This window comes from Paraburkholderia acidipaludis NBRC 101816, assembly GCF_000684975.1.
Classification (GTDB): Bacteria; Pseudomonadota; Gammaproteobacteria; order Burkholderiales; family Burkholderiaceae; genus Paraburkholderia; species Paraburkholderia acidipaludis.
Window position 1 is genome coordinate 1 of sequence record NZ_BAXZ01000022.1, and the last position, 110,852, is coordinate 110,852.

Annotated in this window: 108 protein-coding genes and 2 pseudogenes (1 of these 110 running past the window's edge); 53 read left to right on the plus strand and 57 right to left on the minus strand. The window is 65.8% G+C overall.

Annotation, left to right across the window (positions count from 1 at the left end):
* The 9 genes from BAC01S_RS22495 to BAC01S_RS22535 form a co-directional block, all read right to left on the minus strand.
* On the minus strand, nucleotides 1-432 hold a 432-nt coding region (locus BAC01S_RS22495), incomplete at its 3' end, for a thiolase family protein (RefSeq protein ID WP_027796786.1).
* Nucleotides 433-541: 109 nt separating this feature from the next.
* Complete coding sequence (phaP, locus tag BAC01S_RS32255; protein WP_052408817.1) at nucleotides 542-1,009, minus strand: TIGR01841 family phasin; 468 nt, start codon at nucleotides 1,007-1,009, stop codon at nucleotides 542-544.
* A gap of 341 nt (nucleotides 1,010-1,350) precedes the next feature.
* Nucleotides 1,351-2,331 carry a hypothetical protein gene (locus BAC01S_RS22505; protein ID WP_027796787.1) on the minus strand — a complete coding sequence of 327 codons (981 nt, stop codon included), beginning with the start codon at nucleotides 2,329-2,331 and terminating at the stop codon, nucleotides 1,351-1,353.
* Between the two features lie 15 nt (nucleotides 2,332-2,346).
* Nucleotides 2,347-3,000: a nucleoside triphosphate hydrolase gene (locus BAC01S_RS22510; RefSeq protein WP_156954508.1), complete on the minus strand. Its 654-nt coding sequence runs from the start codon at nucleotides 2,998-3,000 to the stop codon at nucleotides 2,347-2,349.
* Nucleotides 2,997-3,890: a sugar phosphate isomerase/epimerase family protein gene (locus BAC01S_RS22515; protein ID WP_027796789.1), complete on the minus strand. Its 894-nt coding sequence runs from the start codon at nucleotides 3,888-3,890 to the stop codon at nucleotides 2,997-2,999. Before BAC01S_RS22515 ends, BAC01S_RS22510 begins: the two co-directional genes overlap by 4 nt.
* Nucleotides 3,891-4,937, minus strand: coding sequence for an ABC transporter permease (locus BAC01S_RS22520; RefSeq protein ID WP_027796790.1), 1,047 nt, complete (start codon nucleotides 4,935-4,937; stop codon nucleotides 3,891-3,893).
* 8 nt (nucleotides 4,938-4,945) lie between these two features.
* Nucleotides 4,946-5,947, minus strand: a complete 1,002-nt coding sequence (locus BAC01S_RS22525; RefSeq protein ID WP_027796791.1) for an ABC transporter permease — start codon at nucleotides 5,945-5,947, stop codon at nucleotides 4,946-4,948.
* Entirely contained in the window at nucleotides 5,940-7,457 is a 1,518-nt protein-coding gene (locus BAC01S_RS22530) for a sugar ABC transporter ATP-binding protein (RefSeq protein ID WP_027796792.1), read from the minus strand. The genes BAC01S_RS22525 and BAC01S_RS22530 overlap by 8 nt, the downstream gene beginning before the upstream one ends.
* Nucleotides 7,458-7,542: 85 nt before the next feature.
* A complete protein-coding gene (locus BAC01S_RS22535; RefSeq protein ID WP_084168778.1) occupies nucleotides 7,543-8,535 on the minus strand; it encodes a substrate-binding domain-containing protein in 993 nt (330 codons plus the stop codon).
* Nucleotides 8,536-8,749: 214 nt separating this feature from the next.
* On the opposite strand from BAC01S_RS22535, the gene BAC01S_RS22540 reads away from it, so the two are divergent.
* Nucleotides 8,750-9,802 carry a LacI family DNA-binding transcriptional regulator gene (locus BAC01S_RS22540; protein ID WP_245616655.1) on the plus strand — a complete coding sequence of 351 codons (1,053 nt, stop codon included), beginning with the start codon at nucleotides 8,750-8,752 and terminating at the stop codon, nucleotides 9,800-9,802.
* A 47-nt stretch (nucleotides 9,803-9,849) separates the two neighbouring features.
* Here BAC01S_RS22540 and BAC01S_RS22545 read toward each other — a convergent pair whose 3' ends face one another.
* The 8 genes from BAC01S_RS22545 to BAC01S_RS22585 form a co-directional block, all read right to left on the minus strand.
* Complete coding sequence (locus BAC01S_RS22545) at nucleotides 9,850-10,638, minus strand: IclR family transcriptional regulator (protein WP_027796795.1); 789 nt, start codon at nucleotides 10,636-10,638, stop codon at nucleotides 9,850-9,852.
* Between the two features lie 98 nt (nucleotides 10,639-10,736).
* Nucleotides 10,737-11,378 (minus strand): glutathione S-transferase family protein, encoded by a 642-nt coding sequence (locus BAC01S_RS22550; protein WP_322786906.1) that lies wholly within the window; start codon nucleotides 11,376-11,378, stop codon nucleotides 10,737-10,739.
* Nucleotides 11,379-11,423: 45 nt separating this feature from the next.
* The gene (locus BAC01S_RS32260; RefSeq protein ID WP_043203308.1) at nucleotides 11,424-12,224 is read right to left on the minus strand and encodes an SDR family NAD(P)-dependent oxidoreductase; all 801 of its coding nucleotides are present in this window, start codon (nucleotides 12,222-12,224) and stop codon (nucleotides 11,424-11,426) included.
* On the minus strand, nucleotides 12,221-14,014 hold the full coding sequence (locus tag BAC01S_RS32265) for an FAD-dependent oxidoreductase (protein WP_043203310.1): 1,794 nt from the start codon (nucleotides 14,012-14,014) through the stop codon (nucleotides 12,221-12,223). Before BAC01S_RS32265 ends, BAC01S_RS32260 begins: the two co-directional genes overlap by 4 nt.
* 85 nt (nucleotides 14,015-14,099) lie before the next feature.
* Nucleotides 14,100-14,873, minus strand: coding sequence for an SDR family NAD(P)-dependent oxidoreductase (locus BAC01S_RS22565; protein WP_027796797.1), 774 nt, complete (start codon nucleotides 14,871-14,873; stop codon nucleotides 14,100-14,102).
* A gap of 79 nt (nucleotides 14,874-14,952) precedes the next feature.
* Nucleotides 14,953-16,266 (minus strand): MFS transporter, encoded by a 1,314-nt coding sequence (locus BAC01S_RS22570; RefSeq protein WP_027796798.1) that lies wholly within the window; start codon nucleotides 16,264-16,266, stop codon nucleotides 14,953-14,955.
* Nucleotides 16,267-16,328: 62 nt separating this feature from the next.
* The gene (locus tag BAC01S_RS22575; protein ID WP_043203311.1) at nucleotides 16,329-17,075 is read right to left on the minus strand and encodes an SDR family NAD(P)-dependent oxidoreductase; all 747 of its coding nucleotides are present in this window, start codon (nucleotides 17,073-17,075) and stop codon (nucleotides 16,329-16,331) included.
* 359 nt (nucleotides 17,076-17,434) lie between these two features.
* Nucleotides 17,435-18,988: a phospholipase D family protein gene (locus tag BAC01S_RS22585; protein WP_027796800.1), complete on the minus strand. Its 1,554-nt coding sequence runs from the start codon at nucleotides 18,986-18,988 to the stop codon at nucleotides 17,435-17,437.
* 273 nt (nucleotides 18,989-19,261) lie between these two features.
* Here BAC01S_RS22585 and BAC01S_RS34040 point away from each other — a divergent pair.
* Nucleotides 19,262-19,363: pseudogene (locus BAC01S_RS34040) on the plus strand (multinuclear nonheme iron-dependent oxidase); the annotation flags it as partial.
* Nucleotides 19,364-19,518: 155 nt separating this feature from the next.
* Here BAC01S_RS34040 and BAC01S_RS22595 read toward each other — a convergent pair.
* The 3 genes from BAC01S_RS22595 to BAC01S_RS22605 form a co-directional block, all read right to left on the minus strand.
* Entirely contained in the window at nucleotides 19,519-20,043 is a 525-nt protein-coding gene (locus tag BAC01S_RS22595; protein WP_043203313.1) for a hypothetical protein, read from the minus strand.
* Between the two features lie 185 nt (nucleotides 20,044-20,228).
* The gene (locus tag BAC01S_RS22600) at nucleotides 20,229-20,708 is read right to left on the minus strand and encodes a nuclear transport factor 2 family protein (protein WP_027796802.1); all 480 of its coding nucleotides are present in this window, start codon (nucleotides 20,706-20,708) and stop codon (nucleotides 20,229-20,231) included.
* 76 nt (nucleotides 20,709-20,784) lie between these two features.
* Entirely contained in the window at nucleotides 20,785-21,441 is a 657-nt protein-coding gene (locus BAC01S_RS22605) for a TetR/AcrR family transcriptional regulator (protein WP_027796803.1), read from the minus strand.
* A 192-nt stretch (nucleotides 21,442-21,633) separates the two neighbouring features.
* Here BAC01S_RS22605 and BAC01S_RS22610 point away from each other — a divergent pair, with 192 nt between their 5' ends.
* On the plus strand, nucleotides 21,634-22,302 hold the full coding sequence (locus tag BAC01S_RS22610) for a YceI family protein (RefSeq protein WP_043203316.1): 669 nt from the start codon (nucleotides 21,634-21,636) through the stop codon (nucleotides 22,300-22,302).
* Nucleotides 22,303-22,323: 21 nt separating this feature from the next.
* Here the strand turns inward: BAC01S_RS22610 and tdh are convergent, their stop codons facing one another.
* Complete coding sequence (gene tdh / locus BAC01S_RS22615; RefSeq protein WP_027796805.1) at nucleotides 22,324-23,352, minus strand: L-threonine 3-dehydrogenase; 1,029 nt, start codon at nucleotides 23,350-23,352, stop codon at nucleotides 22,324-22,326.
* A gap of 16 nt (nucleotides 23,353-23,368) precedes the next feature.
* Nucleotides 23,369-24,568 (minus strand): glycine C-acetyltransferase, encoded by a 1,200-nt coding sequence (locus tag BAC01S_RS22620; RefSeq protein WP_027796806.1) that lies wholly within the window; start codon nucleotides 24,566-24,568, stop codon nucleotides 23,369-23,371.
* 123 nt (nucleotides 24,569-24,691) lie between these two features.
* On the opposite strand from BAC01S_RS22620, the gene BAC01S_RS22625 reads away from it, so the two are divergent.
* From BAC01S_RS22625 to BAC01S_RS22635, 3 genes are all read left to right on the plus strand, one after another.
* A complete protein-coding gene (locus tag BAC01S_RS22625; RefSeq protein ID WP_027796807.1) occupies nucleotides 24,692-25,330 on the plus strand; it encodes a helix-turn-helix domain-containing protein in 639 nt (212 codons plus the stop codon).
* Between the two features lie 94 nt (nucleotides 25,331-25,424).
* Nucleotides 25,425-25,820 (plus strand): DUF2471 family protein, encoded by a 396-nt coding sequence (locus tag BAC01S_RS22630; RefSeq protein ID WP_027796808.1) that lies wholly within the window; start codon nucleotides 25,425-25,427, stop codon nucleotides 25,818-25,820.
* A 102-nt stretch (nucleotides 25,821-25,922) separates the two neighbouring features.
* Nucleotides 25,923-26,927, plus strand: coding sequence for a tyrosine-type recombinase/integrase (locus BAC01S_RS22635; RefSeq protein ID WP_027796809.1), 1,005 nt, complete (start codon nucleotides 25,923-25,925; stop codon nucleotides 26,925-26,927).
* 85 nt (nucleotides 26,928-27,012) lie between these two features.
* Here BAC01S_RS22635 and BAC01S_RS22640 read toward each other — a convergent pair whose 3' ends face one another.
* On the minus strand, nucleotides 27,013-28,215 hold the full coding sequence (locus BAC01S_RS22640) for a DNA-binding protein (protein WP_043203322.1): 1,203 nt from the start codon (nucleotides 28,213-28,215) through the stop codon (nucleotides 27,013-27,015).
* Between the two features lie 1,935 nt (nucleotides 28,216-30,150).
* Between BAC01S_RS22640 and BAC01S_RS22650 the strand changes: the two genes are divergently transcribed.
* Complete coding sequence (locus BAC01S_RS22650; protein ID WP_027796811.1) at nucleotides 30,151-31,503, plus strand: replication initiation protein; 1,353 nt, start codon at nucleotides 30,151-30,153, stop codon at nucleotides 31,501-31,503.
* A gap of 125 nt (nucleotides 31,504-31,628) precedes the next feature.
* On the opposite strand, the gene BAC01S_RS22655 is transcribed toward BAC01S_RS22650, so the two are convergent.
* Nucleotides 31,629-32,693 (minus strand): ParB/RepB/Spo0J family partition protein, encoded by a 1,065-nt coding sequence (locus BAC01S_RS22655; RefSeq protein WP_027796812.1) that lies wholly within the window; start codon nucleotides 32,691-32,693, stop codon nucleotides 31,629-31,631.
* 24 nt (nucleotides 32,694-32,717) lie between these two features.
* Nucleotides 32,718-33,380, minus strand: coding sequence for a ParA family partition ATPase (parA, locus tag BAC01S_RS22660; RefSeq protein ID WP_027796813.1), 663 nt, complete (start codon nucleotides 33,378-33,380; stop codon nucleotides 32,718-32,720).
* 384 nt (nucleotides 33,381-33,764) lie between these two features.
* On the opposite strand from parA, the gene arsC reads away from it, so the two are divergent.
* Nucleotides 33,765-34,124 carry an arsenate reductase (glutaredoxin) gene (arsC, locus tag BAC01S_RS22665; RefSeq protein ID WP_027796814.1) on the plus strand — a complete coding sequence of 120 codons (360 nt, stop codon included), beginning with the start codon at nucleotides 33,765-33,767 and terminating at the stop codon, nucleotides 34,122-34,124.
* Nucleotides 34,125-34,482: 358 nt separating this feature from the next.
* A complete protein-coding gene (locus BAC01S_RS22670) occupies nucleotides 34,483-35,037 on the plus strand; it encodes an NADPH-dependent FMN reductase (protein ID WP_027796815.1) in 555 nt (184 codons plus the stop codon).
* Between the two features lie 37 nt (nucleotides 35,038-35,074).
* Here the strand turns inward: BAC01S_RS22670 and BAC01S_RS22675 are convergent, their stop codons facing one another.
* Together BAC01S_RS22675 and BAC01S_RS32270 are read right to left on the minus strand one after the other, a co-directional pair.
* Nucleotides 35,075-35,809 (minus strand): hypothetical protein, encoded by a 735-nt coding sequence (locus tag BAC01S_RS22675; RefSeq protein ID WP_156954509.1) that lies wholly within the window; start codon nucleotides 35,807-35,809, stop codon nucleotides 35,075-35,077.
* 98 nt (nucleotides 35,810-35,907) lie between these two features.
* Nucleotides 35,908-38,178 carry a hybrid sensor histidine kinase/response regulator gene (locus BAC01S_RS32270; RefSeq protein ID WP_043203328.1) on the minus strand — a complete coding sequence of 757 codons (2,271 nt, stop codon included), beginning with the start codon at nucleotides 38,176-38,178 and terminating at the stop codon, nucleotides 35,908-35,910.
* Nucleotides 38,179-38,604: 426 nt separating this feature from the next.
* Here BAC01S_RS32270 and BAC01S_RS22685 point away from each other — a divergent pair, with 426 nt between their 5' ends.
* The 10 genes from BAC01S_RS22685 (at nucleotide 38,605) to BAC01S_RS22730 (ending at nucleotide 46,932) form a co-directional block, all read left to right on the plus strand.
* Entirely contained in the window at nucleotides 38,605-38,973 is a 369-nt protein-coding gene (locus BAC01S_RS22685) for a response regulator (RefSeq protein WP_027796817.1), read from the plus strand.
* The gene (locus BAC01S_RS22690; protein WP_027796818.1) at nucleotides 38,966-39,589 is read left to right on the plus strand and encodes a chemotaxis protein CheC; all 624 of its coding nucleotides are present in this window, start codon (nucleotides 38,966-38,968) and stop codon (nucleotides 39,587-39,589) included. The genes BAC01S_RS22685 and BAC01S_RS22690 overlap by 8 nt, the downstream gene beginning before the upstream one ends.
* Nucleotides 39,586-40,530: a sensor domain-containing diguanylate cyclase gene (locus tag BAC01S_RS22695; RefSeq protein ID WP_027796819.1), complete on the plus strand. Its 945-nt coding sequence runs from the start codon at nucleotides 39,586-39,588 to the stop codon at nucleotides 40,528-40,530. The genes BAC01S_RS22690 and BAC01S_RS22695 overlap by 4 nt, the downstream gene beginning before the upstream one ends.
* Before the next feature lie 252 nt (nucleotides 40,531-40,782).
* Entirely contained in the window at nucleotides 40,783-41,634 is an 852-nt protein-coding gene (hpnD, locus tag BAC01S_RS22700) for a presqualene diphosphate synthase HpnD (protein ID WP_027796820.1), read from the plus strand.
* Nucleotides 41,634-42,905 carry a hydroxysqualene dehydroxylase HpnE gene (hpnE, locus tag BAC01S_RS22705; RefSeq protein WP_043203331.1) on the plus strand — a complete coding sequence of 424 codons (1,272 nt, stop codon included), beginning with the start codon at nucleotides 41,634-41,636 and terminating at the stop codon, nucleotides 42,903-42,905. Before hpnD ends, hpnE begins: the two co-directional genes overlap by 1 nt.
* On the plus strand, nucleotides 42,902-44,959 hold the full coding sequence (gene shc, locus BAC01S_RS22710) for a squalene--hopene cyclase (protein ID WP_027796822.1): 2,058 nt from the start codon (nucleotides 42,902-42,904) through the stop codon (nucleotides 44,957-44,959). The genes hpnE and shc overlap by 4 nt, the downstream gene beginning before the upstream one ends.
* Before the next feature lie 35 nt (nucleotides 44,960-44,994).
* Nucleotides 44,995-45,705 carry a phosphorylase gene (locus tag BAC01S_RS22715; RefSeq protein ID WP_245616656.1) on the plus strand — a complete coding sequence of 237 codons (711 nt, stop codon included), beginning with the start codon at nucleotides 44,995-44,997 and terminating at the stop codon, nucleotides 45,703-45,705.
* 115 nt (nucleotides 45,706-45,820) lie between these two features.
* Nucleotides 45,821-46,276 (plus strand): acyl-CoA thioesterase, encoded by a 456-nt coding sequence (locus tag BAC01S_RS22720; RefSeq protein WP_027796824.1) that lies wholly within the window; start codon nucleotides 45,821-45,823, stop codon nucleotides 46,274-46,276.
* Nucleotides 46,277-46,348: 72 nt separating this feature from the next.
* Entirely contained in the window at nucleotides 46,349-46,552 is a 204-nt protein-coding gene (locus BAC01S_RS22725) for a type II toxin-antitoxin system VapB family antitoxin (RefSeq protein WP_027796825.1), read from the plus strand.
* On the plus strand, nucleotides 46,552-46,932 hold the full coding sequence (locus BAC01S_RS22730) for a type II toxin-antitoxin system VapC family toxin (protein ID WP_027796826.1): 381 nt from the start codon (nucleotides 46,552-46,554) through the stop codon (nucleotides 46,930-46,932). The genes BAC01S_RS22725 and BAC01S_RS22730 overlap by 1 nt, the downstream gene beginning before the upstream one ends.
* An 80-nt stretch (nucleotides 46,933-47,012) precedes the next feature.
* Here the strand turns inward: BAC01S_RS22730 and BAC01S_RS22735 are convergent, their stop codons facing one another.
* Nucleotides 47,013-48,110, minus strand: coding sequence for an MlaA family lipoprotein (locus tag BAC01S_RS22735; RefSeq protein ID WP_027796827.1), 1,098 nt, complete (start codon nucleotides 48,108-48,110; stop codon nucleotides 47,013-47,015).
* Entirely contained in the window at nucleotides 48,107-50,737 is a 2,631-nt protein-coding gene (gene hpnN, locus BAC01S_RS22740) for a hopanoid transporter HpnN (protein ID WP_027796828.1), read from the minus strand. Before hpnN ends, BAC01S_RS22735 begins: the two co-directional genes overlap by 4 nt.
* A 181-nt stretch (nucleotides 50,738-50,918) precedes the next feature.
* On the opposite strand from hpnN, the gene BAC01S_RS22745 reads away from it, so the two are divergent.
* Nucleotides 50,919-51,521, plus strand: coding sequence for an MlaC/ttg2D family ABC transporter substrate-binding protein (locus BAC01S_RS22745; protein WP_027796829.1), 603 nt, complete (start codon nucleotides 50,919-50,921; stop codon nucleotides 51,519-51,521).
* 56 nt (nucleotides 51,522-51,577) lie between these two features.
* On the opposite strand, the gene BAC01S_RS22750 is transcribed toward BAC01S_RS22745, so the two are convergent.
* The gene (locus BAC01S_RS22750; protein WP_027796830.1) at nucleotides 51,578-52,219 is read right to left on the minus strand and encodes a response regulator; all 642 of its coding nucleotides are present in this window, start codon (nucleotides 52,217-52,219) and stop codon (nucleotides 51,578-51,580) included.
* On the minus strand, nucleotides 52,216-53,694 hold the full coding sequence (locus BAC01S_RS22755; RefSeq protein WP_027796831.1) for a cache domain-containing protein: 1,479 nt from the start codon (nucleotides 53,692-53,694) through the stop codon (nucleotides 52,216-52,218). The genes BAC01S_RS22750 and BAC01S_RS22755 overlap by 4 nt, the downstream gene beginning before the upstream one ends.
* A 200-nt stretch (nucleotides 53,695-53,894) precedes the next feature.
* On the opposite strand from BAC01S_RS22755, the gene BAC01S_RS22760 reads away from it, so the two are divergent.
* From BAC01S_RS22760 to BAC01S_RS22805, 9 genes are all read left to right on the plus strand, one after another.
* A complete protein-coding gene (locus BAC01S_RS22760) occupies nucleotides 53,895-54,851 on the plus strand; it encodes a glycerophosphodiester phosphodiesterase family protein (RefSeq protein WP_043203352.1) in 957 nt (318 codons plus the stop codon).
* 242 nt (nucleotides 54,852-55,093) lie between these two features.
* The gene (locus BAC01S_RS22765; protein WP_027796833.1) at nucleotides 55,094-57,184 is read left to right on the plus strand and encodes a carbon starvation CstA family protein; all 2,091 of its coding nucleotides are present in this window, start codon (nucleotides 55,094-55,096) and stop codon (nucleotides 57,182-57,184) included.
* Nucleotides 57,185-57,201: 17 nt separating this feature from the next.
* Nucleotides 57,202-57,408 (plus strand): YbdD/YjiX family protein, encoded by a 207-nt coding sequence (locus BAC01S_RS22770; RefSeq protein ID WP_027796834.1) that lies wholly within the window; start codon nucleotides 57,202-57,204, stop codon nucleotides 57,406-57,408.
* 333 nt (nucleotides 57,409-57,741) lie between these two features.
* The gene (locus BAC01S_RS22775) at nucleotides 57,742-58,689 is read left to right on the plus strand and encodes an AraC family transcriptional regulator (protein ID WP_027796835.1); all 948 of its coding nucleotides are present in this window, start codon (nucleotides 57,742-57,744) and stop codon (nucleotides 58,687-58,689) included.
* 121 nt (nucleotides 58,690-58,810) lie between these two features.
* Nucleotides 58,811-59,869, plus strand: coding sequence for an ABC transporter substrate-binding protein (locus BAC01S_RS22780; RefSeq protein WP_027796836.1), 1,059 nt, complete (start codon nucleotides 58,811-58,813; stop codon nucleotides 59,867-59,869).
* 90 nt (nucleotides 59,870-59,959) lie between these two features.
* A complete protein-coding gene (locus BAC01S_RS32275) occupies nucleotides 59,960-60,766 on the plus strand; it encodes an ATP-binding cassette domain-containing protein (RefSeq protein WP_043203334.1) in 807 nt (268 codons plus the stop codon).
* Between the two features lie 11 nt (nucleotides 60,767-60,777).
* Complete coding sequence (locus BAC01S_RS22795; RefSeq protein ID WP_027796897.1) at nucleotides 60,778-62,037, plus strand: sugar ABC transporter permease; 1,260 nt, start codon at nucleotides 60,778-60,780, stop codon at nucleotides 62,035-62,037.
* Nucleotides 62,038-62,064: 27 nt separating this feature from the next.
* Nucleotides 62,065-62,793, plus strand: a complete 729-nt coding sequence (locus tag BAC01S_RS22800; protein ID WP_027796837.1) for an SDR family oxidoreductase — start codon at nucleotides 62,065-62,067, stop codon at nucleotides 62,791-62,793.
* Nucleotides 62,794-62,834: 41 nt separating this feature from the next.
* The gene (locus BAC01S_RS22805) at nucleotides 62,835-64,523 is read left to right on the plus strand and encodes an FGGY-family carbohydrate kinase (RefSeq protein WP_027796838.1); all 1,689 of its coding nucleotides are present in this window, start codon (nucleotides 62,835-62,837) and stop codon (nucleotides 64,521-64,523) included.
* Nucleotides 64,524-64,526: 3 nt separating this feature from the next.
* Here BAC01S_RS22805 and BAC01S_RS32280 read toward each other — a convergent pair whose 3' ends face one another.
* Both BAC01S_RS32280 and BAC01S_RS32285 read right to left on the minus strand, forming a co-directional pair.
* Nucleotides 64,527-64,748, minus strand: a complete 222-nt coding sequence (locus tag BAC01S_RS32280) for a hypothetical protein (RefSeq protein ID WP_043203336.1) — start codon at nucleotides 64,746-64,748, stop codon at nucleotides 64,527-64,529.
* A gap of 716 nt (nucleotides 64,749-65,464) precedes the next feature.
* On the minus strand, nucleotides 65,465-65,788 hold the full coding sequence (locus tag BAC01S_RS32285; RefSeq protein ID WP_027796839.1) for a helix-turn-helix transcriptional regulator: 324 nt from the start codon (nucleotides 65,786-65,788) through the stop codon (nucleotides 65,465-65,467).
* On the opposite strand from BAC01S_RS32285, the gene BAC01S_RS35180 reads away from it, so the two are divergent.
* Entirely contained in the window at nucleotides 65,788-66,006 is a 219-nt protein-coding gene (locus BAC01S_RS35180; protein WP_027796840.1) for a hypothetical protein, read from the plus strand. The two genes, BAC01S_RS32285 and BAC01S_RS35180, sit on opposite strands and share 1 nt — an antisense overlap.
* A gap of 30 nt (nucleotides 66,007-66,036) precedes the next feature.
* Here the strand turns inward: BAC01S_RS35180 and BAC01S_RS22825 are convergent, their stop codons facing one another.
* Complete coding sequence (locus BAC01S_RS22825; RefSeq protein WP_027796841.1) at nucleotides 66,037-66,882, minus strand: oxidoreductase; 846 nt, start codon at nucleotides 66,880-66,882, stop codon at nucleotides 66,037-66,039.
* Nucleotides 66,883-67,036: 154 nt separating this feature from the next.
* On the opposite strand from BAC01S_RS22825, the gene BAC01S_RS22830 reads away from it, so the two are divergent.
* A complete protein-coding gene (locus BAC01S_RS22830; RefSeq protein ID WP_174442459.1) occupies nucleotides 67,037-67,948 on the plus strand; it encodes an AraC family transcriptional regulator in 912 nt (303 codons plus the stop codon).
* A gap of 154 nt (nucleotides 67,949-68,102) precedes the next feature.
* Here BAC01S_RS22830 and BAC01S_RS22835 read toward each other — a convergent pair whose 3' ends face one another.
* The 6 genes from BAC01S_RS22835 to BAC01S_RS22860 all read right to left on the minus strand — a co-directional run bounded on the left by BAC01S_RS22835 (nucleotide 68,103) and on the right by BAC01S_RS22860 (nucleotide 75,949).
* A complete protein-coding gene (locus BAC01S_RS22835) occupies nucleotides 68,103-69,140 on the minus strand; it encodes a threonine aldolase family protein (RefSeq protein WP_027796843.1) in 1,038 nt (345 codons plus the stop codon).
* A gap of 99 nt (nucleotides 69,141-69,239) precedes the next feature.
* A complete protein-coding gene (locus BAC01S_RS22840) occupies nucleotides 69,240-70,049 on the minus strand; it encodes an AraC family transcriptional regulator (protein WP_027796844.1) in 810 nt (269 codons plus the stop codon).
* Between the two features lie 168 nt (nucleotides 70,050-70,217).
* Nucleotides 70,218-70,943, minus strand: a complete 726-nt coding sequence (locus BAC01S_RS22845; RefSeq protein WP_027796845.1) for an aspartate/glutamate racemase family protein — start codon at nucleotides 70,941-70,943, stop codon at nucleotides 70,218-70,220.
* Entirely contained in the window at nucleotides 70,940-72,157 is a 1,218-nt protein-coding gene (locus BAC01S_RS22850) for a DUF917 domain-containing protein (protein WP_027796846.1), read from the minus strand. The genes BAC01S_RS22845 and BAC01S_RS22850 overlap by 4 nt, the downstream gene beginning before the upstream one ends.
* On the minus strand, nucleotides 72,147-74,465 hold the full coding sequence (locus BAC01S_RS22855) for a sigma-54-dependent transcriptional regulator (protein ID WP_027796847.1): 2,319 nt from the start codon (nucleotides 74,463-74,465) through the stop codon (nucleotides 72,147-72,149). Before BAC01S_RS22855 ends, BAC01S_RS22850 begins: the two co-directional genes overlap by 11 nt.
* A gap of 533 nt (nucleotides 74,466-74,998) precedes the next feature.
* Nucleotides 74,999-75,949, minus strand: a complete 951-nt coding sequence (locus tag BAC01S_RS22860; protein ID WP_043203338.1) for a LysR substrate-binding domain-containing protein — start codon at nucleotides 75,947-75,949, stop codon at nucleotides 74,999-75,001.
* A 155-nt stretch (nucleotides 75,950-76,104) separates the two neighbouring features.
* Here BAC01S_RS22860 and gtdA point away from each other — a divergent pair, with 155 nt between their 5' ends.
* From gtdA to BAC01S_RS22885, 5 genes are all read left to right on the plus strand, one after another.
* Nucleotides 76,105-77,166, plus strand: a complete 1,062-nt coding sequence (gtdA, locus tag BAC01S_RS22865) for a gentisate 1,2-dioxygenase (protein WP_407667948.1) — start codon at nucleotides 76,105-76,107, stop codon at nucleotides 77,164-77,166.
* 127 nt (nucleotides 77,167-77,293) lie between these two features.
* Nucleotides 77,294-77,992, plus strand: a complete 699-nt coding sequence (locus tag BAC01S_RS22870; RefSeq protein WP_027796850.1) for a fumarylacetoacetate hydrolase family protein — start codon at nucleotides 77,294-77,296, stop codon at nucleotides 77,990-77,992.
* A 32-nt stretch (nucleotides 77,993-78,024) separates the two neighbouring features.
* A complete protein-coding gene (gene maiA / locus BAC01S_RS22875) occupies nucleotides 78,025-78,675 on the plus strand; it encodes a maleylacetoacetate isomerase (protein WP_027796851.1) in 651 nt (216 codons plus the stop codon).
* A gap of 35 nt (nucleotides 78,676-78,710) precedes the next feature.
* Nucleotides 78,711-79,919: a 3-hydroxybenzoate 6-monooxygenase gene (locus BAC01S_RS22880; protein WP_027796852.1), complete on the plus strand. Its 1,209-nt coding sequence runs from the start codon at nucleotides 78,711-78,713 to the stop codon at nucleotides 79,917-79,919.
* A 93-nt stretch (nucleotides 79,920-80,012) separates the two neighbouring features.
* Entirely contained in the window at nucleotides 80,013-81,386 is a 1,374-nt protein-coding gene (locus tag BAC01S_RS22885; RefSeq protein WP_027796853.1) for an MFS transporter, read from the plus strand.
* A 10-nt stretch (nucleotides 81,387-81,396) separates the two neighbouring features.
* Here BAC01S_RS22885 and BAC01S_RS22890 read toward each other — a convergent pair whose 3' ends face one another.
* From BAC01S_RS22890 to BAC01S_RS22895, 3 genes are all read right to left on the minus strand, one after another.
* On the minus strand, nucleotides 81,397-82,245 hold the full coding sequence (locus tag BAC01S_RS22890; protein ID WP_027796854.1) for a GNAT family N-acetyltransferase: 849 nt from the start codon (nucleotides 82,243-82,245) through the stop codon (nucleotides 81,397-81,399).
* Nucleotides 82,246-82,553: 308 nt separating this feature from the next.
* Nucleotides 82,554-82,724, minus strand: a complete 171-nt coding sequence (locus BAC01S_RS34800) for a hypothetical protein (RefSeq protein ID WP_156954510.1) — start codon at nucleotides 82,722-82,724, stop codon at nucleotides 82,554-82,556.
* A 34-nt stretch (nucleotides 82,725-82,758) separates the two neighbouring features.
* Nucleotides 82,759-82,989, minus strand: a complete 231-nt coding sequence (locus tag BAC01S_RS22895; protein ID WP_027796855.1) for a hypothetical protein — start codon at nucleotides 82,987-82,989, stop codon at nucleotides 82,759-82,761.
* 244 nt (nucleotides 82,990-83,233) lie between these two features.
* On the opposite strand from BAC01S_RS22895, the gene BAC01S_RS34805 reads away from it, so the two are divergent.
* Complete coding sequence (locus tag BAC01S_RS34805; RefSeq protein WP_156954511.1) at nucleotides 83,234-83,752, plus strand: hypothetical protein; 519 nt, start codon at nucleotides 83,234-83,236, stop codon at nucleotides 83,750-83,752.
* Entirely contained in the window at nucleotides 83,736-84,335 is a 600-nt protein-coding gene (locus tag BAC01S_RS34810) for a hypothetical protein (RefSeq protein ID WP_218001757.1), read from the plus strand. Before BAC01S_RS34805 ends, BAC01S_RS34810 begins: the two co-directional genes overlap by 17 nt.
* A gap of 537 nt (nucleotides 84,336-84,872) precedes the next feature.
* On the opposite strand, the gene BAC01S_RS22905 is transcribed toward BAC01S_RS34810, so the two are convergent.
* On the minus strand, nucleotides 84,873-85,790 hold the full coding sequence (locus BAC01S_RS22905) for a LysR substrate-binding domain-containing protein (RefSeq protein ID WP_027796856.1): 918 nt from the start codon (nucleotides 85,788-85,790) through the stop codon (nucleotides 84,873-84,875).
* 103 nt (nucleotides 85,791-85,893) lie between these two features.
* Between BAC01S_RS22905 and BAC01S_RS22910 the strand changes: the two genes are divergently transcribed.
* Nucleotides 85,894-87,132, plus strand: a complete 1,239-nt coding sequence (locus tag BAC01S_RS22910; protein WP_027796857.1) for an MFS transporter — start codon at nucleotides 85,894-85,896, stop codon at nucleotides 87,130-87,132.
* 272 nt (nucleotides 87,133-87,404) lie between these two features.
* Nucleotides 87,405-87,974: a GNAT family N-acetyltransferase gene (locus BAC01S_RS22915; protein ID WP_043203341.1), complete on the plus strand. Its 570-nt coding sequence runs from the start codon at nucleotides 87,405-87,407 to the stop codon at nucleotides 87,972-87,974.
* 226 nt (nucleotides 87,975-88,200) lie between these two features.
* On the opposite strand, the pseudogene BAC01S_RS35680 reads toward BAC01S_RS22915, so the two are convergent.
* A pseudogene (locus BAC01S_RS35680) lies at nucleotides 88,201-88,328 on the minus strand (LysR family transcriptional regulator); the annotation flags it as partial.
* 75 nt (nucleotides 88,329-88,403) lie between these two features.
* Nucleotides 88,404-88,868 (minus strand): Rrf2 family transcriptional regulator, encoded by a 465-nt coding sequence (locus tag BAC01S_RS22920; RefSeq protein WP_027796859.1) that lies wholly within the window; start codon nucleotides 88,866-88,868, stop codon nucleotides 88,404-88,406.
* 96 nt (nucleotides 88,869-88,964) lie between these two features.
* Here BAC01S_RS22920 and BAC01S_RS22925 point away from each other — a divergent pair, with 96 nt between their 5' ends.
* Together BAC01S_RS22925 and BAC01S_RS35945 are read left to right on the plus strand one after the other, a co-directional pair.
* Entirely contained in the window at nucleotides 88,965-89,870 is a 906-nt protein-coding gene (locus tag BAC01S_RS22925; protein ID WP_027796860.1) for an NAD(P)/FAD-dependent oxidoreductase, read from the plus strand.
* 308 nt (nucleotides 89,871-90,178) lie between these two features.
* On the plus strand, nucleotides 90,179-90,517 hold the full coding sequence (locus BAC01S_RS35945; protein WP_407667949.1) for a GFA family protein: 339 nt from the start codon (nucleotides 90,179-90,181) through the stop codon (nucleotides 90,515-90,517).
* 287 nt (nucleotides 90,518-90,804) lie between these two features.
* Here BAC01S_RS35945 and hpnH read toward each other — a convergent pair whose 3' ends face one another.
* Both hpnH and ispH read right to left on the minus strand, forming a co-directional pair.
* The gene (hpnH, locus tag BAC01S_RS22930) at nucleotides 90,805-91,956 is read right to left on the minus strand and encodes an adenosyl-hopene transferase HpnH (protein WP_027796861.1); all 1,152 of its coding nucleotides are present in this window, start codon (nucleotides 91,954-91,956) and stop codon (nucleotides 90,805-90,807) included.
* A 12-nt stretch (nucleotides 91,957-91,968) separates the two neighbouring features.
* A complete protein-coding gene (ispH, locus tag BAC01S_RS22935; protein WP_027796862.1) occupies nucleotides 91,969-92,913 on the minus strand; it encodes a 4-hydroxy-3-methylbut-2-enyl diphosphate reductase in 945 nt (314 codons plus the stop codon).
* 320 nt (nucleotides 92,914-93,233) lie between these two features.
* Between ispH and hpnC the strand changes: the two genes are divergently transcribed.
* Both hpnC and BAC01S_RS22945 read left to right on the plus strand, forming a co-directional pair.
* Nucleotides 93,234-94,103, plus strand: a complete 870-nt coding sequence (hpnC, locus tag BAC01S_RS22940) for a squalene synthase HpnC (protein WP_027796863.1) — start codon at nucleotides 93,234-93,236, stop codon at nucleotides 94,101-94,103.
* A gap of 14 nt (nucleotides 94,104-94,117) precedes the next feature.
* Nucleotides 94,118-95,296, plus strand: a complete 1,179-nt coding sequence (locus BAC01S_RS22945; RefSeq protein ID WP_027796864.1) for a glycosyltransferase — start codon at nucleotides 94,118-94,120, stop codon at nucleotides 95,294-95,296.
* A gap of 12 nt (nucleotides 95,297-95,308) precedes the next feature.
* Here BAC01S_RS22945 and BAC01S_RS22950 read toward each other — a convergent pair whose 3' ends face one another.
* Together BAC01S_RS22950 and hpnA are read right to left on the minus strand one after the other, a co-directional pair.
* The gene (locus BAC01S_RS22950) at nucleotides 95,309-95,824 is read right to left on the minus strand and encodes a hypothetical protein (protein ID WP_027796865.1); all 516 of its coding nucleotides are present in this window, start codon (nucleotides 95,822-95,824) and stop codon (nucleotides 95,309-95,311) included.
* A gap of 168 nt (nucleotides 95,825-95,992) precedes the next feature.
* A complete protein-coding gene (hpnA, locus tag BAC01S_RS22955) occupies nucleotides 95,993-97,003 on the minus strand; it encodes a hopanoid-associated sugar epimerase (protein WP_027796866.1) in 1,011 nt (336 codons plus the stop codon).
* A 192-nt stretch (nucleotides 97,004-97,195) separates the two neighbouring features.
* Between hpnA and BAC01S_RS22960 the strand changes: the two genes are divergently transcribed.
* Nucleotides 97,196-97,492 (plus strand): acylphosphatase, encoded by a 297-nt coding sequence (locus tag BAC01S_RS22960; protein ID WP_027796867.1) that lies wholly within the window; start codon nucleotides 97,196-97,198, stop codon nucleotides 97,490-97,492.
* Between the two features lie 57 nt (nucleotides 97,493-97,549).
* Here BAC01S_RS22960 and egtD read toward each other — a convergent pair whose 3' ends face one another.
* Nucleotides 97,550-98,545: an L-histidine N(alpha)-methyltransferase gene (gene egtD, locus BAC01S_RS22965; protein ID WP_043203342.1), complete on the minus strand. Its 996-nt coding sequence runs from the start codon at nucleotides 98,543-98,545 to the stop codon at nucleotides 97,550-97,552.
* A 405-nt stretch (nucleotides 98,546-98,950) separates the two neighbouring features.
* Here egtD and rarD point away from each other — a divergent pair, with 405 nt between their 5' ends.
* A complete protein-coding gene (rarD, locus tag BAC01S_RS22970; protein WP_027796869.1) occupies nucleotides 98,951-99,844 on the plus strand; it encodes an EamA family transporter RarD in 894 nt (297 codons plus the stop codon).
* A gap of 78 nt (nucleotides 99,845-99,922) precedes the next feature.
* Here the strand turns inward: rarD and BAC01S_RS22975 are convergent, their stop codons facing one another.
* Nucleotides 99,923-100,480, minus strand: coding sequence for an Mpo1 family 2-hydroxy fatty acid dioxygenase (locus tag BAC01S_RS22975; protein WP_027796870.1), 558 nt, complete (start codon nucleotides 100,478-100,480; stop codon nucleotides 99,923-99,925).
* A gap of 145 nt (nucleotides 100,481-100,625) precedes the next feature.
* Here BAC01S_RS22975 and BAC01S_RS22980 point away from each other — a divergent pair, with 145 nt between their 5' ends.
* The 3 genes from BAC01S_RS22980 to BAC01S_RS22990 all read left to right on the plus strand — a co-directional run bounded on the left by BAC01S_RS22980 (nucleotide 100,626) and on the right by BAC01S_RS22990 (nucleotide 103,401).
* Nucleotides 100,626-101,312: a Crp/Fnr family transcriptional regulator gene (locus tag BAC01S_RS22980; protein ID WP_027796871.1), complete on the plus strand. Its 687-nt coding sequence runs from the start codon at nucleotides 100,626-100,628 to the stop codon at nucleotides 101,310-101,312.
* Between the two features lie 191 nt (nucleotides 101,313-101,503).
* Nucleotides 101,504-102,163, plus strand: coding sequence for an HAD family hydrolase (locus tag BAC01S_RS32295; protein WP_043203344.1), 660 nt, complete (start codon nucleotides 101,504-101,506; stop codon nucleotides 102,161-102,163).
* A complete protein-coding gene (locus tag BAC01S_RS22990) occupies nucleotides 102,160-103,401 on the plus strand; it encodes a dienelactone hydrolase family protein (protein ID WP_027796872.1) in 1,242 nt (413 codons plus the stop codon). The genes BAC01S_RS32295 and BAC01S_RS22990 overlap by 4 nt, the downstream gene beginning before the upstream one ends.
* Here BAC01S_RS22990 and BAC01S_RS22995 read toward each other — a convergent pair.
* The 3 genes from BAC01S_RS22995 to BAC01S_RS23005 all read right to left on the minus strand — a co-directional run bounded on the left by BAC01S_RS22995 (nucleotide 103,398) and on the right by BAC01S_RS23005 (nucleotide 105,114).
* On the minus strand, nucleotides 103,398-103,673 hold the full coding sequence (locus BAC01S_RS22995) for a hypothetical protein (RefSeq protein WP_027796873.1): 276 nt from the start codon (nucleotides 103,671-103,673) through the stop codon (nucleotides 103,398-103,400). The two genes, BAC01S_RS22990 and BAC01S_RS22995, sit on opposite strands and share 4 nt — an antisense overlap.
* Nucleotides 103,674-103,738: 65 nt before the next feature.
* The gene (locus BAC01S_RS23000; RefSeq protein WP_027796874.1) at nucleotides 103,739-104,515 is read right to left on the minus strand and encodes a DNA/RNA non-specific endonuclease; all 777 of its coding nucleotides are present in this window, start codon (nucleotides 104,513-104,515) and stop codon (nucleotides 103,739-103,741) included.
* 239 nt (nucleotides 104,516-104,754) lie between these two features.
* Nucleotides 104,755-105,114, minus strand: coding sequence for a DUF3564 domain-containing protein (locus tag BAC01S_RS23005; RefSeq protein ID WP_027796875.1), 360 nt, complete (start codon nucleotides 105,112-105,114; stop codon nucleotides 104,755-104,757).
* 314 nt (nucleotides 105,115-105,428) lie between these two features.
* Between BAC01S_RS23005 and BAC01S_RS23010 the strand changes: the two genes are divergently transcribed.
* The 3 genes from BAC01S_RS23010 to BAC01S_RS23025 all read left to right on the plus strand — a co-directional run bounded on the left by BAC01S_RS23010 (nucleotide 105,429) and on the right by BAC01S_RS23025 (nucleotide 107,988).
* Nucleotides 105,429-105,851, plus strand: a complete 423-nt coding sequence (locus BAC01S_RS23010; protein WP_027796876.1) for a rubrerythrin family protein — start codon at nucleotides 105,429-105,431, stop codon at nucleotides 105,849-105,851.
* Nucleotides 105,852-106,002: 151 nt separating this feature from the next.
* A complete protein-coding gene (locus BAC01S_RS23020; RefSeq protein WP_027796877.1) occupies nucleotides 106,003-107,340 on the plus strand; it encodes a heterodisulfide reductase-related iron-sulfur binding cluster in 1,338 nt (445 codons plus the stop codon).
* 66 nt (nucleotides 107,341-107,406) lie between these two features.
* A complete protein-coding gene (locus BAC01S_RS23025; protein ID WP_027796878.1) occupies nucleotides 107,407-107,988 on the plus strand; it encodes a DUF3501 family protein in 582 nt (193 codons plus the stop codon).
* Between the two features lie 42 nt (nucleotides 107,989-108,030).
* Here BAC01S_RS23025 and BAC01S_RS23030 read toward each other — a convergent pair whose 3' ends face one another.
* On the minus strand, nucleotides 108,031-108,492 hold the full coding sequence (locus BAC01S_RS23030; RefSeq protein WP_027796879.1) for a GNAT family N-acetyltransferase: 462 nt from the start codon (nucleotides 108,490-108,492) through the stop codon (nucleotides 108,031-108,033).
* A gap of 94 nt (nucleotides 108,493-108,586) precedes the next feature.
* Here BAC01S_RS23030 and pdxR point away from each other — a divergent pair, with 94 nt between their 5' ends.
* Nucleotides 108,587-110,065, plus strand: coding sequence for a MocR-like pyridoxine biosynthesis transcription factor PdxR (gene pdxR, locus BAC01S_RS23035; protein ID WP_027796880.1), 1,479 nt, complete (start codon nucleotides 108,587-108,589; stop codon nucleotides 110,063-110,065).
* On the opposite strand, the gene BAC01S_RS23040 is transcribed toward pdxR, so the two are convergent.
* Nucleotides 110,066-110,852, minus strand: the 3' portion of a protein-coding gene (locus BAC01S_RS23040; RefSeq protein WP_027796881.1) for an aldo/keto reductase. 194 nt of this gene lie beyond the right edge of the window; only the last 787 of its 981 coding nucleotides appear in the window; the start codon falls outside the window, past its right edge; the stop codon is at nucleotides 110,066-110,068.

The window sequence follows — 110,852 nt, forward strand, 5'->3', positions numbered from 1 at the left end:
AATCATGCTGTCCACGAGCTTCGCGTCGCCCATGCGGAAGCCGTCGCGCGAGCCCGGCAGCACGTGCGGCGCCGCGCTCATGTTCTCCTGGCCGCCCGCCACCACGATCTCCGCATCGCCCGCGATGATCGCGTTCGCCGCGAGCATCACCGCCTTCAGGCCCGAGCCGCACACCTTGTTGATCGTCATGGCCGGCACCGAGGCGGGCAGCCCCGCCTTGATCGATGCCTGGCGCGCGACGTTCTGGCCCGAACCGGCCGTCAGCACCTGACCCATGATCACTTCGCTCACCTGCTCGGGCTTGATGCCGGCGCGCGCCAGCGCTTCCTTGATCACCACCGCGCCCAGCTCGGGCGCCGCAATCTTCGCCAGCGAGCCGCCGAATTTGCCCACCGCCGTCCGGGCGGCCGATACGATCACAATGTCAGTCATTTCCAGTTCCCGCGTTAAAAGTCCTTACTGCCTGCCTCGAACCTCGAAGCCACGACGCATCGCGCCGTGTCCATGGAAAGCGATCACGGTGCAATGCGTGGAAAAAGTCTTACTTTGCGACTTGTGCCGGCTGTGCCGCGGCAGTGGCGCCGGCAGCGGAGAACACCGGGTTCATCGCGGCGATCCATGCCTGCACGCCCGTGGACACGTTCTGCGCAAACGGGCCGGAGAAAGCGCCGAATTGCAGTTCATGCTGCTCCGACTGGGCACGCGCCGCTCGCGTCCATTCCGCCTGCGTGGTCGTTGCGATATCCACAAGATGCTGGCCGTACGAGATGGCCTTGGCTGCGGCCTGCTGCGAGACGGTTACCTGCCGGGCCAGGAATTCGAGCGGATTCTGGCTTTGAATCGCGCCTTTGAGCGTCGCTTCGGTTTCCGTCATGGCGGCCTTGATGGCCTGCGTGTTCAGATCCACGACGGCCTGAACGCCCTGCAGCGTGGGGTTCGCCAGCGCGAAAAATGCCCGGACGCCGGATTGGCAAGCGGTTCCGAGATGCTCTGATGCGAAAACGGTCATCGATTCTGCCCTCTCTCTTTGTTAGTAAGACTAAATAAAAATCAGTATGAAAACTGGTGTCCTGCTACAGGGCTCGTTCTTGCAATACCGGCCTCGTCACAGCGGCACATTTAGAGTCATTACTCTAAAGCATCAATTTAACAATTTTTTGTATCGCGTGGCTAGGTATAAACCCTAGCGCCCCAGATTTTGGTTTGCTTTTTGCATTGATCTGCCAGATATGCCATGCATTTGTCATGACATTGGACGGGAGAGCAGGCGAAAGGCGGGATTGTCCAACCCGGCGCAGGCCGGAGCATGCCGGCGGCGTCGACGCCTTGAAGAGGGTTCCGGCGCGCCGGTTAGATCACGGGAACGGCCGCGATCCGGTAGCGAACCGTGCGCGGCTTGCCCGCTTCGAATGCGAGCCCCGAGCGGCCGGCAAGCGGATGACCGGCGGGAGGCCTGACGACACGGCCTAGATCGAAGAAGCTGTTGGCCGGCTCCACACCCAGGGCGAAGTGCCGCCCCGACCAGGGTTCATGCACCCGTCCGCCGTTGCTGATCCAGAGCGGGGCGTCGGGCAACACGGCCGGATCCCAGTCGAGCAGGACATCGGCTCGCTGCGCCGGGTATCGCACGACAAAGGGCGGTTCGCAGCCTTCCATCTGCAGCAGCTCCTCGGTCTTCTCCGGCAACGGCAAACGCGTGGCGTCCAGCGGGCCTGCCGCCGTCGGGATGGCCGCCAGCGAAGCGAAGGTGCGGTTCGGCGCAACGCGCGAAACCCCCGGCTCCGGTGGAACCGGGTAGCCGTGAATGCGCCGGTGCGGGCAGGCCAGCACCTCGATACCTTCCGCCGGAATCGTGAAGGTCGGATGCAGCGCAAACGGCAGCACGACCGGGCGCCTCGCGCGCACGGTGACCGAGACCGCCAGCGCCGGTGCATCGGGATCGGCTTCGATGGTGCGTTCGAGGCTTTCGATGTCGGCCTCGGGCGGATAGTCGACGGCAACGGTCAGCCTGTGCGCCGTCTGCTCCACGCGCCGCCACAGGTGATTCGCACCGTAGCCGTGATCCCAGCCGTCCGCCGCGTCGCGCACCTCGAAACCGGCCGGCAGACCGCGAGGCGCCCTCGCCATGCCGAACGGCAGGCAAGGCCATTCCCCTCGCAACGCCCTGAGCAGCCCCGGCCACCGCGCGTCGTCCCCCCACGGTGCAGGTCGAAACGGCGTCACGCTGTGTCCCGGCCCGAGGTCGAAGCGCACGGGCGCCAGCATGCCGCCCAGCGCCTGCACCGTCGCCTCGCCATGCGCCCACGCCAGAGTCCAGCGTTCGATCTCCATCCTCGCTCCTCGCAATCAGGTGTTGGCGACCACGAACTGCGCGCTCACGCTTTGCGAGAGGACGAGATCCACATTCGGCAGATCGTTTTCCAGGAGCTTCGCGCGTATCGCTGCTTCGTCCATGCCATAGCCGCGCCAACGGGCCAGGAGCCGTTGCGCCAGCACGTCGCGCGGCACCTCCAGCATGACCGTGACGTCGAAGTACGACTGCAGCGCACTCCAGCCGGGCGCGTCGAGCAGCAGATAGTTCCCCTCGACCACCACGAGCCTTGCCGACCGCGGGATGATCTCCGCCCCCGCCCGTGCAATCTCGATCGAGCGGTCGAACACCGGCACCGCGATTTCGCTGCCGTCGTCCGCCTTGAGCCGGCCGAGCATCGCGGCGAGTCCCGGCACGTCGAACGTATGCGGCGCGCCCTTGCGCGCGCGCTGGCCACGCGCTTCCAGCACCCGGTCGTCGAAGTGAAAGCCGTCCATCGCGAGCACGCAGGCCACATCCGGCACGCGCCGGTTGAGGTCCGCGCACAGCCCCTGCGCGAAGGTGCTCTTGCCCGAGCCCGGCGCCCCCGCGATGGCGACGAGGCGCCGCGCGCCGCCCTTGAGCCCGAGCAGGTGTTGCGCCAGCTCGTCGGGCCCGATGCGTTGCTCCTGCTGTGCGGCGCCGCTCACGACAGGCGGCTCCGTTCGGCCTGCTTCAAGGCTTCCTGCGCCGCCTTGATTTGCGCCCGCGTATACATCAGCGCGTGCGACGCCAGATCGTGGCCGTCCTCCCACAGATTGCGCCAGATGCCCAGTATGCCCTCCAGCGGCTGCCCGACCACGCGCGACGAAAAGCTTTCGAACGTGATCGGCCCCTTGAAGCCGGAGAACACCAGCGCCCGGAAGATTTCCGAAAAGTCGATGCTGCCGGAACCCAGGTAGCCGCGGTGCGAGTCGCCGGTATGGAAGTAGCCGAGGTAGTCGCCGGTTTCGCGCACCGCCGTCGCAATATCGGATTCCTCAATATTCATGTGATAGGTGTCCAGATGCACCTTCACGTTCGGCGCGCCAATGCGCTTGCACAGCTCGACGCCCTGCGAAGCCGTATTGAGTACGTTCGACTCGTAGCGGTTCACGACTTCGAGGCCCAGGACGACGCCGCTCTTCGCCGCCGTCTGTGCCACCTCGCCGAGGATGTCGACCGACATCGCAATGCCGGCGGCCGTCGGCGGCACATAGTACTTCTGAAAAGCCGAGTACAGGATGCCGCACATATGCGTCGCCCCGCAGTCGCGCGCCACGCGCAGCGCCGTCTCGAGCTTCGCCTTGCCGCGGGCGGCCTTCTCCACGTCGCCGCTCGAAATATCGGACTCGGCATCGAGCCCCAGCGAAAAGGTCACGCCAAGACCGTTCTTTTCGAGTTCGCGCCGCGTGAAATCGACGTCGATCGATGTCGGGTCGAGCGCCGGCACTTCGATGAAGTCGAAGCCGACTTCCGCGGTGCGGGCGATGGCCCGCGCGCAGGCCTCGTGGCTCCAGCTTGCCTCCCAGACGAGAGCGTGTACGCCAAGCTTGTTCATTCAGACTCCTTTGGTTGACTGTGTCCCGTGCCGCCGCGCGGCAAGGCGCGCCCGGACGGGAGTGTGGAAAACGCCGTTGGCCCACGCCCAACGGAACAGCATGACGGCGAGCAGGAAGACGCCCCAGAGGGCCGTCGCGAGATGCTGGCTGGCGCCGAGAAGATTCAGCCCCGAGGCGATCGTCTGCAGGATCACGAGCGCGACCACGACGGGCGCGACGCGGCCGAATCCGCCGAACGGATCGACGCGGCCGAGGAAGCACGCCAGCACGGAGATCAGCAGGAACGCTTCGCCGTGCCCCACGCGCACCGAATTGAAGCTCGCCAGCATGACCACGCCCGCCACGCCGCACATGAGGCCGGAGAGCATGTAGATGCGCGTGACGGCGCGCGTGGTGTCGATGCCGGAGTAACGGGTGGCTTCGAGGTTGGAGCCGATCATGCGCGTGGCGAAGCCCAGGCGCGAGCGCGTCATCAGCACGTGCCACAGCAGGGCGCAGCCCGCGAAGATCCACAGCGGCACCGGCACGCCCAGCCACAGGCCGTTGCCCATGGCGAGCACGAGCGGCGGAAAGCCGGAGATGTCGCCGCCGTGGGTCAGGAACTCGCCCAGGCCGCGCAGAAAGATCATGGCGGAGAGCGAAACCAGAATCGGACTCGCGCCCGTGCGCGCAATGATCGCCCCCATCGCCCAGCCGCTTGCCGCGCCGGTGGCCAGCGCCGCCGCAATGCCGAGCGCCACGGCGGCGACGCCCGCGTCCGCGCCGCCCATCGAATGAATCACCCAGGCCATCGCCAGGCCCGCGATATTGGCCGTGAACGTCACCGCGAGATTGAAGCCGCCGGACACGAGCGGCATGAGCATCGCGAGCGTGAAAAAGCCCAGCTCGGGCAACTGGAACGCGACCGAGACGAAGGTGCTCGCGGAAAAGAACCGGTCGGAGGCGAAGCTCATCGCCACGATCACGATGGCGAGAAAGCCCAGCAGGCCCAGCACGTCGGCCGGGACATGCGCCGCGAGGGAGCGTCGGGAATAAGGGGAACTCATGGCAGCACCTATGCGCGTTGCGAGGCGAACCGCGATCCGACGAGCTTCGCAAAGCCGCCGCTCGACAGGGTGATGGCAGTCAGGATGACCGCGCCGATGATCATCTTGAATGCGTAAGGCGAGATCCCGAGCAGGTTGAGGCCGTTTGCCGTGATGGCCGTGAGCAGGATGCCGAGGATCGCGCCGAGGATCGTGCCGCGGCCGCCGCCCAGCCGCGCGCCGCCCAGCACCACGGCCGCCAGCACGTCGAGCTCGCGCCCGTAGAGCGCATTGGGCACCACCTCCTGGACGATATGCGCCTGCATCAGGCCCGCAATGCCGGCCATCATGCCGAGCCAGCCGAACGCGACGTAGTGCATCGCGCCGAGGTTCACGCCCACGCGGCGCGCGGCCTCGGGGTTGTCGCCCATCGCATACAGCTGCCGTCCCGTAGTTGTCCTGCGCAACATGAACCACGTCGCGATCACGGTGACGATCATGACGGCCACGGGCAGCGTGAGGTCGGCCACGCCGCTTGCCGTTTTCACCTGCAGGAGCGACACGCGGTCCACCCACCAGTCGGGTAGGTCGTAGATCGACACGCCGTTGGTCAGGAACATCAGCCCGCCGAAGAAGATGTTGAACGTCGCGATGGTGACGACGATCGAGACGATCCGGAAGCGGTAGATGATGGTGGCATTGAGGGCGCCGAGCAGAAAACCGAAGCCCATGGAAGCCAGAAAGCCGATCAGCCAGTTGCCGCCGCCAAGCCATCCCACCGTCAACGCGGTGAGATATTGAACCACGGAAGCGCCCACGGCGAACGAGATGTCGATGCCGCCCGCAATCAGCACCACGAGCAAACCGACGCCGAAGATGATGTTGACCGAGCTCTGGTTGAGCAGGTCGAACAGGTTGGGCAGCGTGAGGAAGGTCGACGTCGTCAGACCGAGTCCTGCCGCCATGACGGCAATCACGAGGATCAACAGCGCCTCGATCGAGCCGATTCCGAGTTTGCGAAGATCAGGCATGGACGTCTCGCTCGATTTGATCGATGCTCGTCCGCCCTGGCACGTACTCCGCGACGATCCTGCCGTCGCGCATGTGCAGAATGCGGTCGGAGTTGAAATAGACTTCGGGAATCTCGTCGGAAATCAGCACGATGGCCATGCCCGCTGCGGCGAGCTCGTGCACGATGCTGAAAATGCCGGCGCGCGCGCCCACGTCCACGCCTACGGTGGGCGAGTCGAGAATCAGCACCTTCGGTTGCGTTGCCAACCACTTCGCGAGCACGATGCGCTGCTGGTTGCCGCCCGACAAGGTCGAAACCGCGTCGTCGGGCTTGCCGATCTTGACGGCCAGCTTGCCGATCCAGTCGTGGATCAACGCGTCGCGCTTGCCCGGCGAAACGAGGCGGCACGCGTCGAGCAGATCGTCGAGCACCGAGGCGACCGTGTTGTCGCCAATCGACTGCGCCTGGATGAGGCCTAGCTGAAGACGGTCCTCCGACACATAGGCAATGCCCGCGCGGATCGCGTCGCGATTCGTGCGCAGCACGAGCGGCTTGCCTTCCAGAGCAACGGCACCCGTGCCTGGCTTCGCCATGCCGAAAAGCGCCAGCGCAAGCTCCGTGCGCCCCGCGCCGAGGCGTCCGGTCAGCCCGAGAATCTCGCCGCGTTTCACCGCGAACGTCACGTCTTCGAACTCGCCGCGGCGCGTAAGTCCCTGCACCTGGAGCGCGACCGGCGCCTGCGAGAGATCGGTCGTGCGCACGGCGTAATCGAAGGTGCGGCCCGTCATCAGCTCGGTGAGACGCGACTGCGTCATGCCCGCCGTGGGAAAGGTGCCCACGTACTGGCCGTCGCGCATCACGGTCACGCGCGTACAGACGTCGAGCACTTCCGCGAGCCGGTGACTGACGAACACGACGGCAATGCCGTCCGCCGAAAGCCGCCGCACGATGGCGAGCAGCGCCTGCGTTTCCGCGTGGCTCAGCGAGGCGGTCGGCTCGTCCATGAAAACGATGCGCGCCTCGGCCACCAGCGCGCGGGCGATCGCCACCACCTGCCGCTGCGCGATCGAGAGCGAACGCACGGAACGTTCGAGCGGCAGCTTGACGCCGAGGCGTTCCAGAATGCGGTGCGCCGCGTCCTTCATCTTCGCGTAGCTGACCACGCGCGGGCGCGAGCCGAGGTTCTGCTCGAAGGCGATGTTCTCGGCCACCGTCATCTCGGGAAAGAGCGCGAGGTCCTGCCAGATCACCTGAACGCCCAGCTCGCGGGCCTTCGCCGGATCGAGGCGCCCGAGCGGCTCGCCGTCGTAGCGCATCTGCGCGCCCGGTTCCGGCTGATACACGCCGCTGATCACCTTGATGAGCGTGCTCTTGCCGCAACCGTTCTCGCCGGCAAGGCACAGCACCTCGCCGGGCAGGATGTCGAAGCGCACCTGCTGCAGCGCCTTGACCCCGCCGAACACCTTCGAGATGTTCTCGAGTTCGAGCAGCGCGGGGCGCGCCTCGTCCGCGGCGAGCGCGGCCGGCATGACGGCACCGGCGCCGCCGCGGGGGACGGGGACGGGCGTGGCGCGGTGCAAAGAAGAATCAGGAATCATGGAAGGAACACCCAACTCAAAGACCCATCTTCGCGAGATTGTCCACGGTCTGCGCGTTCAGCTCGACAAGATCGTTCACGATCAGGTCGTGCCCTTCGGGATGCACGACGCCCAGGCCCGGAATGTCCGTGCCGTCCTTGATCGGCTGCCCTCTCGCGACCATCGTGCCCAGCGTGACGAACACCTCGCCCGCCTGCTCGGGATTCCACATGTAGCCGCCCGTCAGCACGCCGTCATGAACGAGGCGCTTGCCCTGGCCAGGCGAGAACGGTCCCAGCACCAGCACCTGCTTTTCCTCGTGCTTTTCGGCCACGGCGCGCGCGGCGCCGATGGGCCCCTGGCTGCCGAACGCGAGAATCGCGCGCAGGTTGGGGTGCGCGAGCATCAGGTCCAGCGCCGTCTTGCGCGAAGCGTCCACGTTTTCGGCCACGCCGTAGCGGTCGCCCACGAGCTTCATGTCGGGGTAGTTCGCCTTCAGGTAGGCGATGGCCGCATCCGCCCAGGCGTTATGCAGCGGCACCGTGAGCGAGCCGACGAAGACCGCATATTCGCCCTTGCCGCCCAGGTCCTTCGCCAGCGTCTTCGCATACGCCTCGCCGAAGCCCTTGGCCGATGCGAGCTCGAAGTCCCAGTCCGTGTTCTGCTGCTTGGGCGACTCGTGCGTGATCACCTTGATGCCGGCCGCCCGCGCGCGCTGCAGCACCGGTTCGAGCACCTGCGCGTCGTTCGGCACCACGCCGATCACGTCGACGTGCTGCGCGATCAGGTCTTCGATCGCCCGTACCTGGAGAGCCGGGTCGGCGCTCGTCGGCCCCACCATGAAGGCCTTCACGCCCAGTTCGTCGGCGCGCTTCTTGATGCCGGCCTCCATGGCGTTGAACCACGGAATGCCGCCCACCTTCACGACCACGCCGATCACGGGATGGTCCGGCGACGCATTGGCGAATCCCGTCGCGAACGAAAAAGCAAGAATTCCGGCGCACAGCCGGCGCAGCAATTGATTTGTCATGTCTCCTCCGACTCTGGAACGGGCCGCATCTGGGTCACATCTGGGCCACCTCTCAACTTGCTGAATCCATTCAGCAAGTTGATGTGGTGTATGCTGAAACCATTCAGCAATGGTTGGAAGAGGGTGAAAACCCTAATATGGCGGGGTGCGCCAAAGCGGCTACCGTCGGCCGGACAGGTTGAGCGCGCTCGGGGAGCAGACAGAGATGAAGGGCATGACCAGCGGACGAAAGTCCACGATCTACGACATCGCCACGGCGACCGGGTCTTCGATATCCACCGTGAGCATGGTGCTGAACGGCACGTGGGCGCGCTACCGGATCAAGGAAGCGACGGCCAACCGCATTCTCGAGTGCGCGCAGACGCTCGGCTACCAGGTGAACATGAAAGCGCGCGGGCTGCGGCTCTCACGCTCGGGCCTCGCCGGCATGATCATTCCGCACTACCGCAACCGTTTCTTCGCGGGCCTCGCGCAAACCTTCGAGGACTCGGCGCGCAGCCGCGGCCTGTGCCCGATCGTCGTGAGTACGCAGCGCGACCCGGCGGTCGAGCTGAGCGTCACGCAAACGCTGCTGTCCCAGCGCGTGGAAATGCTGTTCATTGCCGGCGTGCGCAACCCCGCACCCTTGAATACGCTCTGCGACGAAGCCGATGTGGCATCGATCAATCTCGACCTGCCCGGCGACGGCGCGCCGTCGGTGGTCTCGGACAACCGCGCGGGCGCTCGCGTCATTACGGACGTGATGATCGACAAGCTGATTGCCGCCGGGCACTCGCCCCAGGATCTCGTGCTGCTGGGGGGCGTGCCGCACGAATACGCGACCGAGATGCGCATGGCCGGCTTCTTCGAAGCGTTCGCCGCGCGGCAGATCAGCCCCGGCAGCGACGCGGTGGAGTTGTGCGGCTATAACGCGGCGGCGGCCCGGCAGGCGCTCGTGCGGCGCCAGGAAAAACACGGCCGGGTGCCGGCGGGCATGCTCATGAACGCCATCAACGCCTTCGAAGGCCTCGTGCATTTCGCGTCGCAATTGCCGCGGGATGCGCTGCGCGAAGCGGTAGTCGGGTGTTTCGACTGGGACCCGTTCGCGGCGCATTTGCCCTTCGACGTCACGATGCTGCATCAGGACGTGCAGCGCATCGTTTCGGAGGCGTTCTCGCTCGTCGACAACCGCGAACCCGGGGTGCACCCTCGCGTGGTCGTTCCGATGAACTTCGGCGAGATGTTCGACGACGACGAGCGCACCATCAAGGAAGAACACGATCGTTGAGCGCCGCGCGCACACGGCCATTCGACGACTGAACGCTAGTTGGTCCCTCAGAACATCGGCGCCCCGAGCCGCTGGCTCGCGCGCTTGCCGAACGCCTTCAACTGCTGCGCAAGCGGTCCGTCCGGCTTCGAATCGAAGCTGTTGAACGGCCCGATGGCCGTCACGACGGCCGCGATCTGCCGGCGGGCGTCGAAGATCGGCACGGCCGTCGCGGCAATGCCGGGCACCATCAGCCCTTCGATCACCACGATGCCGTGCTCGCGCGCCGCCGCGAGGCGGGCATTGAGCGGCGAACCGGCTTCATGCAACTGCGCCTGGAGATCGTCGGGCTCGGTTGCGAGCACCGGCGCCTGGTCCGCTGCGGACAAATGCGCCGCGAAGGTGAGCCCGGTGGCCGAGCGCAGCAGCGGCATGGTCGCGCCGGCCCGCGTGAGCACCGTCACCTCGCCTACCATCTCCACTACGCGCACGACGGTCGGCCCGTGGTTCGCCCACACGGCGACGAAGCAGGTGTGCCCTGTTTCGTCGCGCAGGTCGGGCAGCATGTCGGAGATATTGCCCACCACGTCGATATGGGCGAGCGCGGCAAGGCCGATCGCCACCGCCGCCGGTCCCAGCGCATAGCGGCCGGACTGCTTTTCCTGGGTCGCGAGGCCGCTCACGATCATCGCCTGCAGATAGCGGTGCGCTTTCGCCGGCACCATGCCCGCCGCCTCGCTGATGTTGGTCAGCGAGGCCGACGGCCCGAGGCTCGCGAGGGCTTTCAGGATTTCGGCGCCGGTCTCCGCCGATTGCACACGGGTTCTTGGAGTCTTTCTCGTCTCGTTGGTCGCCATAACGCTCCCGGTGTTGCGCATCGATAGCAAAAGCCAGCAGTCTACCTTGCGACACCGCCCGGCCGTGCGCCTCCATCGTGCGCCTCGTCGTGCGCCTCTTAAGCCTCCGGATGGCGCGTGGCCTGCATCGACGCACGCGTGGCGAAGCGCGCGAACCATTCGGCCAGCGCCGTGCGGGAGCGCCAGCCTTCGTCCGGGAAGCGCAGATCCAGATAGCCGAGCGCGCAGGCCACGGTGATCGTGCCGATGTCCACGCGCTCGCCGAATTCCGGCACCCACGCGGCGAACTGATCGAGCGCCGAGACCACTTTCTCGTGCTGACCGTCGAACCACGGCGCGTAACGCAGCGCTTCCGGGCGGATGACCTGCTCGTAGCGCCTGAGCAGCGCCGCACCGATCAGGCCGTCGCCAAGCGCCTGCTCGCGCAGCGCGCGCCAGCGTGCCTCGCCCGCGGCCGGGAACAGCTTGCCGTGGGGTGCATCGAGGTATTCGCAGATCACGCGGCTGTCGTAGAGGGCACCCTCGCCTTCGCGCTCGTGCTCCTGTTCGCCCACCAACAGGGTCGGCACCTGGCCGAGCGGATTGCGCGCGACCACGGTGGCGTCGCGCGTGACAGGATTCGCATTGCTTGCAAGACGCTCGACAGGCAGGCCGAGTTCGGCGGCGCATACGAGCACCTTGCGCACGTAGGGCGAGTACGGCGAATAATAGACACGCAGCGACGATGGCGTGAGCGACATGGGGTCTCCTGGGTAGTTCGATGAATTCACGCGACTATAGGGGATTCAGCGCGGCGCCGCATGCAGCGCGTAATCGGCGCCCTGCGCGTGCGTCAGGTAGCCCGCGGTCAGGCCGCCGTCCACCTCGAGCACGCTGCCCGTCACATAGGAGGCCGCGTCCGAGAGCAGGAACGCGATCGATTCGGCCACTTCCTCGACACGGGCAAAACGCCCGAGCGGCGTGCGATCGAGCATCACGCCGTCGCGAAAAGCCGCGGGCACGCCCACGTTCAGCATCGGCGTATCGACGCCATTGGGCGCCACCGCATTCACGCGCACGCCGCGATTGCCCCACTCGGTCGCGAGACTCTTCACGAGACCGACGAGGCCCCACTTCGACGCCGCATAGTTCGCTCTCCCAGGCTGTCCGCCGCGCGCCGTGACCGAAGCGAGACACACGATACTGCCGCGCCGCCGCGTCAGCATCGCGGCCGCCGCATGCTTGCAGGTGAGGAAGGTGCCGCGCAGGTTGATGTCGAGCACCAGATCCCATTGCTCGGCGCTCATGTTTTCGGCGGGCGCGCTGCGCGCGAGTCCTGCGCAGGGCACGACGTCGGTGATCGCGCCAAGCTCGCGTTCGACGCGTGCGACGAAGGCTTCGATCTGCGCTTCTTCGCGCACGTCGACCACGCCATGCAGAAAAGGAATCGCGCTGCCAAGCCGCTCGCGCAGCGCACGCAGGCCTGCCTCGTCGAGATCGGCGGCGGCAATGCCCACGCCCTGGGCCGCGAGCCGCCCGCAAACCGCCGCGCCAATGCCGCTTGCCGCCCCCGTGACGAAAGCGATGCGGCGGGAAGTGTCGTTCATGACGAGAATGCCTCTTTGTTGTACGGCGACGGCGTCACGAGGTGCGCGTCGCGGTTGGCTGCTGCGGGCTCGCCCGCGATGCCGGCGGATGCCGCGATGTCACAGCCCGCGATATAGCCAAAGGTGAGCGCGGGGCCGAGCGTGATGCCCGCCGCCGGATAGGTTCCGCCCATCACCGAATTCATGTCGTTGCCGACCGCATAGAGGCCGGCGATCGCGGCCCCGTTGCCGTCGAGCACCTGGGCGCGCTCGTTCGTTTCGAGGCCCGTCGCGCTGCCGATGTCGCCGGGCACGATCCGCACCGCGTAGAACGGCCCGGTTTCGATCGGGCCGAGACACGGGTTCGGCCGCTGCGAGGCGTCGCCCAGATAGCGGTCGTAAGCCGAGTTGCCGCGTCCGAATTCCTCGTCCACGCCGCTCTTCGCAAACGCGTTCATCCTGGCGGCGCTTTGCGCGAGCGCCTCGGGCGGCACGCCGATTTCGCAGGCGAGCGCATCGAGCGTCGCGCCGCATTTCAGATAGCCGCTGCGCACGTAGCGCCCGAGCGAGAGCGAGCGCGGACGCACGCGTCCCAGCCCGTACTTGCGCACGAAGTCGCTGTCGCAAATGAGCCAGGCGGGCACGCAGGGCGCTGTCGCGTTGGCGCGATGCATGGCGGCGACGAAGTCGTGATACGAAGTCGCCTCATTGGCGAAGCGCAGGCCGTTCGCATCGACAGCCATGATGCCGGGCTTTTGCCGGTCGGTGATGAGGTGCGGGAACACCGCCTCGCGGCCGTCGCTGTCGCGAAACACCGAAACCGGCGTCCAGAAGGCCGCGCCCGCGTTGCCGCTCGCGAAATGGCCGCCCAGCGGCTCGGCCAGCAAGGCGCCGTCGCCCGTATTGCCTTCGGGCGCCATCGAGCGATGCAGCTCCGCGTGCGGCACGAGCTTCGCGCGCAGCGCCGCGTTCTGGGCGTAGCCGCCCGTGGCGAGCACGACGGCGCGGCGCGCGACGATCGTCCGCCGCTTGCCGCCGATCTCAACCGTCACGCCGCTCACGCGCGCGCCGTTCGTTTCGAGGCGCGTCACGCGCGCGCTGGGGATAAGCGCGATGCCCGCATCGTGCGCCGATTTCAGAAGACGCGCCGCCAGCGCATTGCCGAGCACGAGCCGCGTGCCGCGCGACCATTTCAGCCTGTCCTTCGCATACCTCAACAAAAGCGGCAGCGCGTGCCCGAGCGCCGCAATGCTCTTGTGCATGGCCAGCAGCGCGTCGATGTCCTTGCGGTTCACCATCATGCCGCCCAGCGCGAGAAAGCTCGGCAGCGGCCGGCGCAGCTGCTCGAACAGCGTTCCCAGCGTGCGGCCGTCGAACGGCGCGGGATCGATCGTGCGGCCGCCCGGCATGGCGCCGTCGAGTTCGGGCTTGTAGTCGGGCGAAACGGCGCGCGCGATGAAATGGACCTCGGTGTGCGCCTCCATGAAGCGCACCATCTCCGGCCCGTGCTGCAGATAGGCCTCCATCAGCGGCTCGCGCAAGGCTTCGCCCACGGTCTGGCGCAGATAGCGGCGCGCCGCGTCGAGCGTGTCGCGATGGCCGACGCCGGCCATGTGCGGGTTGTCGGGAATCCATACCGCGCCGCCCGAGACGGCCGTGGAGCCGCCGAACTTCGCCGTCTTTTCCAGCACCAGCACGGAGAGTCCCGCGTGCCGGCATACGAGCGCCGTGCCGAGTCCGCCCGCTCCCGAGCCGACCACGACGACGTCGTAGGCCTCATTCACCTGATCGTTTGCCGTTGCGCCTGTCATTGCACGCCTCCTCGTTCGGACGCGAGCAGCCGCACCGCCCTCGCCTCGTTCTTCGCCTGCTGTTTCATCGGTTGTCCTGAATGCGTCATTGCATCCGGTATCCGCCGTTCACATCGACCGTCGTGCCGGTCTGGTAGCCCGCCTCGGCGCTGACCAGATGGACGACGGCGGCGGCCACGTCCCGGGGCAAGCCAAGGCGGTTGAGCGGAATGGCGGCGGCGGCCTGCGCATCGCGCTCGGGCGGCAGCGAAAGACGCAGCATGGGCGCATCGATCAGGCCCGGCGCCACGGCGTTCACGGTCACGCCTTGCGGCGCGAGCTCGCGCGCGAGCGCCTTCGTCAAGCCGAGCACGGCGGCCTTGCTCGCGATATACGCGGCGTTCGAGCGATACCCGCCTAGCTGCGCCGCGACCGACGAGAGCGTGACCACGCGGCCGAACGTCGGCCCTGCCGGTAGACGCCGCGCGTACTCGCGGCACACGAGAAAGCAGCCCGTCTGGTTGATGTCGACGTTGCGCTGCCAGTCGGCAAGCGACGTTTCGACCACGAGCGGGCGGTCGCCGTCCGGCTTGAAGTGCAGGATGCCTGCGCTGTGCACGAGAATCTCGGGACGGCCCATGTCGGCCGTCACGGCGTCGAAGGCGCCGGTCACCGCCGCTTCGTTGGCGACGTCGAGCGCATACGCGCCGTGCCCCGCGCCTTCGAGCGACGCGGCCACGTCGCGCGCGGCCGCGAGCTGCAGATCGGTCACCGCCACGCGATGGCCCGCCGCGGCGAGCGCGCGGCAGATCGCGACGCCGATGCCGCCGGCGCCGCCCGTCACGAGCGCGACGCGGCGGGGGGAGGAAGTCTGGGTCATGATGGTGGGTTCTCTCGTCGAAGAGGGGTGAAACCGGCGAGGCGCGGCGGAACGCGTATCGCCCCTGTATCGATGGCGCTCAGGCGAGCGCCGAATCCTGCTGGCGCCGGCGGTAGGCGGGCGTGAGCAACTGCAGCGCGAGCGCGCCGACCAGCACGAAGCCGCCCATGGTCGCCATGGCCGCCTGGAAGCTGCCCGTGGTCTGCGTGAGCCAGCCGATGATCGCGGGCCCGAAGAAGCCGCCCATGTTCGAGACCGCGTTGACGAACGCGAGCGTCGCGGCGGCGGCCGTGCCGCTGAAGAAGAGCGTGGGCAGCGTCCAGTAGGCGGGCATCGAAGCGTAGAGGCCGATCATCGCGAGGCACAGCCAGCTCATCGCCCATGCCGGCTGATGCAGCGTGAGCGACGCGCCGACGAACGACACGCAGGCGAGCAGTTGCGGCAGGATCACGTCGGACAGACGCATCGTGCGCGAGCGGCAGCGGCGCGCCCACAGCAGCATGGCGGCGGCGCCGAGCAGATTCGGCAGCGCGGCCAGCAAGCCGATCGTCGTCGTCGTGGCCCCGAAGGTCTTGATGATCTGCGGCAGCCAGAAGCCCGCACCATAGAAGCCGATCACGAAGCACACGCCGGTGAAGGTGATGACGAGCGTGCGCAGGTCCGTGAGCGATTCGACCACTTCGCGCCAGCCGTGCGTACGCATCTGGGCCGCATCCTCCTCCTGCTCGTGGTCGATCTTCGCCTGCAGCCACTCGCGCTCCGCACTCGCGAGCCACTTCACCTGCGAAGGCTTGTCGCACAGCACGCGCAGCGTGACGAAGCCGAGCACGATGGCGGGCACGCCCTCGGCAATGAAGATCCAGCGCCAGCCCGGCAGACCCGCGACGCCGTTGAGCGCCTGCAGGATGAACGACGACACCGGGCCGCCAATCGCGGCCGCGATCGGCAGCGAGATCATGAAGCGCGCGATGATGCGCGTGCGCTGCTCGCGCGGAAACCAGAACGTCAGATAGAACAGCACGCCCGGAAAGAAGCCCGCTTCGCTGATGCCCAGCAGAAAGCGCATGGCGTAGAAGCTTTTCGGACCGCCGATCATGGAAGTCGCGAGCGTCACGCAGCCCCACGCGATGATGATGCGCGTGAGCCACAGACGAGCGCCGTAGCGCACCATCATCAAATTGCTTGGCACTTCGAACGGCAGCATGCCGACGAAGAAGATCCCGGCGCCAAGGCCATACATCGCGGGCGTGAGGCCGATGTCGTGATTCATCTGCAGCGCCGCGAAGCCGACATTGGTGCGGTCGATGAAGCTCACGATATAGAGCAGGAACAAAAACGGGATCAGGCGCCAGGCGGTCTTCTTGAGGATCGCGGCTTGTTCGGCTGGGTTCATGGGGTGTCTCCTCCGGCGTGGCGCCTTTCGCGGGCCGCGCCTGCTTTAGTGGGTGGTATCGCTCAGAAGCTGCCGCCGAGCGACTTGCCGCCGTCCACCATCAAGGTCTGGCCGGTGATGAAGTCAGTTTGCGGCGACGCGAGGAAGGCCACCGCGTTCGCGATGTCTTCGGGGCGCGCGGCGCGGCCGGTCGGCTGCAGCGCGAGTTGCGCGGCGCGCCGCTCAGGCGTGAGCGCCTGCAGCATCGGCGTGTCGACGAGCCCCGGCGCCACGGCGTTCACGAGAATGCCGCGCTCCATCAACTCCATCGCCATCGCCCGTGTGAGGCCCACCACCGCGGCCTTCGCCGCCACGTAGTGCGCGTGATTGCGCGCGCCAAGGTAGGCCCGCGAGGCGATGTTCACGATCTTGCCGCCTGCGGGCAAGCGGCGTGCCGCCTGCTGGCTCAGGCTGAAGAGCGCGATCACATTGAGCTCGTAGTGGCGGCGGAAATCCTCGGCGGTGAGCGCCGTGAAGGCTCGCTCGTCGAAGATGCCCGCGTTGTTCACGAGTGCGTCCAGACGCGGCAGCGACTCGATCAGCGCCGCCAGCGCCGGTCCGTCGCGCAGATCCACCGCATGCGACTGCGCCGATCCGCCCGCCGCGCGGAGTTCCTCGGCCACGGCCTGCGCCGCCGCGCCGTTCAGGTCCAGCGCCACGACGTGAAACCCGTCGCGCGCGAGACGCCGCGCGATGGCCTGGCCAATTCCGCCGGCGGCGCCCGTCACGACGGCATAGGGCCGGTCTGCCACCGGCTCGTGAGTCGACATCGTTCCTCCAGTCATTTTGCGTAAATATTTACGCAAATCGTAAATTTGACACCGGGAGGGGGCAATGCTCCAAAACCCTGGGCGAGCGCGAACGCCGGATTTCCGCGGCAGCGAAACTGCCGGACGGAGTCATCCGGAAACTGGGTCAAGCAGGGTTTTCGATGGAAGGCACGGAGGGCGAGTGCGCCGTCGGGAGCGGCTGTCGAGACTGATCGAACCAGGCTCTCACGGTGATGTCGAGTTAATTCCCGACTTCACCCTGGCCGATCAATCCCTGGAAATCCTCACCATCCTGGAAACGCTCACCCTCCTGGAAATCCTCACCATTGCGGATTGCCAGGACGAGGTGCGCCACGCGCTCATAGCTCCGATTCGATCGGCAGGAGACCCAGGAACCAGATGCTGGCACGCCGCATGAAGGAGACACCCGGCTCCGAATCCAGCTCCGTCACCGTTCCGTTCTCGGCGGTGTCGATCCAGACGATCCGGTGCTTGCCGTCCGCGTCGGTGCGGAGCTCGACTCGCCAGGCACCCACGTCCAGGTTCGGTTCGACGTCGTCGATCACCTGGCCGGCAATCTCCGGACTGTTGCAGAGCACGCCAATCTCCGTGTTGAGATGGCTCGAGCGAGGATCGAGATTCATTGAGCCGATGAAAATGCTTTGCCGGTCGAAGACGTAGGTTTTCGCGTGCAACGAGGCCCTTGAAGAGCCGAAGAACCCGCGTTGCGACTTCACCTTGCTCGATCCGGTCGGCTTCAGCTCATAGAGACTTACGCCCGCTTCGAGGAGATCCTCGCGATAGTGTTGATATCCCGCATTCACAGCGACGACGTCGGTGGCAGCCAGCGAGTTGGTCAACACCGTAACCTTTACTCCGCGCGCGGTCTGTTCGCGTATCCATGCCACGCCCTCTTTCCCCGGTACGAAATAAGGCGAGATGATGAGCATTTCGTGCTCGGGCTTGAGGTTCAGGGCCGCGAACCGCGTCATGAGGTGGCCCTGCGGGTCGTTCGGGTCGCGCGTGACCTTGGCCGGATCGTCGTACAGGAGCGTGGCTTGTCCCCATGAGAAGTCGGCGTCGCCCGCGTCGAGGATCCTGACCATCCGCTGCCGGGCTTCCACGACGTAGGGCGAGTCATGCTCCGATTTGATGTACTCGTCCAGTTTCGCCCGGTAGTCCGCCAGCGCGGACGGATCCGCGGGGTGCCCCATCAGCTGCTCGATCGGATACGCCGATTCGCCGTTCCAGAACTCGTCGAAGGCGCTGGAAACCTTCCGGACAATCGGACCATGCATCAGCACGTCGAGATCGCCCATGGCAAAGACTTTCGATGCGCCAAAGTATTCGTCGCCGATATTGCGCCCACCGAGAATGGCGGCCTCGTTGTCCGCAATCATCGCTTTGTCGTGCATGCGTCGGTCGACGCGGGAAAACTCCAGGGCAGTCGCGAGTGACTTGAAGCGGCGGCTCGCGACCGGGTTGAACAGCCTTATCTTTACGTTCGGGTGCGAACTGAGCGCGAGCAGAACCTGATCGTCGGCGTTCGTGCCGAGGTCGTCGAGCAGGACACGAACGCGCACGCCGCGGTCCGCCGCCCTGAGCAGCGCTGCCGCGAGTTCGCGGCCGGTCAGGTCGTCGTGCCAGATGTAGTACTGCAGGTCCAGCGAGCGGTCGGCCGTTTGAGCGAGCGCCACGCGCGCCGCGATCGCATCGACCGGGTCCTGCAGCAGGTGAAACGCGCTGTCGCCCGGATGGCTCTGTTCATCCGGCGCGAAGACCATGCCGAGCCGTGTGGATTGCGTGTCCTGAAGCGCGAAGGTTTGGGTCCGGCCGCTCTGCGGCGGCAGACTCGCGCACGCGGCCAACACGAAAACGAGAACACTTGCGATAAAGCCATGGAGCTTTTTCATGTCCGCACCGTGTCGAAGTAACTCGAAGTCACAAACGGGTTTGCTCGCACCCTCCCAAGCCGGCGAGACTGCCGAAGATATTAAGCCATCCTGCGAAATTGTCGAAGATGGGGGACCCAGGGCGGCCGGTTTGGCCGAAACCCGAAGTGCCTTCACGGGTCAACACGCCGGAGCCAGATGCTGGCGACATATCGACCGCAATAGCAGACCAAATCGCACAAGACCGTGCAATCCCTGGACGAGGGCGGCTCAGTAAGATCGGAACTCTCACTCAACTCGGAGAAAATCGGCTTCTTCGAGGTTCATGCGGAGAACTACATGGGTGCCGGCGGCCCGCCCCACCGCTTCCTGACGGCCATCCGTGAGGACTACCCGGCCGCCAGAACGTCAAGGTGGAAATCCGCAGCATATTTCTGGTGCGCGATCCTGTGATCGAGCGGCTTGCCCAAGGCCTTGTCGGAGAAATCGACATGAAGGCGCATCCGGCCCAGGTGCTCATTGTCGCCACCCTGTTGCCCGGCGATGGAAGCTCAGAACTTCACCCGAAACTGAAACCCGATCGTAAACGGCAGATCGTCGGAAGGAATCGGCGGAATCACGATGAAGTTCATGCCCACGCGCTTGTACGCCACCATCACGATAGGCGCGGCGACCGGACCGACCGTGTGATTGCGGCCGAGGCCCCAGTCGCCGTAGTTGTAGCCCGAGATGATGCCGCCCATCGCGGCGAGCCGCACGTAGCCCCAATGCAGGAATTCCGGCGCCCACACCCCGCCGCCGTAGAACGACGGCCGGCGCAGCGAGTTGCGAAAGCCGCCCGCCGTGAGCGCCCACGTGTCGCCCGGCCAGCATTCTATGCCGAGGCCCGGATTGAATTGTTCGAAGTCCTTGTCGGGATGGATGTGGTACGAAGCCGCCATCGCATCGACCCAGAGACCGCTGCTGCACCAGCCGGCGGCATGCGCGCCGCCTGCCGCAGCCAGCAGCACGCCGGCCGCCGCAATTCTGATTATCTTTATGATTGCCGTGCCGCCGTGCCTTCGCCAAAGATGCATGGGTCCTGGTCCTCGCTCTCGCCGATCCGCCTGGTTTTATTGGATTCAGGTCATGGCGCACTGTACCGCAACTCGATGCTCGCGCAATGGAGGTCGCGCTCGGATCGGGCCCGCGCGGACAGTCGACGCCGCCGGCGATTATGACGGGCTCGTGAGTCGCGACGATGACTGCACGAGCCTGCGCCTCACAGGCCGAGGTCGCTCAAGCCCGGGTGGTCGTCGGGGCGGCGGCCCAGCGGCCAGTGGAAGAGGCGGTCCTTCTCGGCGATCGGCAAGTCGTTGATGCTCGCGTGGCGGTGCGCCATCAGCCCGTTCGCGTCGAACTCCCAGTTTTCGTTGCCGTACGAGCGGAACCAGTTGCCCGAATCGTCGCGGCATTCGTAGGCGAAGCGAACCGCGATACGGTTCTCCGTGAAGGCCCACAGCTCCTTGATCAGGCGGTAGTCGAGCTCGCGCGCCCATTTGCGCGTGAGAAATTCGACGATGGCCGCGCGGCCCGTGACGAATTCGGCGCGATTGCGCCACACGCTCTGCGGGGTATAGGCGAGCGAGACCCGCTGCGGATCACGCGTATTCCAGCCGTCTTCGGCCGCGCGCACCTTCTGGGCGGCGGTTTCGCGCGTGAACGGCGGCAGGGGCGGGCGGACTTCGACAGCATCACTCATGATCTTTCTCCACGAAACGGTCGGCCCACCGGGACGGCGAGCGCGAAAAGGGTTGATTGCCGGCTTGATTGCCGGACTAACTGCGGAGCTGACTGCGGGTATGACTACGCTGCGCCCTGGCACCGGGCAGCGCTTCGAGCAACTGCTTCGCGGCGGCACGCGCGTCGAGCGCCGCGTCGGGTTCGCCGCTCACGAGCGCCACGCCTATCGCACCGTCGATCAGGATCAGCCACTGCCGCGCAAGCCGCGCGGCGTGCCGACGATCCGCGCCGCGCGCCGTCATCAACGCGTCGCACTGCTCGCGCACGAAGCCGAGCAGATGCGCCTTGTGCTCGCGCGCCACCACGCGGGCAGGATCGTCGGGCGAAGCGAGTTCTCCCGATGCGTTCAGAAACGCACAGCCGTGAAAGCCCTCGGAGGCGAACCACCCGCGCAGAACGTCGAACATGCCGAGCAGTCGCGCCTCGGGCGATGCCCCGTGCTTCGCGGTGCCTTCGGCGAACCAGCGCATCCAGCGTTCGTGACGCCGCGCGAGGGCCGCGGCCACAAGCGCATCCTTCGACTCGAACCACGTATAAAAGCTCTTGCGCGCCGCGCCGGCCTCGCGAACGATCGCGTCGACGCCCGTGGCATGAATGCCGCCCGCGTAGACCAGCGCCTCCGCGGCGTCGAGCAGGCGCTCGCGAGCGTCGGGCTGGGGCGCGCCGGCGGCGCTATGGGAAGACGGACTCATTGCGGTGCTCTCCAGGCTGAACCGGACGGATCGGATACGCCGTCCGGTGTAGAACGATCATTCTCCATGTGCGAAATGTAGAACGATCATTCTCCGCCGTCAAGCAGAAAAAGCGCGAACGGGATACGTGGGGATGGGTGAGAATACGCGGTGTCGTCAACGCGTTAACATCGAGGCAACCAAGGAAACGGCATGAACCGACATCCCCTGACGACATCGAAGCGCCGCGCGGCGGCTGGCGCGTTTTGTGCCGCGCTCTGCGGCACGCTTTTGCTGTTCGCGTGCACACCGCTGCGCGTGGTGACGCACAGCGTGAGCAGCGTCGAAGCGGCCGTGCCGCCGGGCCACTACGTGCTCGATCCCTGGCACTGGAGCATCGTGTTCGACGTCGATCATCTGCATTACTCGCGCTTCGTGATGCGCTTTGACCGCGCCAGCGCCCAGCTCGACTGGCAAGCCGGCGGACTGCAGCAGGCCACCGTGGACGCGACCATCGACGCGGCCAGCCTCGACACGAACGTGCCGGCGCTGGACCGGATGGTGAAGGGAGAACAGATGCTGGATGTGGCGCGCTATGGGCAGATCCGCTTCGTCAGCACGCATTTCGAGCCCACCGGCGCGGGGCGCGGCACGCTCAGCGGCAATCTGACGATACATGGCGTGACGCAGCCGGTCACGCTGGAGGTGACGTTCAATGGCTACGCGCCGAATCCGCTGACGAAGCAGCCGACCGTCGGCTTCTCCGCGAGCGGCCATTTCAGCCGCGCGAAGTTCGGGTTGTCGACGTGGTATCCCGCGGTCGGCGACGAAATCGACGTGCGCATCGAAGCCGAATTCGAACAGCCGGCCGCGGGGGCGTGAAGCGTAGCCCTCAAATAAAGCTCAAGCCGTCCAGTCGAGAATGACCTTGCCGCTTTCGCCCGAAAGCATGGCGGCGAAGCCCTTCTCGTAGTCGTCCACGCCGAAGCGGTGCGTGATGATGGGCGAGAGGTCCAGCCCGCTCTGCAGCATGGCGACCATCTTGTACCAGGTCTCGAACATCTCGCGACCGTAGATGCCCTTGATTTCCAGGCCCTTGAAAATCACCTGGTTCCAGTCGATGGCGGTTTGCGCCGGCGGAATACCGAGCAAGGCCACCTTGCCGCCGTGGTTCATCGCTTCGAGCAGCGCCGTGAACGCGCTCGGCACACCCGACATTTCGAGGCCCACGTCGAAGCCCTCGGTCATGTGCAGGTCGTTCATCACGTCGCGCAGCGATTCGCGCGCGACGTTCACGGCCCGCGTCGCGCCCATCTTGCGCGCGAGTTCGAGGCGGTAGTCGTTGACGTCGGTGATCACGACGTTGCGCGCGCCCACGTGTTTCGCGATCGCCGCGGCCATGATGCCGATCGGCCCCGCGCCCGTGATGAGCACGTCCTCGCCGACGAGATTGAACGAGAGGGCCGTGTGCGTGGCGTTGCCGAACGGGTCGAAGATCGCGGCGAGGTCGTCGGAGATCTCGGGCGGAATCTTGAACGCATTGAAGGCCGGAATCACGAGGTATTCGGCAAACGCGCCCTCGCGGTTCACGCCCACGCCCGTCGTGTTGCGGCACAGGTGGCGGCGCCCCGCGCGACAGTTGCGGCAAAAGCCGCAGGTGATATGGCCTTCGCCGGAAACCCGGTCGCCGATGCTGAAGCCGCGCACTTCCTGGCCCATCTCGACGATTTCGCCGACGTATTCATGGCCGACATGCATCGGCACGGGAATCGTCTTCTGCGCCCAGTCGTCCCACTTCCAGATATGGATATCGGTGCCGCAGATCGCCGTGCGGTGAATCCTGATCATCACGTCGTTGTGGCCGACTTCGGGCTTCGGCACGTCGGTGAGTGTGAGGCCCGGCCCGCGTTCGAGTTTGGCAAGTGCTTTCATTTTTCAGGATTCCTTGTCAAATCACGCCAAGCTGCTTGCCGACGCGCGCGAACGCCGCCACCGCGCGTTCGACCTGTTCCGGCGTGTGCGCCGCGCTCATCTGCGTGCGAATGCGCGCGCGGCCCTTCGGCACCACCGGGTAGGAGAAGCCGATCACATAGACACCCTCGTGCAGCAGCGCGTCGGCCATCTTCGTGGCGACCTGGGCGTCGCCGAGCATCACCGGAATGATCGGGTGTTCGCCCGGCACGAGCGTGAAGCCGAGCGCGCTCATCTCGCGGCGGAACAGCGCGCCGTTCGCGCGCACGCGCTCGCGCAACTGCGCGCCCTCGTCGCTCGCGACCAGCTCCAGCACCTTGAGCGTCGCGGCCGCGATGCTCGGCGCGAGCGTGTTCGAGAACAGGTAGGGGCGCGAGCGCTGGCGCAGCAGTTCGACCACTTCCTTCCTGCCGGCGATATAGCCGCCCGATGCGCCGCCCAGCGCCTTGCCGAGCGTGCCCGTAATGATGTCGACACGGTCCAGCACGCCGCAGCGCTCCGGCGTGCCGCGCCCGTGCTCGCCGATGAAGCCCACCGCGTGCGAGTCGTCCACCATCACGAGCGCCTCGTAGCGGTGGGCGAGATCGCAGAGGCCCTTGAGATCCGCGATGATGCCGTCCATCGAGAACACGCCGTCGGTCGCGATCAGCTTGTAGCGCGCGCCCGCTTCGTCGGCCTCGCGCAGCTTCGCTTCGAGATCGGCGAGATCGTTGTTCTTGTAGCGGTAGCGGCGCGCCTTCGAAAGCCGCACGCCGTCGATGATGCTCGCGTGATTCAGCTCGTCGCTGATGATGGCGTCCTCTTCGGAGAGGAGCGTTTCGAAGAGGCCGCCGTTCGCGTCGAAGCAGCTCGAATAGAGAATCGTGTCCTCGGTTTGCAGGAACTGCGCCAGCGCACTTTCGAGCGCCTTGTGCACGCTCTGCGTGCCGCAGATGAAGCGCACCGACGCCATGCCGAAGCCGTCGCGGTCGAGGCCGTCCTTCGCCGCCGCAATGAGCCGCGCGTCGTCCGCGAGGCCCAGGTAGTTGTTGGCGCAGAAGTTCAGCACGCCGCTGCCGTCGGCAAGGCCGATGGCGGACGACTGCGGCGTCGCGATCACGCGCTCGCTCTTGTAGAAGCCGTCGGCGCGGATCTGGTCGAGCGTGGCGCGCAGGTGCTCGATATAGGGGGTTCGCATGGGTCTTGCTCCTGACTGGACCGGCCGCGGCCTGCTATAGTCGCCGTCAGCCTCACCGGAAATTTTCGCTTTTTCGAACCTGAGTTCGATATGTCGAACAAACTCTAAACGATGGAGCCGCAAATGGCAAGCAAGCGCAATCCGCCGAGAGCCGCCGACGCTGCACCGCAGCAGGCGCCTTCGCCCGCCGGCGCGCCCGTCCTCTCGCCGGTCGCGCCGCCGCGCGTGGGCGAACAGATCCAGCGGCTGCGCAACGAGCGCAGGATGACGCTGGACGATCTTTCGCGCGCGGCGGGGGTGTCGAAATCCATGCTATCGGAAATCGAGCGCGACAAGGCGAACCCGACCATCGCCGTGGCGTGGCGGCTCACCAATGCGCTCGGCGTGAAGCTGGACTCGCTGTTCGCCGCACCGCGCGCGCCCGAGGCGATCGCGGTAGCCGGGCCGCACGACATTCCGACGCTGACGGGCCAGGACGCCGGCTACCAGTTGCGCGTCTGGGGGCCGATCGAGCTCGCCGGCCACTTCGAGTGGTACGAACTCACGCTCAAACCGGGCGGCGCGCTGGTATCGAACGCCCACGAGCCGGGCACGCGCGAGCACCTCACGGTGCTGCAGGGCGCGCTCGACGTGGAAGCCGCCGGGTCCGCGCAGCGCCTGAAGACCGGCGACACCGCGCGGTACGTCGCCGACCAGCCGCACGCGATCCGCAACGCAGGCAAGGGCGAAACACGCGCGCTGCTCGTCGTGATCCACGGCTGAGGCGGTCCTGCCCATTCTGGCCGCAGCAATCGCGGCTGGACAGCCGGCTCCGATACTGTATATTTATACAGTTCCAAGATCGACTGGAGCCGCCATGCCAACCCCTAACGAACAGGATCTCGCCGCCTTGCGTTTTCAGGCGGCCGCGCGCGACCTCGAGCACGTCGTGCGCAGCATTGCCCAGCGCTACATCGCCCAGCAGGTGCCGCTCAGCTGGCGCCTGCTGCACGCCATCGAGGCCGAGGCGCTCGCCGACCTCGGCTTCGCGAGCCGGCACGACGCCATCATGCTCGGGCTGTTCCAGCGGCCGGGCGAGCTGGCGTACCCGGAAACCGACGACCCGGTGGATTTCGGGCGTTCCAACGCGCTGCCTGCCGTGTTTGCCTTCGCCGTCTCGGCCTACGAGCGCGCTGCCCGGACGAGCGCGGATGCACGGACCCTGGCACGCCGGCAGGAAACGCCGCGTCGGATGCGCGCCTGGGGCGGCTAGTCGCCGAGAATCGTGACCTGCGGCGCGGCCGGTGCATACGCGGAAGCGCATCGGCATTCCGCTACAATCCCCACATAGAATGCAACTAACGGAATGAGAGCCATGGCGCCTTCCGATCTTTCTCACCCTCCGCGCGATCTCTTCGACCAGCAACGTGCGGACTGGCAACGCGACCCGGCCGGCGCCTTCGACGCATGGCTTGCTACGCAGCAGTTCCGTCACTCGTCCGCCGACGTGTACCGGGTTCAGTGGGGGCGGTTTCTCGAATGGATGGCGCTCAAACGCAAAACGATCCTTTCTGTCGATATGGGCACGATCGCGGAGTTCGTCGCGGGGCTCGACGTAAAGAAGCCCCAGCGACTGCGTTATCTGCGCCTGATCGAACGCGTTCTTGACCATGTTCGCGAAATCGAACTCGCGTCCACCAACCCGGCACGCTTCATCGCCCAGGACGGCGAGGCGGCCTGGCGCAATGCCCGGGAAAACGAGCCCACCGGCTTCCTCGATGCCACCGAACGGGCGGCGATCCTCGCCCAGCTGTTCGCGCCGCTCGAAGAACAGACGGCGGCGAAGCGCTGGCGCGAACGCCGCGACCGGGCGCTCGTTGCGGTGTTCCTTGGCGGCGGCCTGAAAACGGGGGACGCCATCGCGCTCACGCTCGACTGCGCGCAAGCGGGCTCGGAATGGCTCACGATCGAAGCCGACAATCCGCTCTTCACGCGTGTCACGCGTCTCGCCCCCTTTGCCGTGGACGTGGTTGGCGCCTGGCTCGAGGCACGGCGGCAGGCGGGGCTGCCCGGACAGCTCGTTTTTCCAGGCTCGCCCTCCGGACGGCCGATGCACAAGGCTACCGTGCTGCGAGCGGTCGACGCGATCGTCGAAGCCTCAGGTGTTGCGCAGCGCCGCGCGGAACGCGCCAGCCCCCAGACCCTGCGCAATACCTACGCGGCCGATCTGTTCGAGCGTGGCGAAAACGCCGGGCAGGTGGGGGAATGGCTCGGCTTCCTGCAGCCGATTTCGGCGGGCCGGTTGCATCGTTCGTGGCGATTGTGGGCGGAACGCGAAGACGCCGGACTCCGGCCGGATACCGAGCCGGACGTTATCTGACGCGGCTTGCGGGAATGCCGGGATCGGCGAGGCTCCCGTAAAACCTCACCCCGAAAGCCTGCGCCGGCTCCCGAAACGACTCACCTCAAGCCGTTTCGGAAGCGCGTCTGTCCTGCAGAAACCGGCTGACCGCGGCAAGGCGCGACACGCCTGTTCCGGACGTGTGTTCGCACTCGGGACACGAAATTTCGTAGCGCTGATCGACTTCGGACAGTTCAGGCTCCCCTTCGTGGCATTTCGGGCAGCGGGCCGGCAGGTTGACATGACCGTCCACGACCGTGCCGAGGCGCTCGAGCTCGGCGTCGCTGAGCCTGCCGGCGCCGGCCAGCGAACACAGCAGGTCCGCCACTGACGCATCGACACCCTGCTGGCCGCGCAACGCGCTGAGCTGGCGTGTCAGGAGATCCACTTCGTCGGCGCGCTCGCGCAACAGCGCGTCGAGACGGTCGGCGCGCGCCTTGGCTGTTGCCAGTTGCTGGATGAAATCGAATTCCTTTCGGCTTGCCTCGCGCTGCGCCGCCTGCCAGGTCGACGACGTCGTGCGCAGCGAATCGAGCTCCACCAGCATAGGTTTCACGCGCCGCTCGGCCTCGGCCAGCGCATCCTTGATCTGTTGGGCATAGTGTTCGGTGCTCCTGCGCAGGTCGTCCTGCAGGGCGTCGATGCGATCACGCAGGCCGGCATTGTTCGTCTGCTCGGCTTCCACGCGCTTCGTCAGCGTTTCGTTTTCCGCTTCGAGCCGCCGCACCGTGCTCTGCAGACTGTCCTGATGGACGGCGCCGTGCGCGGACGAGGCGGCAAGCTGGCCTTCCAGCTCGCGGACCCGGGCCCAGGCCATTTCGGTACGCGTTTCGCTGCGCTGCAGCAGTTCATCGACCGCGGCGTTGCGCGCCTGAGCATCGCGAAGGGCCTGTTCGGCGGCATGCCTTTGCGTGTCGATTTCAGTCCGTTCCGCGTCGAGCGCTTCTCGCGCGACAGCTTGGGCTTCCTGGAACAGGGCTCCGAGCAGTTCGCCCGCGCGTTCTTCGAGGACAGCCGGGATCGCGCCGCCGGTAATCCGGACCTTCGAAGCGGTGCGGATACGTTGCCAGAATAGTTCGATGTCTTTGGGAATATCGCTCGCGCTGCCGGTTTGGGTCAGGTCGCGAACAGCAGCCATTGACGGGCGGATACCGAAGTCGAAAAAAAGGCGCTTGCAGGCGTGGAGCGAAAGCGCCTGGCGTCGTGCGCCATCCTTGCGCAGGGCTTCAAGCTCGTCCCGGATAGTCTGGCGATCTACGTCTTGCATTGCTCTTGTCTCAAGACAGGTCAGAATGGCTGAATAATAACAAATTACGTATCATTTGCTACGCGTTTGGCATTCTGGCTGGAAAATTATCGATCTCTGCCGATTTTTTGGGCCTAATGGCCTTTCTGACGCTGCGCCACTTCCCGTGATCGTGAAACAAATCGAAGTTTGTTTCATAAGCCATTGTAAATGCTTGTGTTTGGCCTATGTCTGAAAATTTCCAGACTGTTTCACGGTTTGATGGACGTGGGTTTCGACCAGGCTGGCGGGTTTGGCGGAGGGGATTTCCGGAAGCTCGCGGGGTAGACGTGCTTGAGAGTAATAAAAGTAAACACCTTTGATACCTGTTAAAGACGTTAACGCCACGGCAAACCCTTACCAGGCAAGGGAGACAGCGGGGTCGGGTGAAGCTTTACGGGATGTCGGGTGAGGATCTGCGGGACAGGCGGGTGACGGGGTTCGGGGAGGCCGGTGAGGCAGTTCGGGAAAGGACGTGAGCGGCTTCGGGAACCGGGGGATTCTTGACTCCCGGGCAAGGGTGAGCGAATACGGGACGCGGAAGCGCGCGAACCGCGGCAGCGTCGCAGGTCGATGCGATGTTGCGGGAATTGCAACGGTGAGCGGATTCAGGACCGTCATTTGTCGCGGATTTGAGTGCAAAAAGCGCGCCTTGGGAATGCCAGGTGAGCCGAATCGGGACGGTAGCACGTCATGAGGTGAGATTTTTCAGGAGCTAGAAGCGAATTTAAGGCCTGTTGGGCGTCCTGGATGGCCTTCGGTGAGGCTTTACGGGAGATCGGGAGCGGCAGATGGGGCGGTCGGGATGACTTCGCCCGGCTTTTTGCCCGGATTGAGCGGCTTGAGGTGAGACGATTCGGGATAAACCCGTTGCGGAGTGCATGCGATGGAGGTGGCTGGCCACCGTAGTCCATGCCGAGGCTTCGGTGAGCGTTTTCGGGAGCGGAAAGTAGGCACGAAAGTGGCTTAGGTGAGGCTTTTCAGGAACAAGTTGGTGGTCACTGACCTGAAAACACCGACAGAACGGGGTCGAAGTTTCCTGCGCACGGCACCATGGATCGATTGAGGTGAGATTTTTCGGGAACCTGGTTCGCGGGTTGGACGATCGGTTCGATCCTGGTCTGCGTCATGGAAGGTGAGGACTTTCGGGAGCGCGTTGTGGCTTGGCCTGCCCTGGGGGGATGTGGATAAGTGGCGGAATCTATTGGATTTTTCCCTGGTCGTCCTGAAAGGTGAGCTTTTTCGGGGCCGCCCGGAGGGCAGCGCGGCTGGGTGTCGATTGCCATAAAGGTGAGCTTTTTCAGGGGATCGGCCGGGTGTAGCGTCGATTTGGCAAGGCACAGGACGTTGCGAGCGCGTCACCTTCCGCTGGCGATGGGTGAGGCTTTACGGGAGTCGCCGGAAGGGGCGCGCGACAGGTGCTCGATGAACCCCCCTCGTGTGTAGCAGAACGGTCGTTTGCTGCCTTGGCCACGGCGGATTCGCAAGGCGGTAGAAATGTAGTTCAGTGACCGCGCACCGGTTTGTCCGCCCGCGTGGGAGCCCAAGGCGGGAGATCTGAACTGCCGCGGTCCGGACAAGGCGCGTTGCCGTTGCAGGCACGGAAAGCCTGGCTCCCAGGCGCAAGCCCATGTCGCGTTTCCGCCGCACCTGAGCGGAATTTTTTTGAGGTGAGACGATACGGGAGCGCAGGCGAGATTTCGAGACACTGCAGGATCGGGGCCAGCCGCGCCGATCGCACGACCCGCAATGGCCAGATGATTTCGGGCCGCCGGCGTAAGGTGAGCCCTTTCGGGAGCGTCTCCCGGTGAGCCGTGCGGGGATCGCACGCATCACCCGCAATGGTGAGGGAGGCCCTATAGACTCCTATCACCACAGACGGTATCCTTTCGCGAAAATCTCTCCTCGACCCGACGCATGGCCACGAAGCGCGTGAAAAAAACCGATGTGGTAAGCCCCAGTTCGGCCGAATTGCGCAAGGCCGTTGAGGCGATTGCGATTCAACCGAAGAGCGGCAAGATCACCCTGCTGACGCGCAAGCTGTTCAACGTGCTCCTTGCCGTTGCTCAGCAGGCCGACGAATCGGGCGACACCTACCGGGCGCTCCTTTCCGACATCGTCGCCAATTCGGCATTCGATTCCAACGACACGGCGCTCGTCAAGGAACACCTGCGTCGCATGGTGTCCGTGCAGGTGGAATGGAGCCAGGGCACGTCGAGCCAGAAACCCGGGCGCAAATGGGGGATCTCGACGCTGATTGCCGATGCCGAAATCCTCGAGGACCCGGCAACGCGGCGCGTCTGGGTCGAGTTTTCGTTCGCGCCGAAGATCAAGAAGAAGCTGCTGGATCCGGTTCAGTACGCCCGTCTCAGTCTCCAGTTTCAGAGCCAGCTGCGCAGCAGCGCCGGCCTCGCGCTCTACGAAATCTGCGTGCGCTACCTGACGAATCCCAGCCATCTCACCATGCGCGAGACGTGGGAATGGTGGCGGCCGATTCTCTCGGGCACGCCCGATACCGAAGCCGGCGACGAAGCCAAGCGCGAGTACAAGTACTTCAAGCGCGATTATCTGCGACCGGCGATTGCCGAAGTCAACGCCGTTACGAACATCTTCGTGGAATTGATCGAACACCGCGAAGGCCGCCGTGTCGCCGAAATCCAGTTTCGCGTCACGGAGCGCAAGCAGCCCATGCTGGCGCTCGACGAGCATCCAAACGTGTTCGACAGCACGCTCGTCGATCGCATGGTGAAGATCGGGATTCCGCTGAAAGAGGCACAGTCGCTTTACGCCGACAGCGAGGAAAACCGGATTCGCGCCGCCCTGCAACTGACCGAGCAACGCATGCGCAGCACCAGCCTGCCGCCGGTTCGCAGTGCGGGGGCGCTGTTCAAGGACGCGCTGAAGAAGGGGTACGCACCGCCGGTCGAAACGGCGGCCTCGGGCACGGGGGCCAATGGGAAGGTGGCGGCGCTGGGCGCGGCCGACCCTAAAGCGCGCCTGCTGGACGAGTATGCGGCATGGCGGCGCAAGGAGGCGCGTGCGCTGTACGACGAGCAGGGTGAGCTGGAGCGGGAGGTTGCGCGCCAGTCCTTCGAAACCGACGAATTGCCGGGGCTGGGCACCCACCTGCGCGACGACTGGCGGCGGCGCGGTCTTGAGTCAAAGATGGGCGATAGCGCTTTTTTCGACTGGCTGGCCCGTAAAACCTGGGGTGAGCCGACGGATGGCGATCTGCTCGCCTTTACGTTGAGTCAGTCGCGCGCGGCGTGAGCGTTCTTCCGTCTGAATTGCCCTGAATATCACGTAGTTCAATGTCATGCCGGGCAATCCGGCAATGCCGATCTCCGGCGTGGCGCCACGGCCGGAGATCGGTGCCGACACACTTCCCCCTCGGTTTATTTCGCCTGCAAGATCTGCTGGATCTGATGCAGGATCTCGTCACGCCGGTCTTTGGAGAGACCTTTCAGGCGTAGCTCCAGCCTGTCTTCGCCATAGGACTTCAGATCGCCGACGGCGACACCGTCCAGCTTGATCTCAAGTCGCTGCGCGTAGCGCTGACGCCCTGCCGGCCGTGGGCTTTCCTGCGCACTCGAGCGGCCCTTGACGATGTCCGCGACCTGCCGCGTGCTCAGGTCGTCGGCGAGGATCCGGTTGATGAGGCGCAGCGTGGCTTCGGTCCCGCGTGCGCCGTGATAGCGACCAACCTGATACGCCATGTTCGATCCGAACCGGTCCGGCCGCGCCACCATTTCCTGCATGACCGACTCGGGGAGCTTGGCGATCGAGAGCGCCACGGCGACGGTCGATTCGTCGAGCCCGAGGTGATCGGCGAGTTCGCGCTGGCTTTGGAAGAATTTTTCTTCGATAAAGCGCTTCCACACAATCGCGTTATCGAAAACCGTTTGCGAATCGCGCTGGACGTTGAGATCGTAACCGAGCTTGTAGCTTTGAATGCCGATAGGCAGATCGACGACGATCGCCTTGACGGTTTCCTTGTTGGCCTCTTTCAATGCACGAACGCGTCGTCCGCCGTCGCTCACGTAATAGCTGCCGGGCGCGGTGTAGTCGGGGATGACGTGAATGGCCTGCTGCTGTCCCTGTTTTGCGAGATTGACGGCGAGTTCGGCAATCGACGACTTCAGATAGAAGTGACGCGGATTGAAAGGACTGGGCTTGATGGCTTTGAGCGGCAGTTCGACGATCTGTCCCGGCCGATAAGCGTGCTCGAGTCGCCACGCGCGATATTCCGCCGACTCGTTTTCTTGAGGCTCGACGGCAAGCGCGGGCGATGCGATCGGTTCGACGGCGGGTTGACTCGATCGCCCGGTGACTTTGGCGGAAACCGGCTTGTCTTGAACCAGTCCGTCGATTGCATTGAGGCGGTCGAGTGCCGTGCGCTTTTCGCTGCTCGTTGTATCAGGCCGCGCCTGAAAGCCTTTGGCGAATTGGGAGGGTTTCATTCAGCGTCCTTTATGCGCATAAAGTCAGGGGAGCATCGCCGCGATTTCGTCGGCGACTGCGCGCACTTCGACGGCGGCCAGCCGAGCGCCGCGATCATTCATTTGCAAGACCGTTTGGCCAAGTGCCATGGCCTGCTTGTACGCTTCACGGGTGGGAATCTGCGTCCTCAGCAGCGGAAAGCCGAGTTCTTCGAGCGCGCGCTTGAGTTCCCGCGTCAGCATGCGTTTTTCCTCGGTCTTGTTGAGCAAAAATACTGCGCGAAGGTCTTCGTTCATGACCTGCGCCTGTTGGACGAGTTTGACGAGTCCCACGCTGGACCAGTAATCGGCGGGCGACGACGAGGTGGGAATGACCGCAATCGTAGCGGCCAGCAGCACGACGCCCGAAACTTTCTCGGTAATCGACGGGGGGCAATCGACAACGATGATGTCGTAGTCGGCAATGAACTTCTTGATCTCCCGGTGAATCTGGCCGCCGGCTTCGGAGAGATTGACGACGTGAAACGGAATGCCCGGTTCTTCGTCACCGGAAGCGCTGGCCCAGTGCACCAGTGTGTTTTGGCCGTCTGCGTCCACAACGAGCACCCGCTTGCCCTTTTCGTGGAATGCAGCGCCGAGATGCATCGCGATCGTGCTTTTGCCGACCCCGCCCTTCTGTTGCGTGACTGCGATTATCTCTGCCGCCAATTGATTTTCTCCTTTTTGCTAATTAGCGGAGATTCTACCGGGATTGAATTTCAATTCAACGACTTCTGTCGTATCTGGGCCATGAATTAGCCGTTCGGCCAGCTTTATGCGCATAAAGGCTGCGCGAGGCGGCCGGTACAGCAGTTGAGCGTTAGGTTATGCCTTTATAGAGGGAACATAGGAGCGTCCCTTCAACCTCCCCGACTACAAACGCAGGCGGGGGCTTTATGCGCATAAAGCCGCGACACCGTCGCCTCACTCAAGCCGATGGCCCCAGTTCAGGCGAGATAGGCGAAGGCATCATCACCTGCCTCCGGCAGCTAAAATGTCGCGCAATCCCACGGCCGCTTGCCGAGGCCCTCACTTCTGCGCTGCACTCAAACCATGATCACGATCTATCACAACCCTCGTTGCTCCAAGTCGCGTAGCGCCTGCGAGTTGATCTCCACAACCTGGAACACAGCCAACGAACCGGTCGAGGTGATCGAGTACTTGAAGACACCACTCACCGTCGGACAGCTGAAGTCGCTACACGGCATGCTGGGCGGTCCGCTGCGCGAGATGATCCGCGACGGTGAGGCTGTCTATACCGAGCTTGGTCTCGATAACGAAAATCTCACAGATGATCAGCTCTACGAAGCAATTGCCAGCCATCCCATTCTGCTGCAACGTCCGATCGTCGTACGCAACGGCCGCGCAGTCATCGGCCGCCCGCCGGAGAACGCCGCGATGTTGTTTGCCTGAGCGGTTCCGGGCGCGCCTCGCGGCCTTTCGTTCGTTCGGCGCATTGCGCCATCGACCGCCGTGCTCAAACGGTCACCAAAGGTCGACGTATAGCGTGCCCAATATTTGGGCATTTGCATTTTTTGCCTGCAATCCCACTTAGCCCTATATGCCACGGGCTGTCTGGCCAGGTTGTCCACAAGGTTATCCAATAAAATTGTGGATAAGACTTGGCATCTCGAGCTTGTCCACAGGCGGGCGTCTCCACTTGGGGCGGTAGCCGCATATCGCGGACACCTTCGAGCACGCCCGTCATCGCCTGCACCTATGATGAAGTTTCCTTCCACCGCGCTTCATGCGTGCAACCGGGGACTCTCAAATGGCTTATCGAATTGCGGTCGTGGTCGGCAGTCTGCGCAAGGAATCCTTCAACCGGCAGCTCGCGCATGCGGTCATTTCGCTGGCGCCGGCCGATTTTTCGTTCGAATTTCTCGACATCGGCGTGCTGCCGCTCTACAGCCAGGACTACGACCCCGACTTTCCCGAGGTCGCGCGCCGGTTCAAGCAGCAGATCGAGTCGTCCGATGCGCTGCTGTTCGTCACGCCCGAATACAACCGCTCGATGCCGGGCGTGCTGAAGAACGCGCTCGACTGGGGGTCGCGTCCGTGGGGCAGCAATTCGTGGGGCGGCAAACCGGCCGCCATGCTGGGCACCTCGGTCGGTGCAACCGGCACGGCGCTCGCGCAGCAACATCTGCGTAACGTCCTCGCCTATCTCGATGTCGCGCTGCAGGCCCAGCCCGAGATGTATATCAAGCACGACGGCAGCCGCGTCAACGAAAAGGGAGAGATCCTCAACGACGACACGCGCAAGTTCCTGCAGGCCTTCGTCGACCGTTACGTCGGGTGGGTCAAGCTTCAACTCGGACGCTGACGCGGGTTTCGTTTCCCCTTCGTGCCGCCGCGATCGCTCAATGCAGCGTCCGGTGGTGCGCCGGCGTGTCGTCCTCGTATTCGAGAAATTCGTCGGGAATCTGCGGGGCGACGTCCTTCGCCGGCTGCGTCGCGACGGGCGCGCCCGGCACTTCGACGGCGCGGCTCGCGGGGTGGTCCACGGGTTGACCCACCGGTTGACCCACCGGTTGACCCATGACAGCGCCCGCACCCGGCGCGCTGGCTGCCGCGAGCGCGCCGGGCGCGGGGGACTCCGCGGTGCCGGCGGGCGGGCCGGCTTCCGTCGCACCGGCGGCCGGCCCCGGCTGGTGTGGTGCGTCCTGCTCTGCATGCGGCGGCGTCATAGTCCGGCGCCAAACGGCGGTGGCCAGCTCGGCGAGGCCCAGCTCGTCGAGAGCCGAATGCTCGCGCGTCGGCGACGCTTCGGGCGTCGCCCAGCTCCGTGGGTCGGTACGCATCGCGACCTCGACGGCGTGCTCCGCGCCCAAGGTCGCGCAGGCCAGCTCCGCATGCGCGTCGTCCGCGACGTGAACGGCGAGCAAAACCCTTTCGCCCGCGGCATGAGACGCGCCACCCACGCGATGATCGGCGGCAAAGAAGCTCGTCACGAGGCGCTCGATCCCTGCCAGCACGCCCGGCACGTGCGCCGGCAGTTCGATGTCGCTCATGGCAAACCCCTGATGCAACAGCACGTCCTGTGCGTGGCGGGCATCGTCCCAGCTCCTGAAGCGACCGGTTACGGTTTGTCTCATGGCACCCTCCTCGATGGGTTGCATCGATAGCTCACATGATGCGCTCGATCCTGCATCGTGCGTCGTCCGGTGCCGCAATCTTCGTGCCGCTTCGCCCTTCAGTCACCCTTCACGGCGTCGCGCTCCCGGCGCGAGCTCGACGGCTGCTCGCGCTGAATCTGCTCCAGCATCTTTTCGAGCAGGCCGATATCGAACGGCTTCGACAGCACCCTGACCTCGGCGTGACGCGCGCGCTCGAGCTCTTCCGCGTAGCCGGTCACGAGGATGATCGGCAGTGCCGGCTCGACGGACTGCACCGCCTCGGCGAGATCGATGCCGTTCATCTCGCCCGGCATGTGGATGTCGGAGATCACGAGGTCGAAGCGCGGCGCGTTCCCGTCGACGGTGTGCGCCTCTTCGATGAGACGCTGCGCGCTCGCGGCGTCGTTGGCGCAGATCACCTCGTGGCCCATCATCTGCAAGAGCGCCTCGGTGCCGGCGGCCACTTCGTCGTTGTCTTCCACGAGCAGGACGCGCAGCCCCTGGGGCGGGCGAACCGCGTCCGCGCGCGCTTCGGGCGCGCGCTGCGTCGCCGGCGCATGCAGCGCGCGCGGCAGGTAGAGGTGCACCGAGGTGCCCGCGCCGATCGCGCTGTCGATAGCCGCGAGACCGCCCGAGCGTTCGCAGAACGCAAACACCTGCGGCAGCCCAAGCCCCGTCCCCATGCCCTTCGGCTTGGTCGTGTAGAGCGGCTCGAAGGCGCGAGCGAGCACCTCGGGCGGCATGCCGGAGCCCGTGTCTTCCAGCGAAACCTGCACGAAATCGCCGTCGAGCGGAAAGCCCTCGTCCGGCCGGAAGCTGATATTGCGCGCGCTCACCGTGAAGCGCCCGCCGTTGGGCATGGCGTCGCGCGCGTTGACGGCAAGGTTGATCAGCGCCAGCTCGAACTCGGCGACGTCGACGAGCACGGGCCACACTTCCTCGTCGATATCGACGACGAGCGACACCTTCGCGCCGAGCGAGGCGCGCAGCAGTTCGCGGGACGCCGGCAGCCAGCGCCCGACGTGGATGGTCTCGTTGCGCAGCGGCTGCTTGCGCGCGACGCCGAGCAGTTGCCGCGTGAGCGACTGCCCGCTCTTGAGCGCGCGCTCGACCGCGGAAAGCTCGCGCTCGAGCCCCGGCGCGCCGCGGCGCCGCGCGATCTGGACGTTCGCGGAGACGATCATCAGCAGATTGTTGAAGTCGTGCGCGACGCTGCCGACCAGGTTGCCGAGCGCCTCCATCTTGCGCGCCTGCCGGTAGGCCGATTCGATCGAGCGGCGCATCGACGCTTCGGCCTGCCAGCGCTCCCACGCCTCCTCTTCGGCGGCCAGGCGGCGCAGCGAGAGCCAGATCACGCACCAGAGCGCCACGGAGGGTGTGAACATCGAAACGAGCAGCACGCTCAGGTGCTTCCACCAGGCGGCCCAGATCTCCGACGTGCGATAGCCGCACGACACGTACACGGGATACGAGCCGACGCGCCGGTACGCGAGGATCACGTCGTCGCTCACGAGGCGCGAATGCATGCGCACGACGCCGCTGTCCGCGCCGCGCGCCAGCGCGACGGCGAGCGGCGAAGGGGACGTGACCGAGGCCGCCCCCGCGTGCGGCGGCGGGTAGAAGGCGAGAATCGAGCCGTCGCTGCGCACGAGGCCCATGTCCATCGGCGAGCCGGCGCCCAGCAGTTCGCGGTAGAACGCGCTGAAGTAGCCGGTGCGCAGCGCGACGGAGACGATGCCCGCGAAGTCGCCCGCGGCGTCCTCGCGCGCGACGCCCATGTTGAACACGGTTTCGCCGCTTATCGCCCCCACCATCACGCGCGAGACATGATCGACCGTGCGGCCGGCACGAATGCCGACGAAATCTTCCCGCCCGGCGATCGAGACGGGCGGCGGCGGGGAATAGCGGCTGCTCGCGAGCAGTTCGCCGTCGCGCCCGAAGATCGACACGGACGCGACCTGCGGGTAGCCGCCGCCGATGGCGTCGAGCTTCGCGTGGAACTGGGCTTCGTTGGCGCGGATACCGTCGTCGTCGAGGCCCTGCATGAGGTCCACGACGCGCGCGTCGAGCCCCTCGTTCAGGTCGAATACCTTCAGCGCGTGCTCTTCCGCCACGCGCACCGTGCGCAGCGTGGTGTCCGTGGCGTCGGCTTCGCGCGTGCGCAGGTCGCTGTACGCCATGGCGGCGACATAGACGCACGGCAGCACGATCGCGGCGATGAGGAGCGCGATCAGCGTGCGGCGGCGGACCGTGAAGTCGTGGCCGGGCGCCGCCGGAAACGGCGGCTCGTCGTTGCGGTGCGGCGGGGTCGTGCGATCGTCGGGCCGTGCGGGACGGTCAGGAGTCATCTTGCAAAGAGCCGAAAAGGCTAAAGCGGGCAACAGAAGCTGATGACATCATAAACGACCGCGCCGCCGCGCTGGTCCCGCGACCGGTCGCGGCGCACCATCCATGCCGGCGAAGCGGACCTTGCATGGGGAGAGATTTTTCCTCGCGAACTCAATTCGCGAAATTTCACGAAGCGCAAACGTACACAAAAGCATAATCGTCGATATTTATTTCAGATCGTGATCGATTATTTCCAGTAAATCGCGAAACTGGAGTTAATTCTGTCCGTTTCACGGATATTGGCGAGTTGCATTTCACTCCGAATGATTCGAGAATCGCGGTCACGTCAAATGGGAGCGTCGCGCCTAAAGACTAAAGAAAGCGCTCGCGCCGCCGTTAAACCGTTCTAATGCATTCCGTCCAACGCACAGTCAATTAGCATACCCATGTCCTTGCCCATCGTGATCGCCGACGATTCGCTGCTTGCCCGTAAGGTGCTCACGAGGGCGCTGCCCGAGGATTGGGACGTCGAGATTTCGTACGCGTCGAACGGACACGAGGCGCTTGCTCACTATCGCGCCGGCCGTGCAGCGGTTATGTTTCTCGACCTCACGATGCCCGGCATGACGGGATTCCAGGTCCTCGAAGCCTTGCAGAGCGAGGATCTGAACTCGTTCGTGATCGTGGTGTCCGCCGATATCCAGCCGCTCGCGCAGGAGCGCGTGCGCTCGCTCGGTGCGGTGGCGTTCGTTGCGAAGCCGGTCACCCAGGAGGCGCTGCTACCCATCCTCAAGGAGTACGGGTTGTATGCCTGATCCAGTCTTCACGGAATTGCAGCGCGACGCGCTCCAGGAAATCGCCAATCTCGGCATGGGACAGGCGGCCACGCGGCTGTCGAGGCTGCTCGACGCGTTCATCGAGCTTTCGGTGCCGCGCGTGCGCGTGGTCGCCGTGCGCGAAGCCGCGCAGGCGCTGCGCGAGATGACCGGCATAGACGGTCCGGTGACGGCCGTGCGCCAGGGCTTCCGCTCGGAGATCAAGGGCGAGGCGCTCGTGATCTGCCGCAGCGGCGAGATTGCCGAGCTCGGTCAGCTGATTGGCGGCGCCTTTACCGAAACGGCCACCGAAACGCTCACCGAAGAAGAGCTGATTTTCGACGTTGCGAACGTGCTGACCGGCGCGTGCGTCTCGTCGATGCTCGACCAGCTCGGGCGCCTGCCGGTATTCACGGCCCCGGGCCTGCTCGGCGAGCAGATCACGCTCGACGAAGTGTTCCAGGCGGGGCTGCTCGCCTGGGATCTCGCCCTGCTCGTCGAGGTGAACTTCGCGCTGGAGGACCAGCGCTTTCGCGCCCATCTCGTCATGCTGATGGCCGAGGAGTCCATCCATTACGTGAGCCGGGCGATCGACACCATGCTGCATAGTCTATGAACGCACACGCTGGCTTGCTGTCGCTGTCGGATCTCGTGGTCGAACGGGTGGGCTTCGGCCTGTTCGTGCTCGACCGCGAGATGAAGGTTCTGATGTGGAACCGTTTCATGCAGGACCATAGCGGGCGGAATGCCGACGAAGTGATCGGCCGCTCGATCTTCGAAACCTTCCCCGAGCTGCCGCACGCGTGGCTCACGCGCAAGGTCGAAAGCGTGTTCCAGCTCGGCAGCTTCGCCTTCAGTTCGTGGGAGCAGCGCCCCTACCTGTTCCGCTTCGACCACGACCGGCCCATCACGGGCGGCGTGGACTACATGCAGCAGGACTGCACCTTCATGCCGCTCATGCGCGAGCGCGAGGTGATCGCGGTGTGCGTGACGATCTCGGACGTGACGCACGTGAGCGTCATGCAGCGCGAGCGCGAGGAGGCCGTGGCGAAGCTGCGCGAGTATGCCGACCGCGACGGCCTGACCGGCATCGCCAACCGGCGCTACTTCGAGACGCGTCTTTCGGAGGAGTTCTCGCGCTGGCAGCGGCACGGCGGCGAGCTGTCCGTGCTGCTGTTCGATCTCGACCACTTCAAGAAAATCAACGACCAGTTCGGCCACGTTGCCGGCGACACCGTGCTGCGCGTGATGGCGCAGCGGGTGGCCAACGTCGTGCGCAAGCAGGACGTGTTCGGCCGCTTCGGCGGGGAAGAGTTCGCGCTCATGCTGCCCTGCACGCCGCTGGGCGACGCCATGCGGGTGGCCGAGAAGATCCGCCACGCCATCGGCGACGCGCCGGTCGAAGTGCAGGGCGTCGTCGTTCCCGTGACGGCGAGCGTCGGCGCCGCCACGGCACGCACCGGCGCCTCCGGCTACGAAGGCATGGTCAACGAGGCCGATGCGGCCCTGTATCGCGCCAAACGCCAGGGACGCAACCGGTCCGTCGCGCTCGCCTGATCCGCCGCCGGTTCGTCCGACCCGCGCGGCGGGCCGCCGCCAACGCGCCTCGCCGCCCGCGCGCCGGGGTTCTGCGGGCGGCGCCAGGCAAAGATTGCTATACTTTGGCCCGTTTCCGGCACTGCGCGAGCGTCACCAGGACGTCCCGCGGCCGGCTGCCTCGCGCGTGTCCGCGCGCGCGGGCGACCCGCGGCATTGCGGGCCCGAATATCTGAAACGCCCCGCATGCGGGCGCCTCCAGCGGAGATCGTCTTGGCCGTTTCCAACCTCGTCGTGGACGATACACAACCGACCGACGCTGCTGCCGCCTCGTCGGGCAGCTCGTTTTATCTGGCGATGCGCATCCTGCCCGCGGCGCAGCGCGACGCCATGTACCAGGTGTACGCGTTCTGCCGCGCCGTGGACGACATCGCGGACAGCGACCTGCCGCGCGCCGAACGCGCGGCGGGGCTCGACCGCTGGCGCGCCGACATCGACGCGTGCTATGCCGGCACGCCGCCCGCGGCGCTGGCGGCGCTCACGCGCCAGATCCACACGTTCGGTCTGCGCCGCGAAGACTTCCACGCGATGATCGACGGCATGGCGATGGACGCCGCCGAGGACATCTGCGCGCCCGACGAAGCGACGCTCGATCTCTACTGCGACCGCGTGGCGAGCGCGGCGGGCCGCCTGTCGGTGAGGATATTCGGGATGGACGAGGCGCCGGGCATCGCGCTGTCGCACCATCTGGGCCGCGCGCTGCAGCTCACGAACATCCTGCGCGACATCGACGAGGACGCGGACATCCACCGCTGCTACCTGCCGCGCGAGCTGCTCGCGCGCGAGGGCATCGCGGCGGCGAATCCGCACCGGATCGCGGACGACCCCGCGCTGCCGCGCGTGTGCGCGACGCTCGCCGAGCGGGCGAAGCAGCATTTCGCGCAAGCCGACGCGATCATGGACGCGGCGCCGCGCGGCCACGTGAAGGCCCCGCGCATCATGTCGGGCGTCTACCGCGTGCTGCTCGAACGCACCCTCGCGCGCGGCTTCGACCTGCCGCGCACGAAAGTCACCAAGCCGAAAGCGCGGCTGATGTGGATCGTCGCGCGCTACGCGCTGTTCTGATGCCACCGAGGCTCGTCCACGTGATCGGGGCGGGGCTCGCGGGCCTCGCGGCGGCGGTGCGGCTGCAACGCCGCGGCGTGCAGATCGCGCTTTACGAGGCGGCTTCGCAGGCCGGCGGGCGGTGCCGCTCGTATTACGACCGCACGCTCGGCGCGACGCTCGACAGCGGCAATCACCTGATGCTGGCGGGTCACGCGGCGATCGTCGACTACACGCGCGCGATCGGCGCGGCCGATGAACTCGTCGGTCCGGCGCAGCCGGGCTTCGCGTTCATGGATCTCGCGGCGCGGGCGCGCTGGAACGTGCGCTTCTCGCGCGGCCGCGTGCCGTTCTGGATCGGCGACACGAATGCGCGCGTGCCGGGCACGCGCACGGCCGACTATCTCGCGCTGCTGCCGCTCCTGTTCGCCAAGCCCGGTCGCACGCTTGCGCAGAGCATGCGCTGCGACGGCACCTTGTGGGACCGGCTGCTGCGGCCGTTCTTTCTCGCGGCGCTCAATATCGAGCCGCGCGGGGCGAGCGCCGAACTGGCGGCGACCCTGCTGCGCGAGGCGCTGGCGGCGGGCGGCGAGGCCCTGCGGCCGCTGTTCGCGAAGAACGGCCTCTCGAGCGCGTTCGTCGATCCGGCCCTGCGCATGCTTCAGCACGGCGGCGCGGCTATCCGGCTCGATGCGCCGCTCAAGGAGATCGTGTACGACGACGCGGCGGGCCGTGTCGCCGCACTCGATTTCGCGGCGGGCCGCGTGGCGCTGGCCGAAGGCGAGGCGGTCGTGCTGGCCGTGCCGCCGGCCGCCGCCGCCGCACTCGTGCCCTCGATCCAGACGCCGCGGCGCCACACGGCGGTCGTCTGCGTGCATTTCGCCGTGGAGCCGCCGCCGGGGCTCGCTACGCCGATGGCGCTCGTGCACGGCACGGCGGACTGGCTGATGGCCGCGCCCGGGCGCGTTTCGGCAACGATCCACGACGCCCACGCGGTGCTCGACCTGCCGGCTGAAACGCTCGCCGCCAGGGTCTGGGCGGACCTGGCCGCCGCGGCGACGCTGCCACCGGACGCCATGCCGGCGTGGCAGATCGTGGCCGAGCCGCGCGCGACCTTCGCGCCCGTGCCCGAAGAGGAACTGCGCCGCCCCGCGACGCGCACCCGCTGGAACAACCTGATGCTTGCAGGCGACTGGACGGCTACCGGTCTGCCCGCGACGATCGAAGGCGCGATCCGCTCCGGCCGCAAGGCCGCGGATCTGCTGCTGACAGAAAATATGGAACGCCGATGAACGACCTCTCCCAAGCCATGCCGACCGAAGACCTCGCGAGCGGCCTCGCCACCGCCGCCGATCCGCCGGCTGGCGTCGCGCCTGCCGTGCCCGCAGTGCCGGTCGTGGCACCGGCGATGGCACCGGCCGACGCCCTCGACGCCGCCGTCATGCGCGCGACCGACGCGCTGCTCGCGCATCAGCAAGCCGACGGCCACTGGGTCTACGAGCTCGAAGCCGACGCGACGATCCCGGCCGAATACGTGCTGCTCGTCCACTACCTCGGCGAGACGCCGAACCTCGAGCTCGAACAGAAGATCGCGCGCTATCTGCGCCGCATCCAGCTGCCGGACGGCGGCTGGCCGCTCTTCACGGACGGCGCCATGGACGTGAGCGCGAGCGTGAAGGCCTACTTCGCGCTGAAGATGATCGGCGACGCGGAAGATGCCGAACACATGGTGCGCGCGCGCCAGGCGATTCTCGCGGCGGGCGGTGCGGAAGCCGTGAACGTCTTCACGCGCATCCTGCTCGCGCTCTTCGGCGTGGTGACCTGGTACGCGGTGCCGATGATGCCGGTCGAGATCACGCTGCTGCCGCAGTGGTTCCCGTTCCACCTCTCGAAGGTGTCGTACTGGGCGCGCACGGTGATCGTGCCGCTGCTCGTGCTGAATGCGAAGCGCCCGGTGGCGAGGAATCCGCGCGGCGTGCGCATCGACGAGCTGTTCCACGGCGCGCCGGTCTCCACGGGCCTCAACAAGCGCGCCGGGCACCAGAGCAAGGGCTGGTTCGCCTTCTTCCGCGCCGTGGACGGCGTGCTGCGCGTGGCCGATCCGCTTTTTCCGAACTACCTGCGCCAGCGCGCGATCGACGCGGCCGTGGCTTTCGTCGACGAGCGCCTGAACGGCGAGGACGGCCTGGGCGCGATTTTCCCGGCCATGGCGAACAGCGTGATGATGTACGACGTGCTCGGCTATCCGGCCGATCACCCGCACCGCGCGATCGCGCGCCAGTCGGTGGAGAAGCTGCTGGTGATCCACGAGGACGAGGCCTATTGCCAGCCCTGCCTCTCGCCGGTGTGGGACACGTCGCTGGCCGCGCATGCCCTCCTCGAAACGGGCGAGCCGCGCGCCGAGGAAGCGGCGCGCCGCGGCCTCGAATGGCTGCGCCCGCTGCAGATCCTCGACGTGCGCGGCGACTGGATCTCGCGCCGCCCCGACATCCGCCCGGGCGGCTGGGCTTTCCAGTACGCGAATCCGCACTACCCCGACGTGGACGACACGGCGGTCGTCGCCATGGCGATGCATCGCGTGGACGTGCTCGACAAGACCCGCTCGTACGACGAGCCGATCGCGCGCGCGCGCGAATGGGTCGTGGGCATGCAGAGCAGCAACGGCGGCTGGGGCGCGTTCGAGCCGGAGAACACCCAGTACTACCTGAACAACATCCCGTTCTCGGACCACGGCGCGCTGCTCGATCCGCCGACGGTCGACGTCTCGGGCCGCTGCCTCTCGATGCTCGCGCAGATCGGCGAGCTGCCGGCCGCGAGCGAGCCGGCGCGCCGCGCGTACCACTACATCCTCGAAGACCAGGAAGCCGACGGCAGCTGGTACGGCCGCTGGGGCATGAACTACATCTACGGTACGTGGACCGCGCTGTGCGCGCTGAACGCGGCCGGCCTCTCGCACGACGACCCGCGCATGAAGCGCGCCGTGAACTGGCTCGTGCAGATCCAGAACGAAGACGGCGGCTGGGGCGAGGACGGCACGAGCTACAAGCTCGACTACCGCGGCTACGAACGCGCGCCGAGCGTGGCGTCGCAGACGGCGTGGGCGCTGCTCGGCCTGATGGCGGCCGGTGCGGTGAACCACCCGGCGATGGCGCGCGGCATCGAATGGCTGCAGAGGGAGCAGCGCGAGCACGGCCTCTGGGACGAAACGCGCTTCACGGCGACGGGTTTCCCGCGCGTGTTCTATCTGCGCTACCACGGCTATCGCAAGTTCTTCCCGCTGTGGGCGCTGGCGCGCTATCGCAATCTCAAGCGCAGCGGCACGACGCTCGTGACCGTCGGGATGTGATGGCGGGCGCAGCGGCACCCACGCGCGCAGGCGGAATGTCCTCGCGGCCCGCACTGCCTGTCATTGCCGTCGCGGGCATGGCGTTCGAAGCGGCCATCGCGCAAGGCGACGGGCGCGACGGCGTCGTGGCGGTTTATGCGGCGCGCGCCGATCTGCTCGAACGCGCGCTGACGGCGGCGCTCGACCGCGGCGCCTCGGGCATCGTGAGCTTCGGCACGGCGGGCGGACTCGCGCCCGATCTGGAGCCGGGCACACTCGTCATTGCCGACGCCGTGGACGGCCCGTTCGGCCGCATCGCCACCGACCTCGCCTGGACGGCCCGGCTTGCCGAGGCGCTGGCGGCGTCGCCGCTCGCGGCGCGCGTGCGGCGCGGGATTGAAGCGGCGGTCGCGGCGCCGCTGACCGGCGCGAGCGAGAAAGCCTCGCTGCATCGCTCGACGGGCGGGGCGCTCGCCGTGGACATGGAATCGCACCTGGCGGCCGCCGCCGCCGCCGCACGCGGGCTGCCGTTCGCGGTATGCCGCGCGATCGTCGACCCGGCCTGGCGCAGCCTGCCGAAGGCGGCGATGGCCGGCCTGCGCGACGACGGCACTACGGCCGTGCTGCCGGTTTTGCGCGAGCTTGCGCGCGCGCCGTCGCAGCTGGGCGGCCTGCTGCGCGTTGCCGCCGACGCCAAGGCTGCGCGACAGACGCTCGCCGCCGCGCGGCGTGCGCTGGCCGCCTCCGGCGCGGTCTTTCCCGCCTGATCCATCCAGAATATTGAAATACTAGGGAAAACCCTGATCTCTGATACCATCCAGGTGTTAACCCTGGATATTCAGTATTGAACGGGGTTGGATCAAATTGCCGGGAGCCGCAGCCATGAATTTTCACACTCGCAAATGGGTCAAGCCTGAGGACCTGAATCCGAACGGCACGCTGTTCGGCGGCAGCCTGCTGCGCTGGATCGACGAAGAAGCCGCCATTTACGCCATTTGCCAGCTCGACAACCAGCGCGTGGTGACGAAGTTCATCTCGGAGATCAACTTTGTGAGCTCGGCGCGCCAGGGCGACATCATCGAGCTCGGGATGACGGCTACGGAGTTCGGCCGCACCTCGATCACGCTGCGCTGCGAAGTGCGCAACAAGATCACGCGCAAGAGCATCCTGACGATCGAAAAGATGGTGTTCGTGAACCTCGGCGAAGACGGCAAGCCGGCGCCGCACGGGCGCGAGCGCATCCGCTATGCCGACGAGGCGTATGAGCGCTATCGTCAGGCCGTCCACGCGGTGGCCGATACGGTCATCGAGCCGAGCGAAGAGGACGCGGTGCACTGAGGCGCTTGCGCTGGATGGTCGAATTGATGCTAATCTGGATGCCAGATCGCATCAAATCAGGAATCTCTCATCATGAGAACGACGGTGACCATCGACGACGCGCTGTACGAGCAGGCGCTCGAATTTGCCGAACCCGGCATCGACAAGGCCGAGCTGTTTCGCACCGCGATCGAGACTTTCGTCAGGGTTCAGGCGGCCAGGCGCCTCGCGGCGTTGGGCGGCGCGGCGCCCGCCATGCCCGATATTCCGAGGCGCCGTCAGGAGCCCGAGGCGTGATGAATGTCCTGATCGACACTTCGGTGTGGGTGGACCATTTTCGCCAACGCAACGAAAACCTCGTCCAGCTCATCACGGCCGATCAGGCGCTGACACACCCGCTCGTCATTCTCGAACTGGCGTGCGGCACGCCGCCCGAGCCCCACGCGCGCACGCTGCGTGACATTGGCTTGCTACGTCGCGCCCATCAAGCAACAGGGTCCGAGGTCCTGCAGTTTATCGAGGCGAAGCAGCTCTATGGAAAAGGCTGCGGCGGCGTTGACCTCACGCTGCTGGCCTCGACCCTGATGACACCCGGTGCGACTCTGTGGTCCCTGGATCGCCGTCTCGAGAAGCTGGCGCAACAGTTCAACGTCGCGTATTGCCGCGAGATTCACTGAAAAGAAGGTAGCGGGCGCGTTTGCCGCGTTGGGGCGCGCCCGCCCGTCATGCAGTCCGTCGAAACCGATCCCGCCGCGCGTCAGGGCGCGGAAGCCGGAGCCGGTGCGGCGGCCTTGTTGACGGCACTGGTAGCGCTGGCGGCCGACGCGGTAGCCGGTGCCTGTGCTGCAGTTCCCGAAGCGGCAGCCGCGGCTGATGCTGCCGCTGGCGCAGCCGCCCCGGCGGTTTCCGACGCCGCACCGGGAGCCGCTGCGCCCGTAACAGCGCCGGCCGTGCCGCTCGCGCCCGATTCGCCCGGGTCGTAGTAATCCGGCAGACCGTTGTCCGCCCCGCCCTTGTCCCCGCCGCCGTTGCCCTTGGCGCCCGACCCGTCGGCGCCGCCCGTGTCGCCCGGATCTTCGTAGTTCGGCAGCCCGTTCGAATTGCCCGGGCTACCGGAGCTGCCCGACTGGCCCGGGTCGCCATAGTTCAGCAGGCCCTGGTTGCCCGACTGCGAGCCGCGCAGCATCGATTCGCGCTGCTGACGGTACGCGTCGCGCACGAACGAATACTTGTCGAGCGCAGCCTGCGAGAGCAGGTCGGTGGCGCCGAGCAGGTCGGCCCGCGTGCTGATGAATTGCGCGATGTAGAGCGGATTGCGCACGGCCGGCTCGATGTAGTTGAGCACGTTGAATTTCACGTCGACGGCCATGCCGATGCCGTCGCGCACGTCGCTCGGCCCGAACAGCGGCAACACGAGATACGGCCCGGCGGGAATGCCGTAGCGCCCCATCGTGAGACCGAAGTCCTGGTGGTGCTTCGGCAGCCCGGCGGGCGTCGCGAAGTCGACCAGACCGCCCACGCCGAAAGTCGTGTTCATCGCGAGGCGCATCAGGTCCTCGGTGGCGTCGGTGATCTTCAGCTGCAGCAGGTCGTTGGCGAAGTTGCTGACGTCGCCCAGGTTCGAAAAGAAGTTGCTGATCGCCTGGCGCAGCGGCTGCGGCGTCACCTTCGTATAGCCCTTCGCGACCGGCTGCGCGATGGTGCGGTCGATGACGTCGTTGAACTTGAAGATCGCGCGGTTCGCAGGCTCGAACGGGTCTTCCGGCTTGCGGTCGGGGCCCGTGGCGCAGCCCGACGCCGCGAGGAGCGTCAGGGTCGCCGCCGCCATGGTCAGCGCGGCTCGTTTGTTTTTCATTGGTCGATTCCCTGGAGTTGCGATCTTTTGCGTTTTGTCACGCGCGGCTTGCCCATCAGCACGGGCTGGAACACCACGGCGCCGATCAGCGTGCAGAAGAGCGAGAGCGCGAGCAGCTTGCCCATGCTCGAGGTGCCCGGATGGTGCGAGAGCCAGAGGCTCCCGAACGCGGTGGCCGTGGTCGCCGCGGAAAACAGCACCGCGTGCGTGAGGCTCGAATGGAGCAGGCCCGTCTGTCCCTCGCGCCACGCCATCACGAAATAGATCTTGAACGCGACGCCCACGCCCAGCATCAACGGCAGCGCGATGATGTTCGCGAAATTGAGCTGGATGCCGAGCACCACGCACAGCTCCAGCGTCACGAGCGCCGAAACCAGCAGCGGGATGAGCGTGCGCAGCACGTCGCTGAACTGGCGCAGCGTGATCCACAGCAGGATCGTGATAAGCACGACGGACCAGGCCGCTGCTTCGAGGAACGCGAGGATGATCACGTTCGCCGAATGCAGGATCGAGATCGGCCCGCCGATGGCGCCCGGTTCCGCGGCCTTCACGGTGTCGGCGAAGCGCGCGAGCATCGGGTCGTCGTTCGGGCCGACGCCCGGCGGCACGCGCGGCGCGACGTCCACGATCGCCTGACCTGTCGGCGCGATCCAGTCGCGCACCATCGCGGGCGGCAGCGTGTCCCGTGTGATCGGCGCGGGTTGCAGGAGGCGCGCGAGCTGCGCGAGCGCGAGCTTCAGCGGCAGGCTGAAGGCCTGCTCGGCGCGGTCGCGCGTGGCCGCGTCGGCGTTGGCGAGCTTCGTGAGCGCGGCGGACAGATGCGAGGCTTCCGCCGCGCCCGGTCCCGGGTGGTCGCCGGCCGCGAGCGCGAGCTGGTTCGCGGCGCGCTTGAGCGTCTCCACGCGCACGGCGTCGGTGGCCGGCGCGGACGGCTGCTGCGTGAGCGCGGGCAGCAACTGCTGCGCGGCGCCGGAGATCAGCATGAGCTTTTGCTGCTGATCGTCGGGGATCAGCGAGCTGAGCGTCGTGGCGCGTCCCACTTCCGGCAGCTTCGAGAGCTTCGCGGCGATCTTGTCGGCGTCGGCCAGCGTGGGCGCGAGCACGCTCACGTCGTTGATCGAGATGACGGGCGAATTCTTCAGCGCAATCAGCGTCGCCATCGACTCGGTGTGCGGGTCCTTCAGGTGCAGCGGGTTGAAGTCGAAGCGCAGGTGCAAGAGGAGCGGCGTGGCGCCCACCACCACGATGAGCGTGCCGATCAGCACCGGATTGCGGTGTTCCGCGAGCCAGCGGTCCACCGGCGCGAGAAAGGCGAAGCCCGGCGAGGCCTTCTCGCCGTGCGGCTTGAACACGCTGATGAGCGCGGGCATCACGGTCATGTTCGCGAAGTAGGCGACGAACATGCCCACGCCCGCGATCTGGCCGAGCTCGGAGAGCCCCCGGTAGGCCGTGGGCAGGAAGGAGAAGAAGCTTTCCGCCACGGCGATGGCCGCGAGCGTGAGCGGCACGCCGATCACGCGCGCCGTCTTGAGGAGGGCGGCGTCGAGCCGGTCGTCCTGGTAGCGCTCCTCGCGGTACTTCACGCCGAACTGCACGCCGAAGTCCACGCCAAGGCCGACGAACAGCACCATGAAGGCGACCGAGAGCATGTTGAGCGAGCCGACCATCATGAGGCCGAGCGCGGCCGTGATGACGAGCCCGATCACGAGCGTGATGAGCACGGCGACGATCAGCTTGCCCGAGCGCAGCGCGAGCCAGAGGATCGCCAGCACGACGACGGCGGTGAGCGCACCGTTGAACGCGGCGCCGTCCTCCACCGAGGCGAATTCTTCGTCGGCGAGCGGCTGTTCGCCCGTCAGGCGCACGCGCGCGCCGTATTCGCGGTCGAGGTGCAGCGAGGCCGCGGTGGCGCGGATCGCCTGCGAGGCGCTCGCGCCCGCCTTCAGCGCCGCGAAGTTGAGCACCGGCTGCACGGTCACGAACGCGAACGCGGGCTGCGCGGCCGCATCCTTGTCCACCAGCGCGCGCCACGAGAACGCGGCCGGCTTGCCGGCGAGCACCTGGTCGACCGTGTCGGCGGCGCTGCCGAGCAGGTGCGCCATGTCGGGCAGCTTCACCTGGCCGATCGTGAGCGGCAGCAGCAGCGTGGTCGTGAGCGTGCCGGCAAGACCCGTGACGCTCGGGTCTTTCGCGAGCTGGTTGACGAGCGGGCGCGCCTGCACGAGCTGGCCCGTGGTCGAGAGCACCTCGGCCGTGGACGGGAACAGGAGGCCGTTGTGCTCGAAAAACGGGCCGCCCGCGGGCTGCGAGACCGCGCTGAATTCGCGCGGGTCCTGCCTGAGCGCGTCGGCGAGCTTGTCGGCGGCGGCGTCCGCGAGCTCGGGCGCGTTGGCCTCGACGACCACGAGCAGCGACTGGCCGCGCTGCGGGAAGGCTTTATCGATGGCGTCGCCGAGCGCGGACCATTGGGCGTCGTTCTCGACGAGGCCGCTGACATCCGTATTGATCTTGAAATGTTTGACGACGTACACGCCGCAAAGCGCGGCCAGTACGAGCGCGAGTGCGATGACCCACGCCGCGCGGCGCACCGACCAGGCGACGAGGTGAACAATGAATGGCTTCAGCATACAGGCGAGGGGGCCCTGTCCATGACGGTTTTTTTCTGGCGAAGCGCGTCAGTATACCGGCCTCGCCCATTGCGGCGCGGCTTGCACACACGGGAGGCGCCGGCAAAGCCGTTATACTGGCCCGGCCGATCCGCGAGTCGCATGGCGGACTGGCGCTTGAATCTTACTTCCCGATGAGCGTATGAAACGTTATTTCACTGCATTTGTCGCCGCTGCTGCTTTTGTGTCGGGTTCCGCCTGGGCCCAGAGTTCGCCAGACGCGATCGTCAAGGATGCCGTAGAAGGCACCGTCAAGGCGATGCAGGCCGATCCGCAGGCGCGCGGCGGCGACATGGCGAAGATCACCGAGACGGTCCAGACCCATTTTGTGCCGGCCACCGACTTCCAGCGCACCACGCGGATCGCCATCGGCAAGGCCTGGACGACGGCCACGCCCGACCAGCAGCAGAAGCTGTATGAGCAATTCCAGCTCCTGCTCGTGAAAACCTACGCGGCTTCGCTCTCGCAGCTGCGCGATACCCAGGTGACCTTCAAGTTCCTGCCCTCCAACACGGGCGCGGGCGCGAAAGATACGGTCGTACAGTCGCACGTCCTCAGCAACGGCGGCGACGACGCCATCGACTACCGGCTCGAACGCACGGCTTCGGGCTGGAAGATCTATGACATCAACATGATGGGCGCCTGGCTGATCCAGGTGTACCAGACGCAGTTCGCCGACCAGATCGCCAAGGGCGGCATCGACGGCCTCATCAAGTTTCTCGTCGATCACAACGCGCGCAGCTGACGCGCCTCCTGCTTTTCCCCCGGGCGGCCGCCACCGGCCGCCCGCCCGCTTCGCTCTCACTTTCTGCGGTTTTCCACCGCGAACTTGATCAGCTCCGCCTGGCCGTCGATATCGAGCTTGCGCTTGAGGTTGAGCCGGTGCGTCTCCACGGTGCGCACCGAAAGCCCCGTGCGCTGCGCGATCTGCTTGCTCGAGAGGCCAAGCGCCAGGGCGTCGAGGATATCGCGCTCGCGCGGCGTCAGCCGTTCGATGGGCGCCTCTTTTGCCGATGCCTGGATCATGCGCGCACTTAAGTTCGCGCTGAACCAGGTTTGTCCCGCGAGTACGGCCTCGATCGCGCGGACGATCTCCGCGGACGGCGAATCCTTCAGCACGTAGCCGCTCGCACCCGCCCGCACCGCCGCCGTCACGTATTCCACGTTGTCGTGCATCGAGAGCATGAGCACCCGGATCTGCGGAAAGCGCTCGTGGAAGAGGCCCGCGAGCGCGATGCCGTTCATTCCCGCCATGCCGACGTCCATCAGCACGAGGTCGGGTTCGACGGCGGCCGCGAGCGCGATGGCTTCGTCGGCATTGCCGGCCTCGCCCGCCACCGCGAGGCCCGCAACCGCTTCGAGCCGCGCGCGCAGGCCGTCGCGCACGAGCGGATGATCGTCGACGAGCACGAGGCGCGCCGGCTGGGTTGTGTCGTGGTTCATGACGTTGCTTTTCCTGCTGCTGCCGTTGCGGCTTCGGTTGTTCCCGCCTGCGGGCCGTGCGCGACCGGCACCCATGCGGTCAGGACCGTATGGCCGGGCTGCGAGCTCAGCGTGAGCTGGCCGCCGAGCGGTTCGAGCCGCTCGCGCATGTTGCGCAGGCCAAGGCCCGCGCGGGGATCGGCCTGGGCCTGGGCGACGTCGAATCCGCGCCCGTTGTCGGCCACGATCAGCGTTACGCCGCGGCCGGTCACGTCGAGCGTGAGGACCGCGCGCGGCGCCTGCGCGTGGCGCACGATGTTCGTGAGCGCCTCCTGGGCGATGCGGAAGAGGACGGTGTTCACGGCGTCGGGCAGTGCCGCGGCGCGGGCCTTGAGCGGCGGCGCGGGCGTGACGGTCTGGGTGAAGACGATCTGCACGCCCGATTCCTCGCCGAGCTCGCGCGTGAGCTGTTCGAGCGCGGCGGCGAGACCCAGGTCGTCGAGCATCGCGGGGCGCAGCGCGTGCGAGATGCGGCGCACCTCGCGCAATGTTTCGGAAAGGCGTGTGAGGCCGGTGGCGAGCGAGGCCTCGGCGGCCGGCACGCGAACCTCGCCGCGCTCGAAGCGCGCGAGCGCCGATTCGAGCAGCAGCTTCACGGACACCAGCATCTGGCTGATGCCGTCGTGCAGCTCGCGCGAAAGCCGCGCGCGCTCCTGCTCCTGCGACTCGACCACTTGCTGGGCGAGGCGCTTGAGCCTGGCGTCGGCGCTGCGGTGCTCGCTCACGTTGAGCACGAGCGCGCCGATCGCGATCACGGCGACGCCCGAGAGCGCGATCACGCCGAGCCACAGCAGCGTGCGTTCGATATTGGCCGTGGCGCGCTCGTCGATGCGCGCGAGCGTCGAATCGACGTCGTCGAGATAGATGCCGGTGCCCACCATCCAGCCCCAGCGCGGCAGCGGCACGACGTAGCCGAGCTTCGGCGCGAGGCGGCCCGTGGACGGCCGGTGCCACTGGTAGCGCACGTAGCCGCCGCCGCGCGAGGCTGCGGCGATGAGCTGCTGGATCGTGAGCGCGCCTTGCGGGTCGCGCAGGTCCCACAGGTTGCGGCCGACCAGATCGGGCTCGCGCGGGTGCATCAGCGAACGGCCGTGCAGGTCGTAGACGAAGAAATAGCCGTCCGTGCCGAAGTCCATTTTCTGCAGCACGGCCAGCGCTTCGCGCTGGCGGGCGGCGATCTCTTCGGGTGTCGCATCGGGAGGCGCGTCGTAGAGCGGCGCGATCGCGCTCGTGGCGAGCTCGACATAATGACGCAGCTCGACTTCCTTGCTCGTCAGATACGCCGCCTGCAGGGTCGCGTGCTGCGTCTGCGCGAGCGTGGTGGCCTGCTGCCGCACGCCGATGCCGATCCCGGCGATGGCGGCAAGAAACGGCACGACCGCGAGCAGGAAGATCTTCGTCTTCAGGCGGTCGTTGAAGAAAAATGGGGCAGGCATGGCGAAGGTCGAGCGCGGGGTGAGCAAGCATAACCGCGCGCGCCGCGCCATGCAGGGAAATCGTTGCGCTGCGGTTCCGTGCGCCATTTATCGGGATGGGGCGGGCGGTGATGATGGCGGCGCTGGCTTGCCGCACGATCGGGTTGCCGTTCGCCGCGCAGGTGTGGTTCCATCCCGAACGATCCGTCTGGAGCTTGCCGATGCCCCTTCGCCCCCTGCTTGCCTGTCTCGCCGTTTCGGCCGTGTTGCTTGTTTCCGCCTGCGGCGGCCGCGTCTATGAGCATCCGACGGCCGCCGCGCCGCCGCTCGTCATCGCGCATCGCGGCGGCACCGGCGACGCGCCCGAGAACACGCTGGCGGCCATACGCACGGCGATCGCGAATCATGCCGACGCGATCTGGCTGACCGTGCAGCTAAGCCGCAACGGCGTGCCGGTGCTGTACCGCCCGGCGGACCTTGCGGCGCTCACCGACGCAAGCGGTCCGGTCGCGTCGAAAACGGCGGCCGAGCTGGCGGGCGTCAATGCGGGCTGGCGGTTCGCGACGAAAGACGCAGCCGGCGCGACGACTTATCCCTATCGCGCCGCGCCGGTCGGCATTCCCACGCTGGCGGCCGCGCTGGCCGAGATCCCGGTGGGCATTCCCGTGATTCTCGACATGAAGGCGCTGCCGGCGCAACCGCAGGCCGCCGCCGTGGCGCGCGTGCTGACTGCCGCCGATGCCTGGGGGCGCGTGCGCCTCTATTCGACCGAAGCGGCGTATCAGCAGGCCTTCGCCGCCTGGCCGCAGGCGCGGCTATTCGAGTCGCGCGATGCGACGCGCGAGCGTCTCGCGACGGTTGCTCTCGCGCAAGCGTGCGAGGCGCCGCCGCCCGCCGGGGCGTGGGCCGCATTCGAGTTTCGCCGCCAGATGGATCTCGTGGAGCGCTTCACCCTGGGCGAAGGCCGCTCGACGGTGAACGGCGCCACGTTATGGAGCGCGGCCGCCGTCCAGTGCTTCCGCACGCATCCCGATGTCCATATTGTCGCCATCGCCGTCAACAACGCCGCCGACTACAAGGCAGCCGCCTGCGCGGGCGTCGACGCCGTTCTCGCCGATTCGCCGAAGCTGATGGCGCCGGTGCGCGAGTCGCTCCGGCGCGGCTATACGTGTCCTTGAACGCGCGTGTGCTACGTAATTTTACGTAGGAGGCTTACGTAATTCTCCGGTTGTGGGCGCCTGGGCGAAAGCCAATACTACGGGGCCGCCGCATGGTGCATGCTGCGCCATGCGCCGCGCCGAAATCCGCTACGCTGCTTCAGGCCTGATTCAGGCAGGAAGCGCATTGGGGCCCGGTCCGAATCCGGGGAATCGCGTAAACACCGCGCACCGCGCATAAACACAAACAATATGGAGACGCCATGAGTCGGGCATCCAGTTTCGTCGTCTGGACCATCGTCGCGCTGCTGGGCGCGTTCGCGTTCGGCACCATCGCGCTCGCGCACGGCGAGCGCATCAGCGCACTCTGGATCGTGGTCTGCGCGATCTGCGTTTATCTGATCGCCTACCGCTTCTACAGCCGTTTCATCGCGAGCGCCGTGCTGCAGCTCGACGGCCTGCGCATGACGCCGGCCGTGCGCCACAACGACGGGCTCGACTACGTGCCCACCAACAAATACGTGCTGTTCGGCCACCACTTCGCGGCGATCGCGGGCGCGGGGCCGCTGGTGGGCCCGGTGCTGGCCGCGCAGATGGGCTACATGCCCGGCATGATCTGGATCCTCGCGGGCGTGGTGTTCGCGGGTGCCGTGCAGGACTTCGTGGTGCTGTTCCTCTCCACGCGCCGCGACGGCCGTTCGCTCGGCGATCTCGTGAAGATGGAACTGGGCCCCGTGCCCGGCGTGATCGCATTGTTCGGCACCTTCCTCATCATGATCATCATCCTCGCGGTGCTCGCGCTGATCGTGGTGAAGGCGCTCACGAACTCGCCGTGGGGCACGTTCACCGTGGCCGCGACGATTCCCATCGCGATCTTCATGGGCCTGTACGTGCGCTACATTCGCCCCGGCAAGATCGGCGAAATCTCGGTCATCGGCTTCGTGCTGCTGATGGCCTCCATCGCGTTCGGCCAGCACGTGCACGACTCGCCCACGCTCGCGGCGATGTTCACGTTCACGGGCATCCAGCTCACGTGGATCCTGATCGGCTATGGCTTCGTCGCCTCGGTGCTGCCGGTGTGGCTGCTGCTCGCGCCGCGCGACTATCTCTCCACGTTCCTGAAGATCGGCACGATCCTCGCGCTGGCCATCGGCATCCTGATCGTCGCGCCGGAACTCAAGATGCCGGCCTTCACGAAGTTCATCGACGGCACGGGCCCGGTCTGGTCGGGCAACCTGTTCCCGTTCCTCTTCATCACGATCGCGTGCGGGTCGGTGTCGGGCTTCCATGCGCTGATCTCCTCGGGCACGACGCCCAAGCTGCTCGATAACGAAACCAACGCGCGCTTTATCGGCTATGGCGCGATGCTGATGGAATCCTTCGTCGCGATCATGGCGCTCGTGGCCGCCTCGGTAATCGAGCCGGGCGTGTACTTCGCGATGAACGCGCCGCTGGCCGTGCTCGGCACGACGCCCGACGCGGTCGCGCACACGGTCGGCACGTGGGGCTTCGCGCTCACGCCCGACATGCTCACGCAAACGGCGCACGCCGTGGGCGAGACGACCATCGTGGCGCGCGCGGGCGGCGCTCCGACGCTGGCGGTGGGCATGGCGCAGATCCTGCACCAGGTGATAGGCGGCGAAGCGATGATGGCCTTCTGGTATCACTTCGCCATCCTCTTCGAAGCGCTCTTCATTCTCACCGCCGTCGACGCGGGCACGCGCGCGGGCCGCTTCATGCTGCAGGACCTGCTCGGCACGTTCCACCCTTCGCTCAAGCGCACCGAGTCGCTGCCCGCGAACCTGATCGCCACGGCGCTGTGCGTGGCGGCGTGGGGCTATTTCCTCTACCAGGGCGTGGTCGATCCGCTGGGCGGCATCAATACGCTGTGGCCGCTCTTCGGCATTTCGAACCAGATGCTGGCGGGTATCGCGCTGATGCTGGCCACCGTCGTGCTGTTCAAGATGAAGCGCGAGAAGTTCGCCTGGGTCACGGTGCTGCCCACGATCTGGCTGCTCGTCTGCACGCTGACGGCCGGGTGGCAGAAGATTTTCGACAGCAATCCCAAGGTGAGCTTCGTCGCGCATGCGCAGAAGCTTTCGGCCGCGCTTGCGGACGGCAAGATCGTCGGGCCCGCGAAGTCGCTGGAGCAGATGCAGCGCATGATCTTCAACGACTACGTGGATGCGGCGCTTTCGGGGCTCTTTATCTTCGTGGTGGTGAGCATCGTCGTGTACGGGCTGATTTCGATTGCGCGCGCGCGCCGGGTCGATCGTCCGACCACGCTGGAAACGCCGTTCGAGCCGATGCCGGCCGGCGCGGGGCTGGCGCAGCACGCGGGCGGCGCACATTAACGGAGGCGAGGCGCATCATGTTCTCGGGACTGCGTGACAACGTGCAAACGGCCGGCCGCTATCTGGGGCAGGCCATGCGCCTGATGGTCGGTCTGCCGGACTACGAAGGATATGTGGCGCATATGCGCGCGACACATCCGGACCGGCCGGTGATGACCTACGAGGAATTCTTCCGCGAACGGCAGAACGCGCGCTATGGCACGGGGGCGGGGAAGTGCTGCTGACTCGCCGCTAGCGGGCGGGCACGTTTTTTCGCGCAGAATTTCGCGCGCCGCAAAAAGCGCAACGGGCCGGTGTCCGTTGCGCTTTTTTTTTAGTCCTTGCCCCGGCGCCACGAGCACCGCGAACGGGATACGTATCCGGCCCCCACCTGTTGCCTTGCACAAAAGTTGACTTTTGATGCGATACGGGCTTACCCGAATGCAAAAAAGTATCAGTAGGCGGTCTTATTTTCAGTGGTGGGATGGCGCTCGCATGGGTAACTTTCAGGTCATGGCGGCGTTCGACAGCAACGCGAGCCCGACAACAAGGAACGAACCGCCGCAGGAGGAAGACAGATGCAAGCCACGGAGGACGCGGCGCCCAGGGATGGCCGTAAGACCTGGATAGACCAGCCGGATCTGGAGCTGGTGGCGGTGCCGCGCGACGAGTCGTTCAAGGTGTGGTCGCACGGCTACCCCTATCGCACGGTGCGCTGGCATTTTCACCCCGAGTACGAGATTCACCTCATCACCTCGACGGTCGGCAAGTACTTCGTCGGCGATCACATCGGCAATTTCGCGCCCGGCAACCTCGTGATGGTGGGACCGAACCTGCCGCACAACTGGGTCAGCAGCGTGCCGCAGAACGAGCGCGTGGACGAACGGTGTCTCGTGCTGCAATTCGACGCCGGGTTTATCGCACGCACGAGCGAGGCGTTTCCCGAATTCCGCCGCGTGGAGCCCCTGCTCGAGGCCTCGCGCTCGGGCCTGCTGTTTCCGTCGAGAACGGGTGCGGTTGCCGAACCGGTCATGCGCGAGATGCTGGGCGCGCAAGGGCTGCGGCGCATCGTGCTGTTCATGGCGCTTTTCGATCTGCTCGCCCGCAGCGCCGAGCCCGTGAAGCTCGCGAGCGACGCGTACCGCGCCGACCCCACGCGCTACGCCGGCACGCGCATCAATCACGTGCTGGGCTTCATCGGCAAGAACCTCTCGCAGGAGCTGCGCGAGACGGAGCTGGCCGAGCTGGCGGGGCAGAGTGTCAGCGCCTTTTCGCGCTACTTCCGCCGGCATACGGGCGTGCCCTTCGTGCAATACGTAAACCGCCTGCGCATCAATCTCGCGTGCCAGCTGCTTTTGTCAGGCGAACTGAGCATTACCGACATCTGCTACCAGGTGGGCTTCAATAATCTGTCGAATTTCAACCGCCAGTTCCTGCAGCTCAAGCAGATGTCACCTTCGCGCTGGAGAGCGTGGCAACAACTGAACGCGGCCAGCGCCGCTGCCGAGGCCCACGCGCCCGGCTAGCTCACGACAACAGGCCGTGCCGACACGCCGGGCTCAGGTCTTGCGGCGGTGGGCAAGGTTTGTCTGCGGTCCACCGATAGCCATGGCGGCATCGGCATTTTTCCAACAACGGAGACACCTCATGACCCGACTTTCGACCCCTCTGATCGGCGCCGCCATCGTGACCCTGGCGCTGACCGGCACGACCGCGGCGCTGGCCGCGCCGAGCGGCACCGTGGCTTTTCTGATGCCTGATCACGCCTCCACCCGCTACGAGCAGCACGATTTCCCCGGCTTCAAGGCCGAAATGGCGAAGCTCTGCGCGGGCTGCAAGGTGCTCTACCAGAACGCGAATGCCGACGCCGCGATGCAGCAGCAGCAGTTCAATTCGGTGATCGCTCAGGGGGCGAAGGTGATCGTGCTCGACCCGGTGGATTCCACCGCGGCCGCGTCGTTGGTTCATATGGCGCAAAGCCAGGGCATCAAGGTGATCGCCTATGACCGGCCGGTGCCCTCCACGCCCGCCGACTATTACGTCTCCTTCGACAACGAAGAGATCGGCAAGTCCATCGCCCAGTCGCTCGTGCAGCACCTGAAGGACGCAGGCGTTGCCACGGGCAAGGGCGGCGTGCTCGAGGTCAACGGCTCGCCGACCGACGCGGCAGCCGGGCTCATCAAGAAGGGCATTCACGAAGGCCTGGAAGGCAGCGGCTACAAGACGCTCGCCGAGTACGACACGCCGGAATGGGCGCCGCCCAAGGCCCAGCAATGGGTGAGCGGGCAGATCACGCGCTTCGGCTCGCAGATCGTCGGCGTGGTGGCCGCCAACGACGGCACGGCGGGCGGCACCATCGCCGCCTTCAAGGCGGCCGGCGTCAACCCGGTGCCGCCCGTGACGGGCAACGACGCGACGCTCGCCGGCCTGCAGCTGATCGTTTCGGGCGACCAGTACAACACGATCCTCAAACCGAGCGAGATCGTGGCGGGGGCGGCCGCGAAGGTAGCCGTGGGCTTCCTTTCGGGCGACAAGCCGAAGGGCGAGATCACCCTCTTCAACACGCCCACGCAGCTCTTCAAGCCCGCCGTGATCACCGCGAAGAACATCAAGGCCGAGGTGGTGGACAAGGGCTTCGCGAGCGCCAGGGACCTGTGCACGGGCCGTTATGCCGACGGGTGCAAGAAGCTGGACATCGCGAACTGATCAGGTATGCAGATGAAGGGGGGCCGGCGCGAGCCGCCCCCGCCTGGAAGCAACCCGGACGCACTCCGGAAGCAAAGAGCAGGGACTACCATGACTGAGAATTCCCCATCACGCGCGGCGCCGGGCGAGCTCGTGCTGAGTTTGCGCGGCGTCTCCAAGCACTTCGGCGCCGTCTCGGCCCTCACCGACATCGAGCTCGACGTGCACGCGGGCGAAGTGGTCGCCCTCGTCGGCGACAACGGCGCAGGCAAATCGACGCTCGTGAAGATCCTGGCCGGCGTCCATCAGCCGAGCGCGGGCGCGATCACGTTCCGCGGCCAGCAAGTCGCGCTGTCCGATCCCGCCACGGCGCTCGATCTGGGCATCGCCACCGTGTTCCAGGACCTCGCGCTGTGCGAAAACCTCGACGTGGTCGCGAACATCTTTCTCGGCCGCGAGCTGAGCCCGATGCGGCTCGACGAAGTCCAGATGGAAGTGCGCGCGTGGACGCTCCTCAACGAGCTCTCGGCGCGCATTCCGAACGTGCGCGACGTGGTCGCCTCGCTCTCGGGCGGGCAACGCCAGACCGTGGCGATCGCGCGCTCGCTGTTGCTGGACCCGAAGCTGATCATGCTCGACGAGCCCACCGCCGCGCTGGGCGTGGCGCAGACGGCCGAGGTGCTGAACCTGATCGAGCGGGTGCGCGAGCGCGGCCACGCGGTGATCATGATCAGCCACAACATGGAGGACGTGCGCGCCGTGGCGGACCGGATCGTCGTGCTGCGCCTCGGCCGCAACAACGGCGTCTTCTTTCCCGATTCATCCAACGCCGAGCTGGTGGCCGCGATCACCGGCGCGACCGAGAATGCCGTGTCGCGCCGCGCGGGCCGGCGCCAGGCGCAACAGGACATGCAATGAGAGGTGCGACCATGAGCAAGGAAACCCGGGACGCCACGCCGCCGTCCCCGCTGCTCGACCGCAGCGATGTACGCGTGAAGCATGCCACCGGGATCGGCGAGAGCCTTTCCGCCTTCGTCGACCGGATCCGCTCCGGCGACCTCGGCTCGCTGCCGGTGATCGTGGGTCTCGTCATCATCTGGACCGTGTTCACGAGCCTGAACCCGATCTTTCTTTCCGCCGACAACCTCGTGAACCTGCTGTTCGACTGCTCGACGGTCGGGGTCATCTCGCTCGGCATCGTCTGCGTGCTGCTGGTGGGCGAGATCGACCTCTCGGTGGGCTCCATGAGCGGCTTCGCCTCCGCGCTCGTGGGCACGCTCTGGGTCAACGAAGGATGGCCCGTGCTGCTCGCCATCGTGGCCGCCGTGGTTGTGGGCGCGCTGATCGGCGCGCTCTACGCGCTGCTGCTGAACCGCCTCGGCATGCCGAGCTTCGTCTCCACGCTGGCGGGTCTGCTCGCGATACTCGGCATGCAGCTCTACGTGCTCGGCTCCGACGGTTCGATCAACCTGCCCTACGGTTCGACCGTGGTGAACTTCGGGCAACTGATGATCATTCCCGCGCTCGTCTCGCATGTGCTGGCGCTGCTGCCAGGACTCGCGATCGTGCTGCTCGGGCTGCGCACCCGCGAGCGCCGCCGCGCGGCTCGCCTTTCGGCGCCCTCGGTGGGCGGCCTGCTTGCGCGCGGCGTGGTCATCACGGTGTTTCTCGAGCTCGTGGTGAGCTATCTCGACCGCGGGCGCGGCGTGCCGCTGATGTTCGGCCTTTTCCTCGGCCTCGCTCTCGCCATGAATTACGCGCTCATGCGCACGCGCTGGGGCCGTTCGATGAACGCCGTGGGCGGCAATCGCGAAGCCGCGCGCCGCGCCGGTATCAACGTCCGCGGCATCTACATGAGCGCGTTCATGCTCTGCGCGGGCCTCGCCGCGCTCGGCGGCGTGCTCACGGCCGCGCGGCTCGCCTCGGCGAGCCAGCAGGCCGGCACCGGCGACGTGAACCTGAACGCCATCGCGGCGGCCGTGATCGGCGGCACGAGCCTGTTCGGCGGGCGCGGCAGCGCGTGGTCGGCCGTGCTCGGCATCATCGTGATCCAGTCGATCGCGAGCGGCCTCACGCTGCTGAATCTGTCTTCCTCGCTGCGCTTCATGATCACCGGCGCGGTGCTGGCGATCGCGGTGATCGTCGACTCGCTGGCCCGGCGCTCGCGTGTCACGCATGGCCGCGCGTAATTCCAAGCATCCTGGAGAGAGTCATCCATGTCTGAATCGATGAAGGGAAAGGTGGCCGCCATCACGGGCGCGGCATCGGGTATCGGCCTCGAATGCGCGCGCACGCTCGTGGCAGCGGGCGCGAAGGTCGTATTGATCGACCGCGCCAAAGAGCGGCTCGAAGCCTGCTGCGCTGACCTGGGGCCGAACGCGTTCGCGTTGCAGGTGGATCTGCTGCAGCCCGCGGAGGTGTCCGCGATGCTGCCGAAGATCTTGCAGCTCGCAGGGGGCCTCGACATCTTCCATGCGAACGCGGGCGCCTATATCGGCGGCGAGGTCGTGAACGGCAATCCCGACGACTGGGACCGCATGCTGAACCTCAATATCAACGCGGCGTTCCGGTCCGTGCATGCGGTGCTGCCCCACATGGTCGCGCAGCAGTCGGGCGACATCGTCTTCACGAGCTCGATTGCAGGCATCGTGCCGGTGGTGTGGGAGCCCATCTACACGGCTTCGAAGTTCGCCGTGCAGGCCTTCGTTCACACCACGCGCCGCCAGGTGGCGAAGCACGGCGTGCGAGTGGGCGCGGTGGCGCCGGGGCCCGTCGTCACGGCGTTGCTCGACGACTGGCCGAAGGCCAAAATGGAGGAGGCGCTGGCCTCGGGCAGCCTGATGCAGCCGAAAGAGGTCGCCGACGCGGTACTCTTCATGCTGACGCGGCCGCGCAACGTGACCATACGCGATCTCGTGATCCTGCCTAACAGCGTGGATCTTTGAGCGCGGGCGCCGCCTTCCTTTCCCCTGACATGCAAACAGCGATGAGCACAGACAATCCCGCAGCCGGCGCGGCTGCAAGCGGTTCGCACGGCACGCGCTACGCGATAGGCGTGGACGTGGGCACGGGCAGCGCCCGCGCGGGCATTTTCGATCCCTCGGGCGTCATGGTGGCCTCGGCGAAGCACGACATCACCGTGTTTCACGCGAGCGGCGCGATCGTCGAACAGTCGAGCACGGAGATCTGGAAGGCCGTCTGCCGCGCGGTGAAAGACGCACTCGCGACGGCCGCCGTTGCGCCCGACGCGATCGCCGGGATCAGCTTCGACGCCACCTGTTCGCTGGTCGTGCTGGGCGAGGGCGGCCGGCCCCTGCCGGTGGGGCCGACCGAAAAGGACGAGCGCGACATCATCGTGTGGATGGACCATCGCGCGCTCGGGCAGGCGCAACGCATCAACGAGACGGGACATGCGGTGCTCAAGTTCGTGGGCGGCACGATCTCGCCGGAGATGGAAACGCCCAAGCTGCTGTGGCTGCTCGAGAACCGGCCCCACGTGTTCGAGGCGGCCTGGCAGTTCTTCGATCTGACCGACTTCCTGACATGGCGCGCGAGCGGCGATCTCGCGCGCTCCACCTGCACCGTCACCTGCAAGTGGACCTACCTCGCGCACGAGCGGCGCTGGGACGAAAGCTACTTCCGCGCGGTGGGTCTTGGCGTGCTGGCCGACGAAGGCTTTGCGCGCATCGGGCAGCGTGTCGTGGAGCCCGGCACGCCGCTTGGCAGCGGTTTGACCGCGCAGGCCGCGGCGGAACTGGGCCTGCGGGCGGGCACCCCGGTCGCGGCGGGCGTGATCGACGCGCACGCGGGGGGCATCGGCACGGTGGGCGCGGACGGCGCGCCCGAGTCCTGCCTCGGCTATGTTTTCGGCACCTCGTCGTGCACGATGACGACCACGCGCGAACCGGTGTTCGTGCCGGGCGTCTGGGGACCGTACTTCTCGGCGATGGTGCCGCAGGCGTGGCTCAACGAAGGCGGCCAGTCAGTGGCCGGCGCGGCGATCGAGCGGCTGCTGGCGATGCATCCGCTGGCCGCCGAAACGCAGCGCAGCGCAGAAGATGCGGGGCAGTCGCTGCCGGCACTGCTTGCCGGTCTCGCGGTGCAGGTGTCCGACAACCTTTCGGCGGCGGTCGGGCTCGCGCACGGCTTGCATGTCGTGCCCGAATTCCTCGGCAACCGCGCGCCGTTTGCCGATCCTCACGCGAGAGCGGTGATCGCGGGGCTCGGGATGGACGCGGATCGGGACAGCCTCGTCGCGCTCTATATCGCGGGTATTTGCAGCATTGGTTACGGCCTGCGCCAGATCATCGAAGCGCAGGCCGCGGCCGGTGCTCCGATCGAGCGGATCGTGATCAGCGGCGGCGCGGGGCGGCTTGCGCTCGTGCGCCAGTTGCTGGCCGATGCGACGGCCAGGCCCGTGCTGGTGACCGAGGCGGAAGAGCCCGTGCTGCTGGGTGCGGCGATGCTGGGCGCCGTGGCGGGCGGGCTTTGCGAGGACGTGCGTGCCGCGATGTCGAAGATGTCTCGGGTCAGCCTCGTTCATGCGCCGGCAACGGGTGAGACTGCGGCGCTGCACGACGCGCGCTATGACGCGTTCAGGCAGTTGCAGGGCGTGGCGAGGGCGATACGTCAATACGGTCAATACGGCCAGCACGACCCGAAGCACGCGGCGTAAAGGTTAGCCTTCCCCGGTCAGCCGGCTCAGCAAATGACTGAGCCGGCGGGCTTGCGCGTGCATGATTCCGGGCGTCAAGGCGATCTGCTGCACCCGATCGAACCAGTAGCGACGGCCAAAGACAGCGACGTGATTGTCGGCGGCGATGGCGGCTTCGAGATGCGCGATGGCATCGTCGAGGTTTTGTACCGTATAGGGGCTTTCGCCCGCGAGCCACGTTTTCATGTTCGATGAGGGAGCCACGGTGCATGCACGGTGATCTGCAAGCTTCGGTGCATGCACGTGCCCTGTCTGGTTTCGCCTGTCCAATGCAACCGCTCGACCCCGTTCACCTCATTTGCACGACAGGATCGCTTCGGCGCGCTTCTCTATGTCGTTCCATTCCGCAACGTTCGAATCGCTCTGCCTCGCTCGCGCGAAAGGCAGGATGTAATCAGCACATTCGGCAAAAGTAAGCAGTGCCTGGAAAGTACCAGGGTCTCTTGAAGGCACACCGCCTCATGAACGGCCCGGCGGAATTCGCGCAGGCCAATAGAAGATCGGCCGCCGCGCTCTGCCCTCGGAATATGAGCAGCGGCGGCCAAGGTAGCGGCTCGCCCGGGACATGGCCGGGCAATTTCCACTATTTCAGCGTCACGCAGGGGCGCCGGACCTTTGTGGATGCGGACCGGTCGCTAATGGCGGCACGTGACTACTGCTGTTACTACAACTCTCTCAGAATTTAATAAAACCCGCGTTTTTAGATTCTCGACTGATTTAGCAATGATCGTGCCATATGGGGTGCGCCCCGGCTGACGGGAGGATCAGGGTTATCGGGGGCGTGCCCCAGGACGATTTCGTCCACGACCTGGAGTGGAAATGGACGATTTCGACCAATTTATGCATTGGACGCTATGAATGTGTCGATTTCGTCCACTTTGGGGCAGAGCGGGGATACATGGTCAGGACAACGCGCGATCCCCACCGGGCGCCACGCCAAACTGACGCTGATAGGCGCGGCTGAACGCGGTTTCCGATTGGTAGCCAACGTCCTCGGCGAGGATCGCCAGTGGAGTCCGGCTTGCGCGAATGCGGCCGCGTGCAATGGTCAGGCGCAGTTCCGCGAGAAAGGCCACCGGCGCCATGTTGACCGCGGCCTGAAACTGCCGGACCAGCGCAGCGCGCGACGTGTTCGCGCGCTGCGCCAGTTCGTCGAGCGTCCAGGACCGCGCGGGCTCGCTCAGCGTGACGAGGAGCGCTCCCGCGGTTTGACGGCGGGTGAGCAATGCCGGGTGAGCAATGCCAATACGCCTTGCCGGGACAAGGCCGCTTCGAGGTGGGCCCGCAGGACGATCACCATGACGGCAACGCCTGGCGAGCCGCAACCGCCGCCTGGCAGGTGCCCGCGGTGATCGGCGAGGCATTGATGGCGGCGGCCACGGTGGTCACGATCCGGTTACTTCTGCAGCGCCGTCTCATACTGGGCCCCTCGCCGGCGAATTGATCGGGAGCGCTTCGGTGCACCCCATGACCGTCACCGCGCGCCACAGCCATCCGTCGAGATCGTGACGGCCTCCCACGCACGGATCTCATCCTCCAACGCCGACAACTTGCCTCGCACGAGCCCGAGCGCATCGCTGCCCAGCAGGAGATGCGCCGGGGGACAGTCGGCGTCGATCGCCGCAAGCATGGCCCGCGCGGCCTTCCTGGGATCCCCCGGTTGCTTGCCGCTTTTTTCCTCGCGAGCTTGACGGACGGGGTCGAAGATATCGTTGTAGTCGGGAATCGAGCGGGGCGTTCGCGCCATCGAGCGGCCGGCCCAGTCGGTGCGGAACGAACCCGGCGCCACGGCCGTCACGGCGATGCCGAAAGGCTTGACCTCCTTGCTCAAGGCTTCGGAGATGCCTTCCAGCGCGAACTTGCTTCCGCAGTAGTACGAAATTCCCGGCATGGTGATGTAGCCGCCCATCGACGTGATATTCAGAATGTGCCCGCGACGGCGTTCGCGCATGAAGGGCAAAACGGCCTTCATCATGGCGACCGCGCCGAATACATTCACGTCGAACTGTCGACGCATTTCCGACAAGGGCGATTCCTCCATGATGCCTTCGTGGCCATAGCCGGCGTTGTTGACCAGTACGTCGACCGGCCCCACGTTCGCCTCGATCTCTGGTACGGCGCCTTCGATGGCGTCGAAGTCGGTCACGTCGAGTACACGCCCAAAAGCGGCATGCGCGGATAGCGACGTGAAATCACGCAATGCCTGCTCGCTTCTCACGGTACCGACCACTTTGTGACCGACCGCAAGCGCCTCCTGGGCGAGCGCGCGGCCGAAGCCGCTGCTGACGCCGGTGATGAGCAGCGTTTTGCTGGATGTCATGGAAGCACGCTCCGAATGTTGTCTGGAGAGTGCATACTAGTCTGAGGAGAAAGGCCGGTTAAGCCAGATTCCGCTAATTTTCTTGCATAAAATTATGAGCGGCAAACGCGTTTTCCCTCGCCGTTCCGAGCTGTCCTCGCAAAGCCAGAAGCGCATGGTTGCCCTGCTGCGCGGGTTGGCTCCGGACGAGGGCTACAACCTCACGGCGCTGCCGGGCGTCCGCATCCTGCGTTCGAACCGGGCGTTGTCGCGCACGCCGGTTCTGTACGATCCCGGCATCGTGATCGTTTGCCAGGGCCGCAAGCGCGGTTACTTCGGCGACGAGCTCTATCTGTACGATGAGCGTCACTATCTGGCCGTGTCCGTGCCCGTGCCGTTCAGCATGGAAACCGATGCAACCCCGGAGCGCCCGCTGCTCGCGCTGTATCTGCACCTCGACTTCGCGATGGCTGCCGAGCTGGCGGCGCAGATCGGCCGCGAAGGCGCTGCGGAGCGCAGGGAAGCGCCTCGCAGCATGAGCTCCACACCGATGGATGACGCCATGCAAACGTCCGTGCTGCGCTTGCTCGAAGCCATGCATCGGCCGCTCGAAGTCGCCGTGTTGGGCCAGGGCCTGCTGCGCGAACTGTACTTTCGTGTGCTTACCGGTGCCCAGGGCGGCTCGATGCGGGAGGCGCTGGCGATGCGAGGACAGTTCGGCAGAATAGGCAGATCACTACGCCTCATCCACGCTGCCTACGCGCAATCGCTCGACGTGGCGCAGCTTGCCGAAGAAGCCGGCATGAGTGTCCCGAGCTTTCACAGCCACTTCAAGGCGATCACGCAGGTTTCGCCGATGCAGTACGTGAAGTCCACGCGCCTGCATCAGGCCCGGCTGCTGATGTTGCGCCACGACCTGACCGCCGAGGCCGCGGGCCACGCGGTGGGTTATACGAGCGCGTCCCAGTTCACGAGGGAGTTCAAGCGGCTTTTTGGCTTGACGCCCGCTGCGGAGGCAAAACGTATGCGCGAGAGCTTCGCCATTCCCGAGGCGTTCGAAGACGCGATGTATGTTTCGTCGCACTGAGGCTCGTGCACGGCGGCGATGCCGTCACGACTTCAGACCGTCGCCGGCTGCACCGTCGGCACGCTCGCGCCGATCCTCAGGCAGTTCGGCTATTTCGGCTATAGCGACCGCAATCTCCGGCATTCCCCGGTGAGGAACCGACGCGTACGAGCGGTCAACGCATGGCAAGCCGACTCAAAAAGGCGTCGACCCGATGGGCTTCCGTGGCCCACGACGTCACCAGTCGAACCACGGAATGACCATCCTGTGCCGGTCCCCACACGTAAAAAGCGAAGTCTTGCTTCAACGCGGCGATAACGGAGTCGGGCAAGATCGCGAATACCTGGTTCGTCACCGTTTCCGCCTGAAGCGCGTAGCCATTCGACACGATGCCTGCGGCGAGCCTCGCGGCTGCCGCATTGGCGTGCTGGGCGTTGGCGAAGAAAAGATTGGCGCTCCCAAACAATTCCTGAAACTGGATACCCAGCAGCCGGCCTTTTGCCAGCATGGCGCCGCGCTGCTTGACGTGGAAAGCAAAGTCCTCTTTCAAGGCGGGATTGCACACCACGATGGCTTCACCTAGAAGCGCGCCCACCTTGGTTCCGCCGATCCAGAAAATATCGACGAGAGCGGCAATATCGGCGAGCGTTGCGTCGTTCTTGCCGGAAGCCAGTGCTGCGGCAAGGCGCGCGCCGTCCAGAAACAGAATGAGGTTTCGCGCTCTGGCGAGCGCGGAAATTTTCCGCAGCTCCGCAAGCGTGTAGAGCGTGCCGGTTTCGGTCGCGTTGGACAGATAGATCAGCCGCGGCTTCGCCATGTGCGGGAAATGCGCGTTGCTGGCCAGCGCGGCTTCGATATGCTCCGGCGTGAGTTTCCCGTCAACAGCGGGGACGGTGATGAGCTTGTGGCCCGTCGCCTCGATCGCGCCGGCCTCTCTTACCACGATATGCCCCGAGCTTGCCGCAATGACGGCTTCATGCGGCCGGAGGCAACTGGCGATGGAAACGATGTTCGCCATCGTGCCGCTGGCGACGTAGTGGATCGCGCCGTCGAATGTGTCGCCAAGGCGCGCCTTGATCCGCGCGGTTGCCTCGGCGGAAAAAGCGTCGTCGCCATACGCCGCATGCTGGTGGGTGTTGGTTTCGGTCAGGACGCGGAGGATGGCCGGGTGCGCGCCCTCGCTGTAGTCGTCGAGAAAGCTGAAAGTCGTCATTCGGTGCTTCTGCGTTGGGTGGGGCCGCCCAAAGGCAGGCCGGAAACGGCAGCGTACCGGTCCGTTGCCCGATCGCCTTGTAAAAAATTGCGAGGGCGCTCAGAAGCGCGCGGGCGTCACCCCGTAGGCGTCGCGAAACGCGCGGGTGAAATGGCTTTGATCGAAGAAGCCGACGGCGTGCGCAATGTCGGTGATCGGCGTCTGCCGGTGCGCGGCCATCAACGCGACGGCCTTTTCGAGCCGCATGCGCAGCAGCCAGGCGTGAGGCGTCATGCCGACCGTGCGTTTGAAGAGCTTCAGGAAGCGGAACCGGTCGAGGCCGAGGAGGAGGGACAAGTCCTCCAGAACGATCTTGTCGGCAAGATGCGCTTCCACGAAATCGCGAATCTGTCGAAGCTGCTGCGGCGACAGTGCGCCGGAAATCGTCTGGGGAGAAGGCTGCTTCAAGCGCGCGAACAGCGATTCCAGCAGTTCGAGAACGAGGGTTTCGTTCGTCATCCCGTCGGCTGTCGTGCGCTGGAGCGCCGTGTGCAGGTTGAGCAGCCGGTCGGCCAGGCCCCGGTCTTGCAGCACGACGGCGGGCTGCGAGGGGAAATCGTGCCTGCCGGTGATCTCCTCGCCGAATCCGTTCAGCAGCGCGGGCGACAGGCGAAACGTGTGCAGCGTATAGGGGTGATCCGCGTCGGCAACGCCGTCGTGGACTTCGCCCGGCGGCATGATCTGAACGGCGCCGCGCGCGAGCAGGAACGACTCGCCGCGCAGCGATTGACGCTGCACGCCGCTCGCCACCAGCCCGATGTGGCAGTCGAGATGATAGTGGGGTTCGAAGCGAAACTCGGCATAACGGGCTGTGCTGAGCGTCAAGCCTGGGACACCGATGGAATGACTGTACTGAACTTCTTCGGACATGACTCGTCTTGGGTTCGCCGCCGGCAGTCGGGCGGCTCACCCCGCACGTTACGCTGTGAATGGGCCATTATCGCAGCTTCATGCTGGACTGCACGGTCCGGCGCGGAACTGAGCGGAACCAAAGCCGAAGCCAGCGGCGCGGCCCACGGCGCGCCGCTGGCCGACTGCTCAGCCTTGCAGGCTGACCTTGCTGTACGTCAGCCGGCTCGGCCGCACCTGCATGCGCACGAGCGAGACGAGGAAGCTGAACCCGGCCTGATTCGGATCGATCACGGGCACATAGGAACCGAGCGCCTCGCCAAGCAGCGTCGAGACACGGCTGGCGACATTCACGAACCCCGTGCAGCCGAGCAGGATGGACTGCGCGCCGTCCTCCTGGATCGCCTTCATGGCGGCCTCGAACGTGCGCGCGACCACCACGTCCACGTTTTCGAGCTGGGCGACCGGGCAGTCGATCGCGCGGATCGAAACGAACGTGTCCTCGATGCCGTAGGTTTGCGGATGCGCGCGCTGCATGGCGAGCGTGCTTTGCAGGATCGTCACGATCGAGAAACGCTGGCTCAGCATCAGCGCCGCAAAGGCGGAGGGCGGAAAGCCGCCGATGATCGGAATGTCGATCACCTCCCGCGCCGCCTCCACGCCGCACATGTCGAAGTCGGTCAGCCAGATGCCGTCGAAGCCGTCCTTCTCGATCGCCTGAGCGAGTTCCACCACCGGCATGCCGTTCTGCAGCCAGTTGGTGCGGTTCTCGATGTCGGGATGGCCCGACGCGATGTTGCGGATCTCGACCTGCACGTCCGCCGGCAGGACCGGCGCGACGGCTTGCATGATGCGGTCGTTGTACTGCGACGTGGCGACCGGCACGAGCACGCAGATGCGGATAGGCGAATTCATGCGGCACCTCCTTCGCGGCCGTGCGGCAACGATTCGAGCGGCACGTAGGGGCCGAGATAGCCGAACGTGTTCAGCAGGTCCATGAAGCTGTCGAGGATCAGGCCGGGCTTGCGCAGCTCCGGCTCGGCGCGCCAGGCGATCAGCGTGACGGGCCGTTTGCCGATGGCGGGATTCAACTTTCCGTTGTCCTGAACGAGGTCGCCGTTGGTGAAGATCGACTGGCCCTCGCCTTCGACGAAGTACGCCACGCTGTCCGGTGCCAGCACGATCGGCTGCGCACGCGCGCTGTCCCACGCGAGCAGCGATTCGTTCTGGTAGACCACCGTGTAGCTGCACTCGCCGGCGCGAATGGCGACCTGGCCGCCGTCGAAGCCTCCGCTCGTTTTCACGGCCGCGGAAACGAGTTCGCCCGGCTCGGAGATCGCGCGCGCGGCGATGCCGCAGTGTTCGGCGAGGTAGCCGATCATTTGCGCAGGACTGCGAACGTGGCCGGCCTGCACGGCGCGGCCCAGCTCCAGCGCGCGCTTGAGCGTGCCGCGTATCGGCGTTGCGCGGCCGATGTCGGCCGGCTTCATCACCCACATGGCGAGGCCGCCGAACTGGCCGAACTCCGGGTCGGCAACGACAGGGCGCATCATCTGCTCGACGATGGCCGAGACGTCGCGCTGGTGCGACGGGCCGCCGTGGTTGCCCTGGCGCGGCGTGACGTCGAGCTCGACGGAGAGGCCGCCCTGGCTCACGAGGAAAGCCGGGCGCGGATCGATTTCCGCGGCGGCAAACGTGAGCATGGGCAGGGAAGGCACGGCGCGGCCCGCGCCGTCGGCGTCGATCACGGCGAGGCCGAGCTTCGCGGCAACGAGCGCCGCCACCGTGAAGCCCAGCGCGCCGCTTTCGGGCGGCATCACGTAGGCGAGCTTCGCGGGCTGCGACGCGAGCCGCGTCTGCACGTTCTGCGCGGCGATGACGGGGCCGATCGGGTGGGTGGCCTTGTTGATCGCTTCGGGCGCGCCGAGATAGGCGACCATGACGGCCGCGCCCTCGGTGGCTTCCTCGACCGACACTACCTTGATCTTGTCCGTGGGGTAGTAGTCACCCTTGACGAAATGCTCGGCGAGGTGCCGCGCGGACTCGATCGTGCCGCCGCCGCCGCTGCCGAAAAACGCCGCCCCGAGCAGCAGGGGTTCCAGATCTTCCCGACTTAATTCATAGGCCATGGGTCGTTCCTTTGTTGTGAGGGTCGAGGGAAACATCGCGCCGAAGTTCGGCGAGCAAAGCAACTGCATCGGTAATGCGCGTGGTGGACTCGGGCGGCAGCCCGCGCAACCCGCGGTCCAGTGTCTCGATCGCGTCGGCTTCGCGGCCGGTGGAGCGGAAGAGTTCGGCCAGATAGCGCGCGGCGTCCACGCGCGCCGGCACCGAACCGAAAGCGAGCGCCGTGGAGAGGGCCGTGCGCAGCCCTTGCTCCGCGGCCGTCAGGTCGCCGAGCTCCCATTGCGCCCGCGCCCGGGTGACCAGCAGCTCGCCAAGGTAGGCGCGCTCCTGGCGGGCCAGCGTTTCATCGACGGCGGTGGCGAGTATCGCTTCGCATTGCTCCGCGCGGCCGGCGCGCAGCAGCAGCTCGCCGTGCTGCCAGGTTTTGAAGGAGTAGAACAGCGCGCCGCCGTTGCGGACCATATGGTTGTCGTAGCCGTCGAGCATGACGGCTTCCGCTTCGTCGGCGTGGCCGAGCGCGCTCAACTGGCAGCCGCGGAATATCTGGCCGATGCCCCGATAAAAGGCGAAGCCGTTGGCGATCGACACCGATTCGAGTTCGCTCGCGAGCGGCCCGAGCCGCTCGCGGTCGTCGAAGAGGCAGGCGAGCCACACGGCGCCCTGCAGATTGACCGCGTGCGCGAGCGCATGCGTGCCCGGCTCGGACGCGCGCAGGATCAGCATTTCCATCGCGCGCCGGGCCTGCGCGAACGCGCCGATCTGGTAGGCGGCGAGCCCTTCGAACGTCAAGGCGAGGCTCGCGAGGTCGACGCCTTGCGAGCCGGTGCGCACGTCGTTGCGGGCCACGCCGAGCAGGTGGCCGCGCGCGAGGCAGGCGAGCGCCTCTTCGCTGTCTCCCAGCCAGAAGAGCGTATTGGTCATGGCGAAGTGGGCTTCGTCGAGCGAGACCGCATGGCCGCTGTTCTGGGCGCGCTGCAGCATGTCCTGCGCGGTGGCGCGCGCCTGCTTGAGCTGGAGCGTCGTCAGCTGGGTCGTCCAGATGCCGAACTGGATCGCCGCGATCTCGGCCGGCTCGCAGATGCCTTCTCCAACGGCGAGCGCGGCCGCATAGCAGGCCGTGGCTTCCGCGTACAGCCAGCCGTGCACGCTGCGCAGGCTCATGCCGAGCAGCCGGTAAGCGTCGAACTGCAGGCGGCGCACCGCTTCCTGGTCGGGGCCCGTCTGCAGCACGTCGAGGCAGCGCCGCAACGGGGCGATGGCATCGGCGAAGCGCGAGGCCTCGATGAGCGCGCTCGCGGTTTCCAGGCACTTGTGCGCTTCGCGATGGTGTTCCTCGCGCGATTTCAGGCGGCGTTCGATGGTCTTGCGGCCCACGCCGAGCAGCGTGGCCGCGGCGCTCTTGTTGCCCGCGCTGCGCTCCAGCGCGCGGTCGATCAGCAGGTCTTCGGCGGCGGCGAGCTTGTCGCGTCCTTCGAGCTGCAGCAGCATGTCGGCAAGGCCGGCGCGCGAAATGGACCCGGCCGTCTCGTTGACGAGAAACGGTTCGAGCGCGTCCACGTCGACGATCGTGCTTTCGGCCAGCACGCTCAGCTGGCTGATCAGGTTGCGCAGCTGGCGAATATGCCCCGGCCAGGTGTGCCGGCTGAGCCGGCGGATGGCGGCCGGGGAAAACTCCAGGCGGCGCGTATGCTGCGAGGCAAAATGTGCGACCAGCGCGGGAATGTCCTCCACGCGCTGGTCGAGCCCGGGCAGCGCCAGCACGAAAACCGCGAGGCGGTAGAACAGGTCCTCGCGGAAGAGCCCCTGGCGCGCGAGTTCGCGCAGATCCCGGTGCGTTGCCGCCACCACGCGCCCTTCGAAGCGCACGCTGGTCGAGGCGCCCACCGGGCGGAACGTGCGGGTTTCGAGCACGCGCAGCAGTTTCGGCTGCAGCGCGAGCGGCAGCTCGCCGATCTCGTCGAGCAGCAGCGTGCCTTTTCCCACTTGCTGGAACAGTCCCGGGCGGCCTTCGCCCGCGCCGGTGAAGGCGCCTTTGACGTGCCCGAACAACTCCGCTTCGACGAGATGCTCGGGAATGGCGCCGCAGTTGACGTCGACGAACGGCTGATCGTGCCGCAGGCTGCGCAGGTGCACGCGGCGTGCGACCAGTTCCTTGCCCGAACCGGTCGGCCCGATGATGAGCAAGGCGTGATCGGTGGGCGCGACGCGATCGAGCATGCGAACCAGCTGGCGAAACGCCGGCGCGTCACCGATAAACGCGCCGTGGTCCGTTTTGTCTCGCGCGAACGGCACGACGGGGGAAGAACTCATGGCCTGGTGGGCTCCGGAAAAGCGGCGTGTGATTTGACCTGCAAAGCGATCTGAAAAACAGCCGCGGAAAGCCCGTCCGGAGACCTCGCATCGATCTGCTGCCTTGCGATTGCCTTCCGGTGTTCGGTGCGGAGGGCGTCCGCGGCGGCATAGGCCGGGTACGCCAGCCTATGCCGACATGATCATTCAAAATTAATTAGTGTGCCAGGTGCCCAATGTGATATTCGCATTACATTGCTGACTCTTTCGTGTCAAAGAAGGGGCGATCGGGACACGCTTGCAGCGTGTTGCCGTGCATGAAAACCCGCCCGGAGACCCGGATAGCACGCTCCATCAAATTCTGATTCGCAATGCATACAATTCGAATTGGCCGGGGTCATGTTGTGCTTATAATGAAGCCCTCTCAGGTTCTAGCACGGCCCTCGGAATTGCTAGAATCTCCTGACCGTCTCCTCGGAGACGGTTTTTTTTTTGCCTTTCCGGCATGGCCCACGCGGCGCGATTTTCTTACCAGATATTATTGATCAGTATATCTAACTAGTGTTCGAATCCGCGTCGACCGCAGCGTGGGCGCCGTCGCGCAGGCAATCGAGCGTGAGCGCGACGGCGCGGCGGCCGAGGCTGTCCGGCCGCCAGTACATCGCCACCGCGCCGGAACTGCCGAGCGGCATCGGCATGGCCAGCACGCGCAGGATGTTAAGGCGTTCGAAGCGTACCGCCGCGCGATGCGAGGCGGCGCCGATCAGTTCCGACTGGTTCAGCAGCGTCACGTTCAGCATCGACGAGTTCGACTCCACGCAGTCGCGCGGCATGGCCCGGCCCGCGGCGGCCAGCGCCGACTCCAGCGCCGTTCGTATGGGCGTGCCCGAGGGCCAGACGATCCAGCGATAGTCGAACACGTCGTCCCAGCCGACCGACCGGCGTTTGGCCAGCGGATGGTCAAGGCCGACCACGAAGTTCACCGGATCGCGGTACAGCGTTTCGGTCTGCAACGCGGGGTCGAGCTGGGCATTGGCGGCGCGGCCGACCACGATGTCGATTTCGCCGCGCACGAGCAGCGGCATCATCTGGTTCATGGTGCTCTCGACAAGGCGTACCTGCGCGCGCGGCATGCGCTCCACGAGCCGGGCGACCGCGAGCGGCACCGTGTCCGCCGCCGAAACCCCCGAGGTGCCGATCGACACCAGCCCGCTGCCGCCGTCACGCAGCGCGGACATGTCGTCACGGGCGCTGTCGAGGTGCCCCTCGATGCGCCGCGCGTGCTCGATCAGCGCCTCGCCGTAGGGCGTCGGCCGCAAGCCGCGCGCGTGCCGTTCGAAGAGCGGCAGGCCCACGTCCTCCTCCAGATCCTTCAGCCACTTCGAGAGCGCCGGCTGGGTGGTGTTGAGCGCTTCGGCCGACTGGCTCAGGTTGCCGGTCTGACCAACCGAGATCAGCATGCGAAGGTGCCGCAGCCGCAGGCGATCCGTCCAGTCCGTGGTCATCGTGGCCTCCCGGGTATGCCGAAAAACATATACATGAGAACAATTTGTGATTTTACAGGGTATAGCTCGTCGGCCTATAAATTCGTTCAACACAGCAACGACACGCACCGTTCGTTTCGCGCATGGCGCGAGGCGGGCCAGATCAGGAGACTTTCATGTCCGCTTTCATGTCCGATGGCGCGCAGGCGTCCGTCCGCGAGGCTTATTACGCGCAGATCGCGCGCCATAGCATGGCGCCGCTCTGGGAATCGCTGCACAGCCTCGTGCCGAAGGCGCCCCTGCCGCAGGCCGTTCCCGCCATCTGGAAGTACGCCGGGCTGCGCGAGCTGGTCATGGCGGCGGGCCGCGTGATCAGCGCGGAGGAAGCGGTGCGCCGCGTGCTGATCCTCGAAAATCCCGGCCTGCCCGGCAAGTCGAGCCTCACGCCGAACCTGTACGGCGGCCTGCAACTGATCCTGCCGGGCGAAATCGCGCCGAGCCACCGTCACACGCAATCGGCGCTGCGTTTCATCGTGGAGGGCAAGGGCGCCTGGACCGCGGTGAACGGCGAGCGCACGACCATGCACCCCGGCGACTTCATCATCACGCCCTCGTGGACCTGGCACGATCACGGCAATCCGTCCGTGGAAGAGGGCGGCGAGCCCGTGGTCTGGCTCGACGGCCTCGATATTCCGCTGCTCGCGCACCTCGATGCCGGGTTCGCCGAAAACTACCCGGAGGCCGTGCAGCCCGTCACGCGGCCCGAGGGCGACAGCTACGCGCGCTTCGGCTACAACATGATGCCGGTGCGCCACGTGAGCCACGATCCGACTTCGCCGATCTTCAGTTATCCGTACGAACGCGGCCGCGAAGCGCTCGACACGCTTTACCGCCACGGCGAGCTCGACGAATGGGACGGCGTGAAGCTGCGCTACGTGAACCCCGCCACCGGCGGCTGGCCGATGCCGACCATGGCGACCTTCATGCAGTTCCTGCCGAAGAGCTTCAAGGGCAAGACCTACCGCAGCACGGACTCCACCGTGTACTGCGTGGTGGAGGGCCGGGGCACGGCGTACATCGGCGACGCGGTGCTGGCCTTCGAGCCGCACGACGTGTTCGTCGCCCCTTCGTGGCAACCGGTACGGCTCGAAGCGGATACCGACGCGGTGCTCTTCAGCTACTCCGATCGGCCCGTGCTGGCCGCGCTGAATCTGCTGCGCGAGGAGCGCAGCCAGTAACGAGGCGTCAAGCCGCCGTCGCCGAGCCTTTCCGCAGAAATGTGCAACCCGCGCCGCAAGGCGGTGCGGGCTGGCCTCCTTCGTCCTTTATCTGGCTGAACCCAGCCGATCGAACCGAGCAAACATCATGGCATTCGTATTTCCTCCCGAGGCACCCATCGCCCTTTCCGTCGCGGGCTCCGACGACCAGTTCGCGGTGCGCCGCGTCTACTGCGTGGGCCGCAACTACGCCGCGCACGCCCGCGAGATGGGCTTCGATCCGGACCGCGAGCCGCCGTTCTTCTTCTGCAAGCCCGATAACGCCGTCGTGCCGGCGGCCTACGGCGAGACGCTCGAACTGCCCTATCCCGCGCAGACGCAGAACTACCACTACGAGGCCGAGCTCGTGGCGGTGATCGGCAAGCGCGGCGCGGACATTCCGCTGGAAAACGCCCTCGAATACGTCTGGGGCTACGCCGTGGGCCTCGACATGACCCGCCGCGACCTGCAGATGAAAATGCGCGAAATGGGCCGCCCATGGGAAATCGGCAAGGCCTTCGATCTTTCCGCGCCGGTCGGTCCGGTTCACCCGGCGAGCAGCGTGGGTCACTTCGACCAGGCCGGACTGTGGCTCACCGTGAACGGCGAAACGAAGCAGAAGAGCGACGTCTCGCATCTCATCTGGTCGGTGGCCGAGACCGTGGCGTATCTCTCGAAGTTCTTCCGCCTCGAACCGGGCGACGTGATCTTCACCGGCACGCCCGAAGGCGTGGGCCCCGTGAAGGCCGGCGAAACGATGAAGGTGGGCGTCGAGCGCCTGGGAGAACTGACCGTGAAGGTGGTCTGAGCCGCCGCGGTTCGGACACAAGGAAGGGTATCGTGCAACTCTACAGCTTCTTCAACAGCTCGACTTCGTATCGCGTGCGCATTGCGCTGAATCTCAAGGGCATCGCGTATGAAACCGAAGGCGTCAACATTCGCGTTGGCGCGCATCGCGACGCGCGGTACGTGGCCGGCGTGAATCCGGCGGCTGCCGTGCCCGCGATCGTCGACGGCGATTTCCATCTCGGCCAGTCGCTCGCCATTATCGACTGGCTCGACGCGCGCTATCCCGAGCCGCGCCTCATCCCCGCCGAGCCGGAGGCGCGCGCACGCGTGCTGGAGCTGGCCTGCCTGATCGGTTGCGATATTCATCCCGTCAACAACCTGCGGATCCTGCGTTATCTGCAGGACGAACTAATGGTGTCGGCCGCGCAGAAGAGCGCGTGGTACCGGCATTGGGTGGACGAAGGCATGGCCGCCGTGGAGCGGCTCCTCGAGCGTGCCGCGCAAACGAACGAGGGGCCGTGGTGCTTCGGCGCGCAGCCCACGCTGGCCGACTGCTGCCTCGTGCCGCAGATCGCAAACGCGCTGCGCATGGGCTGCGGACTGGACGCGTATCCGCGCAGTCTTGCCGTCTACCGGCATGCGAGCGCGCATCCCGCCTTCGTCGCCGCCGAGCCGCAGCGGCAACCCGATTACACGGACTGAGCGGCGCAGCGCCCGCTATCCATCAGGAGACAAACATGGAAAAACCCCCTTCAACGCGCCGCGCAATCGTCGTCGGCGGCGGCATCGGCGGATTGGCCGCGGCGCTCGCGCTTGCGCGCGAAAACGTGCAGGTGCTCCTGCTCGAACAGGCCGCGCAGATCGGCGAAATCGGCGCGGGCATCCAGCTCGGCCCCAATGCGTTCAACGCGCTCGATGCGCTGGGCGCGGGCGAAGCCGCGCGCAATCGCGCGGTCTTCACGGACTCGCTCACCTTGATGGACGCGACCAATGCGAAGCCGGTCGCCCGCATCGAAACCGGCGAGCGCTTTCGCGAGCGCTTTGGCAATCCGTATGCGGTGATTCATCGCGCGGACATTCATCTCTCGATCCTCGAGGCCGTGCAGGGCAACCCGCGCATCCAGTTCCGCACCAATACGCAGGTGTGCGGCTTCGAGCAGGACGAGCGGGGCGTGACGGTCATTGATCAGCACGGCGAACGTTATCGGGCCGATGCGGTGATCGGCTGCGACGGCGTGAAGTCGGCGATCCGCGCGGCCCTGATCGGCGACGAGCCGAGCGTGACCGGGCACGTTGTCTATCGCGCCGTGGTCGACGTCGAGAACATGCCTCAGGACCTGCAGATCAATGCCCCCGTCGTATGGGCCGGACCGCATTGCCACCTCGTGCACTATCCGCTGCGCGGCGGCCGCCAGTACAACCTCGTCGTGACGTTCCACAGCCGCGAGCAGGAAGTGTGGGGCGTGCGCGACGGCAGCAAGGAAGAAGTGCTCTCGTACTTCGAGGGCATCCACCCGCTGCCGCACCAGATGCTCGACCGGCCCACGTCGTGGCGCCGCTGGGCCACGGCCGACCGCGACCCGGTTGCGCAATGGAGCTTCGGGCGCGCGACGATATTGGGCGACGCCGCGCATCCGATGACGCAATACATCGCGCAGGGCGCCTGCCAGGCGCTCGAAGACGCCGTCACGCTGGGCGCTGCCGTGCGCGAGGCCGACGGCGATTTCGAGGCGGCGTTCAAGCGCTACGAGGCCGCGCGCATTCCGCGCACCGCGCGCGTGCTGTACTCGGCGCGCGAGATGGGGCGCATCTACCACGCGAAGGGCGTCGACCGGCTCGTGCGCAATTCGCTGTGGGTCGGCCGCAGCCAGGAGCAGTTCTACGACGCGCTTCAATGGCTGCACGGCTGGCGGGCGCAGGATTGCCTCGCCGACGCGCAAGGCTGACGTTCGCGCATTTCCTTCTCAATCCAGCACAAGATCGGCAGGCCGCGCCCGGCGGGCACGGGTCATGCCGGCCATCCTTTCCAGGAGACAGGCATGTCCACCGTGGCATCCCTCGATGTGACCGCGTTCATCGACCGGCATCGCGTTTCGCGATTCCAGCTGCTGATCGTTATTCTTTGTTTTCTGATTGTCGCGATCGACGGTTTCGACACCGCCGCGATCGGCTTCATTGCCCCCGCCATTCACGCTTACTGGCACTTGTCGCCGAAGCAGCTTGCGCCGATCTTCGGCGCGGGCCTCGCGGGTCTGATGGCGGGCGCCTTCGTGTTCGGCCCTTTCGGCGACCGGATCGGGCGCAAGCGTCTGCTGCTGGTCTGCGTGCTGGCGTTTGGCGCGGCGAGCATCGTGTCCGCCGCCGCGCCCACACCGGGATGGCTGATCGCGCTGCGCTTTCTCACCGGGCTCGGGCTGGGCGGCGCCATGCCGAATGCCATCACGCTCACGTCCGAATACTGTCCGTCCGCGCGCCGCTCGTTCCTCGTGACGACCATGTTCTGCGGCTTCACCTGCGGCTCCGCGCTCGGCGGCTTTGCGGCGGCGGCGCTCATCGAGAGCTTCGGCTGGCGTTCGGTGCTGCTGGCCGGCGGGATCGCGCCGCTCGGGATTGGCGTTGCGATCGCCCTGCTGCTGCCCGAATCGGTGCGCTACATGGTGAACGCCCGTATGCCCGCAGCCGCGATTGCGCGCACGCTCGCGCGCATCGCGCCGGAACCCGCGCTCGAAGGCGCCGTCTTCACGGTGGCCGATGGCGGCGCTCATGCGCACGCTCAAGCGCACTCGACCGGGAGGCGCGTGCTCGATCTGCTCACGCCCGAGCTTCGGCGCGGCACGCTGCTGCTGTGGACGACGTTTTTCGCGAGCCTGCTCGTGATCTACCTGTTGTCGAGCTGGCTGCCCACGCTCCTGCACACGGGCGGCGCCACGATACGCACGGCCGCTCTCGTTACCGCCATGTTCCAGGTGGGCGGCACGCTTGGCGCGATCGTGCTCGGCTGGCTGATGGACCGCATGAAGCCCTGCAACGTGCTGGCGGTGAGCTATGTGGCGGCCGGGCTCTTCGTCGCGGCGCTCGGCTATCTCACCGCGTCGCCGTGGCTTGCGGCGCTGGCGGTGTGCGGGGCCGGCTTCTGCGTATCGGGCTCGCAGGTCGGGGTGAATGCGCTCTCCGCGGCGTTCTATCCCACGGCCTGCCGTGCTACTGGCGTGAGCATTGCGAACGGCGTCGGGCGTATCGGCTCGGTGGTGGGCGCGGTGGCCGGCGGCTCGATGCTGGCTTCGGGAATGACGATGCCGGCGCTCTTTGTCGGCATTGCGATACCGGCCGTCATGGCCGGGGCGGCGATGGCGTTGTTCGGGCTGGTGCTGCACGGCAGCCGCCAGGCCGTGCAGTTGACCGGGGGCGTTTGAGCGGTGTGCATCACGCCGGGCGCGCTGCCCGGAAGTCGGGTTCCTGGCACAGACTGGCGACGCGGCCATGCGGCCGAAACCCGATCGATTCGTAGATGGCGCCGGCGTAATGCGCTTCGTCGGCGACCATGACGAGCTTCTCCGCACGGCCGGCGGTCAGCCCGATCGCCTCGCTCACGAGGGTCTTGCAGACACGCTGATTGCGATGACGCTGCGCGGTGATGACCGACTGGAAGCGCCCCAGGCCCTCGAAAAAAAACAGGCCGAGGCTGCCTGCCAGCTCGCCCTCGATGAAGGCGCCCCAGCAATCCCCCAGGCCGCGCTCGATCAGGCACTGCCATGTCGCCTGCAGGTATGCCATGTAGCGCCGCGTGCTGAGGGCAGACGGATCCGCGAGATCGGCCAGATGCATGCGGGACCAGTCGTTCCAGTCCCGCCGCGATTTGAGCCGGCGCACCTCGACGCGCGGGTTGATCGCAACGTCGCGCAGGTCGTGCGGCTGCGCGGCAAGCACGCGGCAGGTCGTAAGGTCGTAGCCTTGCCGAACCCACGCGTCGACGCTGACGGGGTTATCGGGCGCTTCGGGGGTTTCAGGCCACACGAAGGTTCGATGCGCAATGCGCGGCGGTGTCCCGACGAGGCGCGCGAAGTCGTGCTCGATGCGCTCGATATCGCTGTCCGTCGGCCGCTGCCGCAGGAAAAGCAGGTTGCCGAAGAAGTAATCGGGCACGTCCGGCGTCCGGGCGACGACGTAGTCGCCCTCCGCATCGACTATTCCCGTTTCCTGGAGAAGCAGCAGATCCGTAAAGAGTCCCAGGTTATCGGTAAAGTGCGCGGCAAAGCGTCGTTCGTCGTTCATGAATCGCCTTCCTCGTCCTCATGCAAATGGGCGCTCGATTGTAGCCCGCTCGCCGCGCATCGCCTGGATCTGGAGGGTGGATCGATCTCATGCTGTGAAGCCAGATTATCCGCACCTCGCGTAGCGCCTGTTTAACGTACGTGAGCGCGCGGCATCGATCATGTTGGCCTCGTGGATTTTAAATTGATCGTGACGGCGTCACTGCGGGACTTGGGGATATCGTGGCGGAACTTGACGTTCCACCCGGCGGGAACTAGAGCTCGCGCGCGCCATTGCGACGGCGCGATAAGCGTCAGTGACTTCCGTCCTTAGCCGATAAGACGAGGCCGATACGGATGGCGTTGCGTCCGCGCGGCCAGCTTTCGCTCGCTGGCGAGCGTGAATGTTAGATACAGGCGACGAGGAACGACGACGAACCTGCGAATCGCACCAAGCGCACAGGCCGGGTTGGTCCAGTATGAAATGCGGTAGAGCTGCATGGTGATTCTCCCGTAGGACGCATCCACCTGTCGGTTACCGGCTACCGCATGCGAGGAAATAGGCCATCAGAAAGGGCATGAAAAGCAACGTGCCCGCGACAAGTCCCCTGATCTGGGTTGCACGGGCATCGTCTTTTTTGACGACTTCTCTGGTTACGACATGGTGGCCCGCTGCGGGCTTCTCGACATCGGGCGCAAACGAGTACAGCGTTTGAACACGGCCAGGCAGTTGGAAATGATCGATCAGCAGCGCAAGCGGGCTCATGGCAATTTCCTGTGCGAATGTTTTTGAGATGAATATCAGGATAGGAGTGCCGCCGCGTGCTAGACGTAGGACTAGTCCGAAATGGTTTATGGCCGGCCCTGCCGTACTCCGCGCAGGAACGGCCAGGGCTCTCTCGGAGGGTCGCTGGAGGCATCCCCGCCCTCGGGGCGGCCGGTCCTTTCCGCTCCTCCGAAAGCCGGGGGTAATTGCGCAGTGCGTTTTTTGCTTGGCGGCAGGGTACAAAATGTCTTTGCCTGCCACGTGGTCCTCTCACCACCACCCTGCGTATTCGGGCCATCCCGCTCAAGGCCAGGACACGCGACGCAAGTTCAACACACGCTGTACCCACGCGCAGCTCCAGCAGTCCATCAGTGAGCTGGAATTCCTGCTCGAACGCTGTAACCGGCAGAAGGCCGAAGCCGAAACCCTGATGGCGCCGCTGGCCGTCGTGCAGCGCATCATCAATACCCCGGTAGTGCCCACGCGGACCGTTGCAGATCCGCAAGATAAGCGAGAGCGACATCATTGCGATGCCGTGGCAGTCTGTGGAGCATTGAAGCGCTTCAATAGGTCAGACCTTTCGGACGAACCCGGATTTCAGGCTCGTTGTGCCGAAACCGTCGTTCCTGTGCGAACTGACAAATGGCTGTTGGCGGCCAACAAGAGACAGTCGACGCGGTGGTCCAGATCGTTGACAATACCGAACGAAATATTGCCTGACGCCCTAATTCGCAAGGAGGTTGTACGTGCGCCCGGAAAGTGACGTGCCTTTGCGCGAACGAGTACTTGTTGTTGAAGGGCGCGCTTCGGCATCAGCCCTGTTCTATGTGCGCGGCGCATTTCCGAAGGAACTGCCGGCTAACAGCGAAATTTTATTTATTTCATTTGCGTACGCTGATATTCCGATAGGTCAGGTATTTGACATTGCCTTCCCGACAGACATCCCGCAGTCAGTAACCAAAACACACTGCGAAATCGTCGCAGTAACACAGCAATACGCCACGCCACTTGATGAGATTCCGCATGGCTGGAAAACCATTTGCCTTGTGAAATTCGAAGAGGACATTCCCGGCATCATCGAATCTCTACCAATGGTGAACGGGTGGTATGAGAATCGAAATACGGTGAGCCTTTGCGACGCAGACGTGTGGAGGCTGATAACGGCTGAGGCAGCGGTTGATTGGATTAAGGTGTCGAGGGAAGCGCACGAAATCGCGATGCGTCACGGACGGACAGCTCATATCTACGCGGCAATGTTGGCAGAAAAGGCGCAGTCTGCCGGTGACATCAAAACCGCCCAGTTTTGGCAAGCAGTCTCACGAAGCCTAACGTCTAGATTGGGATGACAGATGGTCGCAGATTATCGACTTAAGCTCATGTTTGAGTGGGGCGGCGGCTGTATTTGGGCGGGAAACGATGTAACCCGCAGCAAATACGGAGTTGGTCCAATAGAAGACTCGCTGCCGCTAGCTAATGAGACGCGCAGAAAGCTTGCGGACATGACTGCGTGGCACGACCTATCGCTCAACTGGGACTACCCGCCAGACCCAGGACCATGGGATGCGTTTGAGTACGAGCGGTTCGCCGCGGCGGCATCCATGATGCTAGACCATCTTCGATCGGAATTGGGAGACGGTTATTCCGTCGTCTATGAGCGATTAGGATTCTATGAGGGAAGTGTCGAGAATCAGTAGACCTAGATCGGGTCACCAGAAATCTCGCTTCGCGGCGAACGGCTGCTTCCGAGAAGTGTCACTGTCCCTTGTGGGTCGAGATGAGCCGGACGTGTCGGACCTCGTTCGGCCAGCTTGGGACATTCGGATGACCGCCCAGATCATCAACAATCGGCGTATCAACAAATGGCAGCTAAAAAGCTGGCATTTTCATGCGGCTACCCGCTCCCACGGCGCGGGGGCGCTACGAAAGGACTCCAGCACAATTGCGGCGAGCCGGTCGACCAGAGGTGTCGTGTGGACGTTCGTGTGCAGCAAGGCTAACTGGATCGACGGCAACTCAGGCAGGCCGAGTGCAAGGGCCTCAAATGGCTGGGTGGTGGCCGGCAACCCGTAGCGCGTTCGCACAGTGAGGCCGAGGCCGGCTGCTGCTGCCGCCCATAATCCTGAGAGGCTCGGACTGGTGAACGCCACACGCCACGATATGCCTGCCCGGTCGAGCGCCGCGATGGCCGCACTGTGAAATAAGCAAGGCCGATCGAACGCGACCAGCGGCAGCGGTTCGCCTGCCTCCAGGTTCCATGGCACCGTTGACGAACCGATCCAGGACATCGGCGGCGAAGCTATAGGTTTGCTCGAAAAGCCGCGTGCATTATGGACGGAAAGTGCTTCATCGCCCCAGACCAGTGCAAGGTCGAGTTGCTTCGTCTCGATGCGCTCCAGCAGTTCGGCATTTCGCGCAACGCGCGCCTCGATCCGCACCTTCGGATGCGCACGTGCAAAGCGCCCGAGCACTTCTGGCAGAACCGCTTCGCCGAAATCCTCCTGCATGCCGAGCCGGACCCAACCCTCCAGATCGACCCCGCGAACGGCGACGGCAGCTTCGTCGTTAAGTTCGATCATGCGCCGCGCGTAGGCGAGCATCGTTTCCCCTGCCTCGGTCAGCGCGAGGCCGCGCCCGGACTTGCGAAAGAGCGGCGTTCCGGCCTGTTCTTCAAGCTTACGAAGCTGCGCACTGATCGCGGAAGTAGAGCGCCCGACGCGATCAGCAGCCTTCGCGAAGCTCCGCAACTCCATTCCTGCGACAAGACTCCGCAACACGGAGACATCGAAGTCGACATGGCCCATAATCAATCATCCCATTTTATCGAACGATTACTTCATTATTTTCCAATATTCAGAATGATCGTAAGGCGCGAAACTGGATGCGTCAAATTCCGGAGTCAACGATATGGCGACACCCAAAACGGCAATGGTCGCGTCAACCGAGCGAGAGGCCGCACATCGGTGGAAAGTGCTTGGCGTAGGCGTCGCGGCGAACGCGAGCTTCTCGGCGGCTGCAGCCGGAATTCCCACCACGGCGGTCTGGCTGCGCTCCGGTTATCACCTGAGCACGGCCGAACTAGGTCTTGCGCTTGGATCGATGGGGCTCGGCGTCGCGCTTTCAGAATTGCCGTGGGGCATCCTGACCGATCGCTGGGGTGATCGCCCCGTGCTGCTCACTGGCCTGCTCAGCACCGCAGCAACGCTCGTGGCGATGGCGTGGCTCGTCGCACCGTCCACTGCGGGAGTACCCACTCTCGGCTGGTTGGTGATGGCTATGTGTCTCGTCGGCCTGTTGGGCGGCAGCGTGAACGGATCGAGCGGACGAGCGGTGATGGCTTGGTTCCGCGATGGAGAGCGAGGGCTCGCAATGAGTATCCGGCAGACCGCCGTGCCGCTCGGCGGCGGCCTCGGCGCGCTGATACTGCCGTGGCTCGCGGCAGCACATGGATTTGCAATGGTGTACGGTGTACTGGCTGCGATGTGTGCGGTATCGGCGGCGTTCGCGTGGCGCTGGCTGCACGAGCCGTCGTTCGCGAGCACTACGCCGGCCGGCCATCCCACTTCACCGCAGGCGGTACCGTTACGCGATGCGCAGATCTGGCGGGTCGTGCTGGGTATCGGCATTCTGTGCGCGCCGCAATTTGCCGTGCTGACCTTTGCCACCGTGTTTCTGCACGACCTCGCGCATCTCGGCATCGGTACGATTTCGGTAACGATGGTCGTCGTGCAGCTAGGCGCAATGGTGATGCGAGTGTGGAGCGGGCGTTTTACCGATCGCCGTGGAAACCGACGTGCTTTTTTGCGTGGCTCGACGCTGGTCGCCATGGCATCATTCATCGCGCTTGCATTGGCGGTGCATATATCACTCGGTGCCATGACTCTGGCGGCGATGATCGCAATCGCAGGAATTTGCGTGTCGGCATGGCATGGCGTGGCCTATACGGAACTTGCGACGCTCGCCGGCATGTCGCGCGCCGGCACTGCGCTCGGCATGGCAAACACGGTGGTCTACGTCGGCCTCTTTCTCACACCGCTCACGATCCCCCACCTGCTTGTGGCAGGATCGTGGGCAGGCGTGTGGTTCGCGGCCGGTCTGTGCGCGCTCGTCGCATATCCGTTGTTTCCAGGACCCTTGCAGATCTGAACTGGAATACATCAGCCTTATGCAAGGAGGCCAGCCTTACCCGCACGGCGGCAGTAATGCTAGTTCTTGAAGCGCAAACGATCGATAAGAACGACCGCTATCTGGACCTTTGAAAGACCGCTCCAAGTCGACGAATTATGCTTTTTTCATGAGATCCGCACCCGAGAAAATCATCGTGCCTGGTTGTGGGGCGCAGTGCGGCCACTTTGAGCCGTTCGACGCCGCCGCGTAAACCGTTGACAATCACAGATCGTGGATACGCACCGAACAGCATGAGCGCAATCAAACTGCTTAGACCCACGATCGCATTGCTGCCGAGCTACGTTTCAGCGCTTGAGGCCGGATGGTCTCCTGACAACGTCCGCAAAGAGGTCGCTGCGCGTGAGCAATTACATGCTATTGAAGTTGACGCTGAGCGATTCGTGGATGGACTGGATGATCCGACTGCATCAGGTGGTCCAATTCCTTTACCCGATGGCTCGACAGTCGCGCGGCTCCCAAGCATCGTCCGCTGGATTTGGGACGATGAATTGAGCGGCGCGATCGGATTTCGTTGGCAGACCGGAACCGCTGAATTGCCATCTTATGTGCTCGGACATATCGGCTTCTCAGTTGTGCCGTGGAAGAGGGGCAAGGGCTACGCCAAGCAAGCGCTCAGTTTGATGCTGGGCGCAGCAAAGCTACAAGGTCTGCCCTACGTCGAGCTGACAGTTGATCCGGAGAATATTGCCTCGCAGAAGGTCATCGCAGCGTGCAATGGTGGATTGATCGAGCGCTTCAGAAAAACGGCAGCCTATGGATTCGCAGAGACGCTTCGCTATCGAATTGAGCTAAACGACTGAGCAACCTGTCGGACCTTGTTCGGCCATTAAGAGGCGTTCGCCACGCGTGTCGACCAGACGCTCAGGCGGCATCTCAACCGCCGAGAACGGACGTCCTGCTAGCGCACATGCTTGAACCGGCGCTGCCCCCGTGCCAAGGAGTTTGCGAGTTGGACGCGCCACTAACTCGCGCACAGCGGCACCCGTGATGCCGCGCCGTGAAATTCACATTGTCGACGAGAGAGCGAAGACTCGTTTTCGCGTCGTCCAGGTCCACGAGCAGACGAATCGCCCGCTCGCAATACGCGATGCATCAGGTGTGACGGTGATTCTGTGAGTCGTCCGATTTAGAAGCCTGACGCGCAACTGTGCTTCGCCTATGCGGCAGGGCTAGCGTTGGAGCAACGATCGCTGCCAGTCTTGGCATCAACCCTCGCTGGCACGCGAACGTCACCGACTCGTCGACCGGGACCGGCGCTTCGTCGACGTTGACCTGGACGTGGAGGCTTCGAAGTCGCGCGCGAGCATCGCGATGGTGACTTTCGCGAATCTCGCGAGCATGACGGTCTCGGCTTCCTGGAGCGTCTCTGAAAGTTGCGCATTCACCGCCTGTTCGACAAGACATTCCGGGTGATCGTGCGAAACGAGGTCCGAGAAAAGCGGCGGTTCACCGACTGCGCGATAGACGTCCAATAACGTAATGTTCTCAAGCGGTTTGCCCAATACCCATCCGCCGCCGTGCCCCTTTTCTGACGTGACATAACCCATGTCGCGCAGACCGCCAAACAAGCGTCTAACAACGACGGCATTCGTATCCAGCATCTTGCCGAGCGCTTCGGAAGTCAACGGGCCATCCGCATACTTCAGGTGAATCAGCGCGTGCAGGACCCGTGATATGCGGCTATCGGTTTTCATCCTGGGGGACTATCTCATGAAACATTTGGAGTTGCGTGATAGTGTAGCACGGCGCTATCATGCAACCAGACAAGTTACTTGAGAAGGAGGAAACCTATGTCAGCACATTACGATGTCATCGTGATCGGTGGCAGCTTCGCCGGTCTTTCCGCCGCGATGCAACTGGTGCGCGCGAGACGGCGTGTACTGGTGCTTGATGACAGGCGTCCACGCAATCGCTTCGCACCACACTCGCATGGGTTCCTCGGACAGGATGGCAAGGCGCCAGCCGAGATCATCGGCGAAGCGACAGCCCAACTGGCGGCGTATCCGACCGCACGGATCGTCGCGAGGGAAGCCAGCACGGCAGAACGTATCGGTGATCGATTTTTCGTCACACAAGGCGATGGGAGCACTTTGAGCGCGGATCGCCTGATTCTCGCCACGGGCGTTCGCGACGAACTACCGTCCGTACCCGGCCTTGAAGAGCGATGGGGACTTTCAGTACTGCATTGTCCATACTGCCACGGCTACGAAGTAGGAGACAAACGGCTCGGCGTTCTGGCGACACACGCGCTTTCAGTCCATCAGGCGATGCTCGTTTCTGATTGGGGACCGACGACATGGTTCACGCAAGGCATCGTCCAACCGACGCCCGAAGAGGCTGCTCTGTTCGACACCCGTAACGTGCTCATCGAGCGGACGCCCGTCATCGAAATAATCGGAGCTTCCCCCAACATAACCGGATTGCGTCTCGCCGATGACCGGGTCGTCGCTATCGATGCACTCTTCGTCGCGCCCCGGACGCGAATGGCGAACCCACTCGCGACACAGCTCGGATGCGCGTTCGAAGAAGGGCCGATGGGCCCCGTTATCCGTGTGGACGAATGGAAGCAGACGAGCGTGCCGGGCGTGTTTGCCGCCGGTGACGCTTCGAGTACCTGGACAAACGCGACGTTCGCATCGGCCGCGGGCGTTGCGGCAGGCGTCGCAGCTCATCGTTCACTCATCTTCGGATTGTAAGCGGTGAAGCCGATTGCTGCCGCTGCACCTCTTGAGGCGAAGCGCTCGCCAGGCAGCCTTCCGCTGCCCACGTCCGTCGAACAGTGCCGCGAGGAAGTGTGGCTGCAGCCGCGCATTTCTGGTCAGCCTGCATAAGGATCGCCGGGGTAAGTGGCGAACGGCAGTTGCACCTTGGGAAGAGACATAAGACCAGCTCGATACTGAGCGGCTGAGATGGGTCGTCTACGGTCTGCAGCATCGGGCAGTAGGTGGCCACCAGAAAAGCGGTATCCGTATAATCAAGCCAGATATCGATAGAAGATCGCAATATGAACATTCCTTTCTCAAGCGGGTGTGCATGTGGCGCTCCTTTTGCGTCAGGCGTCACCGTCATGACCGCCGATCTTGAGATCATTGGCACACCGAAAACATACGCCGTTCGCGCAAGTAGTGGCAGTCTCACAACTCGCAGTTTTTGCCCTGACTGTGGCACTCCTTTATTCACGCAAAGCGAAGCTTATTCACAAGTCACTTCTATCCGGTTTCCCTCGCTGGACGACACCTTGGACTTCAAGCCAACCCTGGACATATATACCGCGAGTGCGCAGCAGTGGGCGTGCCTTGATCAGAATTCCGCACTTTCCCCAGTCGCCCCAGCAGTCAAATGAAGTTGATGCCTAATCAGGGTCTCCGCTGAACGGTCTCAGGTTTTGGTCCGATGGCGATCAACGTTGGCTTGCCGGTGTCGGCTTAGGGCCGACCACCGAAGGTTTCGGCGGCCGGCTGAGTAAGTCACCTGTCCGGTTTCTCTGGGTTGTCGCGCGGGGCGCAAGCGTCGCTATCCCGGAAGCGATATTTCGGCGCTCGCTCCGATAAGCCATAAAGAGACAAAGGGCGCAGCGGTTTGAACCGCTGCGCCCTTCGAGGCAAGACGTTGGCGAGTGTCAGCCTGCCATCACCCCGCCGCGACCGTAGCCGGCTTCTTCGTCTTGGCTGCGTTCTTGATCTCTTCGAGCTTGATCTCGACGTGGCGCGAGAACACGTATTCGGCCGGACGCGCACCTTCAAGCGGGATGTCCTTCGCGAACGCGCCCGTCGTGCGCGGGCCCGAGAGGGCGATGCGCGCAGCCTTCAGCGGATGCGCAACCGTGTCCATCACGGCCGTCGCCTCGAAGCCGCAGTGGACCATGCAGTCCGCGCACTTCTCGTACTTGCCCGTGCCGTACTTGTCCCAGTCGGTGGTTTCCATCAGTTCCTTGAAGGTCTTCACATAACCTTCGCCGACCAGATAGCACGGCTTCTGCCAGCCGAACACCGTGCGCGCCGGGTTGCCCCACGGCGTGCATTCGTAGGTCTGGTTGCCGGCCAGGAAGTCGAGGAACAGGCTCGACTGGCTGAACGACCACTTCTTGCCGTTGTTGCCGCGCTTGAAGATTTCGCGGAACAGGTTCTTCGTCTTGTCGCGGTTCAGGAAGTGCTGCTGGTCCGGTGCGCGCTCATACGCATAGCCCGGCGACACCGTGATGCCGTCCACGCCGATCTCGCCCACCGTGTCGAAGAACTTCGCCACGCGCTCGGGCACGGCGTCGTTGAACAGCGTGCAGTTGATGTTCACGCGGAAACCGCGGCGCTTGGCTTCCTTGATGGCCGCGACGGCCTTGTCGTACACGCCTTCCTGCGAGACCGAGTGGTCGTGCGCCTCGCGGTCGCCGTCAAGGTGGACCGACCAGACGAAGTACGGGTTCGGCTCGTAGTCGTCCATCTTCTTTTCCATGAGCAGCGCGTTCGTGCAGAGATACACGAACTTCTTGCGCGCCATGATGCCCTTCACGATCTGCGGCATTTCCTTGTGCAGGAGCGGCTCGCCGCCTGCGATGGAAACGACCGGCGCGCCGCACTCGTCCACGGCTTCGAGACATTCCTGCAGCGAGAGGCGCTGGTTCAGGATGGGATCCGGATAGTCGATCTTGCCGCAGCCGTTGCAGGCCAGATTGCAGCGGAACAGCGGCTCGAGCATGAGCGCGAGCGGATAGCGTTTGTTGCCGCCGAAATGCTGGCGGAAGATGTACGCGCCAACGCGGACTTTTTGTAGCAGCGGAATAGACAAAGTGTGTCCTCCTTAAACTTCGCGCGCGACGAGCGGTTGCAAGAGCTTCGACGGCAGCTTGAATTCGACTTTTTCCTCACGGCCCGTCATCGTCGACACCTCGACAGGCCCCAACGCGCGCAGCGCGTCGATCACGTTCTCGACCATCTCTTCGGGGGCCGAAGCACCCGCCGTCAGGCCGACGGTCGTGACGCCCTCGAACCACTCCGCCTTCACTTCCGAGCCGTCGGCGACCAGATAGCTCGCCACGCCCGACTCGCTGCCGATCTCGCGCAGGCGGTTCGAGTTCGAACTGTTCGTTGCGCCCACCACGAGCAGCACGTCCACTTCGGTCGACAGCTCGCGCACGGCGGCCTGGCGGTTCTGCGTGGCGTAGCAGATGTCGCGCGTGTCCGGGCCGACGATGTCGGTGAAGCGGTTGACCAGCGCGTCGATGATGCCGCGCGTGTCGTCCACCGAAAGCGTGGTCTGCGTCACGTAAGCGAGCGGCGCGTCGAGCGGCAGATCGAGCTTCTGCACGTCCGCCTCGCTCTGCACCAGCAGCACGGTGCCCGGAATCTGGCCGATCGTGCCTTCCACTTCCGGATGACCGGCGTGGCCGATCAGGATCAGCGTGCGACCCTGGGCAACGTACTGGCGGCCCTGCACATGCACTTTCGTTACGAGCGGGCAGGTGGCGTCGAGCACGTCGAGGCTGCGCTCTTCGGCGGCGCGTTCAACCGTTTTCGCCACGCCGTGCGCGCTGAAAATCGCGACCGCGCCCTCGGGCACTTCGTCGAGCTCTTCCACGAAACGCGCGCCCTTGTTGCGCAGATTCTCGACCACATGGCGGTTGTGGACGATTTCGTGGCGGACATAGACGGGCGCGCCGTGCTTCTGCAGTGCGCGATCGACAATCTCGATAGCGCGGACAACCCCCGCACAAAAGCCGCGGGGTTGGGCAAGGATCACTCGCATAGGGTGGCGAACTCCGACTGGCGCGCTAGCCGAAGAATCCGGTAAAAATGACTCGTTCGCCGCGCCCATCATATTAATTTAGGTGCACAAGCCCAGCCGGACCGTGGCCCGAGCGAGACTAAACGCGCATTTTAACCGCTTCGCCAACCGTTTGCTGTGACACGCACCCGCGGTGCGGCGTGCGCGCGACGCCGGCTGGCCGCGCGCGGGTTATGCCGCAGTGCAGCACAGCGCCGGAACCCTTAAACTAACGCGTTCGCTGGGTTCGCACGGCTGGCCGCAAGGCGCCTGCGGACCCGACCCCAATCTGGACGCCCTGGATGGAAGCCGACCATTACGACAATTTTCCGGTCGCGAGCGTGCTGCTGCCGAAGGCGCTGAGGGCGCCGGTCGGCGTGATCTACCATGTCGCGCGCACCGCCGACGACATCGCTGACGAAGGCGACTGGAGCCCTGCCGAACGTCACGCGCGTCTCGCGGATTTTCGCGCCGGCCTCGACGCGGTGGCCGGCGGCCGGCCCGCGTCCGTCCATCCCATGCTGTTTGCGAAGCTTGCCGAAGTGGTGCGGCAGTGCAGGCTGCCGCTCAAGCCGTTCTACGACCTCGTTTCGGCGTTCGGTCAGGACATCGATACGGTGCGCTATGCCAATCGCCTCGAACTGCTCGACTTCTGCCATCGTTCGGCCAATCCGGTCGGCCATCTGATGCTGCATCTGATCGACGCGGCGACGCCCGAAAACCTGGCCGACTCCGACACGATCTGCACGGCGCTCCAGTTCATCACCTTCTTGCAGGACGTGAGCGCGGACTGGCGGCGCGGCCGTCTCTACCTGCCGCAGGCCGACCTCGCGCGCTTCGGCGTGACCGAGGCGCAGATCGCGGCGGGCGTGGTGGACGACGCCTGGCGCAACTTGATGCGCCATGAGGTGGCGTTCGCGCGCTCGCTGATGGCGAGCGGCGCGCCGCTGGCGCTGCGCGTGCCGGGGCGCTTCGGCCTCGAGCTCGGCAGCGTCGTGCACGGCGGCCTGCGGCTGCTCGAGCGCATCGAGCGCGCGGGCTACGACGTGTTTCACGAGCGCCACACGCTCGCCCCCTCCGACTGGGCCGTGGTGCTGTGGCGCACGGCGGCCATGTGGCTGTCGCGCCGCACCGGCGTGCGCGCGCCTTCAATCGAAAGTAACAACGCCTGAAAGATAACGACGCGATGACGACGACGATCCTCTTTGCCCTCTCCTGCCTCTCGCTGCTGATCTGGCTCGTCCTGCTGTTCGGGCGCGGCGGCTTCTGGCGCGCGCGTCCGGCCGCGCCGCTGCCCGTGGTCGAGCCCACGGTCGGCTGGCCCGCCGTCTGCGCCGTCGTGCCGGCGCGCAACGAAGCGGACGCCATCGGCGAGGCCGTGGGCTCGCTGCTGCAGCAGGGCTACGCGGGCGACTTCCACGTGATCGTGATCGACGACCACAGCACCGACGGCACGGCCGAAGCCGCGCGCGCCGCGGCGCTCGCGCTGCAGTGCCCCGAGAAGCTTTCCGTGATCGCGGCGAAGCCGCTGCCGGCGGGCTGGTCGGGCAAGGTGTGGGCGCAGTCGCAGGGCATCGAGGCGGTGCGCACGCTGGGCCTGCCCGCTGATTATCTGCTGCTCACCGACGCGGACATCGGCCATCCGCCCGACGCCGTCGCGCAACTCGTCGTGCGCGCGCAGGCGGAACAGCGCGACCTCGTTTCGCTGATGGTGCGCCTGCGCTGCGACTCGTTCTGGGAAAAGGCGCTGATCCCGGCGTTCGTGTTCTTCTTCGCGAAGCTCTACCCGTTCTCGTGGGTCAACGACCCGCGCAACAAGACGGCGGCGGCGGCGGGCGGCTGCATGCTGGTGCGCCGCGAGGCGCTGGAGGAGGCGGGCGGCATCGAATCGATCCGCGCCGAGCTGATCGACGACTGCAGCCTCGCCGCGCGCATCAAGCATCGCGGCACGGGGCATCACCCGATCCGGCTCGACGTCGCCGCGAAGAGCGTGTCGCTGCGCCCGTACGATTCGTGGAAGGACATCTGGAACATGATCGCGCGCACGGCGTTCACGCAGCTGCACTACTCGGCGTGGCAGCTCGCGGGGACGATACTCGGCATGACGGTGATCTATCTCGCGCCGCCTGTCGTCGCGCTGGCGCTCGGGCCCAAGGGCTGGCCTGCGTGGTTTGCCTGGGCGCTCATGTGCTGCGCCTATGCGCCGATGCTGGCCTACTATCGGCGCTCGCCGCTGTGGGCGCCGTTCCTGCCGCTCGTCGCGCTGTTCTACGTGGGCGCGACGTTCGCTTCGGCGTGGCGCTTCTGGCGCGGCAAGGGCGGGCAGTGGAAGGCGCGCGTGCAGGCGCCCGTGCAGGGACGGTGACGCGGCGCGGCTTTAGCGCTGCGTCAGCATCATGTACATCTGCACGACCATGTCCGGCGTGAACGTGAACGGCACCCAGCCGTGACCCGTATGCCGGAGCACGAGCAGGCGGTCGCCGTTCGACTGCTTCTGCACGGCCATCGCCGGATTCTTCGTCGAAACGAAGCGCCAGCCGGGCGGCAGGTCGGGCGGCGGCTCGGGCTGCATCGAGGCGCGCACGTTGGCGAGGCGCTCGATCAGTTCGCCCACCTGCAGCGGATTGAGCAGCACCGTCTTGCCGTCGATCTCCATCGTGAGCTGATTCTGCGAGGGGCGGTCGATCTTCAGCGTGTTGGGAGCGGGCGCGGTGGTTTTTTCCGCCGGCGCGGGCTGCGGCGCTTCAGCCGGCACAGCCGCTGGCGCGGCTTGCGCCTTCTCTTCGACGGCGACATCGGCTTGAGTGCTCGGCTGCGCCGCCTCGGCGGCGGCGGCCTGAAGGAGCTGATCGACGCCTGCGTCGAGCGCGCCGATCTGGTCTTGTAGATTCATGCGGGGCTTCCAGGTAAGACCCGCGATTTTACCCACTGCGCGCGGGGCTTGCCGTTCCGGCGTTGTACGCATGTCGCAACAAAAGTTGTAACAAAATGCGATCTTCACGCGCAAAAGCGCGAAAAAACGGTGCCAGACGGTGCGCCTGCCCGTTAGCGCTTCATGAACTCAACTCTTCAGATAGCCCGCTTCGCGGAACCACGCGAGCGCGTCCTCCAGCCCCTGGCGATACGGCCGCGCGCGATAGCCCAGCTCGCGCTCCGCTTTTTCCGATGTGAAAAACATCTTGTTCTTCGACATCTTCAGCGCGTCGACGGTGACGAACGGCTCGCGCTTCGTGAAGCGCGCGACGGCTTCCGCGCCGAGCGCGAGCGGATAGAGCGGCCAGCGCGGCAGCGCGAGCGTGGGCGGCTTGCGGCCGACCATGCCCGCGATGTCGGCGAGCATCTGCTGCAGCGGCAGATTCTCGCCGCCGAGGATGTAGCGCTCGCCGATGCGCCCGTGTTCCAGCGCGAGGAAATGACCCTGCGCGACGTCGTCGACGTGCACGAGATTCAGGCCCGTGTCGACGAACGCGGGGATCTTGCCGGTTGCCGCCTCGACGATGATGCGGCCCGTGGGCGTGGGCTTCACGTCGCGCGGGCCGATCGGCGTGGACGGGTTGACGATCACGGCGGGCAGGCCGTCGCGCTCGATCATGCGCTCCACCGCGCGCTCGGAGAGCACCTTGCTGCGCTTGTAGACGCCGATGGCCTGTTCGGCCGTGAGCGGCGAGGTTTCGTCGGCGGAAGCCCCCGAACTCGTGACCTTGAGCGTCGCGACGCTGCTCGTGTACACGATGCGCTCGACCCCCGCTTCGAGGGCCGCGCGCATGGTGGCTTCGGCGCCTTCCAGATTCGCGCGCTCGATCTCGTGCGGGTCCGGCGCCCAGAGGCGATAGTCGGCGGCCACGTGGAACAGGTAGCGCACGCCGGAGAGGGCGGCGCGCATCGAAGCGGCGTCGCGCATGTCGCCGGTCACGACTTCGGCGTCGAGCGCGGCGAGGTTGGTGCGGGGGCTCGTCGGGCGCACCAGCACGCGCACGGCGTAGCCCTTCTCCTGAGCGATGCGGGCGACGGCCGAGCCGACGAAGCCGGAGGCACCGGTGATCAGCACGAGGTCGCGTGAATGGGCGGTCATACGAAATGGACTTCCTGGTCGGTCCGCGCCGGGTGGCGCGCGGTGATGTTCGATTGCATCCGGTTGGGCCGGAGGCGGTCGCGCCGCCGGCGTGGCACGGATTGTACGTGGCGCGCGCCGACGCATGGCGGCACGCGCCACGCTCGCGCGCCGCGGCGTCTACAATGCCGCGCAGAGAGAGGAGATTGAACGATGACTGGACCGGATCTGGATTCGCGCGTCGAAACGTACTACGTGCGCGTGCGCGGGACAGTGCAGGGCGTGGGCTTTCGGCATGCAACGGTACGCCAGGCGCACGCGCTGCGCATTCGCGGCTATGTGGCCAACCTGGAGGACGGCTCGGTCGAGGCCGTGATCCAGGGCACGGCCAACCAGGTGGACCGCATGCTGTCGTGGCTGCGCCACGGGCCGCCCTCCGCGCGCGTCACGGAGGTGGCGAGCGAAGAACGTCACACCGACAAACGTTACGAGCGCTTCGAGCAGCATTGAAGGTTTTTCGCGTTGCCCTCGCCGCCGGCGACCGGGGAGAGGGGCAGCGCCGCGACGTCATTTCACCGCGAGCAGACTCTCCGCGAATCCCCACTCCTTCTCGATCCACTGACGCGCGCAGCTGAACCCCGCGTCGTCGGCGATCGCGGGGATTTCGTCGGCGTAATACTTGTGGCTGCTTTCGGTCCAGATCGTCTCGCCCGCCTCCAGCGCGACCGAGAGCTGCGCCGCGCCCACGTGCGCTTCCACGCGGCGCTTCGCGCGCAGATGCATCTCGATGCTGCGCGCGTCGGGGTTGAAGCGCGCAACGTGCTCGAAGGCGGCAAGGTCGAAATCACCGTCGAGCTCGCGGTTGATGCGCGCGAGCAGGTTCAGGTTGAACGCGGCCGTCGCGCCGATGGCGTCGTCGTAGGCGGCCACCAAAGTATTCACGGGCTTCACGAGGTCGGTGCCGAGCAGCAGCGTGTCGCCGGGCTTGAGCATCGCGCGGATGTCGCGCAGAAAGCGCGTGGCCGCGAGGCGCGCGAAATTGCCGATCGTGCTGCCGAGAAACAGCACGAAAAGCTGCTCGCCGGGCGCGCGCCGGCGGCTGACTTCGGCGAGGCCGGCCAGATAGTCGCGCTCGTAGCCGACGATGGAAATGCGCTCGATATCGGCCAGCTCGCGGCGGCACAGCTGCAAGGCCGTGCGCGAGATCTCGATAGGACAGTACGAGGTGGGCCGCTTGCGGCACAGCGCTTCGAGGATGCGGCGCGTCTTGCGGCCGCTGCCGCTGCCGAGTTCGGCGACGGTGACGTCGGCGGGCAGGGCGTCGACGATCTCGCCCGCGTAGCGCGTGAGGAGGCGCTCTTCAGCGCGCGTCACGCCGTACTCGGGCAATACGGTGATCACTTCGAACAGTGCCGATCCCACTTCGTCATACAGATACTTCGACGGCAGTTCCTTCTGCGGCGCGTGCGTGAGGCCGGCATGGACCTCGCCGGCGAACGCGGCGACGGCGGGGGAAACCACTGCGGGGCGGGCTGCGGCGGGGCGGTGCGCAGGACGGGGCATGCGAGCTCCTGGTGCGTTTGACGGCGGCCGGCGGCGCGCACCTCGCAAACGTCGGGGCGAAGGCGCTTCGCACGGAAGGGCGGTTCCGTAGCAAGACTTACGTTCTAGTCCATGCCGGCGCGATCTGCACGGACTAAATCGCGCGGGATCGCGTCCTGGGTACGGTCACGGCAGGCAGCATTGCGCGTGCCCGGGCGTGCCCGCCATCACGGGCGGCGCGCCGGGCGACTAAAATGCCGGCTGGCGGCCGGGCGTACCGGCCGTTGCCTGCTTCATTTACACGATTCCGATGACAATGCCTTTATCCGTGCCCGGCGCGCTTGCCTGCGCCGAGCGCCGCCCCCGCCGTTCCCGTTCCCCGCGGTCCGGGCCGACCGCCTCCCGCCACCTGAACCCAGCCCGCCGATGAACCCGTACGAGCCTCGGCGCGGGATCGCGCTTTCCGTGGCGGCCTCGGCCCTGTTCGCGCTGATGTCGGCCTATACGCTGCTGCTCGCGCCGCTCTCCGGCCTCGATATCTTCGCGTGGCGCGTGATCTGGACCATGCCGGGCGCGCTGGCGCTGCTGCTTGTGCGCGGCCGGTGGCCGCAATTGCGCGCGCTCGTCGTGCGCATGGTGCAGGAGCCGCGCATGGCGCTCGCGCTCGCGCTAAGCGCCGCGCTGCTCGGCCTGCAGCTCTGGCTGTTCCTCTGGGCGCCGTTGCACGGGGACATGCTGGAAGTCTCGCTCGGCTATTTTCTGCTGCCGCTCATCATGGTGCTGGTGGGGCGCTTCTACTATCACGAACGGCTCGATGGCCTGCAATGGCTCGCCGTGGTGTGCGCGGCGGTGGGCGTGGCCCATGAGCTCTGGGCCACGCATGCGTTCTCGTGGCCCACGCTGCTGGTCGCGTTCGGCTATCCGCCGTACTTCGTGCTGCGTCGCAAGATTCACGCAGACTCGCTCGCGACCTTCGCGGTCGAGATGGTCCTGCTGACGCCGGTTGCCGTTTTCGAGGCGTGGGCGGGCGGCTCGATGGCGCTGCTCGATGCCCGCCCCTTTCTCGAATTCGTCCTGCTGCCGGGGCTGGGCGCGCTTAGCACCGTGGCGCTCGCGTCCTACCTCAAGGCGAGCCGCCTGTTGCCGATGGCGCTCTTCGGCATTCTCGGCTATGTCGAGCCGGTGCTGCTCGTAATCGTTTCGGTGACGCTGCTGGGCGAGCATCTGGGCGCGCGGGAGCTGGCGACCTATGTGCCGATCTGGCTGGCCGTGGGCCTGACGGCGCTGCACGGCGCACGGCTCGTGCGCTTGTCGCGCTAGCGCGCCGGCGCGGGGCAGACGGCGCATGCTCTCGCGCCGTGCGACGTCCCGGCGCGCACTGCCCGTGGGGCGTGCGCTTTACGGCCGCTGCCCGGCCGCCGCTTTCGGCGGGTTGACCCGCGTCGGGCCTGTTTTCGCTTCGATCGCCGCGCGCAGCGCGGGCCGCCACCCGAGGCCGAAGAGCGCTTCGGCGAGCACGAACAGCGGGCCGACAATCAAGCCGGTCACGTCGTCGACGAAGGCCGGCTTGCGGTGCTCGTAGGCCGCATGGCCGACGAACTGGAACACCCACCCCACCACGAACAGCGCAATGCCGCTGCCGAGCCACACGGCGGTGGACTGCGCGGCGAGCCACGCGCCGAACGCGACGCAGGCGGCGGAGATAACGGCCATCATCAGCCCGAGCGGCACGTCGAGCACGAGGTAGTACACGGTCGCGCCGCCGAACAGGAGCCATGCCGGCGAGAGGGGGGAAAGCAGGGAGAAAGGCGGCGCGCCGGCCGTCAGTGCCGGGCGCGCAAGCAGCACCGCGAGCGCCAGCACGATCAGCGGGATGCCGACGAAGTGCGTCGCGATATTGCGGACGTCGCGATGATAGGCCGCGTACTGGGTCAGCTGATCGGTCAGGTTTCTCATGGATGCCCCTCTATCTCCAAAATCATTATGATCGTCGGGGATTCGTGTACAAGACCTTCGCCTGCCCGACAATCTCCCTACCCATTTCGCCCCACCCTCACCTGTGCGTTCCGACCGTCCTCATTCCCCCGGCGACGATCCGGCGTTGCCGGCCATCGCAGCGGCCCTTGAGCGCAGCGCATGGTTCCGCGGCCTGCCCGACGCGCTGCGGGCCGCGTTGCGCGCCGCCGGCCGCGTGCGCACCGTGCGCGCCGGCGAACGCCTCTTCATGCGCGGCGACCCCGACGACGGCGTCTACTGCGTGCTGGAAGGGGCGGTGCGCGTGGGGGCGGCGAGCATGGGCGGCCGCGAGGCATTGCTGGCGGTGGTGGGGCCCACGAGCTGGTTCGGCGAAATCACGCTGTTCGACGGCGGCCCGCGCACGCACGACGCCTATGCGGAGCGCGACTCCACGCTCTTTCACGTGCCGCGCGCGCCGCTGGCGGCGCTGCTCGACGCCACGCCGGCCTGGTGGCACGCATTCGGCCTGCTTCTGACGCAAAAGCTGCGCCTCGCCTTCGACGCGATCGAGGAAGCCGCGCTGCTGCCCGCCGCCGCGCGCGTGGCGCGCCGGCTGCTGGTGCTGGCCCGCAGCTACGGCGAGGACCCCGGCGGAGGGGGCGAGCATCGCGTAGTGAGCGTGCCGCAGGAAGATCTGGCGCTGATGCTGGCCCTTTCGCGGCAGACCGTGAACCAGATCCTGAGGCAGTTCGAGCGCGACGGACTGGTGGTGCTGCGCTACGGCCAGATCGAGATTGCGGACGCGGCGCGGCTCGCCCAGGCCGCGGAATGAGCGTCAACTGGCGGTCAATGACACTCAACATGAATACATATTGATTTAATTGATCAATATAGTGTTCGCTGTGGCGGATTCGCTTACGGTGTTTCCCGCTTTTTCCGTTTTACCCGCACAATGAGGGCCGGTTCCGCGCGACAACACTGCGGCGCTCTTCGCCCACCCCTACCGTTCCACCGTTTCGTTTCATGACCGACCGCGTCGTTGCCGCCTTCGACTTCGATGGCACCATCACTACTTCGGACAGCTTTCGAGCCTTCCTGCTTCAAACCGCGAGTCCGGCGCGCTTCGCGTTCGCCGTGCTGCGCTGCCTGCCATGGCTCGCGGGCATCGCGCCGGGGTGGTCCGAGCGCGGCCCCACCAAGGCGCGCTTTCTGTACGCCGCCGTGGGCCCCGTGCGACGCGAGGCGCTCGATGCCGCCGCGCAGCGCTTCGTCGAAGAGGGGCTGCCCGCGCTGGTGCGCCCCGAGATGGTCGCGCGCGTGCGCGAGCATCAGGCGCTGGGCCATGAGGTGGTGCTGGTCAGTGCCTCGCCATCGCTGTATCTGCGCAAGTGGGCGGCGGCGGTGGGTATCGGAACGGTGCTTGCGACCGAGCTGGAATGGCGCGACGACGTGTACACGGGACGGCTCGCGGGACGCAACTGCTGGGGCCCGGAAAAGGTCGCGCGCCTGCGCGCCTGGTGGGGCGACCGCGCGCCGACCACGCTGTACGCTTATGGCGACAGCCGCGGCGACCGCGAAATGGCTGCGCTCGCGAATCACGCATGGATACGCGGGACCGTGCCGCTGCCGCCGCTCGCGGCTACGATCAACCCATCGGCTCGACCGGAAGGAGACGTCTCATGAAAGGACAGTGGACCCAGGTGAAGTCGCGCGACGGCGGAGCATTCCGCGCCTATACGGCGCTGCCTCCGGAAGGCAGCGGTCCGGGTCTCGTGCTGCTGCAGGAGATATTCGGCGTGAACGCGTACCTGCGCGACATGGCCGACCGTTACGCGGAAGAAGGTTACGTCGTGATGGTGCCGGATCTGTACTGGCGGCTCGAACCCAATCTCGATCTGGGTTACGAGGGCGAGGACCGCGAGAAGGCGTTTGCCCTGCTGGAGCGCTTCAACGACGATCTCGCCGTGCAGGACGTCGCGGCAACGCTCGACGCGCTGCGCACGCATCCCGCGCATCGCGGCAAGGCCGGTGTGCTCGGCTACTGCCTGGGAGGCCGAATCGCGTTTCTCGCGGCGGCGCGCACCGATGCCGATTGCGCCATCGGCTACTACCCGGTGGGGATCGAACAGCACCTCGGCGAGGCGGCGCGCATTGGCTCTCCGCTGATGCTTCATTTCGCGGCGCTCGATACGTACTGCGATGCCGCCAACCGCGAGCGCATTGCGCAGGCGCTCGCGGGCAAGCCCGGTGTGGAGCTCTACACTTACGAAGGCTGCAACCACGCGTTCGCCTCGCCCTCGCGGCCGAATTACGACAAGCCGGCCGCCATGATGGCGTACTCGCGCTCGCTGGCGATGCTGCGCCGCGTGCTGGGCCCGATCTACGACTTCAATGCGCTCTGGGAGGCGCACTGCTATCACGAGTTCGTGACGCGCAAGCCGGACGACGTCATGCCGACGATGGTCGCCGAGCCTTATGTGAATCACGTTCCGACCATGACGGGCGGTGTTGGCCACGACGAGCTGAAGCGCTTTTACACGCACCACTTCGTCAACGCCAATCCCGCGGACACGCGCCTCATCCCGATCTCGCGCACGATCGGCGCGGATCGCGTGGTGGACGAGTTCATCTTCTCCTGCACGCACGACCGCGAGATCGACTGGCTGCTGCCCGGCCTCGCGCCCACGGGCAAATATTTCGAAGTGCCGATGCTCGCGGTGATCTGCTTTCGCGGCAACAAGCTCTATAACGAGCACATCTACTGGGATCAGGCTTCGGTGCTGGCGCAGATCGGCGCGATCGACCCAACGGGCCTGCCGATCGCGGGTGCGCTGAGCGCGCGCAAGCTGCTGGACGAGACGCTGCCGTCGAACACGCTCATGGCGCGTGCGTGGAGCGGGAGCGAGGGGAAGCCGTTCTAGTTTTGGCGATTTTGGCGAAATGGATTGTCGACCACGCCGGGCTTCTGGTCCGGCTCGTCGGCGATCTTCGCGGGCAGGTGCGGATCGGCCTGGAGTTTGCGGACCACGTCGTCCAGCGCCGCCTTGAGCGCGAGCGCCGCCGCGAGGCCGCGCCGGTCGCGCGTGAGTTCGAGCGTGCCCGCCAGGATCACCCGCGTCGTGCCGTTCGTGACCGTGAGCGCGTCGCCCTCTACGTTCAGGACGTCGTTGTCGTTTGCGTATGCGTCGAACACTTCGTCATCCTCCTTAAGTCGTCTGTGCCGCGATAGCGGTCGGCATGACAGAAATTCTGCGGTGCTTACCAAAACCACTTGCGCACGACAAACGTGCGACCATTGAACGACACCTTCGTTGCCCCGCCGGCGCCTTCCGGAATGCCGGGGAATCGTATCCCGCTTTGCTGCTCCAGCGAGCGGACCGACTGCACCTCGTAATGGTCGGCGCTCGTATTGTTCGCGACGATGGCGAACGCCAGCCGCTGCGAAGGCACGTATACCATCTTGAAGATCTGCGTGGGCACGAGCACACGCGTCGCGCCGATCGTTTGCAGCTGCGCACCCGTGAAAAGCGGTCCCGTTACCACATAGGCCTCGCCATATTTCTCCGCGAGGCGTCGCACGCCTGTTTCGATATGCGCCCACAGGTGCTGGTTATTCACGCGGTTTTGCGGCACGACGTTCGCCAGCGAGAACGACTCCGCCATCGCTTGCGGATTCCAGCGATTGCCGGCCGGGCTCATATGCCCCCGGTCGAACCCGCTGCGCCGGTAATCAGCAAGCGTCGCGCCTTCGCCTTCGGGCAGGCGGTCGTCTTCGAAGAAGCGGTTGGTGCGCGTCATGTCCCTGGCCGCCTCCAGGTGATCGCGCGTAAGGTGTTCGGCGGACCAGAGCGGGCCGTGTGTGATGCCCGAGTGCAGCACGACGAAATCCGAATAGCAGAGCACGTGCGTCTGCGGCGTCATGCGCGGATTCGCGAGAGTCGGGAACTGACCGTCGGGGACGAACGCGGAACAATCCGGCGCGGCGAACGCGTGGCTCGCCACGACCGTCAGGAGGCAGGCAAACAGCTTCTTCATCGACAAAACACGGGGAGGACGGTGTAGGCGGGATGAAAGTATAGCGGCGGCGAGCGCGCACGACTATCCGCACCGTTGCGGCGCAGCATATCGAACGCACGAGACGCGCCACGGCGCGGTATTCACCGCACCGTGGGCAGCCTGATGCTGTTCAGACGAAATTCAGACGAAAGCGATTCCGGGAGAAACCGAAGCGCAAGCAGGGTGGCAGGGTTGACGCAACGCGCCTTTGCCCGCACTCAGCCCGCGAACAGCGCGTGTTCGGCGCGTATGGTCTGGCGGTCGACCGCTTGCAGCCGCCATTGGCCTTCCATGGGCGAGTGCGTCGTTTCGCACGACCAGGTGGCGTCGCCGTGAGCCGAACTGATTTCCTGGCGGCGATTCACGTAAAGGCCGCGCAGCGTGCAGAGCGGCGAGGTGTCGAGCGGCGCGCATAGCGACGTGACGCCGTCGGTATCGCGCATTTCGCCCCATTCGGGCAGGTCGATGCCGTCGTGCGATTCACGCGACCAGCGGTGCTGGTCGGTGTCGAGCCAGAGGACGGCGTAGTCATGATTGACGGTCGGGTCGGAACCGTTGATCAGGATCGTAAGTCGCATGTGAGCTCCGGGAGAGCGTGTCAGGAGGGAGGCAATTAACTACTTTAGAACGCGCGCGCGCAATGGCAAGAGGGCAATACCCATGCCGGCTGCGTCTTTTGCGCGCGGGCTGATATGGAACCGGCACGGTATTTGCGCCGGCGCCTTTCGGCGCGGCTATCGGCGGGATTGAAAATGACAATTGGGAAGGCAACCGCCACCTCCTAGATTGATAGATGCGGCGCGCCCGCTCTGCTCTCCTGCTGCATCGCACGAACGTACGTTTGCGGTCCGCGCAGCGTCCCCACATACAACGCTGATGGATGGAGGTACAGATGTCACAGCTAAAAGGCTCGAAGACGGAACAAAACCTCAAGGATGCTTTCGCAGGCGAATCGCAAGCCAATCGCCGTTATCTCTACTTCGCGGCAAAGGCCGACGTCGAAGGCCAGAATGACGTAGCCGCGCTGTTCCGCTCGACTGCCGAAGGCGAAACCGGCCACGCGCATGGCCACCTCGAATATCTGGAAGCGGTTGGCGATCCCGCCACGGGGCTGCCGTTCGGCACTTCGCGGCAGAACCTCACCGCAGCGGTTGCAGGCGAAACGCACGAATACACCGACATGTATCCCGGCATGGCGAAGGTCGCGCGCGACGAGGGCTTCGACGAAATCGCGAACTGGTTCGAGACGCTCGCGAAAGCCGAGCGTAGCCACGCCAATCGCTATTCGAAGGCGCTGGAAGCGCTGGTGGACTGATCGCGCCGGCGTGATGCGGCGCGGCGTGCGTGCGCATGCAGTCGTGTCGCGGGCGTTCTACGACGCGCGCCGGATGTCGATCCGGCGCGCAGCGAGCGCATAGCCGCGCGGCCGCGCTCGCGCCCTCATAAAAATCAAAACGGGAGACGTCATGCCCCACAAGGAAGGCAGTCTCGAAGCGCCGACCCGGCATCCGCTCGACTGGCAGTCCGAAGCGTTCTACGACAAAGGGAAGCTGGACGAAGAGCTGGCGCGCGTATTCGACATCTGCGCCGGCTGCCGGCGCTGCGTTTCGTTGTGCGGCGCGTTTCCCGCGCTGTTCGATCTCGTCGACGAGACCGATACCGGCGAGGCGCATGACGTCGACAAGGCCAAATACGGCCAGGTCGTCGACCAATGCTATCTGTGCGACCTCTGCTACATGACGAAGTGCCCCTACGTGCCGCCGCATCCGTGGAACGTGGACTTCCCGCATCTGATGCTGCGCGCGAAGGCCATCGAATACCGCACGGGCGAGGTGAAGCTGCGCGACCGCGTGCTTTCGAATACGGACACGCTGGGCCATCTCGCGGGTATTCCGGTCGTCACGCAGACCGTCAACGCCGTGAACCGCACGAAGCCGATGCGCGCCCTCATGGAGGACACGCTGGGCGTGGACCGCAAGGCCTGGCTGCCCGATTTCGCCACGCGCAAGTTCCGCAGCGCGGCAAAGCGGGCAAGCGCCGGCGAGGTGCGCGACGGCGAGCGCACGCCGGGCAAGGTGGCGATCTACGCGACGTGCTACGTGAACTTCAACGAGCCCGGCATCGGCCACGATCTGCTGGCCGTGCTGGAGCACAACGCGATTCCCTGGGTGCTCGTGAAGAGCGAGGCCTGCTGCGGCATGCCGCTCCTCGAACAGGGCAATCTGGACGGCGTGGCGCAGAAGCAGGCGCAGAACATGCCGGTGCTGGCGCAGTACGCGCGCGAAGGCTATGCGCTGGTGGGCGCCGTGCCGAGCTGCGTGCTGATGTACAAACACGAGCTTCCGCTCATGTTTCCCGACGATCCCGATACGCGCGCCGTGAGCGAAGCGTTCTGGGACCCGTTCGAATACTTCGTCTCGCGCCATCGCGACGGCCTGCTGAAGACCGATTTCCGCACGCCATTGGGCAACGTTTCGTATCACGTGCCCTGCCACGCGCGTGTGCAGAACATCGGGCGCAAGACTTCGGACCTGCTTTCGCTGGTGCCGGAAACGAAGGTCAACGTGGTCGAGCGCTGCTCGGGCCACGCGGGCACGTTCGGCGTGAAGAAGGAATTTCACGCGATGGCGATGAAGATCGGCACACCGGTGTTCAAGCAGATGGCGAACGGCGAGCCGAATTTCATTTCGTCGGATTGCGCCCTGGCCGGCCATCACATCGCGCAGGGCATGGCGGAGGGCCAGCTTGGCGATCCGCCGCTCGCGCATCCGCTCACGCTGCTGCGCCGCGCTTATGGAATCTGAGGTATCCCAGGCATCCGGGGCTGGCGGGATGCTTTCCCATTCACCGCTTTGCAAGAGGCATGGACGATGACTATTGCGAGAAATTCGCTGCTGACGCTGGAGGCTTACGCCAAGGCGCGCAAAGATATGCGCGCGCGCATCATCGAACACAAGAAGCGGCGCGCCGTCACGCTCGGCAATCACCTCACGTTCCTGTTCGAGGACGAGGACACGATCCGCTACCAGATTCAGGAGATGCTGCACATCGAGAAGATATTCGACGAGGAGGGCATTCAGGGCGAGCTGAATGCCTATTTGCCGCTCGTGCCCGACGGCAGCAACCTGAAGGCGACCATGCAGATCGAGTACGAGAGCGAGATCGAGCGCCGCGCCGCACTGGGGCGGCTGATCGGCATCGAGGATCGCGTGTTCCTGCAGGTGGAAGGCGAGGCGCCCGTCTACGCAATCGCCGACGAAGACCTCGAGCGCGACAATGCCGAGAAAACCTCGGCCGTGCACTTCGTGCGCTTCGAACTCACGCCGGAAATGAAAGCGCGCCTGCGCGAGGGCGCGGCGCTCACGATCGGTTGCGATCACCCCAACTATCGTGTGCCGACGCAGACCATAGACGGCGAAACGCGTGCCTCGCTCGTCACCGACCTCGACTAAGGCCGGATTCGATATCGAAGAGGCCCGCGTGCGCCGCGTCCGTCACACGTCCTTGCGGTACATGACGAAGCCGGGCTTGTCGGCCACGCTGTCGTAAAGACGCATGGCCGTATGGTTCGTTTCGTGCGTGTGCCAGTAGACGCGCGGCGAATTCGCGGCCTTCGCGGCCGCATGGACGGCCTCGATCAGCACGCGTCCCACGCCCTTGCCGCGCTCGTCCTCCACCGTGAAGAGATCCTGCAGATAGCAGATCGGACCGCTTAGCGTCGTGCTGCGGTGGAAGAGGTAATGCACGAGCCCGACGACACGCGGCCCACGTAGCGCGACGAGCGCATGCATCGGTTCGAGGCCGTCGAAGAAGCGCGACCACGTCGCGCGGGTGATCGGCTCGGGCAGCGCCGTCGGTCCGAAGCGGCCGTAGAAGCGGTTATAGCCGTCCCAGAGCGGGAGCCATGCATCGTAATCGGCCGGCGTGACGGGGCGGACTTCAAGCTGTGCGGACAATTTCGTTCTCCTGTATTCGATGCGAACTCCCAGCGTAAGCGAACTGTGGCACCATTGTTAGCCCCACCGAAACCGCAATTCATGGAGCCACCCGTTGGACTACGCGTTGATGATGGCGGCCTACGCGCGCCGCGCGGCACGCAGGCTGACGCAACAAGACCTGCTTTACGAAAGCCTGCGCCGTGCGATTCTCGACGGCGATATCGTCGAAGGTGCGCGGCTGGCGTCGAGCCGCGCGCTGGCCGAGCAGCTGGGCATGGCGCGCAACTCGGTGCTGTATGCCTACGAGCGCCTCGTGGAGGAGGGCTTCGTCACGGCCACGCGCCACGGCTCCCGCGTCAATGCCGTGACGCCAGGCGGCGGCGCCGTGCTGCCTCCGCCGGCGGCACGATCGGCCGGTGCTGCCCGAATGCTGGCGCGGCGCGTGCTCGAACTGCCGCGCCGCGGCACGCGTGACGGCGCCACGGCGTTGCGTCCGGGCGTGCCTGCGCTCGACGCGTTTCCGTTCGTGCAATGGCGTACCTCGCTGGAGCGCGCGATGCGGCGGCTGCGTGCCGACGATCTGGGCTATGGCGACAGCGCGGGCCACCCGGCGCTGCGCGAGGCGATTGCGCAGTACGTGCGCGTGTCGCGCGGCGTGCGCTGCCAGCCGCAGCAGGTGTTCATCACGAACGGCACGCAGGCGAGCCTCGATCTCTGCGCGCGCCTCTTCGCCGATCACGGCGAGCGCGTGTGGATCGAGAACCCCGGCTATCTCGGCGCGCGTTCCGCGCTGCTCGCGGGCGGCCTGCAGCTCGTGCCGGTGTCCGTGGACGCCGCGGGCATGGCGCCGCGCGCGGCGGACTGGCATGAAGCGCCGCCGCGTCTCATCTATCTCACGCCGTCGCATCAGTACCCGCTGGGCAGCGTGCTGAGCCTCGAGCGGCGCCTCGCGCTGATCGAGCACGCGCGCGCGTGCGGCGCCTGGATCATCGAGGACGACTACGACAGCGAGCTGCGCCACGGCGGTCCGCCGCTGCCCTCCATCCAGGGTCTCGCCGACGACACGCCGGTAGTCTATCTGGGCACCTTCAGCAAGACGATGTTTCCGGCCTTGCGCATCGGCTTCCTGGTGGTGCCGCCGGACGTGACGGAGCAGGTGGCGGCGGCCATCGGCACGCTCGAGCGTCAGGGGCGGGTGGCCGAGCAGACGGCGCTGGCCGAATTCATCGAAAGCGGCCGCTACGCGCGGCACCTGCGCCGCATGCGCAAGCTCTACGAGGAGCGGCGCGACGGGCTCGTCGCCGCGATCGGGCGCCATCTCGCGGGCATGCTGACGGTCTCCGCCGACGCGGGCGGCATGCATCTGAGCGCGCGCCTCGACGCGCCGCTGCGCGATGTCGACGTGAGCACGGCCGCGCGCGTGCACGGCCTGCACCTGTCGCCGCTCAGCGCATATTGCCTCGGCGGGCCCGATATGCCGCGCTACAACGGCTTTCTGCTGGGCTACGCGGAAGCGCCGCCGCCCGTGGCCGACGCGCTGATGGCAACGCTCGCGCGGGTGATACGCGAGCTGGCGGAGGGCGGCGGCTGATCACTCGTGGCCCGCGACGGCGTGCGGGACGTACGGCGCTTCGAGCGCGTCGACTTCTTCGTCGGTGAGTTCGAGCGAGAGCGCCGCGACGGCGTCGTCGAGATGCTGCGGCTTCGAGGCGCCGATGATGGGCGTGGTGACCTCCTGCTTCTGCAGCATCCAGGCGAGGGCGACCTGCGCGCGCGGCACGTTGCGCGCCTTCGCGATCGCGCCGACCGCCTCGACGATCGCGCGGTCGGCCTCGGCCGTGGCGTCGTAGAGCTTGTGGCCATAAGCGTCGCTTTCCTCGCGCGCGCTCGTGGCGTTCCACTCGCGCGTGAGGCGCCCGCGCGCGAGCGGACTCCACGGCATCACGGCGACGCCTTGGTCGGCGCACAGCGGCAGCATTTCGCGTTCCTCCTCGCGATAGAGCAGGTTCAGGTGATCCTGCATGCTGACGAACGAGGTCCAGCCGTTCAGGTAAGACGTGTAGAGCGCCTTGCTGAACTGCCATGCATGCATCGACGAGGCGCCGATATAGCGGGCCTTGCCGGCCTTCACGATGTCGTGCAGCGCTTCGAGCGTTTCCTCGATGGGCGTGTCGTAGTCCCAGCGGTGGATCTGGTAGAGATCGACGTAATCGGTGCCGAGGCGCCGCAGGCTGTTGTCGATCTCGGCGAAGAGCGCCTTGCGCGACAGGCCCGCGCCGTTCGGGCCGGGGCGCATGCGGTTGTACACCTTCGTTGCGATCACCACGTCCTCGCGCTTGACGAAATCGAGCAGCGCGCGGCCCACGATCTCTTCCGAG

Excerpts from the sequence above, each read along its gene's own strand:
- hpnN (WP_027796828.1), bottom strand. The coding sequence starts at position 50,737 with ATGCTGAAGCCATTCATTGTTCACCTCGTCGCCTGGTCGGTGCGCCGC.
- BAC01S_RS23000 (WP_027796874.1), bottom strand. The coding sequence starts at position 104,515 with ATGAAGAAGCTGTTTGCCTGCCTCCTGACGGTCGTGGCGAGCCACGCG.
- phaP (WP_052408817.1), bottom strand. The coding sequence starts at position 1,009 with ATGACCGTTTTCGCATCAGAGCATCTCGGAACCGCTTGCCAATCCGGC.
- BAC01S_RS22880 (WP_027796852.1), top strand. The coding sequence starts at position 78,711 with ATGGAAAAACCCCCTTCAACGCGCCGCGCAATCGTCGTCGGCGGCGGC.
- BAC01S_RS22775 (WP_027796835.1), top strand. The coding sequence starts at position 57,742 with ATGCAAGCCACGGAGGACGCGGCGCCCAGGGATGGCCGTAAGACCTGG.
- BAC01S_RS22690 (WP_027796818.1), top strand. The coding sequence starts at position 38,966 with ATGCCTGATCCAGTCTTCACGGAATTGCAGCGCGACGCGCTCCAGGAA.
- BAC01S_RS22505 (WP_027796787.1), bottom strand. The coding sequence starts at position 2,331 with ATGGAGATCGAACGCTGGACTCTGGCGTGGGCGCATGGCGAGGCGACG.
- BAC01S_RS22920 (WP_027796859.1), bottom strand. The coding sequence starts at position 88,868 with ATGAAAACCGATAGCCGCATATCACGGGTCCTGCACGCGCTGATTCAC.
- BAC01S_RS22620 (WP_027796806.1), bottom strand. The coding sequence starts at position 24,568 with ATGCGAACCCCCTATATCGAGCACCTGCGCGCCACGCTCGACCAGATC.
- BAC01S_RS22925 (WP_027796860.1), top strand. The coding sequence starts at position 88,965 with ATGTCAGCACATTACGATGTCATCGTGATCGGTGGCAGCTTCGCCGGT.
- BAC01S_RS22845 (WP_027796845.1), bottom strand. The coding sequence starts at position 70,943 with ATGAATTCGCCTATCCGCATCTGCGTGCTCGTGCCGGTCGCCACGTCG.
- BAC01S_RS22830 (WP_174442459.1), top strand. The coding sequence starts at position 67,037 with ATGGTTGCCCTGCTGCGCGGGTTGGCTCCGGACGAGGGCTACAACCTC.
- arsC (WP_027796814.1), top strand. The coding sequence starts at position 33,765 with ATGATCACGATCTATCACAACCCTCGTTGCTCCAAGTCGCGTAGCGCC.
- BAC01S_RS22915 (WP_043203341.1), top strand. The coding sequence starts at position 87,405 with ATGAGCGCAATCAAACTGCTTAGACCCACGATCGCATTGCTGCCGAGC.
- BAC01S_RS22610 (WP_043203316.1), top strand. The coding sequence starts at position 21,634 with ATGAACCGACATCCCCTGACGACATCGAAGCGCCGCGCGGCGGCTGGC.
- gtdA (WP_407667948.1), top strand. The coding sequence starts at position 76,105 with ATGTCCGCTTTCATGTCCGATGGCGCGCAGGCGTCCGTCCGCGAGGCT.
- BAC01S_RS22670 (WP_027796815.1), top strand. The coding sequence starts at position 34,483 with ATGGCTTATCGAATTGCGGTCGTGGTCGGCAGTCTGCGCAAGGAATCC.
- BAC01S_RS22800 (WP_027796837.1), top strand. The coding sequence starts at position 62,065 with ATGTCTGAATCGATGAAGGGAAAGGTGGCCGCCATCACGGGCGCGGCA.
- BAC01S_RS22725 (WP_027796825.1), top strand. The coding sequence starts at position 46,349 with ATGAGAACGACGGTGACCATCGACGACGCGCTGTACGAGCAGGCGCTC.
- BAC01S_RS22770 (WP_027796834.1), top strand. The coding sequence starts at position 57,202 with ATGTTCTCGGGACTGCGTGACAACGTGCAAACGGCCGGCCGCTATCTG.
- BAC01S_RS22650 (WP_027796811.1), top strand. The coding sequence starts at position 30,151 with ATGGCCACGAAGCGCGTGAAAAAAACCGATGTGGTAAGCCCCAGTTCG.
- BAC01S_RS22675 (WP_156954509.1), bottom strand. The coding sequence starts at position 35,809 with ATGAGACAAACCGTAACCGGTCGCTTCAGGAGCTGGGACGATGCCCGC.
- BAC01S_RS22520 (WP_027796790.1), bottom strand. The coding sequence starts at position 4,937 with ATGAGTTCCCCTTATTCCCGACGCTCCCTCGCGGCGCATGTCCCGGCC.
- BAC01S_RS22540 (WP_245616655.1), top strand. The coding sequence starts at position 8,750 with ATGACCAGCGGACGAAAGTCCACGATCTACGACATCGCCACGGCGACC.
- BAC01S_RS22990 (WP_027796872.1), top strand. The coding sequence starts at position 102,160 with ATGAAAGGACAGTGGACCCAGGTGAAGTCGCGCGACGGCGGAGCATTC.
- BAC01S_RS23005 (WP_027796875.1), bottom strand. The coding sequence starts at position 105,114 with ATGCGACTTACGATCCTGATCAACGGTTCCGACCCGACCGTCAATCAT.
- BAC01S_RS22835 (WP_027796843.1), bottom strand. The coding sequence starts at position 69,140 with ATGACGACTTTCAGCTTTCTCGACGACTACAGCGAGGGCGCGCACCCG.
- BAC01S_RS22895 (WP_027796855.1), bottom strand. The coding sequence starts at position 82,989 with ATGAGCCCGCTTGCGCTGCTGATCGATCATTTCCAACTGCCTGGCCGT.
- hpnC (WP_027796863.1), top strand. The coding sequence starts at position 93,234 with ATGGAAGCCGACCATTACGACAATTTTCCGGTCGCGAGCGTGCTGCTG.
- BAC01S_RS22745 (WP_027796829.1), top strand. The coding sequence starts at position 50,919 with ATGAAACGTTATTTCACTGCATTTGTCGCCGCTGCTGCTTTTGTGTCG.
- BAC01S_RS22720 (WP_027796824.1), top strand. The coding sequence starts at position 45,821 with ATGAATTTTCACACTCGCAAATGGGTCAAGCCTGAGGACCTGAATCCG.
- rarD (WP_027796869.1), top strand. The coding sequence starts at position 98,951 with ATGAACCCGTACGAGCCTCGGCGCGGGATCGCGCTTTCCGTGGCGGCC.
- BAC01S_RS22565 (WP_027796797.1), bottom strand. The coding sequence starts at position 14,873 with ATGACCCAGACTTCCTCCCCCCGCCGCGTCGCGCTCGTGACGGGCGGC.
- BAC01S_RS22685 (WP_027796817.1), top strand. The coding sequence starts at position 38,605 with ATGTCCTTGCCCATCGTGATCGCCGACGATTCGCTGCTTGCCCGTAAG.
- BAC01S_RS22885 (WP_027796853.1), top strand. The coding sequence starts at position 80,013 with ATGTCCACCGTGGCATCCCTCGATGTGACCGCGTTCATCGACCGGCAT.
- BAC01S_RS22780 (WP_027796836.1), top strand. The coding sequence starts at position 58,811 with ATGACCCGACTTTCGACCCCTCTGATCGGCGCCGCCATCGTGACCCTG.
- BAC01S_RS22595 (WP_043203313.1), bottom strand. The coding sequence starts at position 20,043 with ATGCATCTTTGGCGAAGGCACGGCGGCACGGCAATCATAAAGATAATC.
- BAC01S_RS22600 (WP_027796802.1), bottom strand. The coding sequence starts at position 20,708 with ATGAGTGATGCTGTCGAAGTCCGCCCGCCCCTGCCGCCGTTCACGCGC.
- BAC01S_RS23025 (WP_027796878.1), top strand. The coding sequence starts at position 107,407 with ATGACTATTGCGAGAAATTCGCTGCTGACGCTGGAGGCTTACGCCAAG.
- BAC01S_RS22840 (WP_027796844.1), bottom strand. The coding sequence starts at position 70,049 with ATGTCCGAAGAAGTTCAGTACAGTCATTCCATCGGTGTCCCAGGCTTG.
- BAC01S_RS32275 (WP_043203334.1), top strand. The coding sequence starts at position 59,960 with ATGACTGAGAATTCCCCATCACGCGCGGCGCCGGGCGAGCTCGTGCTG.
- BAC01S_RS22545 (WP_027796795.1), bottom strand. The coding sequence starts at position 10,638 with ATGGCGACCAACGAGACGAGAAAGACTCCAAGAACCCGTGTGCAATCG.
- BAC01S_RS22525 (WP_027796791.1), bottom strand. The coding sequence starts at position 5,947 with ATGCCTGATCTTCGCAAACTCGGAATCGGCTCGATCGAGGCGCTGTTG.
- BAC01S_RS22860 (WP_043203338.1), bottom strand. The coding sequence starts at position 75,949 with ATGACCACGGACTGGACGGATCGCCTGCGGCTGCGGCACCTTCGCATG.
- BAC01S_RS22855 (WP_027796847.1), bottom strand. The coding sequence starts at position 74,465 with ATGAGTTCTTCCCCCGTCGTGCCGTTCGCGCGAGACAAAACGGACCAC.
- BAC01S_RS22945 (WP_027796864.1), top strand. The coding sequence starts at position 94,118 with ATGACGACGACGATCCTCTTTGCCCTCTCCTGCCTCTCGCTGCTGATC.
- BAC01S_RS23010 (WP_027796876.1), top strand. The coding sequence starts at position 105,429 with ATGTCACAGCTAAAAGGCTCGAAGACGGAACAAAACCTCAAGGATGCT.
- hpnE (WP_043203331.1), top strand. The coding sequence starts at position 41,634 with ATGCCACCGAGGCTCGTCCACGTGATCGGGGCGGGGCTCGCGGGCCTC.
- BAC01S_RS32280 (WP_043203336.1), bottom strand. The coding sequence starts at position 64,748 with ATGAAAACGTGGCTCGCGGGCGAAAGCCCCTATACGGTACAAAACCTC.
- BAC01S_RS22795 (WP_027796897.1), top strand. The coding sequence starts at position 60,778 with ATGAGCAAGGAAACCCGGGACGCCACGCCGCCGTCCCCGCTGCTCGAC.
- BAC01S_RS22640 (WP_043203322.1), bottom strand. The coding sequence starts at position 28,215 with ATGCAAGACGTAGATCGCCAGACTATCCGGGACGAGCTTGAAGCCCTG.
- BAC01S_RS23020 (WP_027796877.1), top strand. The coding sequence starts at position 106,003 with ATGCCCCACAAGGAAGGCAGTCTCGAAGCGCCGACCCGGCATCCGCTC.
- BAC01S_RS22515 (WP_027796789.1), bottom strand. The coding sequence starts at position 3,890 with ATGAACAAGCTTGGCGTACACGCTCTCGTCTGGGAGGCAAGCTGGAGC.
- egtD (WP_043203342.1), bottom strand. The coding sequence starts at position 98,545 with ATGCCCCGTCCTGCGCACCGCCCCGCCGCAGCCCGCCCCGCAGTGGTT.
- BAC01S_RS22630 (WP_027796808.1), top strand. The coding sequence starts at position 25,425 with ATGCCAACCCCTAACGAACAGGATCTCGCCGCCTTGCGTTTTCAGGCG.
- BAC01S_RS22910 (WP_027796857.1), top strand. The coding sequence starts at position 85,894 with ATGGCGACACCCAAAACGGCAATGGTCGCGTCAACCGAGCGAGAGGCC.
- BAC01S_RS22575 (WP_043203311.1), bottom strand. The coding sequence starts at position 17,075 with ATGTCGACTCACGAGCCGGTGGCAGACCGGCCCTATGCCGTCGTGACG.
- BAC01S_RS22530 (WP_027796792.1), bottom strand. The coding sequence starts at position 7,457 with ATGCCGGCCGCGCTCGCCGCGGACGAGGCGCGCCCCGCGCTGCTCGAA.
- BAC01S_RS32270 (WP_043203328.1), bottom strand. The coding sequence starts at position 38,178 with ATGACTCCTGACCGTCCCGCACGGCCCGACGATCGCACGACCCCGCCG.
- BAC01S_RS22975 (WP_027796870.1), bottom strand. The coding sequence starts at position 100,480 with ATGAGAAACCTGACCGATCAGCTGACCCAGTACGCGGCCTATCATCGC.
- BAC01S_RS22850 (WP_027796846.1), bottom strand. The coding sequence starts at position 72,157 with ATGGCCTATGAATTAAGTCGGGAAGATCTGGAACCCCTGCTGCTCGGG.
- BAC01S_RS35180 (WP_027796840.1), top strand. The coding sequence starts at position 65,788 with ATGCCGGGTGAGCAATGCCAATACGCCTTGCCGGGACAAGGCCGCTTC.
- BAC01S_RS22605 (WP_027796803.1), bottom strand. The coding sequence starts at position 21,441 with ATGAGTCCGTCTTCCCATAGCGCCGCCGGCGCGCCCCAGCCCGACGCT.
- tdh (WP_027796805.1), bottom strand. The coding sequence starts at position 23,352 with ATGAAAGCACTTGCCAAACTCGAACGCGGGCCGGGCCTCACACTCACC.
- BAC01S_RS22715 (WP_245616656.1), top strand. The coding sequence starts at position 44,995 with ATGTCCTCGCGGCCCGCACTGCCTGTCATTGCCGTCGCGGGCATGGCG.
- BAC01S_RS32295 (WP_043203344.1), top strand. The coding sequence starts at position 101,504 with ATGACCGACCGCGTCGTTGCCGCCTTCGACTTCGATGGCACCATCACT.
- BAC01S_RS22730 (WP_027796826.1), top strand. The coding sequence starts at position 46,552 with ATGAATGTCCTGATCGACACTTCGGTGTGGGTGGACCATTTTCGCCAA.
- BAC01S_RS22625 (WP_027796807.1), top strand. The coding sequence starts at position 24,692 with ATGGCAAGCAAGCGCAATCCGCCGAGAGCCGCCGACGCTGCACCGCAG.
- BAC01S_RS22805 (WP_027796838.1), top strand. The coding sequence starts at position 62,835 with ATGAGCACAGACAATCCCGCAGCCGGCGCGGCTGCAAGCGGTTCGCAC.
- BAC01S_RS22695 (WP_027796819.1), top strand. The coding sequence starts at position 39,586 with ATGAACGCACACGCTGGCTTGCTGTCGCTGTCGGATCTCGTGGTCGAA.
- BAC01S_RS22750 (WP_027796830.1), bottom strand. The coding sequence starts at position 52,219 with ATGAACCACGACACAACCCAGCCGGCGCGCCTCGTGCTCGTCGACGAT.
- BAC01S_RS34805 (WP_156954511.1), top strand. The coding sequence starts at position 83,234 with ATGTCTTTGCCTGCCACGTGGTCCTCTCACCACCACCCTGCGTATTCG.
- BAC01S_RS22765 (WP_027796833.1), top strand. The coding sequence starts at position 55,094 with ATGAGTCGGGCATCCAGTTTCGTCGTCTGGACCATCGTCGCGCTGCTG.
- BAC01S_RS32260 (WP_043203308.1), bottom strand. The coding sequence starts at position 12,224 with ATGAACGACACTTCCCGCCGCATCGCTTTCGTCACGGGGGCGGCAAGC.
- BAC01S_RS22585 (WP_027796800.1), bottom strand. The coding sequence starts at position 18,988 with ATGAAAAAGCTCCATGGCTTTATCGCAAGTGTTCTCGTTTTCGTGTTG.
- BAC01S_RS22550 (WP_322786906.1), bottom strand. The coding sequence starts at position 11,378 with ATGTCGCTCACGCCATCGTCGCTGCGTGTCTATTATTCGCCGTACTCG.
- BAC01S_RS22825 (WP_027796841.1), bottom strand. The coding sequence starts at position 66,882 with ATGACATCCAGCAAAACGCTGCTCATCACCGGCGTCAGCAGCGGCTTC.
- BAC01S_RS22760 (WP_043203352.1), top strand. The coding sequence starts at position 53,895 with ATGCCCCTTCGCCCCCTGCTTGCCTGTCTCGCCGTTTCGGCCGTGTTG.
- BAC01S_RS22755 (WP_027796831.1), bottom strand. The coding sequence starts at position 53,694 with ATGCCTGCCCCATTTTTCTTCAACGACCGCCTGAAGACGAAGATCTTC.
- ispH (WP_027796862.1), bottom strand. The coding sequence starts at position 92,913 with ATGCGAGTGATCCTTGCCCAACCCCGCGGCTTTTGTGCGGGGGTTGTC.
- BAC01S_RS22890 (WP_027796854.1), bottom strand. The coding sequence starts at position 82,245 with ATGAACGACGAACGACGCTTTGCCGCGCACTTTACCGATAACCTGGGA.
- BAC01S_RS22655 (WP_027796812.1), bottom strand. The coding sequence starts at position 32,693 with ATGAAACCCTCCCAATTCGCCAAAGGCTTTCAGGCGCGGCCTGATACA.
- BAC01S_RS34800 (WP_156954510.1), bottom strand. The coding sequence starts at position 82,724 with ATGCAGCTCTACCGCATTTCATACTGGACCAACCCGGCCTGTGCGCTT.
- BAC01S_RS22950 (WP_027796865.1), bottom strand. The coding sequence starts at position 95,824 with ATGAATCTACAAGACCAGATCGGCGCGCTCGACGCAGGCGTCGATCAG.
- hpnA (WP_027796866.1), bottom strand. The coding sequence starts at position 97,003 with ATGACCGCCCATTCACGCGACCTCGTGCTGATCACCGGTGCCTCCGGC.
- BAC01S_RS35945 (WP_407667949.1), top strand. The coding sequence starts at position 90,179 with ATGAACATTCCTTTCTCAAGCGGGTGTGCATGTGGCGCTCCTTTTGCG.
- BAC01S_RS22535 (WP_084168778.1), bottom strand. The coding sequence starts at position 8,535 with ATGACAAATCAATTGCTGCGCCGGCTGTGCGCCGGAATTCTTGCTTTT.
- BAC01S_RS22735 (WP_027796827.1), bottom strand. The coding sequence starts at position 48,110 with ATGAAAAACAAACGAGCCGCGCTGACCATGGCGGCGGCGACCCTGACG.
- BAC01S_RS22960 (WP_027796867.1), top strand. The coding sequence starts at position 97,196 with ATGACTGGACCGGATCTGGATTCGCGCGTCGAAACGTACTACGTGCGC.
- BAC01S_RS32265 (WP_043203310.1), bottom strand. The coding sequence starts at position 14,014 with ATGACAGGCGCAACGGCAAACGATCAGGTGAATGAGGCCTACGACGTC.
- BAC01S_RS22635 (WP_027796809.1), top strand. The coding sequence starts at position 25,923 with ATGGCGCCTTCCGATCTTTCTCACCCTCCGCGCGATCTCTTCGACCAG.
- BAC01S_RS22870 (WP_027796850.1), top strand. The coding sequence starts at position 77,294 with ATGGCATTCGTATTTCCTCCCGAGGCACCCATCGCCCTTTCCGTCGCG.
- BAC01S_RS22905 (WP_027796856.1), bottom strand. The coding sequence starts at position 85,790 with ATGGGCCATGTCGACTTCGATGTCTCCGTGTTGCGGAGTCTTGTCGCA.
- shc (WP_027796822.1), top strand. The coding sequence starts at position 42,902 with ATGAACGACCTCTCCCAAGCCATGCCGACCGAAGACCTCGCGAGCGGC.
- BAC01S_RS22570 (WP_027796798.1), bottom strand. The coding sequence starts at position 16,266 with ATGAACCCAGCCGAACAAGCCGCGATCCTCAAGAAGACCGCCTGGCGC.